The organism is Edaphobacter dinghuensis (assembly GCF_014640335.1).
Lineage (GTDB): Bacteria > Acidobacteriota > Terriglobia > Terriglobales > Acidobacteriaceae > Edaphobacter > Edaphobacter dinghuensis.
Window position 1 is genome coordinate 1 of sequence record NZ_BMGT01000003.1, and the last position, 114,218, is coordinate 114,218.

General features: G+C 57.9%; 103 protein-coding genes and 1 tRNA gene (1 of these 104 running past the window's edge). 58 read left to right on the forward strand and 46 right to left on the reverse strand.

Features of this window, described 5'->3' with window-relative positions; translation table 11 throughout:
* The 6 genes from IEW09_RS11820 to rplK all read left to right on the forward strand — a co-directional run.
* On the forward strand, nt 1-127 hold a 127-nt coding region (locus tag IEW09_RS11820; protein WP_505661219.1), incomplete at its 5' end, for an EF-Tu C-terminal domain-related protein.
* Nucleotides 128-241: 114 nt separating this feature from the next.
* Nucleotides 242-391, forward strand: coding sequence for a 50S ribosomal protein L33 (gene rpmG / locus IEW09_RS11825; RefSeq protein WP_013579310.1), 150 nt, complete (start codon nt 242-244; stop codon nt 389-391).
* 64 nt (nt 392-455) lie between these two features.
* Nucleotides 456-531, forward strand: a tRNA-Trp gene (locus IEW09_RS11830).
* Nucleotides 532-597: 66 nt separating this feature from the next.
* Nucleotides 598-858, forward strand: coding sequence for a preprotein translocase subunit SecE (secE, locus tag IEW09_RS11835; RefSeq protein WP_188554446.1), 261 nt, complete (start codon nt 598-600; stop codon nt 856-858).
* Between the two features lie 44 nt (nt 859-902).
* On the forward strand, nt 903-1,565 hold the full coding sequence (nusG, locus tag IEW09_RS11840) for a transcription termination/antitermination protein NusG (RefSeq protein ID WP_188554447.1): 663 nt from the start codon (nt 903-905) through the stop codon (nt 1,563-1,565).
* Between the two features lie 102 nt (nt 1,566-1,667).
* Nucleotides 1,668-2,102, forward strand: a complete 435-nt coding sequence (gene rplK / locus IEW09_RS11845; RefSeq protein ID WP_188554448.1) for a 50S ribosomal protein L11 — start codon at nt 1,668-1,670, stop codon at nt 2,100-2,102.
* Nucleotides 2,103-2,208: 106 nt separating this feature from the next.
* Here the strand turns inward: rplK and IEW09_RS11850 are convergent, their stop codons facing one another.
* Both IEW09_RS11850 and IEW09_RS11855 read right to left on the reverse strand, forming a co-directional pair.
* Complete coding sequence (locus tag IEW09_RS11850; protein ID WP_188554449.1) at nt 2,209-3,252, reverse strand: SPL family radical SAM protein; 1,044 nt, start codon at nt 3,250-3,252, stop codon at nt 2,209-2,211.
* Between the two features lie 98 nt (nt 3,253-3,350).
* The gene (locus IEW09_RS11855) at nt 3,351-4,790 is read right to left on the reverse strand and encodes a glucoamylase family protein (protein WP_229739267.1); all 1,440 of its coding nucleotides are present in this window, start codon (nt 4,788-4,790) and stop codon (nt 3,351-3,353) included.
* A gap of 145 nt (nt 4,791-4,935) precedes the next feature.
* On the opposite strand from IEW09_RS11855, the gene IEW09_RS11860 reads away from it, so the two are divergent.
* Both IEW09_RS11860 and IEW09_RS11865 read left to right on the forward strand, forming a co-directional pair.
* Nucleotides 4,936-5,949, forward strand: a complete 1,014-nt coding sequence (locus tag IEW09_RS11860) for a carboxypeptidase regulatory-like domain-containing protein (protein ID WP_188554450.1) — start codon at nt 4,936-4,938, stop codon at nt 5,947-5,949.
* A gap of 154 nt (nt 5,950-6,103) precedes the next feature.
* Complete coding sequence (locus tag IEW09_RS11865; RefSeq protein ID WP_188554451.1) at nt 6,104-6,982, forward strand: 2-dehydropantoate 2-reductase; 879 nt, start codon at nt 6,104-6,106, stop codon at nt 6,980-6,982.
* A 223-nt stretch (nt 6,983-7,205) separates the two neighbouring features.
* On the opposite strand, the gene IEW09_RS11870 is transcribed toward IEW09_RS11865, so the two are convergent.
* On the reverse strand, nt 7,206-7,823 hold the full coding sequence (locus tag IEW09_RS11870; protein WP_188554452.1) for a TetR/AcrR family transcriptional regulator: 618 nt from the start codon (nt 7,821-7,823) through the stop codon (nt 7,206-7,208).
* Nucleotides 7,824-7,937: 114 nt separating this feature from the next.
* Between IEW09_RS11870 and IEW09_RS11875 the strand changes: the two genes are divergently transcribed.
* Entirely contained in the window at nt 7,938-8,558 is a 621-nt protein-coding gene (locus tag IEW09_RS11875) for an FMN-dependent NADH-azoreductase (protein WP_188554453.1), read from the forward strand.
* Nucleotides 8,559-8,582: 24 nt separating this feature from the next.
* Nucleotides 8,583-8,969 carry a hypothetical protein gene (locus IEW09_RS11880; RefSeq protein ID WP_188554454.1) on the forward strand — a complete coding sequence of 129 codons (387 nt, stop codon included), beginning with the start codon at nt 8,583-8,585 and terminating at the stop codon, nt 8,967-8,969.
* Between the two features lie 80 nt (nt 8,970-9,049).
* Here IEW09_RS11880 and IEW09_RS11885 read toward each other — a convergent pair whose 3' ends face one another.
* Nucleotides 9,050-9,607: a sugar O-acetyltransferase gene (locus tag IEW09_RS11885; RefSeq protein WP_188554455.1), complete on the reverse strand. Its 558-nt coding sequence runs from the start codon at nt 9,605-9,607 to the stop codon at nt 9,050-9,052.
* A 211-nt stretch (nt 9,608-9,818) separates the two neighbouring features.
* Here IEW09_RS11885 and rplA point away from each other — a divergent pair, with 211 nt between their 5' ends.
* The 5 genes from rplA (at nt 9,819) to rpoC (ending at nt 21,375) form a co-directional block, all read left to right on the forward strand.
* Nucleotides 9,819-10,529 (forward strand): 50S ribosomal protein L1, encoded by a 711-nt coding sequence (rplA, locus tag IEW09_RS11890; protein ID WP_188554456.1) that lies wholly within the window; start codon nt 9,819-9,821, stop codon nt 10,527-10,529.
* Nucleotides 10,530-10,609: 80 nt separating this feature from the next.
* Nucleotides 10,610-11,326, forward strand: coding sequence for a 50S ribosomal protein L10 (gene rplJ, locus IEW09_RS11895; RefSeq protein WP_188554457.1), 717 nt, complete (start codon nt 10,610-10,612; stop codon nt 11,324-11,326).
* Nucleotides 11,327-11,480: 154 nt separating this feature from the next.
* On the forward strand, nt 11,481-11,855 hold the full coding sequence (gene rplL / locus IEW09_RS11900) for a 50S ribosomal protein L7/L12 (protein WP_188554458.1): 375 nt from the start codon (nt 11,481-11,483) through the stop codon (nt 11,853-11,855).
* Nucleotides 11,856-12,504: 649 nt separating this feature from the next.
* On the forward strand, nt 12,505-16,992 hold the full coding sequence (rpoB, locus tag IEW09_RS11905) for a DNA-directed RNA polymerase subunit beta (RefSeq protein WP_188554459.1): 4,488 nt from the start codon (nt 12,505-12,507) through the stop codon (nt 16,990-16,992).
* Between the two features lie 192 nt (nt 16,993-17,184).
* Nucleotides 17,185-21,375 carry a DNA-directed RNA polymerase subunit beta' gene (gene rpoC / locus IEW09_RS11910; RefSeq protein ID WP_188554460.1) on the forward strand — a complete coding sequence of 1,397 codons (4,191 nt, stop codon included), beginning with the start codon at nt 17,185-17,187 and terminating at the stop codon, nt 21,373-21,375.
* A gap of 73 nt (nt 21,376-21,448) precedes the next feature.
* Here rpoC and IEW09_RS11915 read toward each other — a convergent pair whose 3' ends face one another.
* From IEW09_RS11915 to IEW09_RS11930, 4 genes are all read right to left on the reverse strand, one after another.
* Entirely contained in the window at nt 21,449-21,955 is a 507-nt protein-coding gene (locus IEW09_RS11915) for a TIGR02391 family protein (protein ID WP_188554461.1), read from the reverse strand.
* Between the two features lie 34 nt (nt 21,956-21,989).
* Nucleotides 21,990-22,688 carry a DUF5343 domain-containing protein gene (locus IEW09_RS11920; RefSeq protein ID WP_188554462.1) on the reverse strand — a complete coding sequence of 233 codons (699 nt, stop codon included), beginning with the start codon at nt 22,686-22,688 and terminating at the stop codon, nt 21,990-21,992.
* Nucleotides 22,689-22,913: 225 nt separating this feature from the next.
* On the reverse strand, nt 22,914-23,414 hold the full coding sequence (locus IEW09_RS11925) for a VOC family protein (RefSeq protein WP_188554463.1): 501 nt from the start codon (nt 23,412-23,414) through the stop codon (nt 22,914-22,916).
* A 72-nt stretch (nt 23,415-23,486) separates the two neighbouring features.
* Nucleotides 23,487-24,065, reverse strand: a complete 579-nt coding sequence (locus IEW09_RS11930; RefSeq protein WP_188554464.1) for a CGNR zinc finger domain-containing protein — start codon at nt 24,063-24,065, stop codon at nt 23,487-23,489.
* Nucleotides 24,066-24,301: 236 nt separating this feature from the next.
* Between IEW09_RS11930 and IEW09_RS11935 the strand changes: the two genes are divergently transcribed.
* Nucleotides 24,302-25,177, forward strand: coding sequence for an alpha/beta fold hydrolase (locus tag IEW09_RS11935; protein ID WP_188554465.1), 876 nt, complete (start codon nt 24,302-24,304; stop codon nt 25,175-25,177).
* Between the two features lie 380 nt (nt 25,178-25,557).
* The gene (locus IEW09_RS11940; protein ID WP_229739388.1) at nt 25,558-27,816 is read left to right on the forward strand and encodes a glycoside hydrolase family 31 protein; all 2,259 of its coding nucleotides are present in this window, start codon (nt 25,558-25,560) and stop codon (nt 27,814-27,816) included.
* Between the two features lie 18 nt (nt 27,817-27,834).
* On the opposite strand, the gene IEW09_RS11945 is transcribed toward IEW09_RS11940, so the two are convergent.
* The 8 genes from IEW09_RS11945 to IEW09_RS11980 form a co-directional block, all read right to left on the reverse strand.
* Nucleotides 27,835-29,004 (reverse strand): pyridoxal phosphate-dependent aminotransferase, encoded by a 1,170-nt coding sequence (locus IEW09_RS11945; protein ID WP_188554467.1) that lies wholly within the window; start codon nt 29,002-29,004, stop codon nt 27,835-27,837.
* A 97-nt stretch (nt 29,005-29,101) separates the two neighbouring features.
* Entirely contained in the window at nt 29,102-29,632 is a 531-nt protein-coding gene (locus tag IEW09_RS11950; RefSeq protein ID WP_229739268.1) for a TlpA family protein disulfide reductase, read from the reverse strand.
* A 63-nt stretch (nt 29,633-29,695) separates the two neighbouring features.
* Nucleotides 29,696-30,823 (reverse strand): transporter family protein, encoded by a 1,128-nt coding sequence (locus IEW09_RS11955; RefSeq protein ID WP_188554468.1) that lies wholly within the window; start codon nt 30,821-30,823, stop codon nt 29,696-29,698.
* Nucleotides 30,824-31,074: 251 nt separating this feature from the next.
* A complete protein-coding gene (locus IEW09_RS11960; protein WP_188554469.1) occupies nt 31,075-32,310 on the reverse strand; it encodes a nitrate/nitrite transporter in 1,236 nt (411 codons plus the stop codon).
* Nucleotides 32,311-32,425: 115 nt separating this feature from the next.
* A complete protein-coding gene (locus IEW09_RS11965; protein WP_188554470.1) occupies nt 32,426-34,603 on the reverse strand; it encodes a molybdopterin oxidoreductase family protein in 2,178 nt (725 codons plus the stop codon).
* Nucleotides 34,603-36,249: a DmsC/YnfH family molybdoenzyme membrane anchor subunit gene (locus tag IEW09_RS11970; protein WP_188554471.1), complete on the reverse strand. Its 1,647-nt coding sequence runs from the start codon at nt 36,247-36,249 to the stop codon at nt 34,603-34,605. Before IEW09_RS11970 ends, IEW09_RS11965 begins: the two co-directional genes overlap by 1 nt.
* 51 nt (nt 36,250-36,300) lie before the next feature.
* Nucleotides 36,301-38,112, reverse strand: coding sequence for a diflavin oxidoreductase (locus IEW09_RS11975; protein ID WP_229739269.1), 1,812 nt, complete (start codon nt 38,110-38,112; stop codon nt 36,301-36,303).
* Nucleotides 38,109-39,902, reverse strand: a complete 1,794-nt coding sequence (locus tag IEW09_RS11980; protein ID WP_188554472.1) for a NirA family protein — start codon at nt 39,900-39,902, stop codon at nt 38,109-38,111. Before IEW09_RS11980 ends, IEW09_RS11975 begins: the two co-directional genes overlap by 4 nt.
* Before the next feature lie 606 nt (nt 39,903-40,508).
* Here IEW09_RS11980 and IEW09_RS11985 point away from each other — a divergent pair.
* Nucleotides 40,509-41,348: a hypothetical protein gene (locus IEW09_RS11985; protein WP_188554473.1), complete on the forward strand. Its 840-nt coding sequence runs from the start codon at nt 40,509-40,511 to the stop codon at nt 41,346-41,348.
* A 120-nt stretch (nt 41,349-41,468) separates the two neighbouring features.
* The gene (locus tag IEW09_RS11990; protein WP_188554474.1) at nt 41,469-43,133 is read left to right on the forward strand and encodes a uroporphyrinogen-III synthase; all 1,665 of its coding nucleotides are present in this window, start codon (nt 41,469-41,471) and stop codon (nt 43,131-43,133) included.
* Nucleotides 43,134-43,224: 91 nt separating this feature from the next.
* Here IEW09_RS11990 and IEW09_RS11995 read toward each other — a convergent pair whose 3' ends face one another.
* Nucleotides 43,225-44,010: a DeoR/GlpR family DNA-binding transcription regulator gene (locus IEW09_RS11995; protein WP_188554475.1), complete on the reverse strand. Its 786-nt coding sequence runs from the start codon at nt 44,008-44,010 to the stop codon at nt 43,225-43,227.
* A gap of 303 nt (nt 44,011-44,313) precedes the next feature.
* On the opposite strand from IEW09_RS11995, the gene IEW09_RS12000 reads away from it, so the two are divergent.
* Nucleotides 44,314-45,054 (forward strand): copper homeostasis protein CutC, encoded by a 741-nt coding sequence (locus IEW09_RS12000; protein ID WP_188554476.1) that lies wholly within the window; start codon nt 44,314-44,316, stop codon nt 45,052-45,054.
* A 33-nt stretch (nt 45,055-45,087) separates the two neighbouring features.
* Here the strand turns inward: IEW09_RS12000 and IEW09_RS12005 are convergent, their stop codons facing one another.
* The 4 genes from IEW09_RS12005 to IEW09_RS12020 form a co-directional block, all read right to left on the reverse strand.
* On the reverse strand, nt 45,088-46,128 hold the full coding sequence (locus IEW09_RS12005) for a glycosyl hydrolase family 18 protein (RefSeq protein WP_188554477.1): 1,041 nt from the start codon (nt 46,126-46,128) through the stop codon (nt 45,088-45,090).
* 21 nt (nt 46,129-46,149) lie between these two features.
* Entirely contained in the window at nt 46,150-48,486 is a 2,337-nt protein-coding gene (locus tag IEW09_RS12010) for a GH92 family glycosyl hydrolase (protein WP_188554478.1), read from the reverse strand.
* A gap of 200 nt (nt 48,487-48,686) precedes the next feature.
* Entirely contained in the window at nt 48,687-50,024 is a 1,338-nt protein-coding gene (locus IEW09_RS12015; RefSeq protein ID WP_229739270.1) for an alpha-L-fucosidase, read from the reverse strand.
* Nucleotides 50,025-50,135: 111 nt separating this feature from the next.
* A complete protein-coding gene (locus IEW09_RS12020; RefSeq protein WP_188554480.1) occupies nt 50,136-52,121 on the reverse strand; it encodes a beta-N-acetylhexosaminidase in 1,986 nt (661 codons plus the stop codon).
* Nucleotides 52,122-52,757: 636 nt separating this feature from the next.
* Between IEW09_RS12020 and coxB the strand changes: the two genes are divergently transcribed.
* The 8 genes from coxB (at nt 52,758) to IEW09_RS12060 (ending at nt 60,838) form a co-directional block, all read left to right on the forward strand.
* Complete coding sequence (coxB, locus tag IEW09_RS12025; RefSeq protein ID WP_229739271.1) at nt 52,758-53,738, forward strand: cytochrome c oxidase subunit II; 981 nt, start codon at nt 52,758-52,760, stop codon at nt 53,736-53,738.
* Nucleotides 53,739-53,802: 64 nt separating this feature from the next.
* Nucleotides 53,803-55,500, forward strand: coding sequence for a cytochrome c oxidase subunit I (ctaD, locus tag IEW09_RS12030; protein WP_188554482.1), 1,698 nt, complete (start codon nt 53,803-53,805; stop codon nt 55,498-55,500).
* 10 nt (nt 55,501-55,510) lie between these two features.
* On the forward strand, nt 55,511-56,107 hold the full coding sequence (locus tag IEW09_RS12035) for a cytochrome c oxidase subunit 3 (protein ID WP_188554483.1): 597 nt from the start codon (nt 55,511-55,513) through the stop codon (nt 56,105-56,107).
* 39 nt (nt 56,108-56,146) lie between these two features.
* Nucleotides 56,147-56,998, forward strand: coding sequence for a hypothetical protein (locus IEW09_RS12040; RefSeq protein WP_188554484.1), 852 nt, complete (start codon nt 56,147-56,149; stop codon nt 56,996-56,998).
* Nucleotides 56,995-57,759: a c-type cytochrome gene (locus tag IEW09_RS12045; protein WP_188554485.1), complete on the forward strand. Its 765-nt coding sequence runs from the start codon at nt 56,995-56,997 to the stop codon at nt 57,757-57,759. Before IEW09_RS12040 ends, IEW09_RS12045 begins: the two co-directional genes overlap by 4 nt.
* A gap of 20 nt (nt 57,760-57,779) precedes the next feature.
* Complete coding sequence (locus IEW09_RS12050; protein ID WP_188554486.1) at nt 57,780-58,421, forward strand: QcrA and Rieske domain-containing protein; 642 nt, start codon at nt 57,780-57,782, stop codon at nt 58,419-58,421.
* Complete coding sequence (locus IEW09_RS12055) at nt 58,409-59,974, forward strand: cytochrome b N-terminal domain-containing protein (protein ID WP_188554487.1); 1,566 nt, start codon at nt 58,409-58,411, stop codon at nt 59,972-59,974. The genes IEW09_RS12050 and IEW09_RS12055 overlap by 13 nt, the downstream gene beginning before the upstream one ends.
* Nucleotides 59,975-59,989: 15 nt before the next feature.
* The gene (locus IEW09_RS12060; protein WP_188554488.1) at nt 59,990-60,838 is read left to right on the forward strand and encodes a cytochrome c oxidase assembly protein; all 849 of its coding nucleotides are present in this window, start codon (nt 59,990-59,992) and stop codon (nt 60,836-60,838) included.
* Nucleotides 60,839-60,842: 4 nt separating this feature from the next.
* Here the strand turns inward: IEW09_RS12060 and uvrC are convergent, their stop codons facing one another.
* A complete protein-coding gene (uvrC, locus tag IEW09_RS12065) occupies nt 60,843-62,837 on the reverse strand; it encodes an excinuclease ABC subunit UvrC (RefSeq protein ID WP_188554489.1) in 1,995 nt (664 codons plus the stop codon).
* Between the two features lie 281 nt (nt 62,838-63,118).
* Here uvrC and IEW09_RS12070 point away from each other — a divergent pair, with 281 nt between their 5' ends.
* The 4 genes from IEW09_RS12070 (at nt 63,119) to menC (ending at nt 66,825) form a co-directional block, all read left to right on the forward strand.
* Nucleotides 63,119-63,862 carry an OmpA family protein gene (locus IEW09_RS12070; protein ID WP_188554490.1) on the forward strand — a complete coding sequence of 248 codons (744 nt, stop codon included), beginning with the start codon at nt 63,119-63,121 and terminating at the stop codon, nt 63,860-63,862.
* 143 nt (nt 63,863-64,005) lie between these two features.
* On the forward strand, nt 64,006-64,848 hold the full coding sequence (gene mazG, locus IEW09_RS12075) for a nucleoside triphosphate pyrophosphohydrolase (protein ID WP_188554491.1): 843 nt from the start codon (nt 64,006-64,008) through the stop codon (nt 64,846-64,848).
* Nucleotides 64,845-65,612, forward strand: a complete 768-nt coding sequence (locus IEW09_RS12080; RefSeq protein ID WP_188554492.1) for a GNAT family N-acetyltransferase — start codon at nt 64,845-64,847, stop codon at nt 65,610-65,612. The genes mazG and IEW09_RS12080 overlap by 4 nt, the downstream gene beginning before the upstream one ends.
* A gap of 82 nt (nt 65,613-65,694) precedes the next feature.
* Entirely contained in the window at nt 65,695-66,825 is a 1,131-nt protein-coding gene (gene menC / locus IEW09_RS12085; protein WP_188554493.1) for an o-succinylbenzoate synthase, read from the forward strand.
* Nucleotides 66,826-66,853: 28 nt separating this feature from the next.
* Here menC and IEW09_RS12090 read toward each other — a convergent pair whose 3' ends face one another.
* Nucleotides 66,854-67,747 carry a hypothetical protein gene (locus IEW09_RS12090; protein WP_188554494.1) on the reverse strand — a complete coding sequence of 298 codons (894 nt, stop codon included), beginning with the start codon at nt 67,745-67,747 and terminating at the stop codon, nt 66,854-66,856.
* A gap of 243 nt (nt 67,748-67,990) precedes the next feature.
* Here IEW09_RS12090 and IEW09_RS12095 point away from each other — a divergent pair, with 243 nt between their 5' ends.
* On the forward strand, nt 67,991-68,401 hold the full coding sequence (locus tag IEW09_RS12095; RefSeq protein WP_188554495.1) for a bactofilin family protein: 411 nt from the start codon (nt 67,991-67,993) through the stop codon (nt 68,399-68,401).
* A gap of 21 nt (nt 68,402-68,422) precedes the next feature.
* On the forward strand, nt 68,423-69,058 hold the full coding sequence (locus IEW09_RS12100; RefSeq protein WP_188554496.1) for a class I SAM-dependent methyltransferase: 636 nt from the start codon (nt 68,423-68,425) through the stop codon (nt 69,056-69,058).
* Between the two features lie 68 nt (nt 69,059-69,126).
* On the opposite strand, the gene IEW09_RS12105 is transcribed toward IEW09_RS12100, so the two are convergent.
* Entirely contained in the window at nt 69,127-69,390 is a 264-nt protein-coding gene (locus tag IEW09_RS12105) for a hypothetical protein (RefSeq protein WP_188554497.1), read from the reverse strand.
* A gap of 269 nt (nt 69,391-69,659) precedes the next feature.
* On the opposite strand from IEW09_RS12105, the gene lnt reads away from it, so the two are divergent.
* From lnt to IEW09_RS12130, 5 genes are all read left to right on the forward strand, one after another.
* Nucleotides 69,660-71,318: an apolipoprotein N-acyltransferase gene (gene lnt, locus IEW09_RS12110; RefSeq protein WP_229739272.1), complete on the forward strand. Its 1,659-nt coding sequence runs from the start codon at nt 69,660-69,662 to the stop codon at nt 71,316-71,318.
* A gap of 11 nt (nt 71,319-71,329) precedes the next feature.
* Nucleotides 71,330-72,458 (forward strand): peptide chain release factor 2 gene (gene prfB / locus IEW09_RS12115; RefSeq protein WP_229739273.1). Its coding sequence is split into 2 segments (ribosomal slippage): nt 71,330-71,398 and nt 71,400-72,458, totalling 1,128 coding nucleotides; the frame shifts between segments, so codons are not numbered across the junction.
* 156 nt (nt 72,459-72,614) lie between these two features.
* Entirely contained in the window at nt 72,615-73,133 is a 519-nt protein-coding gene (locus IEW09_RS12120; RefSeq protein ID WP_229739274.1) for a DinB family protein, read from the forward strand.
* A 10-nt stretch (nt 73,134-73,143) separates the two neighbouring features.
* A complete protein-coding gene (locus IEW09_RS12125; RefSeq protein ID WP_188554498.1) occupies nt 73,144-73,548 on the forward strand; it encodes a CoA-binding protein in 405 nt (134 codons plus the stop codon).
* 134 nt (nt 73,549-73,682) lie between these two features.
* The gene (locus tag IEW09_RS12130) at nt 73,683-75,764 is read left to right on the forward strand and encodes a protein-disulfide reductase DsbD family protein (RefSeq protein WP_188554499.1); all 2,082 of its coding nucleotides are present in this window, start codon (nt 73,683-73,685) and stop codon (nt 75,762-75,764) included.
* Here the strand turns inward: IEW09_RS12130 and pyrE are convergent.
* The gene (gene pyrE, locus IEW09_RS12135) at nt 75,761-76,408 is read right to left on the reverse strand and encodes an orotate phosphoribosyltransferase (protein ID WP_188554500.1); all 648 of its coding nucleotides are present in this window, start codon (nt 76,406-76,408) and stop codon (nt 75,761-75,763) included. The genes IEW09_RS12130 and pyrE overlap by 4 nt on opposite strands.
* 113 nt (nt 76,409-76,521) lie before the next feature.
* On the opposite strand from pyrE, the gene IEW09_RS12140 reads away from it, so the two are divergent.
* Entirely contained in the window at nt 76,522-77,283 is a 762-nt protein-coding gene (locus tag IEW09_RS12140; RefSeq protein WP_188554501.1) for a 3-keto-disaccharide hydrolase, read from the forward strand.
* A gap of 17 nt (nt 77,284-77,300) precedes the next feature.
* Here IEW09_RS12140 and IEW09_RS12145 read toward each other — a convergent pair whose 3' ends face one another.
* Nucleotides 77,301-78,257 (reverse strand): CPBP family intramembrane glutamic endopeptidase, encoded by a 957-nt coding sequence (locus IEW09_RS12145; protein WP_188554502.1) that lies wholly within the window; start codon nt 78,255-78,257, stop codon nt 77,301-77,303.
* Nucleotides 78,254-81,277, reverse strand: coding sequence for an excinuclease ABC subunit UvrA (uvrA, locus tag IEW09_RS12150; protein ID WP_188554503.1), 3,024 nt, complete (start codon nt 81,275-81,277; stop codon nt 78,254-78,256). The genes IEW09_RS12145 and uvrA overlap by 4 nt, the downstream gene beginning before the upstream one ends.
* Nucleotides 81,278-81,500: 223 nt before the next feature.
* Here uvrA and IEW09_RS12155 point away from each other — a divergent pair, with 223 nt between their 5' ends.
* Complete coding sequence (locus tag IEW09_RS12155) at nt 81,501-81,671, forward strand: hypothetical protein (protein ID WP_188555320.1); 171 nt, start codon at nt 81,501-81,503, stop codon at nt 81,669-81,671.
* A 117-nt stretch (nt 81,672-81,788) separates the two neighbouring features.
* On the opposite strand, the gene IEW09_RS12160 is transcribed toward IEW09_RS12155, so the two are convergent.
* Nucleotides 81,789-82,379, reverse strand: coding sequence for a hypothetical protein (locus IEW09_RS12160; protein ID WP_188554504.1), 591 nt, complete (start codon nt 82,377-82,379; stop codon nt 81,789-81,791).
* 187 nt (nt 82,380-82,566) lie between these two features.
* Here IEW09_RS12160 and IEW09_RS12165 point away from each other — a divergent pair, with 187 nt between their 5' ends.
* From IEW09_RS12165 to IEW09_RS12175, 3 genes are all read left to right on the forward strand, one after another.
* Nucleotides 82,567-83,577: a hypothetical protein gene (locus IEW09_RS12165; RefSeq protein WP_229739275.1), complete on the forward strand. Its 1,011-nt coding sequence runs from the start codon at nt 82,567-82,569 to the stop codon at nt 83,575-83,577.
* A gap of 169 nt (nt 83,578-83,746) precedes the next feature.
* Complete coding sequence (locus tag IEW09_RS12170) at nt 83,747-84,394, forward strand: nitroreductase family protein (protein ID WP_188554505.1); 648 nt, start codon at nt 83,747-83,749, stop codon at nt 84,392-84,394.
* Nucleotides 84,395-84,416: 22 nt separating this feature from the next.
* A complete protein-coding gene (locus IEW09_RS12175) occupies nt 84,417-85,373 on the forward strand; it encodes an alpha/beta fold hydrolase (protein WP_188554506.1) in 957 nt (318 codons plus the stop codon).
* A gap of 7 nt (nt 85,374-85,380) precedes the next feature.
* On the opposite strand, the gene IEW09_RS12180 is transcribed toward IEW09_RS12175, so the two are convergent.
* A complete protein-coding gene (locus IEW09_RS12180) occupies nt 85,381-85,995 on the reverse strand; it encodes a UbiX family flavin prenyltransferase (RefSeq protein ID WP_263369176.1) in 615 nt (204 codons plus the stop codon).
* A 111-nt stretch (nt 85,996-86,106) separates the two neighbouring features.
* Here IEW09_RS12180 and IEW09_RS12185 point away from each other — a divergent pair, with 111 nt between their 5' ends.
* Entirely contained in the window at nt 86,107-87,132 is a 1,026-nt protein-coding gene (locus IEW09_RS12185; protein WP_188554507.1) for a hypothetical protein, read from the forward strand.
* Here the strand turns inward: IEW09_RS12185 and IEW09_RS12190 are convergent.
* The 12 genes from IEW09_RS12190 to IEW09_RS12245 form a co-directional block, all read right to left on the reverse strand.
* Nucleotides 87,129-87,749: a YkgJ family cysteine cluster protein gene (locus tag IEW09_RS12190; RefSeq protein WP_188554508.1), complete on the reverse strand. Its 621-nt coding sequence runs from the start codon at nt 87,747-87,749 to the stop codon at nt 87,129-87,131. The two genes, IEW09_RS12185 and IEW09_RS12190, sit on opposite strands and share 4 nt — an antisense overlap.
* A 9-nt stretch (nt 87,750-87,758) precedes the next feature.
* Nucleotides 87,759-89,060 carry an adenylosuccinate lyase gene (gene purB / locus IEW09_RS12195; protein WP_188554509.1) on the reverse strand — a complete coding sequence of 434 codons (1,302 nt, stop codon included), beginning with the start codon at nt 89,058-89,060 and terminating at the stop codon, nt 87,759-87,761.
* 39 nt (nt 89,061-89,099) lie between these two features.
* Entirely contained in the window at nt 89,100-89,357 is a 258-nt protein-coding gene (locus IEW09_RS12200) for a glutaredoxin family protein (RefSeq protein ID WP_188554510.1), read from the reverse strand.
* 56 nt (nt 89,358-89,413) lie between these two features.
* Nucleotides 89,414-90,184, reverse strand: coding sequence for an SDR family NAD(P)-dependent oxidoreductase (locus IEW09_RS12205; RefSeq protein ID WP_188554511.1), 771 nt, complete (start codon nt 90,182-90,184; stop codon nt 89,414-89,416).
* A gap of 29 nt (nt 90,185-90,213) precedes the next feature.
* Entirely contained in the window at nt 90,214-91,071 is an 858-nt protein-coding gene (gene tadA, locus IEW09_RS12210) for a tRNA adenosine(34) deaminase TadA (RefSeq protein ID WP_188554512.1), read from the reverse strand.
* A 4-nt stretch (nt 91,072-91,075) separates the two neighbouring features.
* Nucleotides 91,076-92,155 (reverse strand): agmatine deiminase family protein, encoded by a 1,080-nt coding sequence (locus IEW09_RS12215; protein WP_188554513.1) that lies wholly within the window; start codon nt 92,153-92,155, stop codon nt 91,076-91,078.
* 303 nt (nt 92,156-92,458) lie between these two features.
* Nucleotides 92,459-92,692, reverse strand: coding sequence for a hypothetical protein (locus IEW09_RS12220; RefSeq protein WP_188554514.1), 234 nt, complete (start codon nt 92,690-92,692; stop codon nt 92,459-92,461).
* A 176-nt stretch (nt 92,693-92,868) separates the two neighbouring features.
* The gene (locus IEW09_RS12225; protein ID WP_188554515.1) at nt 92,869-94,164 is read right to left on the reverse strand and encodes a flavin monoamine oxidase family protein; all 1,296 of its coding nucleotides are present in this window, start codon (nt 94,162-94,164) and stop codon (nt 92,869-92,871) included.
* 112 nt (nt 94,165-94,276) lie between these two features.
* Nucleotides 94,277-94,723: an REP-associated tyrosine transposase gene (locus IEW09_RS12230; protein ID WP_188554516.1), complete on the reverse strand. Its 447-nt coding sequence runs from the start codon at nt 94,721-94,723 to the stop codon at nt 94,277-94,279.
* A 158-nt stretch (nt 94,724-94,881) separates the two neighbouring features.
* Nucleotides 94,882-95,841: a carbon-nitrogen hydrolase gene (locus IEW09_RS12235; RefSeq protein WP_188554517.1), complete on the reverse strand. Its 960-nt coding sequence runs from the start codon at nt 95,839-95,841 to the stop codon at nt 94,882-94,884.
* 10 nt (nt 95,842-95,851) lie between these two features.
* Nucleotides 95,852-96,274 (reverse strand): type II toxin-antitoxin system VapC family toxin, encoded by a 423-nt coding sequence (locus IEW09_RS12240; protein WP_188554518.1) that lies wholly within the window; start codon nt 96,272-96,274, stop codon nt 95,852-95,854.
* Nucleotides 96,271-96,522: a type II toxin-antitoxin system Phd/YefM family antitoxin gene (locus IEW09_RS12245; RefSeq protein WP_188554519.1), complete on the reverse strand. Its 252-nt coding sequence runs from the start codon at nt 96,520-96,522 to the stop codon at nt 96,271-96,273. Before IEW09_RS12245 ends, IEW09_RS12240 begins: the two co-directional genes overlap by 4 nt.
* A 226-nt stretch (nt 96,523-96,748) precedes the next feature.
* Here IEW09_RS12245 and IEW09_RS12250 point away from each other — a divergent pair, with 226 nt between their 5' ends.
* The 5 genes from IEW09_RS12250 to mdh all read left to right on the forward strand — a co-directional run bounded on the left by IEW09_RS12250 (nt 96,749) and on the right by mdh (nt 102,560).
* Nucleotides 96,749-98,176, forward strand: a complete 1,428-nt coding sequence (locus IEW09_RS12250; RefSeq protein ID WP_188554520.1) for a glutamine synthetase family protein — start codon at nt 96,749-96,751, stop codon at nt 98,174-98,176.
* 94 nt (nt 98,177-98,270) lie between these two features.
* A complete protein-coding gene (locus IEW09_RS12255) occupies nt 98,271-99,206 on the forward strand; it encodes a hypothetical protein (RefSeq protein WP_188554521.1) in 936 nt (311 codons plus the stop codon).
* Nucleotides 99,207-99,314: 108 nt separating this feature from the next.
* The gene (locus IEW09_RS12260; RefSeq protein WP_229739276.1) at nt 99,315-100,082 is read left to right on the forward strand and encodes an SIMPL domain-containing protein; all 768 of its coding nucleotides are present in this window, start codon (nt 99,315-99,317) and stop codon (nt 100,080-100,082) included.
* 72 nt (nt 100,083-100,154) lie between these two features.
* A complete protein-coding gene (locus tag IEW09_RS12265) occupies nt 100,155-101,558 on the forward strand; it encodes an NADP-dependent isocitrate dehydrogenase (RefSeq protein ID WP_188554522.1) in 1,404 nt (467 codons plus the stop codon).
* Nucleotides 101,559-101,630: 72 nt separating this feature from the next.
* Nucleotides 101,631-102,560 carry a malate dehydrogenase gene (mdh, locus tag IEW09_RS12270; RefSeq protein WP_188554523.1) on the forward strand — a complete coding sequence of 310 codons (930 nt, stop codon included), beginning with the start codon at nt 101,631-101,633 and terminating at the stop codon, nt 102,558-102,560.
* Between the two features lie 62 nt (nt 102,561-102,622).
* On the opposite strand, the gene IEW09_RS12275 is transcribed toward mdh, so the two are convergent.
* From IEW09_RS12275 to IEW09_RS12285, 3 genes are all read right to left on the reverse strand, one after another.
* The gene (locus IEW09_RS12275; protein ID WP_188554524.1) at nt 102,623-103,141 is read right to left on the reverse strand and encodes a peptidylprolyl isomerase; all 519 of its coding nucleotides are present in this window, start codon (nt 103,139-103,141) and stop codon (nt 102,623-102,625) included.
* A 77-nt stretch (nt 103,142-103,218) separates the two neighbouring features.
* The gene (locus IEW09_RS12280) at nt 103,219-103,953 is read right to left on the reverse strand and encodes a peptidylprolyl isomerase (RefSeq protein WP_188554525.1); all 735 of its coding nucleotides are present in this window, start codon (nt 103,951-103,953) and stop codon (nt 103,219-103,221) included.
* 81 nt (nt 103,954-104,034) lie between these two features.
* The gene (locus tag IEW09_RS12285; protein WP_188554526.1) at nt 104,035-104,592 is read right to left on the reverse strand and encodes a CbtA family protein; all 558 of its coding nucleotides are present in this window, start codon (nt 104,590-104,592) and stop codon (nt 104,035-104,037) included.
* A gap of 92 nt (nt 104,593-104,684) precedes the next feature.
* On the opposite strand from IEW09_RS12285, the gene IEW09_RS12290 reads away from it, so the two are divergent.
* Complete coding sequence (locus IEW09_RS12290) at nt 104,685-104,978, forward strand: putative quinol monooxygenase (RefSeq protein WP_188554527.1); 294 nt, start codon at nt 104,685-104,687, stop codon at nt 104,976-104,978.
* 131 nt (nt 104,979-105,109) lie between these two features.
* Nucleotides 105,110-107,020, forward strand: a complete 1,911-nt coding sequence (locus IEW09_RS12295; RefSeq protein WP_188554528.1) for a glycoside hydrolase family 88/105 protein — start codon at nt 105,110-105,112, stop codon at nt 107,018-107,020.
* Nucleotides 107,021-107,368: 348 nt separating this feature from the next.
* On the opposite strand, the gene IEW09_RS12300 is transcribed toward IEW09_RS12295, so the two are convergent.
* Both IEW09_RS12300 and rph read right to left on the reverse strand, forming a co-directional pair.
* Nucleotides 107,369-108,601 (reverse strand): beta-propeller fold lactonase family protein, encoded by a 1,233-nt coding sequence (locus IEW09_RS12300; RefSeq protein ID WP_308420552.1) that lies wholly within the window; start codon nt 108,599-108,601, stop codon nt 107,369-107,371.
* A gap of 111 nt (nt 108,602-108,712) precedes the next feature.
* A complete protein-coding gene (rph, locus tag IEW09_RS12305) occupies nt 108,713-109,459 on the reverse strand; it encodes a ribonuclease PH (protein WP_188554530.1) in 747 nt (248 codons plus the stop codon).
* Between the two features lie 334 nt (nt 109,460-109,793).
* On the opposite strand from rph, the gene IEW09_RS12310 reads away from it, so the two are divergent.
* The 6 genes from IEW09_RS12310 to IEW09_RS12335 all read left to right on the forward strand — a co-directional run.
* On the forward strand, nt 109,794-110,531 hold the full coding sequence (locus IEW09_RS12310) for a sensor histidine kinase (RefSeq protein ID WP_188554531.1): 738 nt from the start codon (nt 109,794-109,796) through the stop codon (nt 110,529-110,531).
* A 68-nt stretch (nt 110,532-110,599) separates the two neighbouring features.
* Nucleotides 110,600-112,123, forward strand: coding sequence for a sigma-54-dependent transcriptional regulator (locus tag IEW09_RS12315; protein ID WP_188554532.1), 1,524 nt, complete (start codon nt 110,600-110,602; stop codon nt 112,121-112,123).
* 83 nt (nt 112,124-112,206) lie between these two features.
* Complete coding sequence (locus tag IEW09_RS12320; protein ID WP_188554533.1) at nt 112,207-112,776, forward strand: methyltransferase family protein; 570 nt, start codon at nt 112,207-112,209, stop codon at nt 112,774-112,776.
* A 58-nt stretch (nt 112,777-112,834) separates the two neighbouring features.
* Entirely contained in the window at nt 112,835-113,095 is a 261-nt protein-coding gene (locus IEW09_RS12325) for a ubiquitin carboxyl-terminal hydrolase 14 (protein ID WP_188554534.1), read from the forward strand.
* Nucleotides 113,096-113,170: 75 nt separating this feature from the next.
* The gene (locus IEW09_RS12330; RefSeq protein ID WP_188554535.1) at nt 113,171-113,392 is read left to right on the forward strand and encodes a CDGSH iron-sulfur domain-containing protein; all 222 of its coding nucleotides are present in this window, start codon (nt 113,171-113,173) and stop codon (nt 113,390-113,392) included.
* Between the two features lie 99 nt (nt 113,393-113,491).
* On the forward strand, nt 113,492-114,218 hold the beginning of the coding sequence (locus tag IEW09_RS12335; RefSeq protein ID WP_229739278.1) for a CocE/NonD family hydrolase. Its footprint extends 1,424 nt past the window's final position; only the first 727 of its 2,151 coding nucleotides appear in the window; it begins with the start codon at nt 113,492-113,494; its stop codon lies off the right edge, out of view.

Here is a 114,218-nt window from a genome sequence, read left to right on the forward strand (position 1 = left end):
GGGCGACAACATCTCGCTCGAGATCACGCTGCACACCCCGGTGGCCATGGAGAAGGGCCTCCGCTTCGCCATCCGCGAAGGCGGACGCACCGTCGGCGCAGGCACCATCTCCGAAATCATCAAGTAATTGGCAACATGGCCGGAGGCAGCAAGTCTGTCTCCGGCCATGCCTTGCTATTCAAAAATAAAGGGATTTTGCAGCGGAAGCATGTTTTTCAGCAAAATCGGTTAGGATAGAAAGATGCGCGAAATTATCACATTGCAATGCCCCGAGTGCAAGAACAGGAATTACTCGACGACGAAGAACAAGAAGACGACCACTGGCCGTCTGGAGTTCTCGAAGTTCTGCAATACCTGCCGCAAGCACACGGACCACAAAGAGACGAAGTAAGCAGTTTGGCCGGCGGCTCATGGCTTTTTAGCCAGGGGCTCGCAGCCCGGCTGAAGGTTTGACCGGGGGAGTAAGCTCAACGGTTAAACTGTCGGTCTCCAAAACCGAACTTCTCGGTTCGAATCCGAGCTCCCCCGCCAGTATCTCCGGCCGCAGAGTCCGGATGCAGCACAAGAATTTAGCAGCACGAAGATTGAGGCAGCACTATGGCCAAGACGGTAGCAGTAGCAGAACAGACAACGCCCGGAGTGCAACAGCTTAAGAACCAGCCGGAACGCCTGCGAGAGTTCCTCAAGGAAGTGCGCAGCGAGATGCGCAAGGTCTGGTGGCCGGGATGGCCCGAAGTTCAGTCCACGACGGTCGTGGTCATCATTACCGTCTTTATCTTCGCGGGCTACTTCTGGCTGGTCGATAACATCATCGGCCGCGCGATTGAGGCGCTCCTGCATGCGCTGACCGCAAGCTAGGCAGATTTTGGAAGTCCGGTAGCATAAGTAGAGAGAAGTAAACGATGCGCGAAGAAGGCACAACGATGGCGGCAGAAGAACAGAATCCGGAAGAGCAGACCCTCGCGGCGAACGCCGGCGAGCAGGCATCCACTGAGAATTCGGAGGAACAGCTCGCTCCGCCGGTGAATGAAAACTTCAAGTGGTACATCATCCACGCCTACTCCGGCTTTGAGCGTAAGGTGCGCGAATCGCTGGAGAGCCGCATCGCGGCCTTCGGTCTGCAGAACAAGATCGGCCGCATCATGATTCCGACCGAGCCGGTCACCGAACTTCGCAACGGCAAGAAGTACACCATCGAGCGTGTCTTTCTTCCCGGCTATGTGCTGGTCGAGATGGATCTCGACAACGACCTCTGGCACGTCATCAAGAACACGCCTCGGGTCACGGGCTTCCTTGGCACCGGCGATAACCCGGTGGCGCTCTCCGAGCAGGAGGTCAGCTCCATCCTCTTCCGCTCCGACGTGTCTAAGGACAAGCCTGCGCTGAAGATCAAGTTCGACAAGGGCGAGCAGGTCCGCATCAACGAAGGACCATTCGCCAACTTCACCGGAGCCGTCGACGAGGTCAACGAAGACAAGCAGACGCTCAAGGTCATGGTCAGCATCTTTGGCCGTTCCACCCCGGTCGAGATCGAGTTCTCGAAGGTGGACAAGGTTACGGAATAAGCAGTGCTTCCGCCGAACAGCGGAAGAAGAGTTTGGAATTACCTATCTTATTTCAGCCCAGGCTATGGCCCCGGCTGGGAAGCATAAAGAGGATTTACCGCAATGGCACCGAAGAAGATTACTGGATACGTCAAGCTTCAGATCATGGCCGGCAAGGCCACCCCGGCACCCCCGGTCGGTCCCGCGCTCGGTCAGGCGCAGGTCAACATCATGGAGTTCTGCAAGCAGTTCAACGACCGCACCAAGGCTCCCGATCTGGCTGGCCTCACGATCCCCGTGGTCATCAGCGTCTACGCCGATCGCACTTTCAGCTTCATCACCAAGACGCCTCCGGCGCCGGTGCTGCTGTTGAAGGCTGCTGGAATCGAGAAGGGCTCGGGCACTCCGAACAAGGAGAAGAAGGGCAAGGTCACCGAGAAGCAGATCATCGCAATCGCCACCCAGAAGATGCCGGACATGAACGCCGCCACGGTTGAGGCAGCCGCCAAGACCATCCGCGGAACCGCTCGCTCGATGGGCATTGAAGTCATCGGCTAATCGCAGCAAGCTATCGTTCCAATCAAGAGAGACACCGGAAGACCGTTGATGGCAGTTGCCAGCGGCTCTCCGGTGTTTTCTTTTAATTCGTACAACCGATACCGCCTCAGGCAAAAAGTCTCTGCTGAACGGCAACACCCACGCTCTCCGGAGGTTTGCGGGTAGCATCCACTGGTTGCGGCATCACATCCAGCGGACGTTGCCCAAGGCCATGCAGCTGACGCGCCTGCTCGACCATCAGAGCCAGCTTTCGACGATAGTCCGGCGCGGCGAAGTCGGCGTGGTCGAAGCGCTTGGCGTAGTCAGCCTGTAGCGAAGGGAAGTGCTCACGAACGAAGCTCAGGTAAGTAGGACGTGAGCACGGCTTGAGGAAGAGGGGATTGGCAGCCAGAAAGTTGGCGCCAACCTCCGCCGCTCGACGAGCCATCTCATTGAGGGCTTCCTGTGTATCGGTAATTCCTGGCAACAGCGGACAGCAGAGGATGCCGGTGCGTAGCCCCGCCTCGCGCAGCCGTTTGACCGCCCGGAAGCGCAGATCAGGGCGCGGCGCACGTGGCTCCAGCAACCGCGCCAGCTCCGTGTCCGGTGTAGTGATGGTGATGTGGAGCACAAGCTTGTTGTGCTTTGCGATCTCCGTGAGCAGATCGATGTCGCGTTCAATCAGACGCGACTTGGTGACGATACCGAGACGATGGCCCTGGCGACGAGCAAAAACCTCGAGCAGGCTACGTGTGATCCGCGCACGTCGCTCGATAGGCTGGTAGGGATCGGTCGCTGTGCCGAGGGCGATCTCGTCGGCAGGGTCGATCCTGCGCAGCTCCTGCTCCAGCAGCCATGCTGCATTTTGCTTGAGGAAGATAATGCGCTCAAAGTCGAGCGGATCGCGCAGCTCCATGAACTCGTGCGTGTAGCGGGCGTAACAATATTTGCAGCCAAACTCGCAGCCGCGATAAGGGTTGATGCTCCAGGCAAGCCAGCGCAGACGCTTCGAGGTGGATTTGTTGAGAATGCTGCGGACTTCGAGAGACTTGAACTCGACCAGATGGCCATCGTCAGCATGTTCGGCGTGACAGGCGAGTCGCGCAATGCCGGTCAGCTGCGGCAGGATGGGGAAGAGCGCTTCATTGTTCGACCCGATTATTTTCGCCATATGTTCGCCTTATTGTGACGACATTAGCTCCGTCCGACGACCGTGTCAAGAGACGATTTCCACGCTGATTTCAATGCAGTTTCGGCCAAAATCAAAGCTCAGCCGACCGTAGGTTGATACTCCTTGAATCCGGCCTTGGTCATTCCGTGCTGTGCCTCCGGGTTCTTCATGAAGGTCTCCCATATAAACGCGCTGCGGGCGTTCTCGGCCATCAGTAGCGTGATTCCGGTGTCGATGCCGACAACGTCGGTGTCGTACCACTTCTTCAGGGGATTGAAGGCATCGACGAAGCCGTAGCGGCACCACGCCTGCGGATAGTTCTTTCTGATGTTTCGGATGACGCGCATGGTCGCGTCGGGCAGAAACGGCAGCGAGCCACCCGCCGCGGCGGGCACGACAGTGCCGTCGATCGGTCCCATCGCCGGTGGTCCGCCCCAGATGACATAGCCTTTTTCGGAGTCCGAGGCAGTGATGCCCCACAGATCGTTGCTGTAATCGGGAAATATCTTGTTCAGTTCGATGCAGAAACGGCGGTGCACATCGGTGGCGATGGCCGAGTTCTGGAAGTAGTCGGCGTAGTTGTCCTTCTTGCGGCGAAAATCGAACCAGGCCTGCGAATACTGATGCACAAACAGCGGAGCGAACGAGCCGATGTAGCGCAGACCGTCGTACTCAAAGGTGGTGCGCTTCCACGCCGTCCACGCCTGCGGATTCAGCGGATGCGCCGACGACCCCATCCCCAGCAGATAGATCATCATCAGCTCGCTGTAGTAGTCCCACTTGTAGGGCAGAAAGCCGATCTCTGGCGTCCAACCCATCGGCAGCAGCGTCGTGTCTTCCGAGAGCCACGTCCAGTCGACACGATTGAATATGGCGTCCGACAGGCCGTTCACCCCACGGTCGTTGAAGTGTTGACGACAAGTGAGAATGCCGCAGAGCAGGATGGCCGTATCGACCGACGAGACCTCCGAGTCCCAGATCCTCTCGCCCGTATTGATGTTGGCGAAGTGATAGAAGAAGCCCCGATGCGTCGGCAGCTTCTTCCAGATGAAGAGCAGCGTATTGACCACGCGCAGGCGGGCCTCGTTATGCGGAATGAAGCCGCGCTGGTCCGCGATGCAGATGGCGGTAAGGCCAAAGCCGGTGGCTGCCATGCTGGCCACGATGCTTGTGTCTTTGGTGCGCGTGTTGGCGCGGTCTTTGATCAGGCCGGTCTGCGGGTTGGCCTGCTCCCAGAAGTAGAGAAAGCTGGCGCGCTCGATCTCGTCGAGAAGCTGGTCGTCCTCAGGAGAAAGCGCGCTCGGCGCGGGTGGAGGCGCCGGAGTCTTATGCGGTCCGGAGACCTTTTGTGGGGCGGCCTGTTGGGCTTGCTGCTGGGCCGCCTGCTGTCCCAGCAGAGGGAGTGCGTGCGCGAGCGGCAATCCAAGCGAAACCCCCGCCATCTGGCGGAGCAGGCTGCGCCGCGAGCTCTTATTCCCGTATTGCCCGATCATCCGGCGAATCTGCCGGTCTCTTTCTTCGTTATCATCCACACGCATTCATCTCTTCCGTATTCGCTCAGAGGTTTGATGCTGCCGGAGGTTCGACTCTGAACAATACCATCAGCAGATTAGATGCGCTGCGGAGGCAATCATGAGCATGGGGCAGCGTATCGCGCCGATCAAACGTCCAATAACAGAGCAAATGAAGGGTAAAACTCTTGCCTGGACGATGATCGCAGTGGTGGTGGCCCTTGCGGCTATGTTTTTGGTGCGCCTGCATGTGCATCGCCCGCCCTCGATCCGCAGATCGATTCCGATCGAAGGCGCGGTGATACGCCGTGACGCCGACACCAGAAAAGAGCTGCCGATCGAGAACGTCACCGTCACCGCATCCGATGGCGTGGTCAGCGCAACGACGCAGTCCGATGCGGCAGGCTACTTCAAGCTCGACCTGCAGCGGCAGGTGTGGTCCGGACAGCCCATCGTCGTCCACTTCCGCCACCCGGACTACGAGCCATACGATCTGAACCTGCAGGCAGGCAGGCTGGTGATCGACGAGAGCCTGCATGTCGTCGCCATGGTTCCACTGCCCGAGTCGCCCAAAGGTGCCCCCGGTGCCAAGGAGTCCGTAGTCTCGAATATCCGCGTGCGATACACCATCAACTCGCGCACGCAGTCCAACGTCGGCAGCGCGGTCAAAACCTTCCAGGTCGTCAACCAGGGAAACGTCCCTTGCGTGAAGCACCAGCTCTGCTCGCCCGACAAGAAGTGGAAGGCGTCACGCGGCTCAGCAACCCTCGATGCCGGACAGGACAATACCTTCGGCAACGTTCGTGCCTCGTGCATCGCCGGGCCATGCCCCTTTACCAAAATTGACGACAGCGGCTTCAAGAACGGCGGTCGCTACATCACCGTCTCCGCAATCGACTGGTCGAACACGGCGACGTTTCTTCTTGAGGCCGAGGTCTTTCACACCGCCATCAGCTCCAACGTGCGCGAGTCCTACCCCGTCATCTTCGGTCGCGCGCTCAACTTTACACTGCCGCCTACGCAAGAGGGCGTAAGCCTCGAGGGCGAGATCGACGGCGCTCCCATGGTCTTCCCCCTCGGGCCTGACCTCTATCTGAGCTGGGCCACCTGCACGGCGCGCACCAGCCAGGGAAGCGACCAGACCACGGTCTACCGCTGCGAACTCAAACCCGGCTACCGCTTCTAAAAATATCGTGAGAGGCGTTGTCTGTTCCTCTCAATGAAACCACTCACGTCATCTCGACCGAAGGCGTGCAGCTTCATCGCACGCCGCAGTGGAGAGACCCCTGTATTTCGCCGTCCCTCCAAAGAGGTTCTAAGATCACAACGGAGGATGTAGAGTGGCTCGAATAGCGATCATCGGAGTAGGGGCAATCGGTGCGATCATTGCCTCGTTGCTGCAGCAGGCAGGACACGAGCTGGTGCTGTGCGTGCGCCGTCCGCTGGCAGAGTTGACGGTAGAGACACCTGACGGCCCGGTAGCTGTGCGCGCAACGATAGTCACCGATCCCGCAAAAATAGCCGCTGTCGACTGGGTCATCGTTGCCACCAAAGCCTACGACGCAGCTAGCGCAGCAAAGTGGCTGAAGCAGCTTCGTGCAGACGGCGCTCCGGTAGCAGTTCTGCAGAACGGCGTGGAGCATCGCGAGCGGTTCGCCCCCTACGTGCCGATGGACTCAATTCTGCCCGTCATTGTGGATTGCCCAGCCGAGCGTCAGTCTCCGGAGCGCGTTCGTCAGCGCGGCATAATGCACCTCAAGGCTCCCGAGGGCGAGTTAGGTCGAGCCTTCATCCATCTGTTTGCCGGAACCGCGGCAGACGCCGTCGAGGTATCGGACTTCATCACGGTCGCATGGCGCAAGCTGTGCCACAACGCCGCCGGTGTGCTGCCCGCGCTGCTGTTGCAGCCATCGGGAGTCCTGCACGACGAGGCCATCGGCGAAACCGCACTACAGATCGTCCGTGAGTGCATCGCCGTAGGCCGCGCCGAAGGAGCAACATTGGACAATGATGTCGCCGAAGCAGTGCTGCAAGCCTATCGCGCTGCTCCCGCCGACGGCATCAACTCCCTGCACGCCGACCGCCTCGCACACAGGCCGATGGAGATCGACGCCCGCAACGGCGTGATCGTGCGCTTAGGCAAAAAACACGGAATCGCCACTCCCTGCAACCAGATGGCAGTTGCGCTATTGGAGCGGATGGCCAAAGCAAAGGACTAGAGATTTCCTCTTACGTGTAGTTTCCTTTGTTTGTCATTCCCGAAGGGAATCTGCGTTTTGTTCGAATCGCCAAAACTACACCTGGAAAAGAATCGCGCTAAATCGAAGAATCTCAAACGCACGTCATCTCGACCAGAAGTGCGGGGCTCCCGACGAGCTTGCTCGTTGGGGTGCAAGCGCAGCGTAGTGGAGAGACCCCTGTATTTAGCTTTTGCCTGTGAAATCAGGCATGGGCCGTAATCGCTGCATCAGGTGGCTCCACCATACGGTCAGCCTCCAGAATCGGCATCACAAGCTGCAAAATACGGCCGACGATCTCTTCGGCAGCCACATGGTCGGGGGTATAAAACCATTGCTTGACCGCGCCATAGATCGCCCAGCTCGCAGTCGTCGCAATCATCTCTGCTGAGGCGCCGGACCTGCCATTCTTATTCATCCCGTTGATGACAACCCGGCGAATGGCCGCAGTCATAGCCGACTCCATCAGCGGCTCAAAGGCATTTTGTTTCGTACACGCCCGGTCGCCGTGCGATTGGGTCAGATAGTCGCACGTGGCCAGAATGATTGAAGCCGCGGCGCTGGGGCATGTGCCGTCGAAGCTGATGTTGCGCTCATGCAGCAGCTTGTGGAACCCACCCCCCACCATCGCGTCGAGCAGAGCGAACTTGTCGGTGTAGTGGTCGTAGAAGGTGGCGCGGTTTACCGTCGCCGTATCGGTAATGTCCTGGACCGAAATTTCGTCGAAGCTGTGTGTCAGCATCAGCTCGCGCAGCGCTCCCTGAAGGAGCTGCCGGGTGCGGCGGATGCGGGGATCGCGAACTTCACAGTCTGAAATCGGCATAAGGATCTGTTGATTAGAGCGTATCAAACAGAAAAAGAATCTTAGCAACGACACGTGTCGTCTATAACGACATATGTTGTTTATGCGGCTAGTGTCGCCAAGGAGAACTTCGATATGCCCACTCTTCTGCATCTGGATTCAAGTCCGCTGGAAAGCTCTATCAGCCGCGAATTGACGCGCGAGTTCGTCAAGACCTGGAAGGCCGCCCACCCCGATGGTGCTGTGATCGAGCGCGATCTGGCAGCAAACCCGGCAGCGCCGATCAATGCCGCGTGGGTTGGCAGCGCCTTTACCCCCGAAGCTGCCCGAACCCCGGAGCAGGCTGCAGCCCTCGCGACCTCCGAGCAGTTGATCGCCGAACTCGAAGTTGCCGACGAGTACGTCATTGGCGTGGCCATGCATAACTTCAGCGTTCCCTCCGTGTTGAAGCTCTGGATCGACCAGGTAGCCCGTCTCGGACGCACCTTTTCTTACGGCGAAACCGGCCCACAGGGACTGCTTAAGGGCAAGAAGGCAACCATCATCGTTGCAAGCGGAGGGTTCTACGAGGTAGGAACGCCAGCCGGAGCCATGAACTTCGTCGAGCCTTATCTGAAGGCCGTTCTGGGCTTTCTCGGAATTACCGATGTGAAGTTCGTGACCGCCAGCGGTGCATCCCAGCTCATGCGCGGAACCGTGGATCGTGCAACCTTCCTGCAACCAGTCCTCGAACAAGTAAGAACGGTAGCGGCATAAGCCGAAAGGAGAAAACAGAAAATCATGAAGATTGCTGCCTTAATCTCTCGCAATTTATTAGGACTGTTGTTCCTGGTCTTCGGCCTCAACGGATTTCTCCACTTCATCCCCTTGCCTCCACCAACCGGCCTGGCCGGGCAGTACATGGGAGCCCTGTTCATCTCGCACTATCTCACCGTGGTCTTCCTTATCCAGATCATCGGTGGCGCGCTCCTGCTGTCTAACCGCTTCGTGCCGCTGGCGCTCACTCTGCTGGGACCGGTGCTGGTAAACATCCTGCTCTTCCACTCGTTTCTGGCCCCGGCGGGCCTTCCCCTCGCTCTGATGACGACTCTCCTCTGGCTGATCGTCTTCAGCAGCGTTCGCCGGGCATTTGCAGGCATATTCGCGCAGCGGGTCACAGCGCAGTAAGCAGGCCAAAGGCCAAGGGATGCCCATCTGGCTTTGCCGCACAGTCGAAGCGGCTGGGCATCCCCGAGTTCCAGTTCGTATCAGTCACCAATCGAACGAATGACCCGTGCCGGATTTCCTCCGACCAGGGTATTCGGAGGAACGTCCCTGGTGACGACCGAACCTGCCGCCACAACCGAGTTTTCTCCTACCGTCACTCCGCCGATAATCGTTGCACCGGCTGCGATCCAGACGTTTCTCTCAATCACAATCGGCCTTCCAATGGTGACAGCGCGCCGCTCCGAAGGTTCCAGCGGATGGCTCGCCGTGATGAGGCTCACGTTCGGCCCGATCATCACATCGTCCCCGATGTCGAGCCCGCCAAGGTCATAGAAGGTGCAGTTCTGATTGACAAAGACATTCCGCCCAACGCGGATCTCGTCCCCTCCGGCGGTGTAAAACGGCGGAATCAGCAAAAAGCTCTCATCCACTTTTTTGCCAATAAGTTCGCTGAACAACGCCCGAACCTCGTCCGCATCGTTGAAGGTCAGGCGGTTCAGCGCGGCAGTGATGGACATCGCTCGCTTGACATTCGCCAGCATAGCCGCTGACTCCGGCGTCCTTCTGTGAATAGTCCTGACGCCGCCCTCATTCGACATTCGCTATTTCCTTGGCCTTGGTATTGAGCGTGGGTTCCGGCACACAAACATGGCACCGGGTTCGCCAAGTATAACTACTCCCCGATCGTCAAATAGATTGACCTTTTTCCACCCATCCTGCATACTTATAAGAGTGTCTCAACACCTAGTTGAGACCAGTCGATAACCACGCCCGGAAGAACATCTCCAGAGGGGTGGGAGACGAGGGAAAATGGCAAGGAAGATCTCTAAGAATTTGGCGAAGGCGCGCGCGCTCGTTGAGCCCCGTCCTTACGTTCTGGCGGACGCAGTTCCGCTCCTGCAAAAGGCAAAGTATGCGAAGTTCGACGAGACCGTCGATCTGACGATGCGTCTCGGCGTCGATCCCCGGCACGCCGACCAGATGGTTCGCGGCACAGTGGTTCTGCCGCACGGCCTCGGAACGACCAAGGTTGTCGCCGTTATCGCCTCGGGCGATAAGGTTCGCGATGCGGAGGCTGCCGGTGCCGAGTTCTTCGGCGGCGAAGAGCTGGTCGAGAAGATTCAGAAAGAAGGCTGGACGGCCTTCGATGCCCTGATCGCCACGCCGGACATGATGAAGTCCGTTGGCCGTCTCGGTAAGGTGCTCGGTCCCAAGGGCCTGATGCCGAACCCGAAGACCGGAACGGTCACCACCGACGTTGCGGCTGCGGTCAAAGAGATCAAGGCCGGTAAGGTCGAGTTCCGCACCGACAAGACTGCTCTGGTTCACGTTCCCGTGGGCAAGCTTTCGTTCGATTCGCAGAAGCTGGTCGACAACGCAATGACGGTCATCTCGAGCGTGGTCAAGGCCAAGCCTTCGGCTGCCAAGGGCAAGTACATCAAGGGTGTCACGCTCAGCTCGACGATGGGCCCTGGCATTCAGCTCGACTTCGCCGCTGCTGAGGCAGCCGGCAAGGCCTAGTTCACATTTTTTAGACAGCATGAGGCCCTCTCTGGCCGCGTAAGCGAGGAGCCGGGCAGTGAAACGAAGAGGATTCAGTCATGGCATTGACCAGAGCAGTAAAGACGGACAAGGTTAAGAAGCTGGCGAGCGAGCTCGAAAGCTCTACCTCCGCAATTATCGGCACATTTACAGGCCTCACCGCGTCGAAGGACTTCGAGCTGCGCAAGGCAGTTCGAGGCGCAGGCGGAAGCTATCACGTCGTCAAGAACAAGCTGGCCGCACGCGCAGCTGAAGGAACCAAGATTGAGGCCGCGTTGAAGGGCCTTAAGGGCGTCTCCTCGGTGGCTTACACCTCGGGCGATCCTGTGGCGCTGGCGAAGGCCCTCTCCACATGGGTCAAAGACAACGCCGAGTTCACCTTCAAGCTGGGCATCATCGACGGCAAGGTGATCGACGTTCGCGAGATTGGCGAACTGGCGACCATGCCGGGCAAGGAGGAGCTCTTCTCGAAGCTACTCTTCCTCATTCAGTCCCCCGCGCAGCGTTTGGCCACGGTCATCAACGCCACCGGCCGCGATCTGGCTGTCGTCATCAACCAGGGCGTCGAGAAGGGCAAGTTTGCCGGATCGGCAGCTCCCGCGGCAGAAGCGCCGAAGGCTGAAGCTCCCGCAACAGAGCCCGAGGCCGAGAAGGTCGCCGAGGCGCACGTAGTTGAGTCGGCGGCGGGCGAGCAGCCCTCCGGCGCAGAGCAGCCCGAGAACTCCACCGCATCGCAGGGTGGGGAAGCGGCGAGCACGGACCCCGTCGAAGGATAAGCGGGACAACAATTTTCGCCTGGTTCTTTTGGGTGCGCTGGTCTGGGCGCAACGGAAACCCAAGAGGGCATAGGCAACCGAGGCGCAGTAGGGTTTCGGAGAAGTAATCGGCAACAGGCATCACAAAAGTTCAGACTTATATTGGAGAAATAAAATGGCAGACATCCAGCAGTTGGAAGATTCAATCGTTAGCCTCAGCCTTCTCGAGGCTTCGGCCCTGGTCAAGAAGCTCGAAGAGCGCCTTGGCGTCTCGGCAGCAGCAGCAGTTGCAGCCCCGGCAGCAGGCGGCGGCGCAGCAGCAGCGGCACCGGCCGAAGAGAAGACCGAGTTCACCGTTATCCTGAAGGATGCCGGCGCGAACAAGATCAACACCATCAAGGCTGTACGCGAAGTCACCGCTCTTGGCCTCAAGGAAGCCAAGGATCTGGTCGACGGCGCTCCCAAGCCCTTGAAGGAGAACGTTTCGAAGGAAGATGCAGCCGCCATCGCGAAGAAGTTTGAAGGCGTTGCAACCGTCGAAATCAAGTAATTGGCCATAAACTTGCACGCTGAGGCAGAATGAGATATTCTTTTCTTTAGAAAAGATTCGTTCCGCCTCAGCGTGCTGTTTGGCGGACAGCAAAAACCGGCAGACTTTAGGCAGCAAATCCGGCTCATCCTGTAGAAAAACAGGCTAGGGAGTCGGCCATTATGTATTTCGAGCGGCAGAAATGCATAGTGTCATGGGACAAGCGAGCGCAGCAACTTTGGGGCACGGCGAGCCTCAAACGGCGGCAGGCATCTACACCACAACGAAAGAAACAGTGCACAAGTCGATCTTTGCGCTCATGGGACAAGCTGTCCCTTCGAGCGCTTTGCCGTGTTTATCGGCATTTCCGCGTTAAGCGGGCGCTCGGAACATTCGTACGCGTTCTTTATAGCAGTTCTCAGTATCGGCGAACAGTAAAAGTTTCATGAGTTACGAGTTTGATTGATTGCCGGGGGTTGTATACGGCAAGACATTTTGCGCACGGGGCCTGCGGCATCGAGGGCAGCAGGACCCGAAAACATCTGTAACTGCGCAAGCAGAACCAAACCCGGAGGGCCATACCCAACCCTCCCCTTGTTCGTGTTGACGGGCCTTTCGGTGGGCAGTCAAAACAAACGAGGACCTCGAAGGTAAGTATTCAGGAGAGAGCATGTCTGGTCAGTCCAACAACAGCGAAATGCGCGCGATCCGCAGCCGTCTCGATTTTTCCAAAATCCCAACCGCAATCCAGATTCCCAACCTCATCGAGGTTCAGCGCCGCAGCTACGAGCGCTTCCTGCAGATGGACAAGCTTCCCCAGGAGCGCGAGGACAATGGCCTGCAGTCGGTCTTTACCTCGGTCTTCCCGATCACGGACTTCCGCAACGTCTCCGAGCTCGAGTTCGTCGACTTCTCCATCGGCAACTGGGAGTGCAAGTGCGGCTACCTCAAGGGTCTCAACCACCTGCGTACCGCCTGCTCGCACTGCGGTCACATGGTCATCACCGATCCCTTCCATCCCGGCGATGTACTCTGCAACTTCTGCGGAACCTACAACAAGAACACCCCTGACTTCTGCACCAAGTGCGGCGACCCCGTCGGCCTGCAGCTGAAGTACGACCAGGCAGAGTGCGAAGAGCGCGGCATGACCTACTCTGCACCGCTCAAGGTCACCATCCGTCTCAAGATCTACGACAAGGACCCCGAGACCGGCGTCAAGAGCCTGCGCGACATGAAGGAGCAGGAAGTCTTCTTCGGCGACATACCGCTGATGAGCCAGAACGGCACCTTCATCGTCAACGGCACCGAGCGCGTCATCGTCTCGCAGCTCCACCGTTCGCCCGGCGTCTTCTTCGAGACGGCGAACAACCGTACCTACTTCCTCGGCAAGATCATCCCCTACCGCGGCAGCTGGGTCGAGTTCGAGTACGACCAGAAGAACACTCTCTATGTCCGCATCGACCGCAAGCGCAAGTTCCTCGGCACCATCTTCCTGCGCGCCCTCGGCCTGCGTACCGACGAAGAAATTCTCAAGACCTTCTACACCGTTGACACCATCAACGTGAAGGAAGGCAAGCTGAGCTGGAAGGTCGCCCCCGAGGGCACACCGACCAACCTGCAGGGCACGCGTCCTGCCGCCGCCATCACGGTCAAGGGCGAAGAGATTGCACCGGCAACCCGCAAGATCTCGGCGCACTCGCTCAAGGGTCTGCGCAGCCACAAGATCGAGCAGGTCGAGGTTGAGACCAGCGAGTTCGACGGCGCGATGACCGCCTCCGATGTCGTCGATCTCTCCACCGGCGAGCTGCTCTACGAGGCCAATCAGGAGTTGACCGCCGACAAGCTGCACAAGATCCTCCAGTCCGGCGTCACCAGCTTCGAGGTCTTCTTCCCCGAGCGCGACGACGTGGGCAACATCATCACCAACACCCTGCGCCGCGACTCCGTGCGCAAGCCTGAGGAAGCTCTCATCGAGATCTACCGCAAGCTGCGTCCCGGCGACCCACCGACGCTCGACACCGCGACCGCGCTCTTCGAAGGCATGTTCTTCGATCCGCGCAAGTACGATTTCTCGCGCGTAGGCCGTCTCAAGTTCAACATCAAGCTCTACGAGAACCAGGACGCCACCGGCCTCGACAATCGCACCCTGACCCCCGAGGACTTCTACGGCACCATTCGCTATCTCCTCAAGCTGCGCAAGAACATCGGCGTGGTGGATGACATCGATCACCTTGGCAACCGCCGCGTCCGCGCTGTCGGCGAGCTGATGGAGAACCAGTTCCGCATCGGCCTCGTCCGCATGGAACGCGCCATCAAGGAAAAGATGTCGGTCTATCAGGAGATGTCGACGGCGATGCCGCACGACCTCATCAACGCGAAGCCAGTCATGGCCGCGATTCGTGAGTTCTTCGGCTCCTCGCAGCTCTCGCAGTTCATGGACCAGACCAACCCGCTCTCCGAGATCACCCACAAGCGCCGCCTGTCGGCCCTTGGACCCGGTGGTCTGTCGCGTGAGCGCGCTGGCTTTGAAGTCCGCGACGTGCACCCCACTCACTACGGCCGCATCTGCCCGATCGAGACGCCGGAAGGCCCGAACATCGGTCTGATCTCGTCGCTCTCCTGCTTTGCCCGCATCAACGAGTACGGCTTCATCGAGTCTCCCTACCGCCGCGTCAAGGACGGCAAGGCGCTCGACTTCGTCTCCGTCGTCAATGCTGGCGAGTCCGGTCTGCGGCAGGGCGACTACCTCGAGATCGGCGAAGCCCGCAAGCTGAACGAGCAGTTGAAGAAGGACAAGAAGCGCACCATGGATCTTGCTCCCTTCAGCTTCTATCTCTCGGCGTGGGAAGAGGACCGTCACACCATCGCGCAGGCCAACATCGAGCTCGATGAGCACCTGAACATCGTTCAGGACATTGTCGATGCCCGCCGTCAGGGTAACTTCGTGCTCGTCAACAAGGCCGAAGTCGACTACGTTGACGTCTCCCCGAAACAGCTTGTATCCGTTGCGGCGAGTCTTGTTCCGTTCCTCGAGCACGACGACGCGAACCGCGCCTTGATGGGCGCCAACATGCAACGCCAGTCGGTGCCGTTGTTGGTCGCTGAGGCTCCGTTCGTGGGAACCGGTATGGAGGGCGTCACCGCTCGCGACTCCGGCGCCGTCATTCTGGCCAAGCGTAACGGCATCATCGATTCGGTCGACTCCGAGCGCATCATCGTTCGTGTCGAAGGCGAGCACCACCCCACGCAGCTCTCGCGTGAGGTCGGCTCCGACATCTATCAGCTCACGAAGTTCAAGCGCTCCAACCAGAACACCTGCATCAACCAGAAGCCGATCGTTCGCAAGGGCGACCGCGTGGTCAAGGGCCAGGTTATCGCCGACGGTCCTTGCACCGAGCAGGGCGAGCTCGGCCTCGGACGCAACGTGCTGGTAGCCTTCATGCCGTGGCGCGGTTACAACTTCGAGGACGCGATCCTCATCTCGGAGAAGCTGGTCCGCGAGGACTACTACACCTCGATCCACATCGAGGAGTTCGAGATCGAAGCTCGCGACACCAAGCTCGGGCCGGAAGAGATCACCCGCGATATTCCCAACGTCAGCGAGCACGCTCTGCGTGACCTCGACGAGTCGGGCATCATCCGCATCGGTGCGAAGATCAGCCACAACGACATCCTCGTCGGCAAGGTAACGCCCAAGGGCGAGACCCAGTTGACGCCGGAAGAGAAGCTGCTGCGCGCCATCTTCGGCGAAAAGGCCGGAGACGTTCGCGACGCCTCGCTCACATGCCCTCCGGGCATCGAGGGCACTGTCGTTGACGTTCGCATCTTCAGCCGCAAGGGCCAGGAGAAGGACGAGCGTGCCAAGCAGATCGAGCAGGAGCAGATCGAGAAGCTCGAGCGCAACCTCGCCGATGAGATTCGTATTCTCACCGACGAGCGCCTCAAGCGTCTCGAGGCAATTCTCGGCGCGAAGGAAGTTCTCGCCGACCTGCACGACGAGCGCACCAACAAAAAGCTGCTCAACAAGGGCGACATTCTCGACCGCGACACCATCGAGCTGATCAGCACTCGTAACCTCAAGCGCATCCGCTACGCCGACAAGGACCCCCGCGTCAACGAGCAGATCGACGAGATCGAAGAGATGACCTCGCGTCAGATCGACGTTCTCCGTAAGATCACCAACGAGAAGATCGGCAAGATGTCCAAGGGCGACGAGCTTTCGCCCGGCGTCATCAAGATGGTCAAGGTCTACATCGCCATGAAGCGCAAGCTGTCGGTCGGCGACAAGATGGCCGGACGCCACGGTAACAAGGGTGTTATCGCCCGCATTCTGCCGGAAGAGGACATGCCGTACCTCCCCGACGGAACCCCGGTCGAGATCGTCCTCAATCCTCTCGGCGTGCCTTCTCGTATGAACGTCGGTCAGATCCTCGAGACGCACCTCGGATGGGCAGCGCACGAGCTCGGCAAGCAGGTCGCCGAGATCGCCGCGACGCACACCGAAGCCAGCGAAGTCCGCGAGCTCTTCAAGGCACGCTTTGCCAACACCGCCGCTCTCAACCAGCTTCTTGACCTCGACGACGAGCAGACCCTGCGTGTCGCCGCCGGCATGAAGCGCGGCATCTGGTTCGGCACGGCAGTCTTCGACGGCGCACGCGAAGGCGAGATCAAGGCGCTCCTCAAGGCCGCTGGTCTGCCCAGCTCCGGCAAGTCGCTCTTGCACGACGGTATGACGGGCGACGAGTTCGAACAGCCCGCCACCGTTGGCTACATCTACATGCTGAAGCTGTCTCACCTTGTCGACGACAAGATCCACGCTCGCTCGATCGGACCGTACTCGCTCATCACCCAGCAGCCGCTCGGTGGTAAGGCACAGTTCGGTGGACAGCGCTTCGGAGAGATGGAAGTCTGGGCGCTCGAAGCCTACGGCGCAGCGTACATCCTGCAGGAACTGCTCACCGCGAAGTCCGACGACGTCTTCGGTCGTACCAAGATCTACGAAGCCATCGTCAAGGGCGAAGCAGCCATCGAGCCGGGTGTACCCGAGTCGTTCAACGTGCTCATCCGCGAGCTTCAGTCGCTCTGCCTCGATGTGGAACTCATCAAGCAGTCCGACCAGAAGAAGCTTCCGGTGCCTGAGATCGCAGCAGCCGACTAACGCAACAAAGACCCGGGGAGGTTCATGCGTAAACTCTCCGGGCCGCCACCTCAAGGTGGCACCACAATTGAAAGAAGAGCAACAGCTTTAGAACCACGGCAACGCGATGCGCCCTGAGTCATCGCAAACAGATTTCGTAACCGCAGCACATGCTGCAACCTGCAAGCGCAGGAAATAAGGGAGACGCCCAATATGTTCCGCTCCAGCCCCTTTGAACTGACCGGCCCCATCGCCGACTTCGACGCCATCAAGATCCAGCTCGCCAGCCCCGAGAAGATCCGCAGCTGGTCGCATGGCGAAGTCACGAAGCCCGAGACCATCAACTACCGTACCTTCAAGCCCGAGCGCGACGGCCTCTTCTGCGCCCGCATCTTCGGGCCCATCACCGACTGGGAGTGCCTCTGCGGCAAGTACAAGCGCATGAAGCACCGCGGCGTCATCTGCGACAAGTGCGGCGTCGAAGTTACGCTCTCGAAGGTCCGTCGCGAACGCCTCGGCCACATCGAGCTCGCCAGCCCCTGCTCGCACGTCTGGTTCTTCAAGGGCCTGCCGTCGCGTATCGGCCACCTGCTCGACATCTCGCTGCGTGAGCTCGAAGCCGTCCTCTACTTCGAGTCCTACGTCGTCGTCGATCCAGGCGACGCGCCCGTCAAGGAGCGCGAGGTCATCAAGGACGAGAACAAGTTCCGCGAGCTCGATCAGCAGTATCGCCCCTCCGGCTTCAAGGCCATGATGGGTGCCGAAGCCATCAAGGAACTTCTCAAGCGCGTCGAAGTCACCGAGCTTGCCATCGAGCTGCGCGAGCGCATGAAGCAGGAGACCTCGCTCCAGAAGAAGCTCAAGTACTCCAAGCGCCTCAAGATCGTCGAGGCCTTCCGCAAGTCCGACAACCTGCCGCAGTGGATGATTCTCGACGTGATCCCCGTTATCCCGCCCGAGCTTCGCCCGCTCGTGCCGCTCGACGGCGGACGCTTCGCCACGTCCGACCTCAACGATCTCTATCGCCGCGTCATCAACCGCAACAACCGCCTCAAGAAGCTGATGGATCTCCATGCACCCGAGGTCATCGTCCGCAACGAAAAGCGCATGTTGCAGGAGGCCGTCGACGCTCTGTTCGACAACGGTCGCCGTGGCCGCGTCCTGCGTGGCGCGAACAACCGTCCGCTGAAGTCGCTCTCCGACACCCTCAAGGGCAAGCAGGGCCGCTTCCGTCAGAACCTTCTCGGTAAGCGCGTCGACTACTCCGGCCGTTCGGTCATCGTCGTCGGCCCCGAGCTGAAGCTGCACCAGTGCGGTCTTCCCAAGAAGATGGCGCTCGAGCTCTTCAAGCCCTTCATCTATCACCGCCTCGAGCAGACCGGCCACTGCACCACCATCAAGCAGGCTAAAGAGATGGTTGAGCTGCAGGACCCCATCGTCTGGGACATCCTCGAAGAGGTCATCAAGGACCACCCCGTCCTGCTGAACCGCGCTCCGACCCTCCACCGCCTCGGTATCCAGGCGTTTGAGCCGGTGCTCGTCGAAGGCAAGGCGATCAAGATCCATCCGCTCGTCTGCACCGCCTTCAACGCGGACTTCGACGGCGACCAGATGGCTGTCCACATCCCGCTCTCGCCCGAGGCACAGATCGAAGCCAGCGTTCTCATGCTCGCTTCGCACAACATCCTCTCGCCCGCCAGCGGCCAGCCGATCACCGTGCCGACGCAGGACCTCGTGCTCGGTATCTACTACCTCACCAAGGCAAAGTTGAACGCCAAGGGTGAAGGCCGCGTCTTCGCCAACATCGAAGAGGTCTTCATGGCCCTCGAAGCGAAGCAGGTCGAGACGCTTACCCCCATCCGTCTTCGCTACACCGGCCCTGTCCTCGACATGACCACGGCGTACGACGATCAGGACATCACCCACACCGAGCCGGTCGAGTTCAACAAGCAGTACATCAACACGACCGTCGGCCGCGCCATCCTCAACGATGCGCTCCCCGAGGGCATGCCCTACGTCAACGGCCTGCTCAAGAAGAAGGGCATCGGCCAGCTCGTCAACTACTGCTACCTCAACCTCGGCCTCGAGACCACCGTCAAGACGCTCGACAAGATCAAGGACCTCGGCTTCCGTTACGCCACCCGGTCCGGCCTCTCCGTTGGCCTCGACGACATGGTCATCCCCGCGTCCAAGTACACGGTCGTCGGCGATGCCGAAAAGCAGGTCATCAACGTTCAGCAGCAGTACCTCGACGGTGCCATCACCAACGGTGAGCGTAACAACAAGGTCATCCAGATGTGGTCGACTGTCACCGAGCGCGTCGCCGACGACATGTTCAACAACATGAAGCAGGCCGACAAGGACGGCGCCATGAACCCGATCTACATCATGGCCGACTCCGGTGCTCGTGGTTCCAAACAGCAGATTCGTCAACTCTCCGGTATGCGTGGTTTGATGGCCAAGCCCTCGGGCGAAATCATCGAAACCCCCATCACGGCGAACTTCCGCGAAGGCCTCACCGTTCTCCAGTACTTCATCTCGACCCACGGAGCACGTAAGGGCCTTGCCGATACCGCGCTCAAGACCGCGGACTCGGGTTACCTCACCCGCCGTCTCGTCGACGTTGCGCAGGATGTCATCATCTCGCAGCACGACTGCGGCACGGTCGAAGGCATCTACGTCACACCGATCATCGAAGCCGGTGAGACCATCGAGCCTCTGCGCGACCGCATCATCGGTCGCGTCTCGCTCGAGAAGCTCAAGGACTACGAAGGCAAGACCATCGTTGAAATCAACCAGGAGATCGACGAAGAGCTGGCCAGCGCAATCCAGGCAGCCGGCATCGAGCGCGTCAAGATCCGCTCCGTGCTCACCTGCGAGTCCAAGCGCGGCGTCTGCATCCTCTGCTACGGCCGTAACCTCGGCTCCGGCAAGATGGTGGAGATGGGCGAAGCCGTCGGCGTCATCGCGGCGCAGTCCATCGGCGAGCCCGGCACGCAGCTCACCATGCGTACCTTCCACATCGGCGGAACCGCATCGCGCGTCTCCGACGCCTCGCACATCGAGGCCAAGAACGCCGGTACCGTGCGCTTCATCAACCTGGTCACGGTCCGCGCCAAGTCGGGCGACCTGGTCGCGATGAACCGTAACGGCTCCATCGCCATCATCGACGACAAGGGCCGCGAGAAAGAGCGTTACGCCATCGTCTACGGCGCCAAGCTCAAGGTCGAAGACGGTGCGCAGGTCAAGCTCGGCGACAAGCTCGGCGAGTGGGATCCGTACACCTTCTCGCTCCTCACCGAGATCGCCGGAACCGTGCAGTTCAAGGACCTCCAGGAAGGCGTCACCCTCAACGAAGAGATCGACGAAGTCACCGGCCTCAGCCGTCTCGTCGTCGCCGACTCTCCCGACGAGAAGCGCCAGCCGACCATCATCATCAAGAGCCCCGCTGGCAACAAGCGTTACCTCATGCCCTCGCGCGCTCACCTTATGGTGGCCGACGGCGACGAGCTCTTCCCCGGCGACATCCTTGCCAAGATCCCGCGCGAAACCACGCGTACCAAGGACATTACCGGCGGTCTGCCCCGCGTCGTCGAGCTCTTCGAGGCCCGCAAGCCCCGCGACCCGGCAATCATCAGCAAGATCGATGGTGTCGTTCGCTTCGGCGAAGTCTCCAAGGGACAGCGCAAGGTCTACGTCACTGCCGACAACGGTCAGGAAGAGGAGTACAGCGTTCCTCGCGGTGTCTACGTCAACGTGCAGGAAGGCGAACGCCTCCGTGCCGGTGACGCGCTCATCGACGGTCCCCGCAACCCGCACGACATTCTGGAAGTCCTCGGCGAGCGTGCACTGCAGCAGTACCTCGTCAACGAAATCCAGGAAGTCTATCGCCTGCAGGGTGTGGCCATCTCCGACAAGCACATCGAAACCATCGTTCGTCAGATGCTTCGCTGGGTCAAGATCGAAGATGTGGGTGACACCAGCTTCCTCGTCGATCAGCAGACGGACCGCTTCCGCTTCAACGCCGAAAACCAGCGCGTCCTCATGGAAGGTGGCCGTCCCGCCATCGGCCGCTCGCTTCTGCTCGGCATCACCAAGGCGTCGCTCTCGACCGACAGCTTCATCTCGGCGGCCAGCTTCCAGGAGACCACCCGCGTACTCACCGAGGCTTCGATCAACGGCTCGGTAGACACGCTGCGCGGCCTCAAGGAAAACGTCATCGTCGGTCGCCTCATCCCCGCCGGAACCGGCATGGAGTACTACCGCAACGTCCAGCTCTCACCCGAGCTCGAAGAAGCGGCAGCCCAGGTTCAGGCCGAGGTGCAGGAAGCCCACGACGCCGAAGAGCGCGAACTCGAACAGATGCGCATGGAAGGCGAACAAGAAGAGATGGCCGCCGAGTAAGCATCACACACAGCAACGCGCTCACGCGCAAAACACCAAGGGCGGACTCGAAAGAGTCCGCCCTTTTGTTTTGCTAAGGCTTAGAAGCTGCCAGATAATCCGCCTCAATACGAGAAGCTTTCGCCTTTCTAAGCAAATGTTGAGCGAAGACTAAAAGTTCTAATGCTACTTCTTGGTCGTCGATCCAATTGAATTCATGAGTGACTGGATTACGAATGCCGAGCATCGCGCCAGAATACAGTCGTTGATAACCCATTTGCTCATCCTGCTCCGACTTGCTCACCCGGTCTGTCCATGCAAGAAGTGGAGAATTTGGACTGAACGCACGATCCATTAGTGATGTGCCAGTCAAGGATTGTTTGCACTTTTCACCAATAAACTTATCTACAGCTTTGTACGCTTCCTGTACTGATAAAGAATAGTGACCTGAAGCAAATAGGTCGCGAGATACAGCTTCTATTTCAGGCTCGGTGACCGTAATTGCAAACACATTATTCGATCCAGAATCGTCACTTGTTGAAGACGGAAGTACCAACATTCTCGGCGCAGGTAACGCCAGAACTGATCTGGCCAGTCCCACCTCAATGATGTACTCCTGAAATCTCTTTAACGAATCAACTATTCGGCTTGTCATACAGGTAACGCCTCATCGCAGAAAAAATCGACTCAATCTGTTCTGTACTTGCATCAGCGCTAATGTGTATTTGCACATTCACGTTTAACGGAATCGTGTCTGGCATGCCCTTTCCGCGACTCGATGTTCTCGACAATTCGGTTGTGGATGGCAACTGATTGGCCTTCGTTTTTGGGACGAGTTTGGTGATGCGTTTCCTAGAGTCGGTTGCGGAAGATTCCTCGCTTGAATTACGCGTTGCTGATCCGCGAGAGGGCGGCGCTTCATTCGGATTACTTGTTCCTAACAGAAAATATGTAGCCGCTCTGTTTCTTGCTGAACCTTCTCCGAGCCCTTCCTGTTGAAACCAATTTACGGCTTTCTGACGATCACCTTCGCCATAAGGTGCCACATGACGAAGCCCCTCAGGGTACACAGCATCCATCAATTCACCTATAGCCGCGTTATAAGAGCTGTCGAGTCTCCATTTATTTGCAAGGGGAGTGGCTTTATTGTCCTCGTTTAGAATACCGGCGGATTGGAGTTCAGATATATATTGCTTCGCAGCAACCTCCTGGACTCCAAGCTGAACACTCAAAAATCGCTCATTTACGGTTGCATTCGGCGTCTTATTAAGAATGGCACGAACCCCCCACCAAACAGTGCCAGGTATTTGAGGAAATCGAACTTTCTCAGCCATTAGTAGCCTTTCGAAAAACTCTAATTTGAAGGAACAAAAGGATGTTAGCAGACAGCTGATCCCTTAGGTGGCAGGAGGATGGCATTCTCGTTTCGTGGCTGGTGGGTCACCCTCAATTGGGTGCCCAACCCTTCGCGCATTTGGGAAGGGTGAGACTGTAATTATTTGTCCGCGAGCGCGCGATCCTACGTTGTCTTATCCCGATACTTCGCTCAGAGTGACAAGTCAGTGTCCCATTTCATCAGCAGACGCCAACAACGCCTTCAAATCCAGCGGTCGTGTAAACATCGCCAGTTCGCCATCTGCACTTCTCGGCCACTCTTCACGCGGACGATCCCAATACAACTCCACCCCATTCCCATCCGGATCGCGCAGATACAGCGCCTCGCTCACACCATGGTCCGCTGCGCCATCGAGAGGGACGCCAGCCTTCATCAGCCGCTGCAAAGCATCCGCCAGCGCAGCCTGCGTCGGATACACAATTGCCAGATGATAAAGCCCCGTTGTACCCGGTGCCGGAGCAGCCCCGCCTGCGCTCTCCCATGTATTCAGTCCGATGTGATGGTGATATCCGCCTGCAGAGATAAACGCGGCAGAGTTGCCGAATCGCTGCGTCAGCTCAAACCCAAGCACACCGCAATAAAACTTCAGCGACCGTTCCAGATCGGCCACTTTCAGATGGACATGCCCAATCCGCGTTCCTGCATGAATACTGGCTTCGCTCATGTTCTTTAGATGATTGCTCCGTCGCAAGGAACCGAAGAATAGCTCGCAACTCCGCGCCGAAATCTACAGGGCCTATTCGCGCTGACGAAACGCAGCTACCTTATTGCGCGTGCCGCACGTAGCCATGCTGCACCATCGGCGACTGTGAGCGCGAGTGCCGTCGTAGAACCAGAGAACGCAGTCGGTACCCTCGCAGTGTTTAACCTTCTCCATATCTCCGTTTACCAGCAGCTCGGCGGCAGACTCCGACAGCGGTCCTAATACCTCCATAAGGCTCGCTGGATTCCATTGCCGTTCGAGACGAAGACTCCCATCGCTCTCGGAGAGCAGCTTCAGATGACTGTGAGCACTGGAGAGAAAGATATTCATGACGTCGCAGTTAGAGTTTCCTTCTTTGCGACTCGCTACTGAGTTGCGAATGGACAAGCGCAGAGCACGTGCAAGCTCTAATAGCTCATTCCGCTCATACTTCACGGTAATCTTTCTCGCAGGCCAGCCTGCGCGGGCGAGCCAGCGCAGAACAGCATCGTCGCTCTCAAGAAAATCAACGAGCTCGCCATTGATACGAGCCTCCGTATTGAGAAAATCCAGCGCCGGGTGATCGGCCAGCATGAGAAATTCTTTCCCCTTGGGTTCAATATTCTTTGGCATGCTCGTCAAAACTCCTCAAATTTTTATGTAACCAGTGTAACTTTGTTTTACCGGTTACATCATATTGAATGTAACCGGTAAAATGTCGTTTTAGTGGTTACATGGGCCGATTATCCACCTCAAGGAGCGCCTTAATGAACCGCCGCACCTTCCTCGCGCAAGCCGCTGCTTTTGCCACTGCAGCCCCCGCATCTTTTGCGCAATCTTACCCTCGTAAAACCATGAAAGGAAAAGACATGAGCTCCAATATTCCCCTCACAACAATTCACCGTGTCCAAGCCGATGGCGTCAACGTCTTCTATCGCGAAGCAGGCCCCGCCGACGCCCCTATCGTATTGTTATTACACGGCTTCCCCACATCTTCCTTCCAATATCGCGAGCTGATCCCGCGCCTCGCCGACAAGTACCGAGTCATCGCCCCCGACCTCCCCGGCTTCGGCTTCACCGAAATTCCCGCTAACCGCAACTATAAGTATAACTTCGACTCGCTCGCCAAGACAGTTGAAGCATTTACCGAAGCGCTCGGCCTGAAACGCTATGCGCTCTATATCTTTGATTATGGGGCACCTACCGGCCTTCGCCTTGCCATGGCGCACCCTGAACGAGTCACAGCGATCATCTCGCAGAACGGCAACGCCTACGAAGATGGCCTGGGCGATGCGTGGGCTCCTATCCGGAGATACTGGAGCAGTCCTACCCCGGAAAATCGTGAGGCATTGCGCGAGGTTCTTAGCCTTGAAGGCATTCGCTTTCAGTACACGCACGGCACGCCCGATCCTGCGGCGATTGCGCCTGAGGGTTATACGCTCGATACGGCTTTGATAAGTCGTCCTGGCAACGCGGACATTCAACTGGACCTCTTTCTCGACTATGCAAATAATGTGAAGCTCTATCCGGCTTTTCAGGAGTACTTCCGCAAGTCGCAGCCGCCGCTGCTGGCGGTCTGGGGTAAGAACGATCCTTTCTTTATTCCGCCGGGGGCAGAGGCTTTCAAGCGTGATATTCCGAATGCGACGGTACAGTTTCTGGACACGGGCCACTTTGCTTTGGAGAGTCATGTTGAGGAGATCTCTGTAGCTATGCGGCAGTTTCTTGCTAAGGTTGCGGTTTAAGTCGCAGCTTCCTTTAAGCGTGGTGCATTAGTGACGATCAGATTTTGGAGTCTGATCGCATGAAGGGTGCGGCAATTGAAACCCATGTCCCAGAAACGGGACATGGGACACCCGCTTATTGTTTGATTGGGTTGATATGGATGGGTTTTTGTTGGGGTTCGAAGCTTGAGTTTGACATTGATTGCTCCATTCCACTAAAACGATTTATTCCCCGAATCGCAATGGAAGGCTAAATTAAAACCATGCAATTGCTGCCGAGCGCTTTGCGCACAAGAAAGACTCTTCCCATTTGGTGCACTGTTCTTTGTCTGCTGACGCTGGTTGGAGCCAGAACCGAAGCGCAGGAGAAGGTGGTGCTGAGTCGTGGCGACGCGACGGTGATGCTGGAGCCTTATGCGCCAAATATTGTGCGCGTCACTTTGAGCTTGAATAAAGCTGACGCTGTCAGCGCTCCGGGCTATGGCATTACGGCCAGCCCTTCTGCTGCGGGTTGGTCGCAGGAGAGCGGCACGAGCGGCGATGTCTTTAAGTCTGATCGCATGGTGGTGACGGTTGGTAAGAGCGGTCATTGGACTCCTACCGGGACGGCTGCCGATATTGCGAAGTTTTTTAATGGCTCGACGCCTGGGGTGGGGATTTCGTTCAAGACGCCGGATGGTAAGCCGATTTTGAGCATGCAGGGATGGCAGATGTCGGTGCCGAACCATAAGGATGGTAATGCGGATATTCTTTACGATCGGCGACCGACGGACCATGAATTTTTTCAGGTAGGGGCTTCGTTCCATTCGCCCAAGGACGAGCATTACTACGGGCTGGGTCAGAACCAGGAAGGATATATGGACCGGCGCGGGCACGTTGTTCGCTGTGCGCACGATTACAACGCGCCTGCGGGGCAGAGCGTTTGTGTTCCTTTTGTGGTTACAAATTATGGCTATGGGTTGATGTGGGACAATCCTTCGCGGACGACGGTGGCGTTCGGCTTCAACGACCAGACGCGCTGGACCTCGGATGTGGGGCAGCGGGTTTCGTTTTTTGTGATCGCGGGCAAGACGTATGACGAGATCTATGAGGGGTACAGGCTGCTGACGGGTTCGACGCCGATGCTGCCTAAGTCGGCCTATGGCTATATCCAGTGCAAGCAGCGGTACACGTCGCAGCAAGAGGTGCTGGATGTGGCGAAGGGATATCGCGAGCGGCATCTGCCTGCGGATGTGATGGTGATCGACTGGTTCTATTACACAAAGATGGGCCAGATGGATATGGACCCGGCGAAGTGGCCTGATCCGACGGCGATGAATCGTGAGCTACACCAGATGGGATTTCACAGCATGATCAGCATATGGCCGCGTTTCGTTCCAGGGTCGCGATTCTACGACATGATTTTGAAGAACGGATGGTTCGAGCATCTGGCGGATGGAACGCCTACGAATGGATTGCCCTATGATCGTGCGGGGTCGGACATTGATACGACGAATCCGGATGCGGCGAAGTGGTATTGGGACACGGTTCGCGACAACTTTGTGAGCAAGGGCTTCGATGCGTTCTGGGCGGATGAGACGGAGCCGGACCTGCCGCCGAATGGAAGCTACTTCCATGTTGGGCCGGGAACGGAGTACTTCAACGTCTATCCGCTGTTTCATACGGCTGCGTTTTATAACGGGTTTCGTCAAGACCTGAAATCGCGGGCGTTGATTCTTTCGCGTGATGCTTATCTGGGAGCGCAGCATAATGGTGCGATCTTCTGGTCTTCGGATATCTCGCCGAACTGGGACACGTTGAAGCGGCAGGTACCTACGGGAATTAATTTTGTGGCTTCGGGTATGCCTTACTGGAGCACGGACATTGGTGGTTGGCAGTACCTGCCGGGTTCGCATACGCCGGAGCATCCTCCGCTGCTCGATCCTTCGGATGCGCGGGACAATGTGGGCCACTATGACGACTATCCTGAGCTTTATACGCGGTGGTTTGAGTATGGAGCGTTTCAGCCGAACTTCCGTAGCCATGGCAGCCGTAACCACAACGAGGTCTGGTCATATGGCAAGCAGGCGGAGCCGATACTGGAGAAGTATCTGCGGCTCCGCTATGAGCTGATGCCTTATATCTACTCGCTGGGTTATATGACGCATGAGACGGGCGCGCCGTTTATGCGCGGGTTGTTCATGGACTTTTCGAACGACGAGAAGGTCGCGAACATTGGCGATGAGTACATGTTTGGACCGGCGTTTCTGGTGGCTCCAGTGACGGAGCAGGGAGCGACGACGCGCTCGGTCTATCTGCCTGCGGGAACGGACTGGTATAACTTCTGGACCAATGAGCGGCTGCATGGCGGACAGCGCGTGACGGTGGCTGCGCCGATCGATACGCTGCCGCTGTTTGTGCGGGCGGGCTCGATTGTGCCGCTGGGTGAAGCCGTGGAGAGCACGAACGAAGTGCAGAAGATCGCGAAGGTTCGTGTGTATCCGGGTGCGGATGGCGACTTCAACCTATACAGCGACGATGGAACGACCTATGACTATGAGAAGGGCAAGGATGAGATTGCTCATCTGCATTGGTCGGATGCTAGCAGCAAGCTGAGTTCGACGGGTGCGAAGGCGTGGACGAAACCGGATGCGGAGATTGTTGAGGTGGTAGGGAAGTAGTTGGTTGCTGCTATTTCGTTACAGGCTTCTTAGTGCTTCGCAGGCGCGGTCGAGGGCTTCGGGTTTTTTGCCGAAGCAGAAGCGGAGAGTGTTTTCGCCTCGGCCTTCGGCGAAGAAAGCGGTTCCGGCTACGGCGGCTACACCGGTGGCGGCGAGCAGGTTGCGTGCTTTCTTCTGCGCGGTGTCGCCGGGAAGGCGGCTGACGTCGGCGAGGATGTAGTAGGCTCCGGCGGGGATGGATGGCGGGAGTCCGGCGTCGGTGAGTGCCTGGCAGAGCTGGTCGCGTTTTTGTTGGTACTCGGTGGAGAGGCTTTCGTAGAAGGATTCGGAGAGCTGGGTGAGTCCGGCGACGCTACCGTATTGCAGGGGCGCGGGGCTGCAGACGTAGGTGAGGTCGTGAAAGTAACCGATGGAGGGTATCCACTTTGCGCTGGCGGTGAGGTAGCCGACGCGCCAGCCGGTGATGCTGAAGGTTTTGGAGAGACCGGAGATGGTGATGGTGCGCTCGGCCATGCCCGGCAGGGTTGCGATGCTGATGTGACGAGCGCCGTCGAAGAGGAAGTACTCGTAGATCTCGTCGGTGATGACGAAGAGATCGTGTTCGATGGCGAGATCGGCAACGGCTTGTAGTTCGGCTGCGCTGAAGACTTTGCCGGACGGGTTGGATGGCGTGTTGAGGATGATGGCGCGAGTGCGCGGCGTGATGCTTTGGCGGAGGGTGTCGAGATTGAGCTGCCAGTCTGGCGGTGCGAGCGGGACGATGACGGGTTTCACGCGCATGGAGAGCAGGCCGCTGACGTGATAGCCGTAGAAGGGCTCGAAGAGGATGACCTCGTCGCCGGGATTGAGGAGAGCGAGGCTGGCGGCGTAGAGGGCTCCGGTTGCGCCGGAGGTGACGAGGATCTCGGAGTCGGGGTCGGCTGCGATTTTGTTATGGCGCAGGAGTTTTGCGGCGATGGCCTGGCGCAGAGGGGCGATGCCGTCGAGGCGCGTGTAGATGTTCTGGCCGGTACGAATGGCTTCGATGGCCTGATCGGCTACGGAGTCGGGAAGGTCGGTATCGCAGATGCCTTGCGCGAGGTTGATGCCACCGACGCGGTCGCACTCGACGGACATGGAGCGGATTTCGGACTGGAAGATGAGAGGGGAGATCTGGCTGACGCGGAGATTGGATGTGGTCGATGGCATGGACGTTTGCAGGATACTGCAAATGGCCGCTGGTGGGTATCTTCAAAATATTGTTGGTGAAAAGAGCAAGCCCAGCTTTTGGCTGGGCCTGTTTTATTTAGTAACGCTTCAGCAGTGGATCGGGTGCGGGCCCTTGGCGTCCGTGCAGAAGCCAGTCGAGACGGCTCTTGATGTCTTCATCTTTGGCTTCGCCCATGATGCGGCCGATGATCTCGCCTTGCTGATCGATGATGAGTGTGGCAGGGAGCACGTTGCCTAGTCCGGCGCGCTCGAGCATGTCGAGGTCTCCGCCGACCCAGACATCCAGATCAATATTCTGGGCTTTGAGGAAGGGTTCGATCTTGGCTCTGTTCTTGGGCTCGTCGACTGAGATTGCTATAAAGCGAACGCTGTTGGCAGAGTATTCGTCTTTCAGCTTCGCGAGCCGCGGCATCTCTTCTCTGCAAGGGCCGCACCATGTAGCCCAGAAGTTGATGACGGCTATCGAGCCGCGTAGAGAGGCAATTTTTTCGGTTGTGCCTGAAAGATTTTTAGCTTCGAGGTTGGGAGCGCGTTTAGCGTATGCCGTAGCCACCAGGCAGCAGAGCATTATTGAGGCGATGGTTATGAGTTTATGTTTATGCATCATGTGGCTTCTCTTCGTGGTTGTCCCTGCCGCGTTGCGGCAGGGATTGATTGTGATTGAGAGCGTTTAGAAGCGATGGGTTACGCTGGCGAGCCAGACATACTGCGCAAAGGCCGCATCGCCGTGCGATCCATATACAGAATCGGGATAGCTGACGGTGCGATCGCGCCGTACGGCCTTATAGATACTTGCGGTGAGGATGTTTGAACCACGCACATACTGCGCGCCGGGGCCAAACGTCACGGCGTATCCCGGGCGGCGAAAGCCTGCGTTGCTATTGGGAAAGAGATTTTTTGCCGGGACGCCTTCATCGCGCGGCCCAAGCATAATGCCAAGTCCCTTTACGCGGCTCACGGGAAACAGGAGTCCCGCTTCCATCAGATATTGATCCGATATCGCAACGTAGTTGTTCAATGGGGTTGTTGTGCTGCTCGAACGCTGTACGCCGTTGGTTCCACCCTGCGTTGCGATGTAGTCGCCGTCGGTGTAGAAGGTGAGCGAAGAGCCGATCTTTCTGTATCCCATCCATTGCATCACCATCCCCCAGCCGCCGCTGCCTGGCTGAATGGAGTAATCGACGGGCGCTGTAGTTTCGACGACTGGACCGACGCCGGTGGTATTACTGTTCACCGTATTTTGCACGTCGTCGTTGCCGGTTGGCATCATGACTCCGATGCCGCCGGAGAGATTGCCGCGATGCGGCGTGGTCGGCTTCCATATCCAGCCGTTGACACCGAGGATGGTGTCACCCAGTCCGGTTGCGGAGTACTTGATGGGCGAGCTTTGGCTCTTGCGCGTTGCGAACAGCCAGGGGGCATCGATCTCGACGCTGATGCGTGGGCTGATCTGGTAGGTCAGATTGGCTGTGACCAGATTGATCCTGTTCTCGACCTGTGTCTTTGCCTGTGCGCGATACTCCTGATACACATCGCCGACGTAGTGCTGGTAGGAGAACTGATGACGCTCGCCGATGGTGATCTCGAAGTGGCCGGGTTGAAGAACGCCGCCTTCACCGGTCGGCAACCCCGACTGTTCCGGCGAGCGTGCGAGAATGCAACCCTGTGACCATGCATGGGTTGTCAACAGCGGAGTGATGAGAATCGCAATTCCTAATGCTAAAGAGACTCTTAATGTCTTCTGTTTGGTTTTTCTGTCCTTGCGATCGCAGGTATGCTTTTGCTTAGCTTGTTTCAAGGTGTTTCGCCTCCATCATCTTTCAAATCAGTTGCAACAACAGAGGGCGCCGATGACAGGTGCGATGGCACACCACAGCTCATGTTTTGGGACACGCTTGTTTTCTGTTGGAACTGTTCGGACGAGTATAGGAACTCTGTCGAGCAAACACATCGAGACAAAGTCGTACCTTTAACTCATCCTATGGATGGAGAGAGCAGGCTGCGCGGGCCTGTCTCCGCAGATGCGAAGGCGGGCCCGCGCGAGGGTGATTAATCGGCAGCCATCACGATGGCTTTGTTGTCTGGGAGTGCGCGACCGCCTGCGCCGACCCATGTCTTCATCCATTGGCGAGAGACGACACGCAACAGGATGAGGATAAGGAACGCCATTGTGGCATAGGCGATGAAGCCAGTGGAGTAGGAGCCGGTGTGTTGTTTGGACTGACCGAGGAGGTTGGGCAGGATGCCGCCACCGAGCGCGCCGACCTCTCCGATCATGCCTCCGGCAACTGCCGTGGTGAGTGGCCAGCGAAGAGGAACGAGTTGGAAGGTAGCTCCGTTGCCCGCGCCGAGAGCGGCGAAGCAGAGCATGAAGAGCAGCGTGGTGATGAGCAGCGAGGGCGACGCGATGAGGCCGAAGAGTCCGGCGATAACGATGAGGAAGACGACAGAGAGTGTGGTGATTCCGCCGATGCGGTCGGCGAACCAGCCGCCCAGGACGCGGGTTGCACTGCCTGTGAGCGTGGCGAGGACGGTGAGGCTTCCGGCCTGAATTTTAGTTACGTGAAATTGCTTGACGAAGAATGATGGCAGGAATGTGGCGAGGCCGATGAAGCCGCCGAAGGTGATGATGTAGACGAGATTGAAGGCCCAGCCGTCTTTTTCCCAGAGGCACTTGAGATGGTCGCTGAGACTCTGGTGCTCGATGTCTGGTGGCTCTTTGGCGAAGACGATCATGACGATGAGGGGGAGCAGCATCATCGCCGCGGCGAAGCCGTAGACGTGCTGCCAGCCGTAGTGGGTGGCGAGGCGCGGAGCGAAGAGTGCGGCCACGGCGGTGCCGCTGTTGCCTGCTCCGGCGATGCCCATAGCGAGACCTTTGTATTGCTTGGGGAACCAGCCTGAGCCCAGCGATAGCGCAACGCCGAAGCTGGCTCCGGCGATGCCGAGCAGGACGCCCATGGCGAGGACGTCGTGGAAGGTCTTGACGAAGAAGAAGCCGTAGAGAAGGGCGATGACGATGGCCGACATCTCGATGATGGCTGCGTTTTTTCTGCCGATGTATTGCGAGACGACGCCGAGCGGAAAGCGCATGAAGGCTCCGGCGAGCGTGGGGACGGAGACCATGAGGCCGACCTGGCCCTGGGAGAGATGGAACTGCTCGGAGATGAAGGGGCCCATGGCTCCGTTGAGAACCCAGACGGCGAAGCTGAAGTCGAAGTAGAGGAAGGCCGCGAGGAGAGTTGGTGGATGTCCGGACTTCATGAATGTTTTTAGATTTGCCATGGATAGCTCCCCTGAAGAGATGAGTGTGAGTGATTCAATTGGTCATCTGGTGCGAGGTGAACGTCGGGGTTCAACCGTGGTGTTGGTTTTGCATTCGGCGGCTTGGCCGAGATTTTTACTTCAGTGTTTTGAAAAACTTTTCTACCCGGACAGCGCACTGCTTAAAGTTGGGTTCGCGCGAGATGGGATCGAAGGCGCCGAGGGTAACGAGGTTGGAGTTGGACTCCGCGAAGTGGAAGGGCATGAAGACCTGGCCGGGTGCGACGATGCCGGTGATGCGCAGTTCAACGTTGCGGACAGTGCTGCGGCGCGAGACGACGTTGACGCGATCGTGTGGGCGGAGTTCAAGCTTGGCCGCGTCGACGGGGTTCATCTCAAGCCATGCGTTGGGAACCATGGTGTTGAGCATCTCTACTTCGGCGGTCTTGGTGCGGGTGTGCCAGTGTTCGACGGTGCGGCCGGTGTTGAAGATGAGGTTGTACTCTTCGTTGGGCTGCTCGACGAAGGGTAAGCAAGGAACGCTATAGAGTTGGGCTTTGCCGGTGGCGGTGGGGAAGATGCCGTCGGCGTAGAGGCGCTCGCCGCCCCACTGTGCGCCGCCTTCGTCTTCTAACTGCTGCCATGTGAATTTGCTGTAGTCGCACATGCGGCCTTCGGAGACTCGCTGCCATTCTTTGAAGGCGTCGTGAGTTGATGTCCAGCCGGGGAAGAGCTCTTCTTTCACGCCGAGCTTTTCGGCGAGGGCTATGAAGATGTCGAAGTCGGTGCGGGCGAGGCCGGGAGGTGTGACGACGGGATTGACTTTGCTGACGCGGCGTTCGGAGTTGGTGTAAGTGCCTTCTTTTTCTCCCCAGATGGCGGCAGGTAGAACGAGGTGTGCGAACTCGCTGGTGGGTGTGGGGTGGAAGCCGTCTTGCACGACGAGGAAGTCGACGCTCTCGAGGGCTTGCTTGAGGAGAGGATAGTTGGGAAAAGAGACGGCGGGGTTGGTGGCGATGAACCAGAGGGCTTTGACTTTTCCAGCGACGGCGGCTTCGATGATGTCAGGATAGGCAAGGCCGCGTGATGTGGGGATGCGGGTGGCGTCGATGTTCCAGATGCCGGCGAGCTCTTCGCGGTCGTGTGCCTTCTCGAATTTGCGGTAGCCCGGAAGGGCCGAGGTGAAGCTGCTCTCGCGGCTGCCCATGGCGTTGCATTGGCCGGTGATGGAGAAGGGTGCGGCTCCGGCGCGACCGATGTTGCCTGTGATGAGCGCGAGGTTGTTGATGGCGGTGACGGTGGCTGCGCCTTGCGTGGAGTGGTTGACGCCCATGGTCCAGCCGATGAAGGCGGCTTTTGCTTTGCCGTAGAGGTGAGCGGTGCTGAGGATGCTTTCTTCGCTGAGGCCGGTGACTTCGGCGACGTGTTGCGGCGTGAAGTCGGCGACGAAGGCGGTGAGTTCTTCGAAGCCTGTGGTGTGCTGGTCGATGTAGTCGCGGTTGATGAGGCCGTCGCGGATGAGAATGTGTGCGATGCCGTTGAGGAGAGCGATGTCGCCGCGTGGCTTGATGGGGAGATGAATGTCGGCCATCATGGCGGTTTTTGTGACGCGTGGGTCGACGACGATGACGGTGGAGTTGGCGTTGCGTTGGCGATTGCGTTCGAGGCGCTGGCAGAGGATGGGGTGGTTGTCGGCGATGTTGGCGCCGATGAGCAGGATGAGGTCGGCGGTCTCCATGTCGGCGTAGGAACCGGGTGGGCCGTCGCTGCCGAAGGTGAGCTTGTAACCGGAGACGGCGGAGGCCATGCAGAGTGTGGTGTTGCCATCGTAGTTGCGGCTGCCGAAGCCTAGCTGCACGAGCTTGCCGAGAGTGTAGAACTCTTCGGTGACGAGCTGGCCGGTGCTGATGACGCCGAGGGAGTCGTTGCCGTATTTCTGCTGGACGGCGGAGATCTTTTCGATCATGACGGTGAGAGCTTCTTCCCAGGAGACGGGAACGAGCTTGCCGTCTTTGCGCAGGAGCGGCTGTTTGGCGCGGCCGGGGGCGTCGAGGATGTGGTGCTCGCTAAGGCCCTTGGGGCAGAGCTTGCCGCAGTTGACGGGGTGATCGGGATTGCCGCGGACGGTGACGGCTTTATTGTCGCGAACACCGACGACGATGCCGCAGCCGACAGAGCAGTAGCCGCAGGTGGTTTTGATCCACTTGTCGGCGACGCGACTGGAGGAGATGTGGCCGACGCGTGGGTCGCGCTGGAAGGTGTACTTGGATTGGAGGGTGTCGATGCCGAGGGCTCGGCGGATTCGCTTCAACATTAGTGTGAGCCTCCGCGAGTGAAGGTGAGCGCCATGTTGAGCGGAACGACGGAGACGAAGAAGAGGTAGCGGGCGATGAGGACCGCGGCGAAGGTAGCGACGGTAGCGAAGACGAAGGCTCCGCAGAAGGAGAGAACGCTTGCGGCTGCGGCGAGAGCGAAGGTGACGATGACCGCAGAGCGAAAATTTTGCGTGCCGAGGAGTTCGGCGGTGGCTCGCTCCTCAAAGAGTCTGGAGCGGTTGAGGCGGATGAGGCGGATGGCGTGGTTGGTCATCCACGGAATCGCTGCGATAGCTGTGAGCCACGCGGGAAAGGTATTGATGGTTTGCAGGTGGAGTGGATGCAGTAGCGAAATGCGGTTGAGAGTTTTAATGATCCAGTTAAGTGTGACTGGAAGCGTTGTACCAATGAGCAGGCTGCTGAGGATAAAGTCGATGGGCGTATGAATCATGTTCCACGCGGGACGTGCGGGAACGAGATAGATGAAGGCACTGGCGATGGTGCCTGCGACGCCGAAGAGGACGGCTGTCCAGCCGATGGCTGTGAGTAATTGTGTGGCAAACAGGAACGTTTGTATGTGCTGCAACAATGAGCTGTGCAGGATCGCTGCGATGGATGGCGTGAACAGCCATGTGGTGAAGGTGAAGGTTGCAATCGCGCCGAAGAAGAGGCCGAAGAGGAGGACCTCGCGGCTGAGCCAGGAGCGGTGCCACATCTTTAGCGCTCGCCATGCGTAGGCGGGACGGCCGAGGTGGAAGACGGAGATGTTGAGCGCGATGCTGGTGATGGCGAGCAGGATGGTGAGCAGCATCGGTTGCGCTGCCCGGAAGAGCAGAGCAAAGATGAGCGAACCGGTGACGGACTGAATGAGCGTCGTCATAAAGACGAGCGAGAGATGAGCGTGTTCAGGCTGGATGCGGCCAATGTCGACGCGCTCGAGCTTTGCTGTGGTGTCAGGTGGGAGCGTGATGCGCGTGGTGGAGATGGTGTGTCCGGCAGCGGGCATGCCGGGAGATTCGGCGGCAGCATAATCGATGCGCCATGCTGTGGTGTCGACGATCTCGATCTCGATGGCGGCTTCGGGGCAGGAGTTGACGCAAGCTGGTTCGCGTCCGTCGGTGAGACGACCGTGGCACATGTCGCATTTGCCTACGACGCCACGCTCCGGATTGAACTGCGGCACGGAGTAAGGGCAGTTCCACACGCAGTATTGGCAGCCGATGCAGGCCGTCGCGGAGTGAAGGACGATGCCGGTGACGGGATCCTTCGTATAGGCCTCGACCGGGCAGCCTTTGATGCACTCGGCGTTGAGGCAGTGGTTGCAGCCCATCGAGAGATAGTGGCGATGCGTGTCGGGGTAGGTGCCGCCCTCGATCTCGCCGATGCGGCGCCAGCGAATGTCGGCGGGGTTGCCGTTCTGCTCGTTGCAGGCGATCTCGCAGGAGCGGCAGCCGATGCACTTGGTCATGTCGAAGTGGAAGCGGTATTGTTCTCCGGCTTCGAGCGCGCGTGTGGGGATGAGCGATGTGACAACGGTTGCCGAGGAAGCCGCTGGTATGGAGGGCTGGCCGAGGTCGGCGAAGGTCATGCGCACGATGGATTCGGCGGTGGCGGACTCTGCGAGTTCTTGTAGTGGTAGAGACACGGATGCCCTCCTTTCATAAGGTGGTGATGGGGCGATTGCTGCCGCGAACGTTTAGTAGACGTCGCGGTGGTAGCGGTGATCGTCTTTCAATGTCTGCACATATTCGGCTGCGGCCTCTGCGTCGAGGTTGCCCTGTTTGGCGACGATGCTGTGAAGTGTGGCATCGACGTCTTTGGCCATGCGGGCTGCGTCACCGCAGACGTAGATGCTGGCTCCATCCTGCAGCCATGACCAGAAGCGAGGAGCTTGCTCGAGCATCTTGTCCTGTACGTAGACCTTGTGGTCTTGGTCGCGGGAGAAGGCGAGATCGAGGTGAGTGAGGTGTTTGTCGCTGAGCATGGACTCAAGCTCATCGCGGTAGAGAAAGTCGGTAGCGGCGCTGCGCTCGCCGAAGAAGAGCCAGTTTTTTCCGGTGGCGGAGAGCGCGCGGCGCTGGTGCAGAAAAGCGCGGAACGGTGCGATTCCAGTGCCGGGGCCAATCATAATGATGGGCGCGTCGGACTGTTGAGGCAGGCGAAATTTTTTGTTTGGCTGTATGTAGATGGCGCGCCGTTCGCCTGTGTTGGTGCGGTCGGCGAGCAGGGTGGAGCAGACGCCGCCGCGCTCGCGATTGTGAGAGCGATAGCGAACGACGGCCACCGTGGTGTGGATTTCACCAGCATGCGCATAGGGACTCGACGAGATGGAGTAGAGGCGTGGCGCGAGCTTGGGAAGCATAGCGACGAGGTCCGCGGGGTTGTGCAGGACGCCGGGGTAGTCGTGAAGAAGATCGATCAGGCCGCGGTCATAGGTATATTTTTCGAGGTGTGCCTGCTGCTCGGGAACGAGCAGGCCGAAGAGCGGCTTGCAGTTGCCGATGGTGGCGTAGGCCTCGATCATCTTGCGCGTGAGGCGAGTGATCTGGAGGTGATTGGTGAGTGCATCAATCAGTGTCGTGGTGCCGGACTTAGGAAGCTGTACCGGGGCCTGGGGGCTGAAGTTCAGCATGGTGATAATGTCATCGACGAGTTGATCATCATTTTGCGGAACGACGCCGCATGCATCTCCGGCCTCGTACTTGAGGTTTGAGTCGGCGATGGAGAAGGCCATGTGCATGGTGAGTTTGCTTGAGACTTCGCGAGTGAGCGGATGTTTGTCTACCAGAGGCGCGAGGAATGGGTTCTCGCGCGTGTAGGCGGAGGTGCTGGTTTCGCTCGAGATGGTCTTTGGTGTTGGTGCGATGATTTTTGCTGAAGGCGATGGCGTGTTTTTGGCCGGGCGTGTGGAGACGATGGATTCGAGGCGGGAGTAGAGTCCCTGCTTCCAGCTTGTGAAGGCATCATCGAGATCGACATCGCAATCGACACGGTCGTGAAGGCGGACGGCTCCGAGCGAGTCGAGTTTGTTGTCGAGGTCGATGCCGAATTTGCAGAAGTGCTCGTAGTGCGAATCGCCGAGGGCGAGCACAGCGTAGGAGAGATCCTGATAGCGAGGGAAGTGCTCGATGCAGAGGCTTTCGTAGAAAGGCTTGACTGCATCGGGCGCGTCGCCGTCGCCATAGGTGCTGGCGATGAGGATGGCGTAGCGCTCTTCGGCGAGCGCGGCGGGCGTGTAGCCTTCGAGCGAGATGAGCGAGGCAATGTGACCTTTAGATTTGAGGTCTTTCGCGACTTTGCGTGCGAGGCCTTCGGCTGTGCCGGACTGCGAGGCATAGAGGACTGCGATCTTCAAGGACAGCGGCGCCTCTGTGGCGATGGCGGGCTGCGCTGAAGAGAAGATTCCAGCGAGGAAGCCGTTGAGCCATGCGCGCTGATCGTCATTGAAAGGCGCGTTGTCAGGGATATAGGGTACGAGGGTCAAGGGGCTGGCGGATTGCGTTGTCATACGAGCTCCTGGGTTGCGCAGAACGATTGCAGTTCGGTGATGGAATGACGGCGCGTGAAGTCGAGGAAGGATTCTTCCGGGTTGCGTTGCGTGGTGTAGGAGTGGAAGAGCTGCTCCATGACTGGCGGCAGGTCGCTGAACTTGATAGCAGAGATGAGCTCGCGGCCGATGCCTTGGTCTTGATCGGAGCCGCCGCCGATGACGACCTGGTAGCCTTCTTCGCCGCCAACTTTGACACCCATGAGACCGATGTCGCCGATGTAGTGTTGGGCGCAGGAGTGAGGGCAGCCGGTGACGTGCAGATTGACGGGCTGCATGATGTTGAAGCGGCTGTCGAGCATCGTGGCGAGTGCGACGGCGTGCGACTTGGTATCGCTGGCGGCGAAGCGGCATCCTTTGTTGCCGGTGCAGGCTACAGTTCCGCTGAGGACGGTGCCTGCTTCGAAGGCGAGGCCTGCTGCGAGGATTGCTGTCTTTGCGGCTTCGAGCTTTGCCGTGGGGATGTTGGGGATGATGAGGTTCTGCCAGACGGTGAGGCGAAGATCGCCGGTGCCATAGGTCTCTGCGATGTTTGCCAAGGCGAGCATTTGATCGACGGGTAGGCGACCGACGGGAACAGCGACGCCAATGTAGTTGAGGTCGGGCTGCGATTGCGCGTGCACGCCGATGTGTCCGGCGCGGTCGATGGGTTTGCGCGGTTCGGAGGCAGACGCGGGAACGCGGATAAGAGGGAAGGCGAGAAGCTTCTCGGTCTTGCCGATGAATTTTTCGACGCCCCATTTGTCGATGAGGTACTTGAGGCGCGCTTTCTTGCGGTCGGTGCGGTCGCCGTGCTCGGCGAAGACGCGGATCATGGCTGCGGCAACGGCGACGGTTTGGTCGGGGCGAAGGAGCAGGCCGCAGTCGGTGGCGAATTGCTTGTGGCCGGTGATGCCGCAGAGCAGCACGCGGAAGTAGATGCCGGCGGGGATACCGTGGCCTTCTTTGATCTCGACGGCGACGAAGCCGATGTCGTTGGTGTCGGCGACGACGCTGATGGCGCCACCGTTGTCGAAGGCAACGTTGAACTTGCGTGGCAGGCCGTACATATCGCGCGAGTTGAGGATGTAGCGGTTGAGCGCGTCGGCGAGCGGCGCTACGTCATAGAGCTCGTGCGGGTCGATGCCGGTGATGGGGGATGCGGTGATGTTGCGAATATTGTCTGCGCCCGATCCGCGCGAGGTCATGCCGAGGTCCTGAATCTTCGAGAGGACGCGGACGATGTTTTTGGGCTGCAACTCGCGTATCTGGAGGTTGCTGCGCGTGGTGAGATCGGCGCGTCCTGAGCCCCAGTCGGCGGCCATCTGCGCGAGGCCGCGAAGCTGGTGCGAGCTGAGGATGCCGCCAGGAACGCGCATGCGGAGCATGAAGGAGTCCTGCGCGGGAGCGACGTAGAAGAGGCCGTGGAATTTGAAGCGGAAGAGATCATCCGGCGCAGGGGCCTTGTCTTCGTTGGCGTGTGCGACGAGCTTGTCCCAGATATCGAGCGCGTTCTCTTCCTGCTTCCAATGTTCTTCTTTGCAGAGGTCGGAGAGAGGCGTGCCGAACCATGTGGGCTCGGCCTCTTCGGCAGCCTGGTTGACGAGGCCGGAGGCGGGATTGTTGGTGATCTGTCCGCCGATGGTGTGCCCGACGAAGGGCATGACGACACCGCGTTGCGCTACGCCGGCGAAGAAGCCTTGTAGATACTGCTGCTGCGCGAGGGAGAAGCCCGGCGTGTCGATCAAAGTGGTGGTGACTTGCGATTCCATGCTGAATCTCCTTTACGGTCTTGCGACTGGTGCATGCCGGAAGATCCTGAAGCGCAATCTGGATTGGGTGCAGCCAGATGCGGGCCAGATAAACATCGCGGTGAGATAACTCACAGTGCGATGGATTCAAGGCTCGTCAAGGAGCATGAAACGATGAATAAGAGGGGAGCCGGGACACAGCATGGTGCCGGGCTGAACTTCTTCGGCCATCCAGGTCGGGCTGAATGGCATTCGATGAAATTGATACTACTGCGAGCTTTGCGTGAGTGCAAGAGAAGTAACAGTGAATTACAAGCTGCAAACAAAGTTTGATGTGCAGTAGAAGTTTTTGTTATACGGCCGCTCGTTTATTGTTCCGCCAGAGCTGCGATGTTACAAAACTGGTAACAGCTCCCACAGCTCTAATCGCTCCGTGACACCTTGATGTGTCGATTATCCCGATTCGGTGGGACACTTCTGCTCTACGCCTGAGCAAACAACACTAAATTCCCGCGTCAAGCCACGACTATCGAGCCGGACGCATTTCTGTCTCTATGGCCGCGAGCCTCGACGAGGGCCACTCTTCATTCGAAGTACCCAACTGTGGCACTTACAAGGGGGAGCTCCATGAAACGTGTTCTTTTAGCCGTTCTATTTTCCGTACAAGCGTTGTCTGGAGCACTGGCTGTTGCGCAGGATAGCTTCTTCACGAAGTGGCAGGATCGCGTGCGGAAGACGTCATCGCAGCAGCCGGGCTGGGCCGTGCCTGTTGTAACTCCGACGTCGGGCATTGTGCAACTGGCGCGTATCGATGTGCTGCATCAATGGACCTCGACCCACACTTCGACGTGGAACTATGGCAATAGCAAGGGTTTTAACTTCATTCCGTATTACAAGACAGAGGTGGATGTGAACCTGCCGCCATATATTGAGCACAACACTCCAAAGGCAATTGATGGGGCCGGGGACTTCTCGATGGTGGTGAAGTATCGTCCGTTTGCGGGAGGAGCGGAGCGAGGAAACTACTCGACTGCATTTCAGGTGGCAGCTACGGGCGCGACTGGAAGCTATAAAAACGGGACTGCGAGAACGACGATCAATCCGACATTGATTCTAGGTAAAGGGTTTGGACGGTTCGACGTGCAATCGAGCCTGGGAGGGACTTTGCCGGTAGGCTCGATTCACACGATTGGAAGGACGATTGTGTGGAACACGGTCGCGCAGTACCAGGTGGCGAAGATCTTCTGGCCTGAAGTGGAGGTGAATTCGAGCTTCTTCCATCTCGGGCCGAATAATGGGAAGAACCAGACATTTGTAACTCCTGGACTGATGGTGAGCAAGATCAAGTTGGGTAAAGATCCCAGAAGCAGGCTGGGTTTGGTGCTTGGAGGAGGTATGCAGATTGCGACTTCTACTTACCATTCCTATGACCACGGGCTTGTGCTTACCGGGCGAGTAACTTTCTAGAACGGTCAGGGCGATTTTGTTGGCGGCTCTGTGATTGTTGATGCGGAGCCGCTAGAATTGTGTATAACAGGTGGCCAGCTCGAAGTAATTTTGTAATTGGAGACTGGCTGGGGGAGATGGATGACTCACGCGAGCTTTGATGGATTGCGGGTTCTGTCGCTGGAATCGCGACGCGCAAAAGAGGTCGCGAAGCTGATACGCACCTATGGCGGCGAACCTTTTGTTGTGCCCGCGATGCGTGAAGCGCCGCTGGAATCGAACAAGCAGGCGCTGGAGTTTGCGGATGGGTTGCTGCAGGGGAAGTTCGATCTTGTTGTCTTTCTAACTGGCCTGGGGCTGCGCGCTCTGCTTGACATTGCGCAGACGAAGTACAACCGTGAAGAGTTGGTTGAAGCGCTGCGATCGGTAAAGATCGGCGCGCGCGGACCGAAGCCTGCGGCTGCGTTGCGTGAGTTAAAAATTCCTGTGACGGTGACCGCGCCTGAGCCTAATACATGGCGCGAGATGATGCACGGGATGGAAGCGGAGTTTGGCGACAAGCTGGGCGAGATGCGGGTCGCGGTGCAGGAGTATGGTGCATCGAATCCTGAGTTTCTCTCTGAGCTTACGGTCAAGTGCGGTGAGGTGACCAAGGTTCCGGTGTATCAGTGGACTCTGCCTGAAGATGTAGGGCCGCTGCGAGAGTCGGTTCTTGGCATTGCGAACGGCAGCGTGGACGTTGTGTTGTTTATGACGGCTGTACAGGTGATTCATCTCTTTCAGGTAGCCGAAGAGATGGGCATGCGCGAAGAGCTGCGTGCAGGGCTGATATCGATGGTGGTGGTTTCGATTGGGCCAACGACATCGGAGGAGCTGACGCATTATGGAATCACTCCCGACTTTGAGCCGTCGCACCCGAAGATGGGATTTCTGGTGAACGAGGCGGCGCAGTACTCCGGCAAGATTCTGGAGCGGAAGCGCAGCGCGGGCAGTGCGATTGTGACGCCACATAAGAGCGACGACAAGCCGGCGGAGAAATCGAAGTCCGGCGTGCGTCGCGTTGCCGTTTCGACGCCCACTATGGCGGGGTTTCGCGACGGACTTACCTCGATTGATTTTCTGCACGAGGTCAGCAGCAGGCTGGCATCGGCGGACTCGTTTCATGTGGTGCTGGGCAGCATCGTCGATTTTGTGACGACGGTGATTCCGTGCGACTCATGCTTCATCTATGTGATGGAGCACGAGAAGCTGGTGCTACGCGCATCGAAGAATCCTCATGCCGACCTTGTCGATCATCTGGGTATGTCGTTGGGGCAGGGAATCACGGGCTGGGTGGCGGAGCATCGCGAGCCGGTCGCGATTGCTTCGGGAGCATCGAACGATCCGCGGTTCATCATGTTCCGCAATCTACCGGAAGACCACTTCGAAGCGATCTTGTGTACACCGATTCTTTGCGCGAGCAAGGTTGTCGGCGTCATCACGCTGCAGCACCAGATGAGCTATCAACATACGGCGAATGAGATCAGGCTGCTCTCGATGCTTGGTTTTCTAGTGGGCGCCGAGATTGAGCGCACGCGCCTGGAGACGGAGAATCTGCAACTGGCCGGGCGGCTTGAGACGCGCAAGGCCGTCGATCGCGCGAAGGGCATTTTGCAGCGCGATCTGGGGATGAGCGAGGACGAGGCTTATCGGACGATGCAGAGGGAGAGCCGCCAGCGGCGCATCTCGATGCGTGAGATTGCAGATGCCATTGTGCTGGGCGATGATCTCAAAAAGGCACAGGCGGCTGACGGGGCTCGTGCTTAGTGTCTGCCTGAAGTGTGCGCAAGCAAGGCAACGCGGCTCCGGTTGCGATGATGTGCTGTTTTCGTCGCCGCGATAGGCTCGGAACAGATTTTTAGACGATGATCATGTGAATGTGCTGGCTGCGAAACTGCTCGGCCAGTTCTGGGTCGATGTTGTTGTCGGTGATGATGGTGTGGATCTGAGACGGTTCGCAGACCTTGTTGGTGCTGATCATGCCGAGCTTGCTGGCATCGACGACAGCGACGACCTGGCGTGAGTGTCGCGCCATCTCGGCGAGGATGAGTGCCTCGTCGGACTCAATCACAGTCAGACCGTATTGCGGGTGGATGCCGGTGGCGCCCATGAAGACCTTATCGAAGTAGAGCTTTTGGATGGAATGGAATGCTGTAGCTCCGACCATGGAGAAGGAGCCGGGCCAGCGGATCGACCCACCGGTAAGGGTGACCTTGGCGTTGGGTTGGCTGGAGAGTTCCATGCCGATGTTCACCGCACTGGTTACGAGATGAATGCCTTCGCGATGGCGCAGGCTGCGGGCGACCTGGGTCGTGGTGGTGCCGGGTGAGAGAGCAATGGTGTCGCCCTCGGCGACCATCGCGGCGGCGGCGATGGCGATGCGACGCTTCTCGTCGGCGAAGCGCTCTTCGCGGAGGGGGAAGGCGGCATCGAAGCGGAAGGGCTCGTAGGTCAGCTTGCCGGCGAGCTCGACGCCGCCATGCGTGCGATGGACGAGGCCCCGCTGTTCGAGCTTGATGAGATCGCGACGGACACTAGCTGAGGAGGCGTTAACGGTAACGGCGAGGTCTTCGACGCTGCTGGTGCCCTTCTGTAGAAGCAGATGAAGGATCTGATTTGCACGATCGTGTGTCTTTGCAGCCACTTGAATGCTTCCTTTCAAAGAAAAAAGCTAGCCGTAATGAGGGTACTGGAAATCCTTGTCTGACGGAATGAATCATTTAATTGATTATTTAAATGTTTTACTTTCAAAGTATTGAAATTATTTATTAATATTTCACCATTCGGCTTTCTATGCTCAATGTCATTGATGCTGGTAGCAGGTTTCAAAAAAAGACAGCAAACGATTGGAAATGAATGAGATTGCCTGATTCCCTTTCTTTTTTGTACTTTACGGGTTCCATCAGGAAGCGTTGGATATCTCTATGTCTGGATTGGTGTATTTGTGATGCGTGAGATCGTCTTTGAATTATGTGCCGAGAATATCGATGCGTGCCTCGTTGCGCGAGATGGTGGAGCAGATCGGATTGAGCTTTGTAGCGCTCTGAGCGAAGGTGGACTGACGCCGAGCCATGGCTTGGTTCGTGAAGCCGTAAATCGCAGCGGCCTGCCAGTGCATGTGCTGCTGCGTCCTCGTGGCGGCGACTTTGTCTATAGCGATGCGGAGCTCGATGTGATGCGGGAGGACCTGAAGCATCTGCGTCTGCTGGGCGCGAGCGGTGTGGTGCTGGGCGTGTTGCGCGAAGATTGTTCGGTGGATGTGAAGCGCACGCGCGAGTTGGTGGAGATGGCCGACACGCTTGAAGTGACCTTCAATCGTGCCTTTGACCATACTGCTTCGCTTGAAGATGCTTTGGAGGACGTTATTGCGACAGGTTGTCAACGAGTGCTGACCTCGGGCGGCGAACGCGACGTAGTGAGCGGAGGTAAAGCACTCGCGCGATTGATCGAGCAGGCCGCTGGGAGGATAGAGATTGCAGCCGGTGGAGGGCTGCGGCTGAAGAACGCGGCGGCAGTGGCGCGAATAACGGGCGCGAGGCACTTCCATGGCTCGATCCGCAAGATCGTTACCGGACCTTGTCGTTCTAGTCGGGATGTGCACGATGAGAGCGACCCTTCCGCTCATTCGCGGTTTGTCGTTGAGAGCGACGATGTACGCGCGATGATCGAGAACCTGACGAACGCTTAGGCCGCGCTATTTATAAAAGCAGTTGAATGCGTATCAGTTGGAGGCGCGGTCTGGAAGCACACTCCAGATTGCAGGATCTTCTTCGCCGAGAACCCAGGCGCAGATTCCCTGAAGGTGCTGTTCTTTGGCGAGGTTGTAGCGATCGGCGAAGCCGCGCTTTTCGGTGTAGAAGATCCACTCACGCATCTGGTCGCGGTAGAAGTAGAACCATGCGGTGTGGTCCACGGGGTCCCACTGCTCTTGTCCGTTGTAGGTGTCGCGAAGGAATTGGGCATTGGTAGCGCTGATGTATTCAGCGGTGATGTTAGGCTTCTGAACTTTTTCGTTGATGCCGGGATCGCCGGTGAACCAGTGGTATCCGTAGAGCGCGATGCCGAGGGAGAGTTTGTCCTTCGGTACGGACTTCAGAGCGTAGTCGAGATTTTCGTTGGTCCAGATCCAGCCGCCGACGGGGCCGGGAGTCGTCCAGCGGGTGTGCTGGTCGTAGGTCATGAGGCAGAGAAGATCGACGGATTGGGAGAGAGCTTTGAGGTCGAAGGCTCCGCGCCAGTCGGAGAAGATCCATTTGCTGAAGGGTGTGTGACCGGGATAGCCGGGGGCGTTGGGGACGACTGCAATCTGTAGCTGAAGATGCTGCTGGTGGAAGGCGTCGGCGATTCGTTTGACGGTGGCGGAGAGCAGGTCGCGATCGTTCCAACTGATGTTCTCGAAGTCGAGCTGGAAGCCGTCGTAGCCATTTTTCTTGCAGGCGGCGATGAGGGAGTCGATCATCGCTGTTTGAGCCTTGTCATCGGTCATTAGAGTGTGAATCTTCACCTTGTCGAAGAGCGCGACGATGGGGAAGAGAGCGATGTGGCGTTGTTTGGCGACGCGCAGGACGGAGGGATCGGGTTCGCCGTAGACGAGGCCGGTCTCATCGACGCTGTACCAAGTGGGGACGATGATGTCGATCTTGGATTGATGCTCCATGAAGTCGCGGACCGACTGTGGCTGATCTGTCATGTAGAAGAGAGTCTTGGTCTGGGCAAAGACTGCGCTTGCTGCAAACAGAAGGCAGAAGATCACGGACTTCATGGAGCCTCATCTTTCTTTCGCTTATGCGGTTTCGAGTTTGAAGGACGGTGGAATGTCCTCAGTCTTGGTGCCGAATTCGAGGTTAGGCTGGCTGCCCAGCGTGAACTCGATCTTCGCTCCGTCGACGATCTCGCGATGGTTGAACCACGAGCGCGTGTATGGCTTGCCGTTGAAGGTGACGGACTGGATGTATTGGTCCGAGGGTGCGCTGCGGTGAGCAACGATCTCAAGCTGCTTGCCCTTGCCGAGTTCCAACTTGACGCGATCGAACAGCGGTGTGCCGAAGATGTAATTTCCACTGACAGGATCGACGGGGTAGAAGCCCATAGAGCTCATGATGTACCAGGAGGACATCTGGCCTACGTCTTCATTGCCTTGCAGACCGTCGGGAAGCGCGGCGTACATCGTTTCCATCAACATGCGAATACGCTGCTGGGTCTTGTGCGGCTGGCCAGCGTACACGTAGAGATAGGCGATGTGGTGCGACGGCTCGTTGCCCTGAGCGTACTGACCGACGAGGCCCGCGATGTCGGGTGGTGCATCGGGTGGCAGTGTGGAGGGTTGGTCGAACAGCTCGTCGAGCTTGGCGAGAAAGGCCTTGTGTCCGCCGAGCGTTTCGATGAGGCCCGCGGCGTCGTGCTGAATGCCGAAGGTGGTCTGCCAGGAGTTGGACTCGGTGAAGTCACGCCACTTCTTTGAAGTCCCCATCTCAAGCGGATTGAAGTTGGGAGCCCATTCGCCGTTTGCAAGCTTAGGCCGCGCGAAGTTGGTCTGCTTGTCGTAGTAGTTGCGATAGTTGAGCGAGCGGTCGGCAAGCATCTTGGCATCGTCTTCGTGGCCGAGCTTCCTGGCGACGTGCGCGATGGACCAATCGTCGTAACAGTATTCAAAGGTTTTGCTGACAGACTCTTCTTCGAGGTCGCAGGGGATGTAGTGCATCTTACGGTAGTAGCCGAGGCCGCGATAGTCGTCGACCATGGCGCGCTTCATCATGCACTTGTAGGCGCGCTCGTAGTCGATGCCAGTGAAGCCCTTGTTGCAGGCTTCGGCCATGACAGCGGCGGAGTGGTAGCCGGTCATGGTGCCGGTCTCCGTGCCTTGAAGCGGCCAGACGGGCATTCCAGCGGGGCTTTGCTCGGCCATCAGGATGAGGGCGTTGACGAAGTCGGGCACATGCTCCGCGTTGATGAGCGTGTACAGCGGATGGGTGGCGCGGTAGGTGTCCCACAGCGAGAACGTGGTGTAGTTGCGTTGTCCGGGATTGAGCTTGTGCACCTGCTTGTCCATGCCGCGATAGCTGCCGTCGGCGTCATCGAAGAGCGCAGGGCCGATGGAGGCGTGGTAGAGCGCGGCGTAGAAGATACGGCGATGCTTCTCGTTGTCCGTGGTGATGCTGATGCGCGAGAGCTGATTGTTCCACTTCTCGCGAGCACTGCGGCGAACGCGCTCGAAGTCCCAGCCGGGCAGCTCGGCCTTCAGGTTGTTGGCGGCGGATTCTGCGCTGACGCCGGAGATGCCGGTCTTTACGAAGATGACTGGATTGTGGGTCAGGTCGAAGAAGGCCACGCACTTGAGGTTCTTACCGGTCAGAGGCTCGGTGCCGGCGGGGACCTCTGCGTCGTCGCTGTAGTAGACGATGCGCGTGGGCTTCTGCGAGAACTGCATGGTGAAGTAGGCTTCGCGGCCATCGCCCCAGGACTTGGTGACACGGCCTCCGGCGAGCGCGTCGGGTGCGGGGCTGTGCAGCGACGCGGAGATGACGTTCGACTGACCATAGCTGTGCTGAAGATCGACGATGATGTGTGCGGTCTTTGCCTTGGCATCGCGGGGAAAGGTGTAGCGATGCAGGCCGGTGCGCTCGGTGGCGGTCAGCTCGGCGTGGATGCCGTAGTCCTTGAGAAGAACAGAGTAGTAGCCGGGCTCGGCGTGCTCCTCGCTATGGTCGAAGCGTGAGCGGTAGCCTTCGTCGGGGTTTTCGCGTGAGCCGGGAACGATCTTTGATTCGCCGGTGCCGGGCATGACGAGAAAGTCGAGCAGGTCGCCGCAGCCGGTTCCGCTGAGATGGGTGTGGCTGAAGCCCATGATAGAAGTGTCGGAGATGTGGTAACCGGAGCACCAGTCCCAGCCGTCGGTGAAGGTGTCGGGGCTGAGCTGGATAGCGCCGAAGGGAACGACTGCGCCGGGGAAGCAATGGCCATGACCGCCTGTTCCGATGGTGATGTCGACGAGGGAGGCGGGATCGTTGGCGCCATGGGACGATTTGGGATGTGGGATGACCCTTGCGAAGGCAGTGGTTCTGATAGCGCTAACAGTACAGGCGGCAGAAGCTCCGCCTAGAAAAGATCTTCTTGATATCACGCGAACTCCAACGATTGAGATTTAACACTTTACGAAACCGTAGATAGGACGAATCTACGAAGGAATAGGTAGGGAAGCACTCACGATGGAGTTGAACTCCGATACCTCTGGCAGACTCGTACGTTATCGGTTACGAGTCTACCCGGAGGCACCTTGCTCTGTCATTCCTTTGAAAGAGCAAGGTGCGGCATTTTATTACGTTATTGCTGGGAAGTTGTTCTGCCGTCAAAGAGTTGGAACTCGCGGATCGCGGCGGTTCCAGAGGTAGAGATGAGATTGAGACGGACCCGCTGCGTGGTGCAGGCGGGAAAGATGTCGATCTTTTTGTGGCCGATGGCCTGTGCGCGAGCGAGAGTTTTCCACGAGCCGTTCTGCCAGGCTTCGATGGAATACTCCTCGACGTGCTGGCCGTCGTTGAGCCTCTCCATGGTGACGGCGCGGTCGAAGGTGACCGGCTTGTCGAAGCGGACTTCAAGGGTGCCATGTAGCGGCGGCGCTACCCAGAAGGTGTCTGGATTATTGTCGAGTGCGTCATGCTCGGCAGTGGCTTCTGTGCCGGTGGCGTGGCCTTGCTCGGAGACGAGGTTGTGGCCGTAGATGCGGTGGAGGGCTTCGCCGAACTCGTGCAGGCGCGCGACGTCAGCAGCAGGAAGCTGGCCGGTGTTGTCGGGTGCGAGGCCGAGCATGAGTTGAGCGCCGCGGCCTACGGTGTTGGTGTAGATATCGAGCAGATCGTCCACTGAGCGAAGCGTTGCTTCATCATTGGGGTGCCAAAACCAATGTCCGCGATGCAGTGGCGTGTCCGACTCGACCGGGCGCCAGCGCAGATAGCCGGCGCGGTCAATGACGTTCCAATTTTCGAAGAGGACCTTGCCATCTTCGTTGCCGACCCAGCGGAGGTCAGCGTTCTTGAAGAGGCCTACGTCGGCGAAGACCATGGTGTTGGGCTGATAGGTGCGCAGCTCGGTAATGATGCTTTGGAAGTCGTAGGTACGTCCGGTGCTGCCTGCGCCATCGAGCCAGAACTCGGTGAGTGGGCCGTAGTGCGTGGCGAGTTCATCGAGCTGCGCGAGGTAGTACTTGTCGTAGGCTTTGGGGTCGGGATAGCGCTTGTCGTGGCGGTCCCACGGAGAGAGATAGACGCCGAAGCCGAGGCCAGCTTTGTGGGCGGAGTCGGAGGCCATGCGGACGAGGTCTCCCTTGCCATTGAGCCAGGGGCTGTTCTTAACGCTGTAGTCGGTCTGCTCGGTGGGCCAGAGAGCAAAGCCGTCGTGGTGCTTCGATACCAGGACAGCGTACTTGGCACTGCCTGCTTTGGCGGCCTCCATCCACTGATCGGTATCGACGTGCGTGGGGTTGAAGACCGAAGGCGAGGCGGTGCCGTCACCCCACTCGCGATTGAGGAAGGTATTAGTGCCGAAGTGAATGATGACGCCGATCTCGAGATCCTGCCAATGAACCTGCGCCGGGCTTGGCTTGATATCGACGAAGTTCTGCGCGATGGCTGATAGCGGCGCGAGGCAGGCTAAGACTGCCATCGCGTGGCAGAGGATGGATTGTCTGCCACGCGATTTGCTGTGTTGCATGAAAGAGGCTTTGCCTCGCGTTGATTGAAAGACCTCGGACATTGATACCTCTATTTCTTACTGCTATTCCTGTACGGCATTGACCAATGATGTAAGAGAGTCGATGAAGACGAAGCGCACTACAGCCGATGGCTTTTTCGCTGCCTCGATCTGCGCTGTCGTGCTTGCCTTCCATCCTGCCGGTGCCTTTGTTCCGGAGGAAAGGAAGTGAATCGCATCCGTCGCTGCCTTTGCAAGTCCGGGGAGCTGCTGTGCGCGCTCCTGAGCTTCGGCCAGCCGGGGCGAGTGCTGCATCTGATTCTCTACGGTTGGGACAGAGTTGGAGACGGCCTCAAACCATTGAGTCAGAGCAGCCGCATCGGCAGTGTCGGACTGTGGTGATTTGAGGAAGTTCTCGGTGAGATGGGCGACTTCGTAACGCGATGGCGGATCGGGACGAACTGCATCGACGAAGCGGTCGAGGACGGTGAGCTGCGAGGTCTTCTGCTGGTGATAGCGCTCGCCAAAGCTGACGGGCTCAAACGCGGAGGCGAAGATGCGAAGCTGATCGATGTCCTGGGTTCCGGCGAGATCACGCAGGTAGGCGTCTTCCTGGGTGATGTGCTGGAGGCCGAGGCCTTCGAGCTGGATGGAGACGACGTTCAAACGACGGTACATGTCGTCGACATTGGTGACATCTTCGGGAGACCAGAAACGTTCGGCGATGGCTGCTGTTCGCGGCCAGTTGCGGGAATCGATGGTGCCTGCGTCGATTTGCTCGCCCCACATGCAGATCTCTCCGCCGAGCACGAGCTTGCGTTGCTCCGGTGTGAGCGAAGAGCTCGATGGCAATGGATCGGCGAGGTAGTGGGTGCCTGCGGACTTCATTCCATCAAGATAGTAGGGTGCCGAGAGAATGCCTTGATAACCTTGCTGCGCTCCCTGGGTCAGCGAGGCTTCGCCGCGCCACGACTGAATCACGATATCTTTTGGAAGCGCGGGGTTGAGGATCTCGTCCCAGCCGACCATGTGTTTGTGGAGACCGGTGAGGATCTTCAACACGCGTGTATTGAAGTACGCCTGAAGTGCTCCGTTGTCTTTGAGGTTGTGCGCCTTCATGAAGGCGATGATGCGTGGGTTGGTCTTCCAGTCGGGGGCGGGGGTCTCGTCGCCGCCGATGTGCATGTAGGGATCGGGGAAGATGGTCGCCATCTCGCCGAGGAAGCGCGCGATGAACTGGTAGGTCTCTTCGCGCGTGGGGTCGAGGGCATAGTCAGAGACGCCGAAGTCGCGGCGGACAGCGGGCGGAGGGGTGCCGCTGGAGAGTTTGGGATAGGCGTACTGCCAGGCGGTGCTGTGGCCGGGCATCTCAAACTCGGGTACAACACGGATGCCGCGGGCACGAGCGTAGGCGACGAGGTCGCGGGCATCCTGCTGGGTGTAAAAGAGGCCATCGGAGCCGACGCCAGTGAGGCGGGGATAGAGCTTGCTCTCGATGCGGAAGCCCTGGTCTTCGGTGAGGTGCCAGTGGAAGACATTGAGCTTGACGGCCGCCATTCCGTCGATGGTGCGCTTGAGGACGTCCATCGGCTCGAAGTGGCGTCCGCAATCGATCATCAGGCCGCGCCAGGGAAAGCGCGGTGAGTCATGGATGGAGACGATGGGCAGGATATAGTCGCTGCCTGAGGGCTGGACGAGTTGAACCAGGGTCTCGAGGCCGTGCATGGCTCCGACTACTGTTGCCGCTTCGATGTGCGCGCCTGCAGGAGTGACGGAGAGCGTGTAGGCTTCGTTTTCGTCCACAGATTGGACTGCTTCACCCGCGCCCTGGACATCGATGGTCAGAGGAGCTTCGGTTCCAGCAGCGACCGGCTCTACAGATAGAGGAAGAGCCGTCTTCTGCCTCAATTGGAGGATGGCGCGATGGATGGCGTCGTCGAGGCGAGGATCGTTGAAGTGGGTGGTGACGGCATGGAACTGCGCGTTGAGCACAAAGCCGCCGGAGGATGCCTGCAGGCTGGCCGGCTGCGGCATCAGGTTATTGACGAAAGTCTCGCTGGAGGGTGCCATTTGGCTGAATGAGATGGAAGAAGTCAGGATGAGAGTGGCGATAGGCAGGAGAGACTTTGCCCAGGAGCAGATCTTCATGATTACCTCGTGCAGTCAAGCTTAATCTATCTTTTTAGAACTTAACCTATCTTTTTAGAAAATAATGTTGTGTATAGGGTTATCTTTTCATCCTCGAGGGCGGGCTCTCGGGTCCCTGATGCGGTATGCCGGTGGGCGATAATAAAGTGGATTTTATCCGTCGAAGAAGTGCAGAGTAGGGAGAGAATCTTGGTAGAGAAACATCGATCAAAATGGAGGATCTGTCTTTAGAGATGCTGTGTTTTGACACTTGATCGTCATCTGGCCGTATTGGAAGTCGTATTCGACCGATATTCGACAGATGTTTGCTTCATCAGTTTCTTCTAGAGTATCTTGGGTTTGAGTAAGCTTTAAAAGCGATTTTTTCCCGTCAACTTAGGACGCACGCAGTTGAGTTAGTTGCGTCGTGCCGCAGCGTAGATGAGAGGTCAGGACCGCGTGGGTCGCAGAGCACTACAAATCGGCTTTCTAGTAAGTAATGGTCTTTTTATGCTGGTTCCTTCTGCGTTCGGGTCATCTCCTGCAGGCGTCGATTCTCACCGGGTTGCCGGGGTTGGAATGTTTATACATTCTCCGTCCTATTTTGCGCAAAGCTCGACCAGCATTTTTTCTCCCGCGGGAACACCGTCGCACTGGATCTTTACGCTCTCGATGTTCGTGTTGAGCATCACGGCCGTGATCTTCGTGATCGTGGCCGGCTTGCTGACTTATGCGCTGATCCGCTATCGGCATCGCAATCTGCTGACTTATAACGAGCCGACACAGATCTACGGCAGCAATCAGATTGAGCTTGCCTGGACCGTCATTCCGGCACTGATCGTCGTCATGCTCTTTCTTACCGCCTCGCGTGTAATTCTGGCCACGCAGGATGCCAAGAAGCCGACCGACGCGGTCGATGTAGTGGTTGTGGGCCATCAGTTCTGGTGGGAGTACCGCTACCCCAAGCTGGGCATCGTTACGGCCAATGAGCTGCATGTACCGGTAAGCGATCCTGCGCACCCGACGCCGACCTATCTTGAGATGTCGTCCGCTGACCTTGACCACAGCTTCTGGGTGCCGCGTCTTGCGGGCAAGATGGACCTGATTCCAAACCGCGTCAATACGATGTGGATTGACCCTGAGGCTCCGGGCCTGTATCTGGGGCAGTGCGCGCAGTATTGCGGCGTGCAGCACGCCAAGATGCTGCTGCGGGTTTACGCGGATTCGCCGAAGGAGTTTGCGGCCTGGGTAGCACAGCAGCAGAAGCCCGCTGTGGAAGATCCGGCTGTGGCTGAGGGGCGTGCGGCTTTTCTGCGCAACGCCTGCGTCAACTGCCATACCATCTCCGGCACGCCGGCCAATGGACGTTTCGGCCCTGACCTGACGCATCTGGCCAGCCGTGACACGATTGCTTCGGGTGCGGTTGAGAATAATCCTACTAATTTGAAGCAGTGGATCGATAATCCGGACTCGCTGAAGCCCGGCTCGTTGATGCCTGCTATGCATTTGAATGATCACGATCTGAATGCGATCACGGCGTACCTGACGACGCTTCATTAATCGGCAGATCACCCAGGCAGCCGGATGGAAGCTTGCTGGCCTGATGGACTGAAGAAAGGAAACGATGGCTGATTCCGTGTCTGGCCTCTCATCGGTGGAAGCAATTGACCTGACGCCGGTTGAAAAACCGCGGCAATTATTCCTTGAGGTGCTTTACGACTGGGTGACTACGGTCGATCACAAAAAGATCGGCCTGATGTACATTGCCTACTCGCTGATATTCCTGGTGATCGGTGGAATCGAAGCGATCGTCATGCGAATTCAGCTTGCTGTGCCGCATAACACCTTCGTCTCGCCACAGGTCTTCAACCGGATGTTCACGCTGCATGGAACCACGATGGTCTTCTTCGTGGGCATGCCCATTTTGTTTGGATTTGGAAACTACCTTGTCCCGCTGATGATTGGCGCGCGCGACATGGCGTTTCCGCGATTGAACGCCTTTAGCTTCTGGATTTCAGCATTTGGCGGCTTTCTGCTGTACTACAGCTTCATCGGCGGATCGGGGCTTTATGGAGCCGGTAGCGCCCCCGACGTTGGGTGGTTCGCGTACGCTCCGCTGACGGCGAGGGTCTTCTCCCCCGGACACAGCACGGACTACTGGACGTTGAGTATTTTGCTGAGCGGCATCGGCAGCATCGGTACGGCGCTCAACATTGTTGCGACGGTCATCTGCATGCGCTGCCCTGGCATGAAGCTAAACCGGATGCCCTTGTTGGCATGGCTCTATCTTGTGACGTCGAGCATGGTTTTTATCGCGGTCAGCCCATTGACGGCGGCGCAGATCATGCTGATGCTCGACCGGTATGTCGGCTCGCATTTCTTCGATGCCCAGGCTGGCGGCTCGGCCATTCTCTGGATGCACTTCTTCTGGATCTTCGGACATCCCGAGGTCTATATTCTGGTGCTTCCCGCCTTTGCTTTTGCCAATGAGATCATTCCGGTGTTCTCGCGAAAGGCGATCTTCGGCTATCCGGCCATGGTGGCTGCTTCCGTAGGTATCGGCTTTATCAGCTTGAGCGTATGGGCGCACCACATGTTTGCTGTCGGTATGGGAGCTGGTGCCAACGTCTTCTTTGTCTTCTCGACGATGATTATCTCGGTGCCGACCGGCATCAAGATCTTCAACTGGCTGGCCACGATCTGGGGCGGCAAGATACGCTTTGCCTCTCCGATGCTGTTCAGCGTTGGCTTTCTCTTCCAGTTCCTCGTCGCGGGATTGACTGGCATTATGCTCTCGGTCGCTCCGTTCGACTGGCAGCTTACCGGCTCCTATTTTGTGGTGGCCCACTTCCATTACGTTCTGGTCGGCGCAATTCTGTTTATGATCTTCGCCGCCTTCTACTATTGGTTCCCGAAGGCGACGGGCCGCATGATGAGCGAGCGCCTGGGCAAGTGGCACTTCTGGTTGATGGTCATCGGATTCCACCTGACGTTCGACTTCATGCACATCCCCGGACTGCTGGGCATGCCGCGCCGCATTTACACCTACGAGCCGGGCCGTGGATGGGAGATCTGGAACCTGCTCGTCAGCATTGGCGCTGTCATTCAGGCCATCGCGACTCTGATCTTCGTCTACAACCTGGTTCACTCCTATTACAAGGGAGAGAAGGCCGGCAACGATCCCTGGGATGCATGGACGCTCGAGTGGTCCACTGCTTCGCCGCCGCCGTCCTATAACTTTGCTACGACACCGATCGTCCATAGCCGCCGTCCATTGTGGGACATCAAGCATCCGGAAGATCCCGACTGGAACTACGAATGAGAGATTATCGATGAGCACGATTCCTATCACTCCCGACCCAGCCGACGAGCCTTGGGTATTACCTGACCGCGGAACGATCGGCATGGCCTGCCTGATCATTGCGGAGTCGGCGATCTTCGTCATCTTCGTGGTCGCGTACATCTTCTACATGGGGCAGGGCCTCGGTGGTCCCACGCCGAAGCAGGTGCTTGAGCTTCCTATCTTCACTACGATCTGCCTGCTTTCGAGCAGCTTGACGTTGCACTGGGCGGTGGTGGGGCTACGAAAGAGCAAGATTGGCGCATTCAATGCGTGGCTTGCGGCCACGGTAGTTCTTGGCGCTATCTTCCTTATCGGAACCGGCATGGAGTGGTATCACCTGATCTATGTCGATGGTCTGACGATCCAGACCAATCTCTTCGGCACGACGTTCTATTCGCTGGTTGGGCTGCATGCCACCCACGTCATCGTCGGCCTGCTGATGCTGATTGCCGCTTTGATCTTCGGACTGACCGGTCATGTCGATGAGAAGCATGCGCACCGTATGGACGTGCTTTCGCTCTATTGGCACTTCGTCGACGCGGTATGGGTCATTGTGTTCACAGTTGTGTATGTTCTCGGACGGTAAAGGTTTTGCATATCTTCAATAACGCTGGAAAGGCACTCGATGTCAGTCGCTGAATCGGAACACGGACAAGACCATAAGGGAGTGGTGAATCTACCTACGCCTACCTCGTGGCCCATCGTTCTCTCGCTCGGCATTACGCTGCTGCTGTCTGGACTTGTGACCAACTGGGTCATCAGCCTGCTCGGCGTTGTGTTGATGCTGATGTCGACGGTTGGCTGGTTCCGCCAGGTATTGCCGCACGAGCAGCACGTAGGCGTGCCTGTCACCACACGGGTCGAAACCATCACCTCACGCCGCACCAATGTCATCCGTATCCCTATCAGTGAAGACCATCGCCAGGTTCTGCCATATGAGACGTACACCATGATGGCCGGGGTAAAGGGCGGCATCGCTGGTGGTCTCGCCATGATTGTGCCGGCAACGCTTTACGGTCTCGTTCGCTATCACAGCATCTGGTACTCGATGAACCTGCTGGCGGCTGGCGGCTTTGTGAGTTGGGCCAATGCGAGCAACGCATTTCTAGCCGCCTTTCACCCAGAAGGACTCCTCGCAGCTCTGGCCATTCATATTGTGACCTCGCTGCTGGTAGGTCTGCTCTACGGCGCGATGCTTCCTATGTTTCCCTGGAAGCCGATCTTCACAGCAGGCTTCGCGGCTCCGTTTCTGTGGACGGGAATTCTCTACAGCGCCCTCGGGGTCATCAGCCCGATTCTCGATCAGCGTATCGATTGGCTCTGGTTCGTGGTCTCTCAGATTACGTTCGGTCTGGTGTGCGGCTTTGTCGTCAACCTTCAGGTACAGGTAAGAACCGAGCAGTTCCGCTCGCTACCGTTTACTCTCCGCGCGGGGCTCGAAGGTGCTCACAAGAGAGAAGGAGAGGACGAAGAATGAAAGTACAGACTCTCCTTTCCTGCGTAGTTGTTTCACTATTGACCTTTGCCAGCTTTGGCTGCAATAGCGCTCCGGGGCGTCCTAAGGCCGAGCCGGAGGTGCCGCGGCCCGAAGAGATTCACGACTTCGCTACGCTCTACAAGCAGAATTGCGCGGCCTGCCATGGCGAGAACGGTAAGCAGGGTATTGCTACCTCTCTGGCCAATCCCGAGTATTTGGCGCTTGCAGGTGAAGACACATTAATTCGCATTACGGCAAAGGGTATTCCCGGTACGCTGATGCCGCCGTTCGCTCAGAGCGCCGGAGGCATGTTGACCGACCAGCAGGTTCACGATCTGGTGGATGGCATGATACGTCAGTGGGGTAATTCTCAGGCGCTTGCGGGACAGTCTGCTCCGTCATATGCCGCAACCGGAACTGGCGATGTCCAACAGGGACAGCAGTCCTTTACTACCTATTGTGCAAGCTGCCATGGCCCTGATGGAACTGGATTGAAGGGAAAAAACGTCGGCGCGAACGCCAGCCGAGGTTCTATTGTCGATCCTTCTTATCTTGCGCTTGTGAGCGATCAAAATTTGCGCACGACCGCGATTGTGGGGCTACCGGGGCAGGGAATGCCTGATTGGCGCGGTGATGTTCTTTCCCATGCGATGACCGACAAGGATGTGACCGACATTGTGGCGTGGCTGGCTTCGCACCGGACGCAGTTTCCCGGTCAACAATATCCGGCGACAGCGCCTACAGCACAGCAACCGCAGTAACTGGCAATACGGAGACACAGATGAGCGAACAACATAGCGACCACGTTAGCGGTGGTTTGAGCCCGCAAGAGAATAAATTGCAGAGCGAGCCGAAGAACGGACTGAAAGACCACTCCCGTCGGGTCTTCCTCTTCAAGTTGTCTCTGCTGGTAAACGGCGCCGTCGGTGTCGTGCTTGCTGTGCCCATCGTGCGTTATCTGCTGGGGCCGGTGATTCAGAAGAAGAGCTCGTACCATTCCTGGATCACGTTGGGGAACGTTGACGATTTTCCTGAAGGTGAGACCAGGCTGGCTGACTACCGTAATCCATCGACCACGGAGTGGGATGGCGATACGGGTAAGGTAGCCTGCTGGGTGCGCAGGAAGTCGGGCAATGATTTTCAGGTCTTTGCGATTAATTGTGCTCATCTCGGATGCCCGGTGCGCTGGTTTTCAGAGTCGAAGCTCTTCCTCTGTCCCTGCCACGGTGGCGCTTACTACGAGGATGGATCGCGCGCTGCAGGACCGCCGGAGCGTGGCCTGTTCGAATACAAATACAGAATAGCCGGAGCCAAACTCATGATTAATGCGGGCGAATTGCCGACGCTTTCCACACCGGCCAGCGCGCAGAATGCCAACTTTGTTCCACTGGATAAAATCGGGCGTGCGACATGGCAGAGCTAAATAAAAAAGGTCTGCAAAAGGCCGGCATCGAAGTCTACGAGTGGTTCGAGCATCGTCTCGGCATTGTTAAGCCAGCCGTCGAAGCGGCAGTGCATCCGGTTCCAGCAAGTGCCGCGAGCTGGTGGTATGTCTTTGGCAGCGCCGCTACGGTGCTGTTCGTATTGCAGATCATGACCGGCATCATGCTGGCGCTGGTTTATACGCCGTCGGCAAATCACGCTTGGAGCAGCCTCCAGTTCCTTAACAACAATGTTGAGCTGGGCTGGTTTTTGCGCGCGCTGCATGGATGGGGCTCCGACTTCATGATCGCCATTGTGCTCATTCACATGGTGCAGGTCTTCATGTTCGGAGCATACAAATTTCCGCGTGAGCTAACGTGGATCATCGGCGTGTTTCTTCTGCTGCTGACCCTGGGCATGGCCTTCACCGGACAGGTGCTGCGCTTCGATCAGGACGCCTACTGGGGTCTCGGTATCGGCGCTTCGATCATGAGCCGGGTGCCTGTGATCGGCCCCTCTCTCGTGCACTTTCTGCTCGGCGCTCCTATTATCGGCAGCGCTACGCTCTCCCGCTTCTTTACCTTGCACGTCTTCGTTATCCCCGGCCTTCTACTGGCCGGTGTTGCCCTTCACCTGCTGATGGTGCTGCGACTTGGAATTAACGAGTGGCCGATGCCTGGCCGCATCGTTCGCAAAGCCACCTATGAGGCGGAGTACCACGAGCTCAACAAACGAGAGGGCATCGCTTTTGTACCCGATGGCGCATGGAAAGATGCTATCTTTGCCGCTGCGATCATTCTTTCAGTGATGGCATGCGCCTTCTTCTTCGGCCCGTTCGGTCCTACCGGTCAGCCCGATCCCACCATCATCCAGACAGCGCCTAAGCCGGATGGTCCGTTCCTCTGGCTCTTTGCTGTGCTCTCCTTGTTGCCGCCTGAGATGGAGACGCCGATCATCTTGGTCGCACCTGTGATCATTATCGGAGCGATGCTGTTACTGCCTCTCGTAGCAGGCGAAGGCGAAAAGCACTGGAGCCGTCGTCCGGTCGCCGTGCTAATGGTCTCGGTGATTGCTGTATCGCTCGGCGTCTTTACCCGTCTGGGCGTTACGACTCCATGGAGTCCCGTTATGAACGCCTGGAGCAGCGACATCGTTCCGCAAAAGTATATTCATGATCGAACTCCGCTGGAGCGCCAAGGTGCGTTGGTGTTTCAGGACAAGCAGTGCCGCAACTGCCATGAGGTTGGTGGTCAGGGCGGACAGCGTGGCCCGGAACTCGACTCAGTTGCCACTCGCCTGACGGAAGATCAACTGGTACGTCAGGTATTGCAGGGCGGTGGCAACATGCCTGCTTACGGCAACGCGCTTAGCCCAGCTGAGACTGCTGCTCTGGTTTCTTTTCTGGAGACGCTGAGAGGAAATAACCTGCAGCCCGCGCAAGATGCCTCTCGCGCTTTGACCGGGGAGAATCCTCCCAAGGCAACTGTTCCCGGCGAAGAGAGACCGTCCGGACAATCGCACCTGTCTAAAGAAGCGCCTACACAGGAGAAGTAATAGAGATGCCGTTGCATGGCCGCTGATATACAGTCGACCTTCGATTCATGGGAGCCGTCCTGGTTCCTCTCCACGATGGTAGTGCTTACTGCCATCGTGTACTTTCGAGGATGGCTGGCAATTCGCCGGACAAGGCCAACGCAATTTCCAACGTGGAGACTGTGGAGCTTTCTGTTTTCCATGGCGACGCTGTGGTTCGCTATCGGGTCGCCGATGGATGCGTTCGCCGATGCGATGCTTAGCGCGCATATGATCGAACATCTGTTGCTGATGTCGGTTGTGCCTCCGCTTGCGCTGCTAGGTAATCCGGTTGTGCCTCTGCTGCGAGGTCTGCCGCGACCGGTACTGCGCTATGTCGTTGGCCCCTTGCTGCGAAATCGTCCATTGCGAAGATTCACTCATTGGCTCACTCGACTCCGCGTTGCATGGCTTGTGATGAATCTGATCTTTCTGGCATGGCACGTGCCAGGCGCTTACGACTATGCGCTCGAACATGAGAACTGGCACATCTTCGAGCACATGTGCTTCCTATCCGCTTCGCTAATCTTTTGGTGGCCGATTGTTCGGCCGTGGCCTACCAGCAGCCGTTCCTATAGCTGGAAGATAATTCTCTATTTGTTGTCGGCGGATGTGGTTAACACCGGGCTCTCGGCATTCCTCGCTTTCTGCACGCGGCCTGTGTATCCGTACTATCTGGCGGAACCTAACCCATTCCATCTCACTGCGCTTGCCGATCAGGTGCTCGGTGCCGTGATTATGTGGGTCATGGGGTCGCTCTTTTTTCTGGTGCCTGCTATGTACATCACGCACAAGCTGATCAAGCCGGAACGTTCGCGCCCATCGTACAGCCAATACACCGCATAGCCTTCTAGCTCAAGACCGGCAGCACAGTTTTGTTCGAGTCTTCCGGTTGCGATTCTTCAAAATGTTTGCGAATTCGCTCAGCGGTGGCGGCGTTCACCACGGCAGCTAAGGCATCCGAACTTGCCTGCCTGATGCCGCGCACGCTACCAAAGTGTTCGAGCAATCGTTGTCGCGTTCTCGGCCCGACTCCCGGAATTGCCAGGAGCTCGCTGTCGCGGTCGCGCATCTCTCGCCGCTTGCGATGGTAGGTGACGGCGAATCGGTGGCTCTCATCGCGGATCTTCTGCATCAGGTGCAACACAGGCGAGCGGCGATCCAGTACGACCGGATCATTCTCCTGTCCGTAGACATAGATGACCTCTTCACGCTTTGCAATCGATGCGAGTGGTTGCAGCGTAACGCCAATCTCCTCCAGCGCGGCATAGGCTGCATGAAGCTGTCCAAGTCCGCCGTCAATCAGGATGAGCGATGGGAACGGCTTCTTATCTTCCTGCAGCCGCTTGTAGCGCCGCTGTATCACCTCGCGCATACTGGCAAAATCGTCGACGCCGCTCACCGTCTTCACTTGAAATTTGCGATAGTCGGACTTCTTCATGGCACCGTCTTCCCACACCACCATGGAAGCTACCGTCTCCGCGCCTTGAATGTGCGAGATATCGAAGCACTCGATCCGGTGCGGCAGTTCTTCAAGCGTCAGCGCGTCTTGCAATGCTTCCTGAATCGCCTTCATTCCCGGTTGCAATACGCGGAACCGCTGATCGTAGGATTGCTTCGCGTTTTGGCAGACCAGATCGACGAGCGACCGTTTTTCACCGCGTTGCGGTACCAGAATTTCGACGCGCTTTTTTGTGCGCTCCGACAACATCTCGCCAAGCACTATGCGATCGGCAAACTCGACCGGCACAAGAACCGATCGCGGCACATAATTCTGATCGAGGTAGAGCTGTTTTAGCAGAGCAGAGAAGAACACCGACGGATTGAATGCAGCGCCCAGCTCGGACACTGCTGTATGTTGCACGATCTCCGCGCCCTCGCCAATCTCCGGTGCAGTGACTGCTGGATCGGGTTCAATCCGCGGCAGCGTCTCGAGCTCATCCTTGTCCGTGTTGGGCTCATTTAAAGTCTCCGACAGAAACTCCGGCAGGTCTTCCCAGAAGAAATCACGTCGGTCGACGATCTTGCCGCCGCGCATATGAAAGAGATTCACCGCGAGCATCTCGTTCTCGTAGTGATAACCGAAGACGTCCGCATCCTCATTGTCGGTCGTCGCTATCCGCTGCTTGTCGTTCATCTGATGAACGGTCACGATCTGATCGCGCAGCCTACCGGCCAGCTCAAACTGTTCCGCCTCGGCTGCTTCCTGCATGCGCCGCGTCAGTGACCGTTCCAGCTCATCAGTTCGCCCTTCGAGAAAGAGCTGCACATCGCGGATGGTCTCTTTGTAGATCTCCGGTGTGGTCAAGCCTTCGACGCACGGCCCAAGACAGCGCTTGATGTAGTACTGCAGGCAGGCTCGCGGATGATAACGTGACAGATCCACCTTGCAACTGGGGATAAGAAAGCTGCGATGAATCAAATCCACCAAACGATAGGCCAGGTTGCCGGGAAAGTAAGGTCCGAAGTAAGCTGAGCCGTCCTTCTTCAATCTCCGGGTCACAAAGACCTTGGGATATCGCTCGTGGAGCGTCAGCTTGATGTAGGGATAGGTTTTGTCATCGCGCAGAAGAATATTGAATCGAGGCTTCTTCTGTTTGATGAGATTGTTTTCGAGCGCAAGTGCCTCGTGCTCGTTTGCGACAGTGATGTACTCCACGTCGACGGCTTCGCGCATCAGCGAGCCGGTCTTCGCATTTGCCTGGGTGGCCTCCAGAAAGTACGACCGTACCCGAGACCGCAGGTTCTTCGCCTTACCGACGTAGATCACATCGCCCTCGGCGTTCTTATAGAGGTAGCAGCCGGGCTGGGTGGGGATGGTCCGAATTTTCTGGTAGAGATCCATGGAATTTCAGCTTCGCGTCTCAGTGTAGACGCTCAAAGCCACGACGGCTTCCACACAGATCAACTCAGTAGATTTGACGCATCTTTGAATCAAAAGTTCCCGATTATGAATCTGCAACTTCATGCAGACACGCGAGTGGTTCTTGTAAGTAGTTGATCTATAGATATTTATAACTGCCCCGATTTGGCAGGTGAATTGCTTTGGTAACAGTGTTGAAGATTGTCATCAACATACAGGAGATGAAACCAATGAGCTCCAATATCAGATTAGATAGCACCGAAATGAAAATCAGATCTGCCTGCACCGTTTTTCTCGCCAGCGCATTCGTTGTTGCCTGCACCGTCGGGTGCTCCAGCAAGAACTATGTTCGCTCTCAAGCAGCCCCGATCATTCAACAGACCAACGAGCTCGACGCCAAGACCGCTGCGGATCATCGCAACATCGTCGATACCGATGAGCGCGCCCAAAAGGGTATTGCCGGAGCCCAGAGCGCTGCTGACACAGCCAACCAGCATGCGCTTGCTGCAGGTCAGGCTGCTGACACAGCAAATCAATCCGCACAGGAAGCCTATAACCACGTCGACAGTCTCACCGGTGTAGTTGCCAACCTCGATAACTACAAGTCGCTGTCGGACCTGGATGTCACCTTCCGCTTCGACAAGGCTACGCTGACCTCGTCGGACAAGAAGAAGCTCGACGACTTTGCTGCGAACCTCACCAGTGCACGCAGCTATATCCTTGCCGTCACCGGAGGCACCGACTCGACCGGGGATGCAAACTATAACTATCAGCTCAGTCAGCGTCGTGCAGACGCGGTTGTCAGCTACCTTGCTGCGAAGTACAACATTCCTCCGCACAAGTTCTACCTGATCGGTATCGGTAAAGATCAGGCAGTTGCCAGCAACCGGACTGCTGCAGGTCGTGCACAAAACCGTCGTGTCAACATCAAGCTGATGTCTAACATGAGCAATCAGCAGCCCGCCACAAGCGCGGCAGCAACTACGAATCCTAACGGTCAGTTGTAATAACAAGCGATTCGAAGCTAAAACTACCAACGGCGATGCGCTTGCACTCAAGCAGGCGCGTCGCCGTTTCTCCTTCATCGCCAAGGCATAAAGCATATGCCTGCGGCCGAGAAATTACCGGGAAATCGGGTAAAGTGAAGGCTATGGCAGAGCCCACTTCAGAAAGATCTGTTCCCGCTGCAGAGAATGGCGCAGAGACCATCGCCGAATCGATTGCCATCATGGCGCGTCTTCGCGGCCCCGGAGGTTGCCCATGGGACCGTGAGCAAACCTTCGACACCATCAAGCGCCACACGCTCGAAGAGACGTATGAGGTCTTCGATGCTATTGAGCGGCGAGCATGGCCGGACCTCAAAGACGAGCTCGGCGACCTGCTTTTGCAGGTACTCTTCTATGCCCAGATGGCTGCTGAAGCAGGCTACTTCACTATTGAAGATGTAGCTTCCAACCTGAACGCCAAACTCATCCGCCGTCACCCGCATATCTTCGGCGATGTCGAGGCCGCAGATTCCAACGCCGTGCTTCGTAATTGGGAACAGATCAAGCGCGAAGAAAAGGCAGAGAAAGCAGAGGTGCAGTCTTCACTGCTGGATGATATTCCACGCACGATGCCTGCGATGCTGGAAGCGTCGAAGCTGGGCTCGCGTGCCGCCAAGGTGGGCTTCGACTGGCCCAATGCAGACGGCCTCTTCGACAAGCTGCAAGAGGAGACGGCGGAGCTTCAGGCCGAGCTCTCCAATGGGCAGAGCTTTGCCTCTCCCGCAGCGGAAGAAGAGCTTGGCGATATGCTCTTCACTGTCGTCAATCTGGCGCGCCATCTTAAGATCGATCCCGAATCCGCTCTTCGCTCCTGCAACGCGAAGTTTCGACACCGCTTTGCCGCTATGGAATCGGCAGCGGGTGATGCGGACGTGCTGGCAGCGCTTACGCCGACGCAGCTAGAAGAGCTTTGGAGCCAGGCAAAGAACAAAGCACGACAGACATGAGTACAAGGCCCGGTCGTGATATTCGCGTTGCGCCGCTCACCACACTCGAAGAGTTCGAGCGCTGCGTTGTGTTGCAACTGGAGACGTGGGGCTACAGCGATGGCGACGTTGTTCCTCGCCGCATCTTCATGGTCGCGCAACATATTGGCGGCCAGGTGATCGGCGCCTTCGACGGAGACACAATCGTGGGCTTTGCCATGTCGCTGCCCGGTTTCCGCGATGACCATCCCTATCTCCACTCGCATATGCTTGCCGTCCTTCCCGCATATCGCAATGCAGGCCTGGGACGCCGCCTCAAACTCGCCCAGCGCGACGACGCGCTTGTCCGCGGCTTCGACCTGATGGAGTGGACCTTCGATCCGCTGGAGATTAAAAACGCTTATCTCAACATCGCTCGTCTTGGTGCCATTGTGCGCCGCTATCAGCCAGATTTCTATGGACCGTCGTCGTCGCCGTTGCAGGGAGGCCTGCCGACCGATAGGCTATACGCAGAGTGGTGGTTGCGCTCCCCGCGAGTAGATGGTCTGCTACGCGGAGAAATGCCGCCGCTCAACATTCTCGAACGCATTATTGTCCCGCATACCATCTACCAATGGAAGCAGGACGCTCAGCAACGGGACTTGGCACGGACGGTACAGAGCCAGAACAGGGCAGCGTTCCAGGCAGCGTTTCATAACGGGCTCGCCGTCATTGGCTACGAACGGGACAGGGACGATAATGGCGTATTTCTTCTCGGTCGGTGGGACGAACCTGCACGAATATGAAAGTTGCATAAGAGATTTATTCCGGCGGACTCTACCCCAGACGCTCTAAAGAACAGCCAAACCTCGAAAGACGGAAGAGACCATGCTCAAGATCGATGCCATTCATCTGCGCGAGATTAATATGCCATTGGCCCACCCGTTCGAGACCAGCTTCGGCCTCACAACGGGACGCCGCATCCTTCTGGTAGAGATCGAAGCCGAAGGCCTTACCGCCTGGGGAGAGTGCGTCGCTGGCGAGCACCCTTACTTCAGCGACGAGATGATCGACACCGCGTGGATCATCACCGAGACAGAGCTCGCGCCGCGACTGCTTGGTGTCGAGCTGCAAGGTGGCGGCAGTTGTCCCAGCCTATTCCGGCAGGTTCGTGGGCATCGCATGGCCAAGGCAGCGCTCGAGAATGCGGTATGGGATTTAGAGGCGCAGATTGAACAGGTTCCCCTGGCGCAGCTTCTCGGCGGCACGCGCTCTGTCATCGCTTGCGGAGTCTCCATCGGCATTCAACCATCCATCGAGCAGCTGATGGAAAAGATCGCCACTGAGATCGCGGCTGGGTATCAACGCATCAAACTCAAATGCAAGCATGATTGGGATACGCGAGTGTTTGAGGCCGTCCGTACCCGCTGGCCCGATATCACTTTAAGCTGTGACGCAAACTCTGCGTATCGCATGAAAGACTTTGATCACCTCAGCAGTTGGGATCAGTTCAATCTGCTTATGATTGAGCAGCCGCTCTGGTATGACGATTTCTACTTCCATTCCATGCTGCAAAAGCGTATTAAAACCGCCATTTGCCTTGACGAATCCATTCGTAACCGTCGCGATGCTCTCGCGGCAATCGAGATGCAATCGTGTCGCATCATCAATATTAAGGTTGGCCGGGTCGGAGGTTTCAGCGAGGCGATTGCCGTTCACAACGCTGCAGACGAGCGCGGTATCCCGGTCTGGTGCGGCGGCATGTTGGAGACCGGAATCGGCCGAGCGCACAATATTGCGCTCTCTTCGCTGCCTAACTTTTCTCTTCCCGGAGACGTCTCTGCCTCGAGCCGTTACTGGTCGGAGGATATCATTGAACCTGCAGTTACAGTTAGCAAAAAAGGCGAGATCGTTGTCCCAACCAATCCTGGCATAGGCTACGCTGTAAAGCGCGATTACATTGAATCTTTAACGGTCCGCCGTCAGACACTGCGAGCCAAGGCCCGGGTGCTTGCCTGAGAAGTAGTCAATAAGAAGGTTCGAACATTTACTTCTTTGGCAGCGGAGTATCGAGCAGCATTCGTATTGCATCCTGGTAGGGGATAGGCCCAGGCAGCGTCTGGAACGATCCTGCTTCAACATTGGTGTGAACGTGAATTGTCTTAACCATCAGGGCCCGTACGCTCACATCCTCTTGGAACTTCGTGAAGATCCACCGGTTGTTTCCAGCATTCTCCTGCTCCAGCACAAGATGCCCTCCAGGATAGATATGCGCCACCATTCCCCATCCGAAGTTGACGGCGCGAAAGATCGTCCCTTCCATGCGAACAACCTCATGGCTCTTGGCGTCGATCCACATGCGGCCCTCCAGCCCTGTCAGTGCCTGTGCGGGCGCGCTAGGAGGCGAGAACTTTGGATTGGGCTTATAGTCCAGCACGACTTCCGTCCCATTGTTTTTGCCCGTCTGCGGTTGTCCTGGCGTATAGGTGTAGATCATGGCATCCGGCATCAGGCGTATGAGCTGGTCGGCCAGCTTCCTGCCTTCGCCATCGTTCTTCACGTGCTTGAAATAATCTGATGGTGACGCGATCATGTTATTCAAACGCTGTCGCTCCGCCTTGTCCTCCTCCTCGGTCAAGGGGCGCCCGTCCCTCAGGATCAATCTTGCGATGGAGCCATCTTTGCTCTCGATGACATCCCGAACCTGATCGCCCTTCAGGTCGATGGTATGCATCCGGTAGCGTAGGTAGGAGTTCGGATGATGCAGGGCCCTCAACTCGTTTGCCGCTGCGTCTACGATCCACGAACGCGGAGCCTCAGCCGACAGACTTGCCGAGCTGTCCGGCTTGTTTGCAGGTACGCTCTGCGCAGTAGCGCACAATCCTGCCAGGCAGGTCGATAGCCCCAGGAATCCTGCCCTTATCCAGCGACCTTTCAGCAAGCGACCTCCTGGAATCTGCGGCTCCAGCGTATGAGATGAAATATTGTTACCACCGATCCGCGCATCGCTTGTTAAACCCTACCCTGACTCTATCTCTAGTTCGTTGCAGCCATTCAGACTGTCCTAGGTCAGACGTATAAAGCTACCGCAAAGTTTACTCGGTTTGCCTCATCACAGGCGCTTGGGTATAGTTCGGGCAAGACCTACTTGCAGCAAACAGCGCTACCAGGAGAGCAAAAACGAATGAAGCCAGCAGAAGGTTCCACCGTTATCGGTAAGTCAGTTGTGGTTCGCGGAGATATCTCCGGCCAGGAAGATCTCTATCTGGACTGTGACATCGAAGGCACTATTACCCTGTCTGAAAACCGATTGACCATCGGCCCCGATGCGCGCATCGTGGCTGATGTTACTGTGCGTGATCTCGTAGTCTTCGGCAAGCTTACCGGGAATGTCCATGCCTCTGGCCGCGTCGATCTGCGGCAATCGGCGACGTTGACAGGAGACATCGTTGCAGGCAGGCTCTCGATCGAAGAGAGTGCCATGCTTAAAGGGCGCGTAGAGCTGAAGTCTGGCCTGGGTCAGTCTGCATCGCAAACGGCGTCATCTCCTGCGGCGGAAACACCGGAAACTCTCGTTCTGCAGCCGAAGGCCTAAGAGAAAGGGAAGCGGACATACATGCGCAATCTCTTCAGCAGCGATAGCTCAGGCAGTGCCAAAGGCGCTGGCGGCAACCGCGTTCCCCGCCATTCCAGCGGATGGAAGGAGTTACTCAAGCACCTAAGCGCACAGGAATCGCTGCGCGTTCTCGATATCGGCCCCACGTCTTCCACCAATATCAACTACATTACCAGCCTTGGCCATAGTATCTATATGGCCAACCTGGTGGAAGAAGCTGCGAAACCGGAGTGGGTCGTCCCCGCGGAAGGGGACAAGCCCGCAGGCTTCAACGTAGAGAGCTTTCTTCAATCCAATCTCAATTTTTCAGGACGCATGTTCGACGTAGTAATCCTGTGGGACACAGCAGACTATCTGCCTGAGCCTCTGCTTGGCCCAGTATTTGCGCGGATACATGAGGTGCTGCAGCCTGGCGGCCTTATGCTTGCGTTCTTTCATGCGTCACAGGATGCAGAGACGTCTTTTAACCGCTATCACCTCACGGATACGGACGTTATCGAGATGCAGCGCGCTGGAAACTATCCGTTGCTCAACGTCTATAGCAATCGAAAGATTGAGAATATGTTGAGCGAATTTAGTAACTTCCGCTTCTTCCTCGCAAAAGACAGTCTGCGAGAAGTCATCATTACTCGCTAGAGATTCACTCATAAAAAGCGCAGGCACTGATAGATCAGTGCCTGCGCTTTTTATGTAAGCTTGATGAACTAGGCTTTGGCGTTCTGCTTGCGCCGCTCTGCCCAACGCTTTTTCATGGCATCTGCGATACGCTTACGACCCTCGGGGCTCAACTTGCGCTTGCGTGCTGTTGCCGTCTTTGCTGCTGTTGCTGCCTGGGCAACGGTCTTGCGCCCTTTGGGGCGTCCCGGTCCCTTGTTAGCCTGCTGTGTCGTTCCAGCGAGCAGTGCACGGGCCTGCTGTAGCTTCAATATCTGCGCGTCAATCTCAGCAATAATGCGACTTACTTCCACTTGTTACCTCCTGTGGGCATCGCTTGAATACAATCACTCATCCAGTGGCAACTATCAATCGAGTGGTTACAATGCCATCTCTGACGATACAGAAGTAGTTATTGGCTTGCAAATGGTTGTAAGTATTATTTTCATCGCTTCCTGAGATATCTAACTAGAAATATCTCTTATTGAGTAACAGTTGTCATGGCGCGCAGTGTGATTGCAATCGTATCTTCATCTTCTACCTCGGAACTATCGTGATGCCGAGATGCTAGACTTCATCTGCGATGCGACAAATCCCTCTGCGGCTCTGTTTGATGGCGGTACTCTCCGGGATCCTTCAGGTGCTGCCCTTTCCTATCGCAGGCCCCACGCCGCTCTGGCGAACTGCTTTCTGTTGGGTTGCGCTTCTTCCGCTTCTATGTGCACTCCTTGCGAATAACAAAGAAGGCAATCCACTCAGGCTTTATGAGGGAGCGATACTAGGCTATCTCTGCGGCTTTGTCTGGTATCTCGGTAACTGCTATTGGATCTACCAGACCATGTATCTCTATGGCGGTTTAGCCAAACCTATCGCTGCAGGTATTCTTGTCCTCTTCTGTCTGTATCTCGGTCTCTATCACGCACTCTTCGGGATGCTTGTTACGGCGTGCCGTCGTCTTGGACGCCAGCTAACGCTCGTTTTAATCCCATTCATCTGGGTTGCGGTAGAGCTCGCTCGAGCACGTATTACCGGTTTTCCATGGGACCAGTTGGGCGTTGCGCAGGTGGATAACTCACTCCTAGCTCACCTCGCACCTATCGCAGGCGTCTATGGACTGTCCTTTATTATCGTGGCAGTTAATGTTCTCTGGCTTATTTGTATTCGTGTTCGAGAGCGGCGATTTACGCGTCTGGCATTTACGGTCGGCGGAGTAGCAATCATCTTGTTGTACCTTGTGGCATTGCGTCATCTTCAGCCACCTGCTCATCTTGCGACGAGCGCCCGTGCCACATTGCTGCAGGAGAATCTTGCTGTCGGTTCAGAAAGAGTTGGTCCGGAACCATCTCTCGATGAACTTATCGACTCCTTTTCGCAACTTAGCCTCCATCCTCCTCGCAGTCGCTGCAATGGGATCCCCGAGCTTTCCTCGACTACCTGTATTGTCTTCGCATCTCCTCCGCAATCCGTTCAAGAGACCGCGCCGCCTACGCCGGCGAATCTTATCGTATGGCCTGAAGCGCCTGCGCCGTTTGCAGAGGAAGACCCGCGCTTTCGTCTCGGCATGTCTTCGCTTGCACGCGCCGCCAATGCGCCCGTCATCGTCGATGACTTAGGAACTACTCGCAGCTCCAATCCCACTGCCTCCAAGGTCTACGATCGATTCAACTCCGCCTCATTCCTTACACCGGACGGAGCCTTTGCTGGTCGCTACGACAAGATGCATCTCGTTCCCTTCGGCGAATATGTTCCCTTCAAATCTCTCTTCTTCTTCGCCGGAGACTTACTTGCCGAAGCAGGCGACTTATCGGCGGGCGCTCATCGTACCGTCTTCACCTACGATGGCCACAGTTACGGCACCTTCATCTGCTACGAGTCCACCTTTGCCGATGAGGTTCGTCTCTTTGTGCTTAAAGGGGCAGACGTACTTGTTAACATCTCCGACGATGGCTGGTATGGAGATACCAGCGCTCCCTGGCAACATCTAAACATGGTGCGCATGCGCGCAATCGAAAACCATCGCTGGGTCCTTCGCTCGACGAACACCGGCGTTACAGCTGTGATCGACCCCTACGGCCGCGTGACAGCCGCAGCACCTCGCCATATTCGCACCGCTCTCTACGCCGGCTTCGGCTATGAACACGACATCACTTTCTATACGAAGCACGGCGATCTCTTCGCTTATCTCTGCGCTCTCATCACAACGCTGGCATTCGTTTATAGCTTCAGGCGAAAAATAAACTAAACTTAAACCATATGTTGAGCGACTTAGAATTTACCTACAACCCAGTTCGCGACAAGGTTCGCGATCTGCGGGAGTATCTTTGACTCGGCCCGTTTGCGCCGTGAACTAACTGCCATCGAAGAAAAAACCGCTGACCCGGCTATCTGGGCCGATCCGGCGCGTTCGCAGCCACTGATGCGCGAACGGAAGCGCCTCGAAACCCTGCTCGCTGACGACGCTGAGTTAGCGCGTCGCTCCGACGATATCGAGGCTTACTTTGAGCTCGCCAAAGAAGGTGAAAATACAGAGCCTGATCTCGTTCGAGAGATTCCTCTGCTGATCGAATTTGCCGATCAGCTCGAATCGAAGACAATGCTCTCAGGCGAGTCCGACTCTCTCAACGCAATCGTCGTTGTCCATCCTGGCGCAGGTGGCACCGAGTCGCAGGATTGGGCCGAGATGCTCATGCGTATGTACATTCGCTGGGGAGAGCGCCAGAACTTCAAGGTCGAGATCAACGAAGTTCAGGACGGTGATGAAGCCGGCATCAAGTCCGCCACCTTCACCATCTCCGGCGACTTCGCCTTCGGTCTGCTTAGCGGAGAGACAGGCGTTCATCGGCTGGTCCGTATCTCGCCGTTCGACTCAGCCAAGCGCCGCCACACCAGCTTTGCCAGTGTCTTTGTCTCTCCTGAGATCGACGACACGATTGTCATCGACATCAAGCCCGACGATCTTCGTATCGACACGTATCGTTCCGGTGGCAAAGGTGGGCAACACGTTAATACGACCGACTCCGCCGTCCGCATCACGCACATTCCGACCGGCCTCGTCGCCGGATGTCAGAACGAGCGCTCTCAGCACAAGAACAAGGAGAAGGCCATGAAGCTTCTCCGTTCCCGCCTCTACGAGTACGAACTGGAAAAGAAAAAAGCGGTCAGCAAAAAACTGGAAGACTCTAAGCTCGACATCAAGTTCGGTTCGCAGATTCGCAGCTACGTCCTTCAGCCTTACCGCATGGCCAAAGACCTGCGCACCCGCGTAGAAGTAGGCGATGTCGACAAGGTTCTCGATGGCGACCTCGAGCCATTCATCCGTGGTTATCTGCGGATGAGGCGCGAGGGCAACTTCCCTGCAGAGATTGCAGACGACGATCTCTAGGGATCATTTAGTCAATCTAGTTGTTTCTTCCATTTTTTGATTTGCTCGTGCTGGGGAGAGAGTATCTCTCCAGCCAAATCTTTCCCTCTGACAAATAATCTCCTGATCCGACTCACGGCCCGGCAGCATCCAAAGAAAGCAGAGGAGTAGAGGCCCATGATGAAGTCCAGCGCTAAATCGCACTCCACCGCCGATCAGCACGAGCCACTGCGCAAAGAGCTTGCTGCGCTCCTTCAAGGCGGGCAGGCCCACGTTACGTTCGACGACGCGGTGAAAGACTTTCCCGCAGAACTGCGCGGTAAGGTGCCGGAAAACCTTCCTTACTCCGCCTGGCAGTTGCTCGAGCACCTGCGCATCGCCCAGCGCGACATCCTCGACTTCAGCTCGCCGCCTACCGGCGGCTACCAGCCGCTCGAATGGCCCGAGGCCTATTGGCCGAAGTCCCCCGAGCCGCCGTCCGCACAGGCATGGAATCACGCCATCGCTGCCATTCGTAAAGATCGCGAGCACTTCGAGTCGCTCATCATGAAGCCCGAAGCCTATCTCTTCAAGCCCTTCCGCTGGGGCAACGGCCAGAACCTTCTGCGCGAAGCCCTTCTCATCGCCGACCATGCTGCCTACCATCTCGGCGAACTCATCGTCCTTCGTCGCCTATTGGGAATCTGGCACAAATAAGAGAGGCGAAATGAACGAACCTTCCCTCATTCACGCTCTGCTCTCCCAGCCTTGCACCATAGCCGTCGTAGGACTATCTGCTGATCCTGGCAAGCCCAGTCACTACGTCCCTGCCTATATGCAGCAGCATGGCTATCGGATTCTGCCTGTGAATCCGGTTGTGGACACGGTTCTTGGTGAGACCTCTTATCCCACTCTCACCGCGCTGCCGGTCAAACCCGATATCGTGAACGTCTTCCGCCTGCCGAAGTTCATTCCGGCCATCGTCGAGGAGATGATCCAACTCGGTCTTCCCAATCTCTGGGTTCAGTCAGGCATTATTAACCACGAAGCAGCCGCCAAAGCCGAGACCGCCGGTATTCGCGTCGTCATGGACCGCTGCATCATGGTGGAGCACCGCAGAACCACCCTGTAATCTATCCATCTTTTTGAGAAAAATCTGCCCCAGCAGACGTCTAATGAGCATCAACGACAGGCTCCAATCGGCGTCTGTGCTGCAAAAAGTCTTGTAACCCCCGCATTCCAGCTAGCGTCCTACAATCAATTCAAATGAAAACTCGCTCCTTGTTCGCCGCGGTCTGCTTTCTCTTTCTTCTTACGACCGCCCATGCGCAATTCCAGACAGTAGGCGACGGTGGCCCTGGCCCTGTAAAGGCTCAACATCTGACGGTTCAGCTTGTCTCAGCGTCGCCCGCCATCACTCCGGGTGGCACCCTGCAAGCTGGCCTCGCCTTCACGCTCGATCCCCATTGGCATGTCTACTGGGTTAATGCTGGAGATGCCGGCGAGCCGCCAAAGATCACCTGGACCCTCCCCACAGGCATTACCGCTGGAGATTTGCAATTTCCTATTCCGAGCCGTCTCCCTAACGAACCCCTGATGGACTTCGGCTATGAGAATTCTGTAACGTTTCCCATCCTGTTTACCGCCGAGAAGTCACTAAAAACGGGAAAGATTCACCTCGATGCCAAAGTGAGCTGGCTCGTCTGCGCCAGGGTCTGCATCCCCGGCAGAGCTCATCTTGGCCTCGACCTCAACGTCACTCCCGGAGCTACCCCGACCCAGCCCACCGGAGCGCTGGCCGATGCCATCCATCTGCTTCCCCAGCCCCCGCCAGCAGACGCCAAACTCACCGTCATGGGCGGCAAATCCTACTTTGTCCTGACCCTCATCACCGGTCACAAAGAGACTACCGCCGAGTTTTATCCCTTCGATCAGAACCAGATCGTCAACGCCGCTCCGCAAACCGTGGAACCTCTTTCCAATGGAGTTAGGCTCCGCATCCAGCGCGCCCCGGACCTCACGACACTACCCGCTCAACTCCACGGACTGATAAAGCTCAGCTCCACAAAGGCTTACGACTTTACCGCACCAATTACACCGGGCGAAGTCGCACCCGCTGCCGGAACCAAACCTGCGGGTAACGCCAGCGGCCTCACCACCATCACCGCAATCGGCCTCGCATTCCTCGGCGGCATCATACTCAACCTGATGCCTTGTGTCTTTCCGGTCCTCTTCCTCAAAGGTCTCGCACTGGTGCAGTCCTCCAGCGAAGAACGCAGCCGCCTGCGCAGCCACGGCCTCATCTACACGCTTGGCATCCTTGTCTCGTTCTGGATCATCGTCGCCGTCTTGCTAGGACTTCGAGCGGGTGGAGCCCAAGCCGGATGGGGCTTCCAGCTTCAATCTCCGGTCTTTATCGCCGTACTTTCACTCGGCCTCTTCTTCTTTGCTCTTTCACTGGCCGGTCAGTTCGAGCTTGGACTGTCGCTCACGAGCGTCGGTGGAGAGCTGGCTCAGAAGCAGGGATTTGCGGGTAGCTTCTTTACCGGAGTGCTGGCCACCATTGTGGCTACACCCTGCACCGCCCCCCTGATGGGAGCGGCCATAGGCTTTGCGCTCGCCCAGCCCGCAGGAATCACCTTCGCCGTCTTCACGGCGCTCGGTCTCGGTCTCGCAACGCCTTACCTGCTGCTCAGCTTCCAGCCTGCGTGGACGCGCATTCTGCCCCGGCCCGGCCAATGGATGGAGACGCTCAAGCAGCTTACGGCAGTTCCGCTCTTTCTTACAGCTATCTGGCTGGCATGGCTCTTCGGACGTCTCTATAGCCCGGCCAGCTCGCTGGATCATATGGCTTATCTGCTTATCGGCTTCCTGCTGGTGGCGATTGCCGGATGGACGCTGGCACGCTGGCCTGCGCGCTGGGGTTCAGCCATCGCCGCAGTGGTTCTTGGAGCGCTCGCCGTCGCTATGTCGCTTTATTCTCCAAAGGACACCACGCTGGTCTGGCAGCCGTACTCGCAACAGGCTCTCGATCAGGCCCGTGCAGCAGGACATCCTGTCTTCATCGACTTTACGGCTGCCTGGTGCCTGAGCTGCCAGGTCAACGAGCGGCTGGTGCTGCGTTCGGCTGATGTGCAGCATGAATTAGCGGAACACAAGCTCACGCTCTTAAGGGCAGACTGGACACAGTACGACCCGGAGATCACGAAGGAGTTGGCATCGCTGAATCGCAGCGGTGTGCCTACCTACGTCATCTATCCGGCCAACCAAAACGCTCCGGCTGATGTTCTGCCGGAGCTTCTAACCAAGGACCTTGTGCTCGCAGCGATCGACCGTGATGCCCATTAGGATTTTTTGAGGGCAACGTGTGCGGCGCGCACATCTGAGGCAGTGAACACAGAGAGGAACGGCGCTCCTGCCGCCGCAGCCTCGATGTGGGCGCGGCCACCCTGTTCGCGGTCTACCAGGCAGAGTACCCCGGCGACAGTCATGCCCGCCTCCCGGGCGGCTTCGATAGCGGTGATGGTGCTGCCCCCGGTGGTGCAAACGTCATCGACGATGACGACCTGCGCTCCTGGTTTGAGAAAGCCTTCGATGCGGCGTCCCGTGCCGTGAGCCTTCTCAGCCTTGCGAACGAGAAACCCGTGGATAACGGTCGGTGGGTCCGATCCAGTCTCGAGCTCAAGTTCGCTCGAGAGCTCGAGTATCTCTGCATGATCGGCCACTGCCCAGGCGCTGGCGCTGGCCGTGTTCGAGACCAGGGGATCGGCGCCCATGGTCAACCCGCCTACGGCCTCTGCCTGCGGAATGTGCTCGCGAATGAGGTCGTAGAAGACGAGGCCAGAGAGGCGTCCGCCCTCGGCGTGCAGGGTGGTGGTGCGGCAGTCGATGTAGTAATCCGACTTCTGGCCGCTGGCGAGGGTAAAGTCGCCCAGCTTGAAGGAGAGGGTGGCGATCAGATTGAGCAGGTCGGTGCGGGGATCGTTTGGCATGGTCTCTTTGATTGTAGCCGCCGACCCCAAAGCAGGCGCGAGGATAACCTCGCCACGCTATGATGTTTTCGAACTTTCCATCGAATTTTAAATTGCGTGAAACAGGAGACACCATGCACTACGGGAAAAGAGCGGGCTCTGCGCTGTTAAAGGTCCTTGTGTTGACGCTCTGTGTCGCGGCGCTCCCTCTGGCGATGGCGCAGAAAATACCACCACATAAGCATGCAGTCGTCCTATTTAACGGCTCCAACCTTAAAAATTTTGACACGTTTATCGAAGGCAAAGGGCTGAACTCCGATCCCGACCATGTATTTCAGGTAGAGAATGGCGTGATCCACGTCTCCGGAAAAACGATGGGCTACATCATCACGAAGAAGGAGTATCAAAACTTCTATCTGCGTGCCGAATTTAAGTGGGGAGAGGGCACCTTCGGAAGCCGCGCCGGTCAGGCTCGCGATAGCGGCATCCTCTACAACGTGCAGGGCGAGCAAAAGGTCTGGCCGCGGTCGATCGAGTTCCAGATCACCGAGGGCGGTACGGGAGATTTCTGGATGACCGACGGTGCGGCCTTGACGGGCAAAGACGGCATGCGAGTCACCGGACCGCCGGGGAAGGCGATGAAGATCGATCGCTTCGGCAAAGGCCCTTGGCAGAATGTCACTGGATATCGCGACCCGGTAGGCGAGGTGGAAAAACCTCATGGCGAATGGAATGTGCTGGAGCTGGTGACACAGGGGAATGATGTGAAGCAATACGTCAACGGGAAGCTTGTGAATGAAGGGACCGACCCCTCACCCACAAGCGGTAAGATCCTGTTTCAGTCCGAAGGCGCAGAGGTCTATTTCCGCAACATGAAGCTCTACCCATTGAAATAGAGCAATCTCTCAATCGGCTACTTTGCGATGCGATCGAGATGGCGGTAGCCGCCGGTGACGATGAATAGTGCGATAAACACCGACAGGTTATAGCAGGCATGAACCAGCGCTGAACAGGCTACCGACTGGGTCCGGATGCGGACGAGGGTAAGGACAAGCGAGACGCAGAAGAGGACAACAAGTGCTCCCCAGGCGTGTGCCAGTTGCTCTGCGTGAAGCAAAGCAAAAAGAACACTGCTCACAATAGCGGAGAAGAGCAGGCCCGCAGCGCTCAGGTTGGTTGTGGTCTGCCAGCGCTGCAACGCCACAGGAGTGCGCGGTAAGCTAAGCCAGTCGTAGGCTATGGCGAAGGCAGGCAGAAGGAAGCCACGGAAGCAGATCTCCTCGAACAAAGGTGCAAGCAGAGTTCCGAATAACGTGACGATCCACACGTCAGAGGGAGTGTGGAAGAAGTTGTCCATGGGGATGGACTTGGGCATCGGAATGAGGCTGGAGATGGCCTGTACGGTCCAGCCCAGAACCAGGCCAAGGCCGATGAGCTTAAGCACATTGCGGCGTGCGGGGGCGAAGTTCCACTGCAATCCCTCAGGAAAAGAACGATGCCAGAGAAGAGGGAAGAAGAACCACGACACCAGCAGTGTGGTCACGTAAGTGATGGCCATGGCGGCGATGAGCAGTTTGGGTTGCTGGGTAGCCGCAGCAATCTTCTGTGCGTTGTGGAGCGTAAAGAAACCCAGCAGCGTTGCCTGCGACATCAGTAGAACGAGGCCGGCAAAAGCGATGAAGAGAACAGCATGGCCCAGATGAGGAATGCGTCGCGGCGTGTAGTCCGACGAGGTGTTCGGTGTGTCCGGGAGAAACATCGTTGTCTCGTCCTCGGCACCAGTAGGACGAAACGATGGGATGGCGGGCGCGGGAGCCTCGGGTGAGGGGTTGTCGCCGAAGGACGAAGTGTTGAGTGGAAGTTCGCTCATGCTTTTTTAGCGCGGGTCGCTGCCTTGGATTTAGTTGCCTTCTTCGGTTTGGCTTTTGAGGTGCCTTTTGGCTCCGGCTTTGCTGCACCTGGTGAGGGTACTCCGGTTTTCTTCGGCGGAACGATGAATTTCCCGCGCGCATCTTTTTTACGATCCGGTGCAGCCACGATATTGAGCGGCTGCGGCCCAGCATGGCTGGTTCCATTGCGGCTGGCAAGGGCCTGTGGCGACAGGTTGTAATGTCGGGCGAGGAAGTTGCCGGTATGCGATTCGGCGACGGTAGCCACCTGCTCCGGTGTGCCATGGGCGATGATGCGTCCGCCGCCTTCGCCACCCTCGGGGCCGAGGTCGAGAATGTAGTCCGCGTTGCGGATGATGTCGAGATTGTGCTCGATGATGATGACGGTGTTGCCAAGATCGGTCAGGCGATGGAGCACTTCGAGCAGCTTGCGAACGTCGTCGAAGTGCAGGCCGGTGGTGGGCTCGTCGAGCAGGTAGAGAGTGCGTCCGGTCTGACGTTTGCTGAGTTCTCTTGCCAGCTTCATCCGCTGGGCTTCGCCGCCTGAGAGCGTCGTGGCCGACTGACCGAGATGGATATAGCCGAGGCCGACATCGACCAGTGTCTGCAGCTTTACGTTAACCGCCGGAATGTCCTTGAGGATGGGAAGGGCGTCCTCAATCGACAGGTCCAGCAGGTCCGCGATGCTGTAGCCGTTGAACTTGACTGTGAGCGTCTCCTGATTGTAACGCCGACCGTTACATACCTCGCAAAGGACATAGACGTCGGGCAGGAAGTTCATCTCGATGCGACGCTGGCCTTCGCCCTGGCATGCTTCGCAGCGGCCGCCCTGCACGTTGAAGCTGAAGCGGCCGGGCTTGTAGCCGCGTTCGCGCGATTCGGGGAGCATGGCGAAGAGATCGCGCATGGCGGAGAACACGCCGGTATAGGTCGCCGGATTCGAACGCGGGGTACGGCCTATCGGAGACTGATCAATCTGGATGACCTTGTCGAGCTGGTCGATGCCGACGACGCGGCCATGCTGTCCGGGTTCTTCGCGGCTGCCGTAGAGATTCTTTGCCAATGCGCGATACAAAATGTCATTGACGAGCGTGGATTTTCCTGAGCCGCTAACACCGGTGATGACCGTCATGACACCGAGAGGGAAGTGGGCAGTAACGTTTTTCAGATTGTGTGAGTGGGCGTTTTCGACTGTGATCCAGTTGCCGGTCAGCGCACGTGGCTCCTCACGCGCAACAATCTCAATCTTCCCGGCCAGATATTGCCCGGTGATCGACGCCGGGTTGTCCATGATCTGTTGCGGAGTGCCGTCGGCGATCAGATGGCCGCCGTTCTTGCCCGCTCCGGGTCCGAGGTCGAGCACGTAGTCGGCCTTGCGGATGGTGTCTTCGTCGTGCTCGACGACAAGGACGGTGTTGCCGAGGTTGCGTAGATTCTCGAGTGCGTTGATCAGGCGTTGGTTGTCGCGCTGGTGCAGGCCGATGCTGGGCTCGTCGAGGACGTAAAGCACGCCGCGCAGACGGGAACCGATCTGCGTAGCCAGACGGATGCGCTGGCCTTCGCCGCCGGAAAGCGTAGCGGCGCTGCGGTCGAGCGCAAGATAGCTGAGACCAACGGCATTGAGGAACTCGAGGCGCTCGATGATCTCGCGCTGCAGCCGGTCGGCGATGATGCGGTCGCGCCCGGTGAAGTGCATCTTGCGCGCATGTTCAAGCGCCCGCTCTAGCGACAATCCGGTAAAGTCGGCGATGGACGCGCCATTGATAGTAACCGCGAGCGATTCCGGGCGCAGACGCTTGCCGTGGCAGCGCGGACAAAGGGTCGCGGACATGTACTGCATCATGTACTCGCGATAGCCCTCGGATTTGGTGTCTTCGAGGTTGCGGCGCAGGTAGTCGAAGATGCCGTGGAAGCCGGTGCGGCTGGCCTCGGCCTTTGGCGGCCCATAGAGGAAGAGGTTCTGCTGCTCGGTGGTGAGGTCTTCGAAGGGCTGCTTGAGGTTGATCTTGTACTTGTCGGCGGCGAGTTTGATCAGGCGCAGAAGATATGCGGAGCCGCTTCCCGGTCCCATTGCGCCGTCGAGCAGAGGCTTCGACCAGTCGGTGATGGTCTTGGCCGGGTCGAAGTCGTAGATGCTGCCCAGGCCGTGGCACTCGGGGCAGGCGCCATAGTTTGAGTTGAAAGAAAAGCTGCGTGGCTCCAGCCGGGGCACGTTGATGCCGCAGTCCGGGCAGGCCATCGACGAGGAGTAGAGCGTCTCCTCCATCCCTTGAATGCCGATAAGAACGAGGCCCTTGGCCATCTGCAAAGCCTTGAGAACGCTGGTCTCGAGCCGGCGAGTGTCGAATTTCGTCTCGCCGGGGAGATGCTTCAGAATGATGCGGTCAACGACAGCTTCGATGGTGTGGTTCTTGCGCTTTTCCAGGCGCATTCCCTCGGTCAGTTCGACCATCTCGCCGTCGATGCGGACGCGAAACCCTTGGCGATCAAGGTCTTCCAGCTCTTCGCGGAACTCGCCCTTGCGCCCGCGAACAATGGGGGCATAGACGGTGATGCGCTCGCCGGGAGAGAGCGCCGCAATCCGCTCGACGATCTGCTCTGCCGATTGGCGGGTGATGGGGCGGTGGCAGTTAGGGCAGTGCGGCTGGCCAACCGAGGCGTAGAGCAGGCGAAGATAGTCGTAGATCTCGGTGATGGTGCCGACGGTGGAGCGAGGGCTGCGGCTGGTGGTCTTCTGCTCGATAGAGATTGCGGGGGAGAGGCCGTCGATGGCGTCGACATCGGGCCGCTCCATCTGGTCTAAGAATTGGCGGGCATAGGCCGATAAAGTCTCTACGTAGCGGCGCTGACCTTCTGCGTAGATGGTGTCGAAGGCAAGGGAGGATTTGCCGGAGCCGGAGAGGCCGGTGACAACGGTAAGCGTGTTGCGCGGAATGCTGACGTTGACGTTGCGCAGGTTATGCTGGCGCGCTCCGCGGACTGTAATGTGCGTGATACCCATGGATGATTGTGGCCGTGGCAGGCCAAGTCTCTAGGATACGGCATTTGTGGTCGAGGCGGGAGTGGGCGGGTGGCAACCCGAAATGGGAAAGATGTATCCGAAACAGCAACAGGGGTTGTTTCCCGCTTATTGTAATTGCTGCCAGATTTGTAACAATAGCAACGTTGAACGATTGCTGTGGCGTGTCTTGGCTCGCGGTCAGGGTTTGAATCAGGAGTAATTTGTGTATTCGTCGATTATGTTGATCTGTGCAGTGCTGGCCTCCCTGGCATCTGGCGTTCTGGCAGCTTATGGTATTTGCATCGCGATGTTCAATATCTTCCGCATCCATGCGCGGCAGGTAGCGGTCAAATCGGCTCGCGGAGTAGCGTCGGCAAGGGTAGTTCAGGGCTGACTTTTCAAGTCCCCCGAAGGATAGAAGGAATCCCCCGAGTCGTTAGTCCAGGGAATCCCAGCCAATCTCTATTGGTACTTTGATGATTTCTTTCCTATAAATTCTGCTTATTTCTATCTACTGCGGATTCGATTGCTGCTGCTGTTGTTGCTGGCGCATGTGTTCCAGTTGCTCGAAGATCTGCTGCGGTGTCTTTACCGCGTTCGGAGACCGGGTCGGCTCTGCGGCTGTGGGAACACCGTGCGGATTGGTCTCGGGCTGCGGCGTGATGGGGTATTGCTGCCGCGGAGGCAACGGGTCTTCGCTGTAGGCATTGGGGTTGGGTGGAGTGGGGCCGCCCTGGCGAGGGGTCAGGATAAGTTCAGCGGGAGTGGCTGCAGTGGCGTGTAAGAGCAGAATATTGGTGCCTGTCCCGTCGAGCAGGTCGCTGAGAACCTTGGATGGAGCTGCCGGGCCGTACTGACCGAAGACACGCTCGTCGGTTACCCCTCCGGTGATCTTCATTCCTGTCTCGCGGGCGACATCGCGGAGAATCTGATTGAGGCTGGAGTTGCTGGCGGCGACAGTGAGCTGCCCGTTGGAATAGGTCACCTGGGCGGGCTGCTGCGGCGGAGGTGCGGGCGCGGCAGTTTGGGTCTGCGCCTGCATCGTTATGGCGAAGGCGAAGACGCCGGTGAAGATCCATCGAATTTTTGCGAAAGCTTGCATCGATTTATAGGACGAACCTGGGCGGATGAGGTCACTGTTGCCTTATGGCCGTCGGCAATCAGTCTATCGCGTGAGACTGAGCTTGTGAGGGGCCTCTATCGAATGGGTTGGTTGTACTAGACTGTCAGAGGAATTGGCGGCCCTCTGGTCTGCTGTTGAACCGTTACGAGACGGCATGGTGAACATCATGATGAGATTCAAGATTGCGTTGCTGGCAGCTGGATTGCTGCTCTCTGGAGTGGTAGCGGCTGAGGTGTGCACCACGCAGTCGCAGATGACGTCGGCCGACCGTGATGCGCTGGCAGCGACGGGCCGTAGTCTTGCGACGAAGGTGCAGGCCGACGACGTGAATGGCCTGCAGGCGGCCACCGTGGCCGAGTATGCGAAGGACTTCAGCGGCATCGGCGACGTGGTGGGCACGACCGCGGCGAAGCTCAAGGGCGGCACAATCGCAGTGCAGCAGGTCTATCTGCTCGATGGCACCCAACTGAAGAAGAACGCGGACGGATCGGCTCCCGATGCGCAGTTCTTCTGTTCGCTCAACAAATCGGTTGCCGAGGTCGATTTCCTCATTCCCGGCTTGTTACCCGGGCGCTATGGATTTGTGATCGTAGATGTTCAGGGCACGTCACCGTGGCAGCTCTCTTTCCTGCTGCGGCAGGATCAGGGACGATGGGCGATGGCGGGCTTTTATCCCAAAGCGCTTACGGCTGCCGGTCACGATGGGCTCTGGTACTGGGCACAGGCGCGAGCGATGGCCGCGCGCAAGGAGCATTGGAATGCCTGGCTTTATTACCGGCAGGCGCAGTCCCTGCTGCAGCCGACAGGCTTTGTGCAGAGCAGCCATCTGGAGAAGTTAAAGTCCGAGCAGGCAGCAGCCGCTCCTCCGGCCCTGTCGGATGGGATCAGCACATCCGCACCTCTGGTCGTAAAGGGTGCGAACGGGGCAGAGTACCGCTTTGTCGGATTGAGCGTGGACGATTCGCTGGGCGCACCGAAGATTGACGTTGTCGCACATTTGCAGGTGGAGGCGGCTGCTGATTCCGCCGTGGCCAAAAAGCGCAATGCCGATGCAGCGAGTGCGCTGCTGGCCGCCTATCCCGAGTTGCGCAAGGCATTTCACGGCGTCTGGATATTTGCTGAAGCTACGGGGCAAAATCCCTATGCAACCGAGGAGGCAATGGACGAGATTCATTGAACTTCCACCGGATTGTTTCATTCAAAGCCACGACGGAGTGCTATCTTGGAAGTCGTTTTTGCAGAACAATTTGATTGTCCCGGGCCTGACTTGGCAGGCTGAAATCGGCATCTCATTATGAGAGACCGTTCGTTAAATTAATTAGTAGATAGAACAAGAAAGAGCAGAGATGGCAGAGATTAAAAAGACATTGAGCGAAGCGATTGAGGGCAGGCGGGCTACGCCCAGCTTCGATGGTGAGCCCATTCCGGCAGAGGAGTTGCAACAGATTCTGGATGCCGGGCTTCATGCTCCGAGCGGATACAACATGCAGCCCTGGCGCTTTGTCGTCGTGCAATCGCCGGAGCAGAAAAAACGCTTGCGGGCTGCCAGCTACAACCAGGGCAAGGTCGAAGAGGCCTCTGCCGTCATCGTGGCCTGCGGCGATGCCGACGGATGGAGAAAAGACATCGACCTGATGTTGCAACAGGGCCGCGAAGGCGGAATGCCGGAGAGTTATGCCGCGCAGGCCCGCAGCAGTGTTACCAATTATCTCTCCGGCTTCAGCAGCGAGCAGATGCATGGCTGGCTCAACAAGATGGTAATGATCGCCTTCACCCATATGATGCTGATGGCCGAGGTTATGGGCTACGACACTGCGCCGATGGAAGGTTTCGAGCAGGACAAGGTGCATGAGGTACTGCGTCTTCCCTTGAGTTATTGGGTGGTGGCTCTGCTTGGCGTTGGCCATCTCAAGGGTGAGGACAAGTTTTACGGGGGCCGCTTCGACATGGCGCATACTGTCTTTGGAGAAGAGTTTGGCAAGCCGTTGAAATAGAGTGCAGGAGAGCGACGGTACGATGAGGCGTGGACTTCGAGTTGTCGTTCTTTTGTTATTGGTGTGCGTGGCCGCTGCGGCGGTTGTCTATTGCTTTCCGCTTGAGTTGGCAGACCAGGCGCTTCGTTTTGATCTGTGGCGTGCAGGCGTGCATAGCAAATACATCCAGGCCGGCAGCTACAGGATGCATTACCTGGAGGCATCTCCCTCCGGCAATCAGGGAACTCCCCTGCTGTTGATCCATGGATTGGGCGCACGTGGCGACGATTGGGCGCCCATGATTCCAGCGCTTGCGGCCAGAGGCTTTCATGTCTATGCTCCCGATCTTCCCGGTTATGGTCGTTCGGGCCGACCCGACGCAAGCTACTCCATCTCGATGGAAGAGGCTGCGGTCCTGCAGTTTATGCAGGCCGTTCACCTTACACGCGCCGATGTGGGCGGCTGGTCGATGGGCGGCTGGGTCGCGATGAAACTGGCGCTCGATCACCCGCAGGTAGTCAATCGCCTTGTGGTCTACGACAGCGCAGGCATTTATTTTCCCGCGACCTTCGGCCCGGAGCTGTTTACGCCCGACGACGTTGCAGGTGTGCGGAAGTTGATGGCGATGCTGACACCGCATCCCCAGCCAATGCCGGACTTCGTTGCAAGGGCTGCTCTGCGCAAGCTGCAACGCAATGCGTGGGTCGTTCGTCGTGGCATGGTGTCGATGACCAACGGACGCGATCTTCTCGACTTCCGTCTGAACAATATGCAGCCTCCCACTCTGGTCGTCTGGGGAGCACAGGACGAGCTGATTCCTCTATCGATCGGTCAGACGATCCATCAGGATATTCCTCACTCCGTCTTGAACATCATGGAGGGTTGCGGGCACCTCGCTCCAGCGACCTGCGCGCGGCCAGTGGTCGAGAGCACTGTAGCTTTTCTCAAAGCCGACCCGCCGATGCAGGGCGGCGAGAAGACCTTTCCCGCAGAACACTAGGACATCATCAGTCGGGCTGCCACTGGTAAGCGCCCGGCTGCGGCAGATCGATATGCGCGAGCACCCGGTCGACAAATTGGCGTGCCATCTCGGTGGTGTTCTGCGGATGGTTGTAGAGAGTAGGAATGACTGGAAAGATCACTGCTCCAGCATCGGATGCAAGCTGCATATTGCGTAGATGAATGCGGTTGAGCGGAGTCTCGCGCACGCATAGCAGCAAGGGGCGGCGCTCCTTAAGACAGACATCGGCAGCACGCTGAATGAGGTTCGAGGCCAGGCCATTCGCAATTGCCGCAAGCGTTCCCATGGAGCAGGGAAGGATCACCATCGCGTCAGTGGGGTAGCTTCCGCTGGCAATATTGGCGCCGATATCGCCTTCGGGATGCTGTTGAATCTTGGGGCTGGGCGCGCCCAGCAACTTTTCGACGAGACCGTTGCGCCCGCTGATCTGTAGTTCTTCTGCAAAGACACGAAGGGAGTTGTCTGAGACGACGAAGTTTATTTTTGCTACGCGGTCGTCGCTGGCAAGGGCGCGAAGCATCTCAGCAGCATAGATGGACCCGCTGGCTCCCGTTACAGCCAGGGTGATATTGCGAGAGTGCGAGATTGTAAATTCAGTCACTTAGATGATTATCACCGAAATCGGCAGTGTTGGACGAGCGCGACTTTTTCCCTGCGCGTGCTTTTAATGTCATGAATGCATATGAAGGAAGCCAATGGAGATATGGACTAAATGAAAGCTGGAAAAGATGCTTGCAGGAGCCCATATCGATGGGGAACGATGCTGTTGCTAATCGTGATAGTGCTGCTGGGCACTACGCGCGGATATGCATCCGTGTCGTTGCTGATGGAGGAGCCCTATGGAGATTTTGGAGCATTTAATCCCACAGGCCATGCGGCAGTTTATCTGAACCATATCTGTGCTCAGTCGCCCATCGAACTGCGGCCCTGCCACGACGGCGAATATGGTGTCGTGATCAGTCGTTATCACAAGATCGACGGCTACGACTGGATTGCGATGCCGCTGATCCCGTATCTGTACGCGGTCGATTCGTTGAACGATGTGCCGATGTCGGTGAACAAGAAGCAGGTGGCGGAACTGCGCGACGAGTATCGCCGCAAGCATCTGCAGGGACTTGCGCCGAGTGGAGAGTACGGTGAAGTCCCCAAGGGAGAGTGGACGCAACTGGTGGGTGCTTCGTATGACCGCAAGATCCATGGCTTCGAAGTAGACAGCACACCGGAGCAGGACCAGCGCTTCATCGCACTATTCAACGACCGCAGCAACGTAGGCCACTTCAACCTGCTCTTTCATAACTGCGCAGACTTTTCGCAGGAGGTGCTGGATACTTATTTCCCCCACGCGATTCATCGAAATTTTGTTGCCGATGTCGGTCTGATGACGCCGAAGCAGGTAGCGCGATCGCTGGTGGCATACGGAAAGAAGCATCCTGAAGTGAACATGACAGCCTTTGTGATTCCTCAGGTGCCGGGAAGTGTGAAGCGGAGCCATGGAGTCGATGGAGTGACCGAATCGCTGGTGAAGAGCAAGAAGTATCTGCTGCCGTTGGTAGTGCTCAGTCCGGAGTTTACCGGTGGAGTCGTCGTTGCCTATCTGGCGGAGGGAAGGATGAAGCTGCCGAAGAACGCAACTCTCTTCAACGCTGGCGATGAAGAGATTACCGACGCGCAGGCGGCTCCAACGGATGTATCGACGAGGACGGTTTTGCCTCCGCCTTCTTCTGCGGCACAACCCTAATCTCGACTGCGGAGCGCATAAGCAATAAGAGTCTGGCCGTGCAAGCCATGCGCTGCATTGAAGGCCTCGTTGCTGGCCTCTTCCTGCGCAGGAAGAGTGGGATCAAGCTCGCAGGCTGCGATCTCTTCAGTGCTCGCGGTAATGAAGCAGAGCTCGCATGTGGCTAGATTGTCCTCGGCCGTGCGCATCGGCGGCCCAAACGTTCGGCACAGGATAGGCCGGTGCCCATAGAGATCACAAGTGCCATGTTCGAGATCGAGCACAGGACAAGGCTCATCGTTTGCAAACTCCTCGAAGAGGATGGCGGCTTCGTAGTCCTCGTTCAGAATGCCGCTATGTACGTCGCCAGGAAACCATGGATCGAGACGGGTGAGCGAGTTGGCAACCCGTGCGCGAACCCTTGCGGCACGTTCAGGATCAGCCTGCGTAAGAGTCTCGAGTCCTTCGCGGAGACGAGCCGCATCTTCATGAGCGATAGGGAAGACTCCAATGCAGCATTGCGAGCAGCCGGGCTTGCAGACAAGGTGTGCGCCACTACGGCGTACAGAATCGGCGAGTGCGGCGTCAACAATCTGCACTAGCTGTTGACGCTGCACGAATTCGCCGGGGCTAAACATGGATGTAACTTAAGCGCCTAGAACGCGAGCAAAGATAGCGTCCACATTTGCAAGCTGACGGTTGTAGTCGAAGGCACGAGCCAGCTTTTCAGGCGAGAGTCGCGCCGTAATCTCCGGAACCTTGGCCACTTCGTCACGAAACACGAGATCGTTCTTCCACGAATTCATAGCGTGACCCTGTACCAGGCGATAGGCATCTTCGCGGCTCATGCCGGACTCGGCAAGATCGAGCAGAAGCTGCCCCGAGAAGATAAGGCCGCCGGTGGACTCAAGGTTCTTCAACATGCGCGCCGGGTAGACGAGCAGCTTGTCGATCAGGTTCGTCGTCTTGGCCAACAGATAGTCGATCAGGATCGTAGAGTCGGGCAGAATAACGCGCTCGGCAGAGGAGTGTGAGATATCGCGCTCGTGCCACAGTGCCACGTTCTCAAACGCAGTCTGCGCGTTGGCGCGAACGACACGTGCCAGGCCCGAAATCTGCTCGGAGACGATGGGGTTGCGCTTGTGCGGCATCGCGCTCGATCCCTTCTGCTTCTCGGAGAAGAACTCCTCGGCCTCGCGCACCTCGGTGCGTTGCAGGTGGCGAACTTCGGTGGCGATCTTATCAAGCGTGCTGGCGAGCACGGCGAGCGTGGCAACGTAAGCGGCGTGAAGATCGCGCTGAACGACTTGCGTTGCGATGGCTACCGGCTTGAGGCCCAGCCCAGCACAGATGGCCTCTTCGTGCTCGGGCTTGAGATGGCCAAAGGTGCCGACGGCTCCCGAGAGCTTGCCGACGCGGAGATCTTCGGCAGCGGTGTCGAAGCGGACGAGATTGCGCTGAACTTCGGCGTACCAGAGCAGAAGCTTCAGCCCAAAGGTCGAAGGTTCGGCATGAACGCCATGCGTGCGGCCAATGATCGGCGTGTGCTTGAACTCCACGGCGCGGCGCTTCAACACGTCGAGAAGGCCGACGATGCCGGTGTGGATGATCGCCGAGGCTTCCTTGAGCTGTAGCGCCTGCGCGGTATCAACGACATCGGTGGAGGTGAGGCCGTAGTGCAGCCAGCGTGAGTGCTCGGGATTGTTGATGTGCTCGGCGACGGTGGTGGTAAAGGCGATGACGTCGTGGCGGACCTCAGCCTCGATCTCGTCGATGCGGGCGACAGTGAAGTTGCCCTTGTCGCGAATCGTATCGGCGGCGTCTTGCGGCACAAGGCCGAACTTGGCGAGGGCCTGAGAGGCGGCAGCTTCAACGGTGAGCCACGAGCGGTACTTGTTTTCGTCAGACCAGATTTTGCCCATCGCGGGGCGTGTATAGCGGGCGATCATAAAAATCCTTGGGTATTATTTGAACTTTTTTGGGAAGCGTTACGAGTTGCTGACGCCGAAGAGTGCTGCCATTTCGTCGTGCAGGAAGCCGCGGCCTGGCCGATAGGGCTGTATCCATTTGCCGTCGAGGACGAACTGCGGAATGGCACGCTTGCCGACATTTTCGAGGACCTCCTCGGCGGCGCCAGGGGTCTCCTCGATATCGATCTCGGTGAAGGGGATGTTGTGTTTGGCGAGAAAGCGTTTGGCCTCGCGGCAGTCGCGGCACCATGAAGCCGAATAAACGGTCAGTTCCATGGCTCTATTTTACCTTTTCCGCGCTGCGCGAGGCCTTTTGTCGCTTATTGTGCTGCTTACTGCTCGTGGTAGTTGCGGATCAGGCCGCCGTCGGTGAAGTACGTGGAGCCGGTGACGTAGGCACCGTCTTCAGAGGCGAGGAAGAGAGCTACACCGGATACATCATCGACCGTGCCCAGACGTCCCAACGGAATGTTGGCGAGCAGAGCGTTGAGCTGTTCTTTGTTGTTGAGCAGGCTGGCGTTCATAGGCGTAATGACTGCGCCGGGGGCGATGTTGTTGACCGTGATGCCCAGCGGGCCAAGCTCGACGGCGAGGTTGCGCATCAACATGCGCATGCCGCCCTTGGCCGCGCAATAGCTGGCAAAGTGCGGAAAGACCATGTCCTCGTGAACAGAGCTGAGGTTGATGACGCGACCGGGCTGCTTGGCGTCGCGCAGACGACGAACGAAGGCCTGGGTCAAGAAGAACGCGCCGCGCAGATTGACGTTCAGAACAGCGTCGTAGTCCTTCTCGGTGACGTCCCAGAAGTCCGCGCCGATCTCGATACCGGCATTGTTGACGAGAATGTCGCAGCGGCCAAGCTGCTTATAGGCTTCTTCGATCAGGTTGTGCGTGTCGGCGGTCTTAGTGATATCGCCCAGAACGACGATGGCCTTTCCGCCCGCAGCCTCGGCTTTGGCTTTGGTCTCATTCGCACCCTCGGGCTTGATGTCATTGATGACGACGCTTGCTCCTTCGCTGGCGAAACGAATGGCGATGGCCTGCCCAATACCTGAACCAGCTCCGCTGATGACAGCGACTTTTCCTGCGAGACGACCTGACATGATTTTCTTTCCTCGATCCTTCTGAATGTCTACTTCGATTTTGTGCCGGATTTCCTGACCGCAGATTTCTTTGCTGCTTTTTTTGTAGCAGATTTAGCCGATGTATGCGGTTTCTCGGCCTTTTGTTTTTTGATCTCAGCTTTTTGCTTCGCAATGATCGCGGAGAGCTTTTCCTTGGCCTTTTCCAGTTCGGCGTGTCTCTCTTGAGAGAGATTTTTACCGGCGCGATTAATGTAAAAATTCAGCATCCTGATGCCAGAGGCCGGACCTTTCGGCGAGACCTTCTTCGATGCCAGGGCCTTGGCGATGGTGGATGCGCTCTTATTGAAAAGACCCTCGTCAGGATGGGTGGAATCAGTGTCCACTTTGGCTGACCACTTTTTCTTCGTCGTCATCGCTGCCTCCTTATTTTGTAGGATGCGGGCGGCGGCTTTGGCCTTACGGCGCTGGCGGAAAAAGCCGGTGAGCAGCGTACCGCACTCTTCGGCGAGCAAGCCGGGCTGCACTTCGACGCGGTGGTTCAGTTGCGGGTGGTTCATGACGGCAAGAACGCTGCCGCAGGCTCCGGCTTTAGGATCGAGCGCGGCGTAGACGAGACGGGCGATGCGGGCGTGGAGAATCGCTCCAGCGCACATGGCACAGGGTTCGAGCGTGACGTAGAGCGTGCAGTCTTCAATGCGATAGTTGCCGAGATGACGGCCAGCTTCGCGCAGTGCAACGATCTCAGCGTGTGCTGTAGGATCGCTGTCGCGGAGGACGCGGTTCTGGCCTCGGCCGATGATCTTTGCTGCATGAACGACGACTGCACCTACGGGAACTTCGCCTGCGGCTTCGGCTGCCTGAGCTTCGGCGATGGCTTCGCGTAGGTGGTCGAGATCGGCTTGCATTGGGCTATGCAGGCTCCTGTTGCGAGAGGCAGTGCAGTGTGCCGAGGCCCCAGACTAGATCGACGGCGTGGATGCCTACGATGTTGCGGTCGGGGAAGCAGGTGGCGATGATGTTGAGAGCGTGGCGGTCGTTGGCGTCGTTGAAGGTGGGAACAAGCACCAGATTGTTGGCGATGTAGAAGTTGGCGTAGCTGGCGGGCAGTCGCTGGCCTTCGAAGACTACGGGCGAAGGCATGGGAAGCTCGACGATCTCGAAGGGCTGGCCGCTGAGGTTACGGGCGCTGCGCAGGCGGTCGAGGTTTTCGGCGAGCGGAAGGTGGTTTTCGTCGCGGGTGTTGGGCTCGACGGCGGTGAGGATCTTGTTTTCGCCGACGAAGCGAGTGATGTCGTCGACGTGGCCGTGCGTGTCGTCGCCGGCGCAGCCGCGATGGAGCCAGAGCGTCTTTTCGATGCCGAGGTAATCGTGGAAGGCTTGTTCCAGATGCTTGCGGGTTGATTCTTCGTCGCCGAGTCCGGGATTGCGCTGCTGAATCTCGGAGAGGAGGCATTCTTCAGTGGTGAGCAGGATTCCTGCGCCGTTGGTGTCGATGCTTCCGCCTTCGAGGACGAGGCGATGCGGTTTGCCGTTTGGCGCGGTGATCTCGGGTTTGAACTGCGGCATGTCGTAGTGTTTGGCTACGTGCTGCGGAACCTGATCGTCGCGGTGCCAGTTGTCGTATTTTGCCCAGGCATTGAACTTCCAGTTGGTGATGGCGAGTTCGCCTTTGGGATTTTTGACGAAAATCGGGCCGGAGTCGCGGAGCCATACGCGGTCGGTGGGCCAGTGATGGAAGTGCAGGCGGGCCATGTTGGCTCCGGCGCGCTGGCACAGGCCGGTGGCGCGGCGCTCGGCGGGGAGGTCGTTGACGAGGATGTGGACGTCTTCGCAGCAGGAGAGATGGCGGGCGATCTCGGCGTAGACCCAGGGAATGGGTTGAAACTTTCCCGGCCAGTCTTCGGCGTTGTGCGGCCAGGCGATCCAGGTGGCGGCGTGGGGAGCCCACTCGGCGGGCATGCGGTAGTTCTGGTCGCGTGGTGTCGTCATTTCGGTGTACCTGTTCTGTTCTTGGCTACGGTGTTCGTCGTACTTCCACAGGGTACCCCACCCCCTGTACTTATTGTGTAAAGTCTTCCATCGAAAGGACTTATTTTATAAAGTCTTCTATTCAAAGGAGTTGTTTCTAAGCTTCTGATTCTAAAAGGGGATCAGGGCCGGGGAGTTATGGTTTCTGGTGCTATTTCAAGTATAGCGGTTGGTCTGGAACTAATTTGCAAGACCTATCTTCTTTGTTTGGAAGACTTTGAGGGACTTGAGCGCTTGACAGGTTTTTTGCGGACTTACGAAATTTCAAAAGCGGGAGCGCAGGGACCAGACCAGGAACATGCCAAAGAGGATGTAGGCCGCACCCATGAGCTTCCAGTTGGTGCGGGTGATCTGTTCGAAGCGGCTGGCGTTTTTTGCGAAGAGACGGCGGCCGAGGAGGAGTCGGTAGACGGGGAGGACTTTGCTAGGTGCGGCGAGATGGAAGGTTCCGAGAAGGATGTAGGCGGCGGCGATGAGCAGGAGGATGAGGGCGGTCATTTTTTAGCGTGTGTGCAAGGAGAACATATCTGAGGCTGGAAGTGCATGGCCATTCTTTGCGGTGAGGCTGCAAAGGATGGAGTACCTGTGCGGTTTGGGCTGGGTTAGGGAAGGCGGTTCGCGCGTGCGCGAATGCCCACATCTCAAAATCGAGATATGGGGCACCCGCACCCGGCTTAGGTGGCTTGGTCGAGGATTTGTTGGGCGGCGCGTTGGCCGGAGCGGATGGCGGCGTGGACGGTTCCCCAGTGGCCGGTGGTGTCGGTGTGCTCTCCGGCGAAGTAGAGGGTGTTGTCGGCGGGGATGGCCATTTTGGAGGGGGCGTCGAGGGCTCCGGCGGCGATGTAGCTGTAGGCTCCGTGGCTGAGGGCGTCGTGCTGCCAGTCGTGGGTGTGGCAGGAGATGAGTTGGCTGCGGATGTCGGTGGCGTCGAGGGAGAAGATCTGAGCGAGGGTTTTGCAGGCGGCTTCGGCTAACTGGTTGGGGGTGAAGTTGGCGAAGGCGGCGGAGCGTGGGCCTCCGACCCAGCCGGTGAGGGTGTTGCTGGGGGTGGGATGGGGCGTCCACCAGACCGGGGGCATGGAGGCGAAGGAGAGCAGGAAGCTTAGGGCTTCTAGCTTTTGGCTTAGGGTAGATGGTTTCAAGTTGGCCCAGAACTTTTCGCGGAAGACGAGGGTGAAGCGGCGAGCGTTGCCCATGCGGAGGCGGTTAGCTTCGTGGAGGACGTCGGGGGTGGGAGTGAAGGTGACGGAGTTTTGCTGGAGGACGCCGAGGGGCAGGGTGATGACGGCTTTGGCGGTCTCGAAGGTGATGGGCTGGGCGTTTTGGTGGGCTTCGATGCGGACGTGGTTGGGGGTCCAGTCGATGCGCTCGACGAGGGTGTTGAGGTGGAGGGTGCCGCCTGCCTCGGTGAACTTTTGCGCGAGGAACTGGGGGAGGCGGTCGTAGCCGTCGCGGATGCGGAAGAGGCGGTCGCCTTCGATGGCCTCTTCGGCGGCTTGCTGGAGGCCGAGGGATTGAGTGCCGATGATGCGGTGGTCGGCGGCGTTGAAGCCTTCGACGTAGCCGATAGTGGCTCGGCGCTGGTCTTCTGGGAGAGGATGCTGGGCTAGGTAGTCGGCGAAGGTTTGGTCGGGTTCGGGCAGGGATTCGAGCTTGTCGAGGATGGGCGTGGCCTCTTGTTCTTCGTCGCGGGATTGGAGGCGGCCGTCTTCGAATGTGAGCATGGTGCCGTCGAGCTCGTAGGTTTCGAGGTTGGCCTCTTCGATGAGGGACCAGAGCTCGGGCGGCTTGCCGTGGACGAACTCGGCTCCCAGCTCGATGATCTCGTTGGCTTCGCGAATGGTGTGGATGCGTCCACCTACCCGGTTGCTGGCTTCGAGGAGGATGACGCGGCGGCCAGCTTCGGCGAGGGTGCGGGCTGCGGTGAGGCCGGAGATGCCGGCTCCGATGATGAGGATGTCGGATTGCATTTGGATTGGATGCTGCTTGGGGAGCTTCTGGGTACGCCAAGCCTTCAGGCTTGGCCCTCTCAAGAGCTAAAAAAATTGGGGCTTTAGCCCCTGGGGTTATTTTTTTGCTTCGTTATAGGAGCAGGTGGCTTGGGATTGGATCGATGCGGTCGATGTATTTGGTGTGGACGTGTGGATAGTCTTCGTATTTTTTACGGATTGGATTGTTGGCGATGTAGAGAAGCTGATTGTTGTAGTCGTCTGCGTCTCTGATGCGATGGTCGTGGTATCCGCTGTGCCAGATCTCTCCCGGGGATTGATTGCGGGCGGCAAAGGAGTATCCGCCCTTGATGTACTGCACGCACTTTGCTGTGGATTGATCTTCGGCTGGAGTGATGAGCGTGTGCGTGTGGTCGGGCATGACGACGAAACCGTGGAGTTGGAAGCGGTTTTTGTCGCGATGCTGGAAGAGGGTTTCTATAAAGAGTTCGGCGTTGGCTATGCGTTGGAAGTGGCGATGTTGCTGGAAGGTCGAGATAGTGATGGCGTAGGTGCTCTGCTTTTGGCGGATTGTGGCCATGGAAGGAAAGCATACCCCAAGGGCTAAAGCCCCTTTCTCTTTGGGTTGAATTTAGAGGGCCAAGCCTAAAGGCTTGGCGTACCTAGAAGCGGGTTGCGCTTTCGCGAATGCCTACGTCTCAAAATCGAGATATGGGGCACTCGCACCCGGCACCCTATTTAGTCGATGAAGCGTTTGGCTATGCCTTCGTAGGCGTCGATGCGGCGGTCGCGTAGGAAGGGCCAGTGCTGGCGGGTGACTTCGACCAGCTTGGAGTCGAGGTCGGCGTAGAGGATCTCTTCTTTGTCGTGGCTGGCCTTGGCGATGATGCGGCCGAAGGGGTCGGCGATGAAGCTTCCGCCCCAGAACTCGATGCCGGAGTGGGGGGTGTGGTCGCCGGGGCCGTGCAGCTCGACCGTGGCGGGGTTGCCGTCGGCGGCGAGGGCTTTGAATTTGACGTCGCCGTGCTCGTGGCCTACGCGGTTGACGGCGCAGACGAAAACTCCGTTGGCGATGGCGTGGGCGCGCTGGGCGGTCTGCCAGGCTTCGTACTGGGCGGTGCCGAACTCCTCTTTCTCGGAGGGGTGCCAGCCGATGGCGGTGGGGAAGAAGAGGGTTTGGGCTCCGCGGAGGGCGGTGAGGCGGGCGCCTTCGGGGTACCACTGGTCCCAGCAGACGAGGGTGCCGATGGGGCCGGCGGTGGTTTGCGTTGCTTTGAAGCCGAGGTCGCCGGGAGTGAAGTAGAACTTCTCGTAGTAGAGAGGGTCGTCGGGGATGTGCATCTTGCGGTAGACGTCGGCAATGCGGCCGTCGCGCTCGATGGTGACGGCGGTGTTGTGATAGAGACCGGGGGCGCGGCGTTCGAAGAGGCTGGCGACGAGGACGACGTTGGCTTCGCGGCAGACCTGGGTGAGCAGGTCGGTGGAGGGGCCGGGGATGGACTCGGCGAGGCCGAAGAGGGCGTGGTCTTCGCGCTGGCAGAAGTATTGGGCGCGGAAGAGCTCGGGCAGGCAGACGAGGGTGGCTCCCTGGCGGGCGGCCTCGTAGACGCGCTCGGCGGCGCGGTCGAGGTTGATCTGGGTGTCGGGGGAGCAGGACATCTGGATGAGCGCGACGCGGGTGTTCTGGGTGTTTGCCATGGGTGCCTTTTTAGATTGCTGCGGTGTGAAGGAGTCCTTGCTTGCCAAAGCGAAGAATAGCTTTGTCGTGTGTATAGAGCGTTAGATTCTCGACGCGAGCGGTTGATGCAATGAGCCGGTCTGCCGGGTCGCCGTGAAACGACTCGGGGAGGAGCGTGGTTTCGAGGGCGATGGCGGGGGTCAGCGGAATGATTTGGATTCCCTGATGATCGAGCGTCTCCTTGAACCACTGTTCCAGAGGGATCGAGAGCTGAATTCTGCCGCGGCGGTGCTGGTTGGCTATCTCAAGCAGGGAGATGGCAGCGATGTATAAGCTGCCGCCCCATGCGGCAGCCTCGATCTGACGGCGCGCCTTGACGGGGAGGCGTTCTTCTCCCTGTTCGAACCATATCCAGGCGTGCGTGTCGAGTAAAATGCGCGGCGAATCGCTCATTGCTCGGAGTTCCAGGCTTCAGGATCGGGGCTGACGATGTCGCCTGAGATTTGCATTGTTCCCTTCATGCGTCCGAAGAGAGGGATTTTGGGGTCGTCGTCCATGGGGACGAGCCGGGCTATCGGCTTGCCACGCTTGGAGATGACGATGGTCGTCCGCTTGGTGCTGACGGTATCGAGAAGCTTAAGGAGTTGCGCCTTGGCCTGGGTTGCCGGAATGTTCGACGAAGATTTGGGAAGGGTCGCCATGTGGTCATCTCCAGATGACCAGTATAGCTCATCGAGCGGTCGACACGGCAAAAGACGGAAATGCAGGGGAAATCGTTAGATCGGTCTTTTTTCGGGTAGAGATATCTGATAGGTTGGAAGTGCCAAAGAATCCACGACGCTTCTGCGGCTCATCCATCACACAGCGTTTGTATTTATCCCCGCCGCGTGCGGCAGCCGTGTATTTCATTGCAGAAGGAGTGGTACGTTGAGCGAATTACGTGATTTTCTGGAACTTCCGTACGGTGAACTTGAGGACTTGAACCTGCAGGCGAAGGAGCAGCGCAAGAAGCGCGTCTCCGCCGATGTGATTCAGGAAGAGCGGTTGAAGTATCTGACCGACGAGAAGCGGATCAAGGCTGTCACCGTGCTGTTCAGCGACCTCGAAGGCCGCCTGCACATGCTGGACTATGACAAGAAGTTCCTCATCAAGAGCTATGACAACCTGACGTTCGACGGCTCGTCGATCCGCGGCTTTACCGCGCAGCGCGAGAGCGATCTGCGCCTCGGCATCGACTGGAGCGCGTTCTACTGGGCGCCCGCCGATGTGTTCGGCGGCGGCAAGGTCCTCGTCTTCGGCGAAGTGATCGACAAGAACGGCGGCATCTACAGCGGCGACATTCGCAGCGTGCTGAAGAACTTCTCGCAGGAGCAGTTCGACAAGCAGGGTTACACGCTGAACGCCGCCAACGAGATTGAAGGCTTCTTGTTCGAGGGCATCGACGCTGAGCGCAACTATCACGAGACGGGCCGGTTCGAGTACGTCAACAAGGGCGGCTACTATCACTCGCTGCCGGGCGATCCTCTGCGTGAGTTCATCGACACCACCGCAGAAGTGCAGCGCGCCATGGGCTTTGAGAACGAGAAGGACCACCCCGAGGTTGCGCCTTCGCAGTTCGAGATCAACTACACCTATGGTGAGGTTGTTGCCGCTGCCGACCAGATTCAGCTGTACAAGCTGATCTGCCGCCAGGTGGCGACGCAGATGGGCATGACGGCGAGCTTCCTGCCGAAGCCGGTTGTCGGTGTCAATGGCAGCGGTATGCACACCAACGTCTCCATCACCAAGGGCGGCAAGAACCTGTTCTGGGACCCCAAGGGCGAGGAGAAGATCTCCAAGCTGGCGTGGCAGTTCACCGACCGCATTCTGACGCATGGCAACGATCTTTGCCTGCTGTTGAATGCCAGCGTGAATGCTTATCGCCGTCTCGATCCTCACTTTGAGGCACCGAACCAGATCAAGGCTTCGGCTGTGGATCGCGGCTCGATGATTCGTATTCCTATCGGCAACGAGAAGTCGTCGCGTGTCGAGGTCCGTTCGGTTGGACCGGATGCGAACCCCTACCTTGTGCTGTACTCGATCTTCAAGACCGGCCTGCATGGCCAGACCTCGAAGATCAAGAACCTGCGCCAGGCGGAGCGGTATCTGCCGGACAACATCTACAGCGCGCTTGAGAACTTCCGCGGTGCAGAGTGGACCGGAGAACTTCTGGGCGAGGATGTGAAGTCCCGCTATGCCGATCTGAAGCAGGCTTCGGCGGACCGCTGCGCGCGGCTGCTGGGAACGATCGTCAAGGCTCCTGAAGTTCAGTTCCACCACGATGTGTACAACCAGCTGCTTTGGAACATCTTCTAGTTCTAACTGCATCCACGAGAAGGCCGATGAGAATCTCATCGGCCTTCTCGTTTTAATAGACACCTCGAATGGGCCATGCTAGATTTCAAACCAAATGAAAATCTTGGCCTGGTTGAGTTTCACGGCTTGTGGAATGGGATTATTTCTGTCTGGTTGTGGTGGCGGGAGTGGCACGGGGGCACCTGTCGTTCCGGCGGTAAGTCCGTTGGCGGGAAACTGGTTGATTGTGGGACCTATGCCCACGAACGTCTCCACGCCTCAGGGAGTAAGCGGATTCAGCCTCGCGATGAGCTTTGACGTTACCGGTAATAACATCGTTGCGGGCAGCTTCGGGAGCGGACCTTGCGCACCACCGTCTACCCCTCCGATTGTTAACGGCTCATTTGACTTCGTTACCGCTTCCAACGGGACGATTGCCCCGGATGGGAGCTTTACGGTTCAGAGTCCAGACAACGTTCCTGGTGATTCGCTATTGATACAGGGGAAGGTTCCACAGGTCCATGGAGATCAGTTCTCGGGCAACTATACGGCGTCATTCACCTCTCCAGCCCCATCTCATTTTGCAGGAGAACCGTGCACGGTGAGCTATTCCGGGATGTTTACCGCAACCTCGTTTCCGCTGGTCAGTGGAGTGTACGCGGGAACGGGAAGCACGCAGACTATTACGAATGGAGTTTCGACGGTGACGCCGATCGAGGTGCAGGCCACCCTGCAGCAGGGTGGAACTGTGACGAATCAGGTTACCGGAATCTCCGCACCGAGCAGCATTGCACTCACGGGAAGCATTCATGTGCAGGGGTTCCCTTGTTTTACGACTGGTGTCACGAATCCTGCACGTTCGAGCGGGGTGAAAGGGAATATGGTGGTCGCGACCTTCACGATGGACGATGGGTCGACGCTGAGCCTGTCTGGTCCACTGACCGATTCGACAGAAGCTCATATCTCACCCGTGTCTTTGGTCGTCGATGGGGGGAAATGCGGGACGCCTCCCTCCTTTGTCTCCCTGAGGCAGCTCGACCGGCAAAGTTAGATGATCGGAGAGGATGTGGTTCAGATCTGGCGGCCACCCAATCTCCTTGTTCGTTGACAGGGCGAGTTGGCTGCTGCATTCTGCTCGTGTTGTCGCGTCGGAGGTTCCTTGGATACTCAGCGATCTGCTAATTCACTTGCTCCTGCTGCTGTTCTTGGTATTTGTCTACTGCTTGGCCTGTTGCTGGGCGGCTGGGTACTTGGATCACAGATCAAGGCGATCAGACTGGCGGACCGGTATGTCACCGTCAAGGGTCTTGTCGAGCGAACGGTGAAATCGGACAGCGCGATTTGGCCGGTGACCTTCAAGGAAGCTGGCAATGAGCTGCCAGCGGTGTTTGCAAAGAGCGAGTCTGACAAGGCGGCGGTGCTGAAGTTTTTTGCGGAGCAGGGAGTTTTGCCGCAGGAGATCACTGTTGGTCAGATTCAGGTAACGGACAAGCTGGCCAATGACTATGGCGGCAATCAGGCTGCGTCGCGTTACGTGGTGCAGCAGACGGTGACCGTGCACTCTTCGGATGTGGACAAGATCGCAAAGGCGGGACAGAAGACGGCAGAGCTGGTTCAGGCTGGGATTGTTGTTGGTGGCGGGTATGGACAAGGTATCAGCTACAAGTTTGGCGGGCTGAATGCGCTGAAGCCGGACATGATTACAGAGGCGACGAGGAATGCCCGGGCTTCGGCGGATCGGTTTGCTGCGAATTCGGGAAGCCACGTGGGGTCGATTCGTTCAGCGAATCAAGGGGTGTTTTCCATCTCGGCCGCCGATGGAGGGCCGAGCGGAGAGGATGGCGGTGGAGGCGGGGCGTCGCCGGATTCGAGCATGATGAAGCAGGTTCGCGTTGTAGCGACGGTGGATTACTACCTCGTTCGATAAGCGAACTCGCGTTGCAACCCATATCTTCGCGGTGATAGCCTTCGGGTACATCTCTAGCGGAGCCAATTACTCATGCAGACCAGCTACAACGATATTGCCGTCCCCACAGACGGTCAGGCAATTCAGTACGTCAACGGTGCTTACAAGGTCCCTGATAACCCGATTATTCCCTTCATCGAAGGCGATGGCACGGGGCGCGATATCTGGAAGGCGTCGCAGCGAGTTTTCGATGCTGCAGTTGAGAAGGCATATGGCGGCAAGCGTGCGGTGAAGTGGTTTGAGGTGCTGGCTGGTGAGAAGGCTTATCGGCAGACGCAGAACTGGCTGCCGGACGATACCGTCAAGGCGACGATGGACTTTCGCGTGTCGATTAAGGGACCGTTGACGACTCCGGTGGGCGGTGGTATTCGCTCGCTGAACGTAGCGTTGCGGCAGTTGATGGACCTGTACCAGTGTGTGCGCCCGGTGAAATATTATGCCGGCGTGCCCAGCCCGGTGAAGCACCCGGAGAAGCTGGATGTTGTGATCTTCCGCGAGAACACAGAGGACATCTACGCCGGTATCGAGTTCCGCGAGGGAACGCCTGAGGCGAAGAAGTTTATCGACTTTGTGAACGACGAGATGCTGAAGGGCGGCAAGAAGAAGGTTCGTCAGGACTCGGGCGTGGGCGTGAAGCCGATCTCGATTACGGGATCGAAGCGGCTGGTGCGGGCGGCGATTCAATATGCGCTCGATAACAACCGCAAGACGGTGACGCTTGTGCACAAGGGAAATATTCAGAAATTTACCGAGGGCGCGTTCCGTGAGTGGGGCTACGAGGTTGCGTCGGAGGAGTTCCGCGAACAGACGGTGACGGAGCGAGAGAGCTGGATCCTTGGCAATCTTGAGCAGAACCCGAACCTGACGGCGGAGCAGAATGCTGCGCTGATTGAGCCGGGAATTGAGTTTGCCGCGAAGGAGTTTGGCGAAGGCGTGGTGGCAGAGGTGAAGCAGGTGATCGCTTCGATCGGCGCTTCGCATGGTGGCGGCAAGTGGAAGAGCAAGATCCTGATCAACGACCGCATCGCCGACTCGATCTTTCAGCAGATCATTCTGCGTCCTGAGGACTACAGCGTACTGGCGACGACGAACTTGAATGGCGACTACATCTCGGATGCAGCGGCGGCACAGGTCGGCGGATTGGGAATTGCGCCGGGCGGAAACATCGGCGATGGCTATGCCGTGTTCGAGGCGACGCATGGAACGGCTCCGAAGTATGCGGACAAGGACGTGATCAATCCGGGATCGGTGATGCTGTCGGGCGTGATGCTGTTCGACTTCCTCGGCTGGGGCGAGGCGGCACGGCTGATCGAGAGCTCGATGGAGAAGACGATTGGGCAGAAGTTTGTGACTTACGACTTCGAGCGCGGCATGCAGGGCGCGACCAAGGCGAAGACGAGCGAGTTTGCCACTCGTATGATCGAAAATATGGGTTAGGCATAGCGGAAAAAGCAGCTCCTTCCATTCGCGGAAGGATGACAAGGATTTCGATTTTGATGAGGAGAAGAGATGCGTAAGAAGGTAACAATCGTTGGGGCGGGAAATGTTGGAGCGACTGCGGCGCATTGGATCGCCGCGAAGGAATTGGCAGACGTCGTTCTGCTGGATGTTGCGGAGGGAACGCCGCAGGGCAAGGGCCTCGATCTGCTGGAGGCGATGCCGATTGAGAAGCGCGACTGCAACATTATCGGCACCAATGATTATGCAGATACCGCGAACTCTGACATCGTCGTGATTACGGCGGGCATTCCGCGTAAGCCGGGGATGAGCCGCGACGATCTACTGAATACGAACTACAAGATCATGTCCGATGTGGTGAGCAAGGTCACGGCGCAGTCGCCGAACTCGATCATCATCGTTGTCTCGAACCCGCTGGATGCGATGGCGCAGGCTGCGTTCCATCAGGCGAAGTTTCCGCGCGAGCGCGTGATCGGTATGGCAGGCGTGCTTGATTCGGCGCGCTTCCGCACCTTTATCGCGCAGGAGCTGAATGTCTCCGTCGAGAATGTCACTGCGTTTGTTCTCGGCGGCCACGGCGACACGATGGTTCCGTTGTCGCGCTATTCGACGGTTGCGGGCATTCCGATTACGGAGCTGATTGCGCCGGAGCGGCTCGCGGAGCTGGTACAGCGGACACGTGATGGTGGCGCCGAGATTGTGAAGTATCTGAAGACGGGAAGCGCGTTTTATGCTCCTTCTGCTGCCGCGGTGGAGATGGTCGAGGCCATTCTGAAGGACAAGAAGAAGATTCTGCCTTGCGCTGCGTATTTGCAGGGTGAGTACGGCATCTCCGGCTTGTTTGTCGGTGTGCCGTGCAAGCTCGGCGCGAAGGGGTTGGAGCAGATCATCGAGATCAAGCTCAGTGCCGACGAGCAAGCCGCGTTGCAGAGGAGTGCGGATGCGGTGAAGGAGCTTTGCACCGTGATTGGCGTTGCGTAAGCAGATCGATTGCAATAAGAAAGCCCGCTCGTTTGAGCGGGCTTTCTTATTTTGTAAAAAGGCTACACGCGTTCGATGGTGACGGATTCGAGGACGACTGGGGTCTTGGGGCGGTCCATGCCGTCGCGGCTTACCTTGGAGATCTTTTCGACGACGTCATAGCCCTCGACGACTTCGCCGAAGATGGTGTGCTTGCCGGTGAGCCAGCTTGTGTCAGCTACGGTGATGAAGAACTGCGAGCCGTTGGTGTTGGGGCCGGCGTTGGCCATGGCGAGCTTGCCCTTCTCCTGAAAGCCGTGCTTCGAGCCCTGGGTTTCGTCGGCGAACTTGTAGCCTGGGCCGCCCATGCCGGTGCCTTCGGGGTCGCCGCCTTGAATCATGAACTGAGGGATGACGCGATGGAAGATGGTTCCGTCATAGAGCTTCGCGCCTTTCTTGCTGCGGCTGTTCCAGTCTTTGGTTCCTTCGGCGAGACCGATGAAGTTGGCTACGGTCTGAGGTGCGTCCTTCTCGAAGAGCTCACAGACGATGGTGCCTTCGCTGGTTTTGAAGGTTGCATAGGTTCCGGGCTTGGTTGGCATTTCGATATTCTCCTGAACTTCGGTTATTGGTTAGTGAAAGGCGCAAAGGTCTCCGGTCGTATCTCGGAGGCAGAAGATTATTGTGCGGCTGCGGGTGGTGCAGCGGGCGTAGCTGGCGGAGCAGCAGGTGCAGGCGGCATGGGCTGTCCGTCGCGCACGATCGTGATGCGGTTGATGGTGACCGGAGACAGAGGCTTATCGTTCTCGTCGCGAGGGACACGCGCGATGGAGGCTACAAGCAAGACGCTGTGCTCGTCGCATTGGCCGAAGATGGTGTGCTTGCCGTTGAGCTCAGTCTGCGGAGTTTCGGTGATGAAGAATTGCGAGCCGTTGGTTCCACCGCCTGAGGGGCCGGGGCCGGAGTTGGCCATGGCAAGTCTTCCGGGCTGGTCGAAGGTGAGCGATGGGTCAATTTCGTCTTGAAAGAGATAGCCGGGATCGCCGGTGCCGTCGCCTGCACGGTCGCCACCCTGGATCATGAAATCAGGGATGACGCGGTGAAAGGTGGTGCCGTTGTAAAAGGGTTGGCCGTGAACCTTCTTGAGTGTCTTGGGGTCGGTCCAGTCCTTGGTGCCTTCGGCGAGACCGATGAAGTTGGCTACGGTGATGGGAGCCTGTTTGTCGTAGAGCTTGCAGGTTAGTCGTCCCATGGTTGTGTCGATCACAACGGTGGGGCCGGTGGGCGTAACTGGAGGCTTCACCGTGGTCGTTGTGCCCGGATCGTCCGGAAGAGCGTCTGTCGAGGACTGCGAGCTTTGCGCGAGCGCGGGCAGGCTGAAGGCCAGGGCAAGTGCGAGATAGCGAAGCTTCATGCGGTGTAAGACTCCATGCATCAGGCTATCGCAGACTGGGGCCCGGAGCAATTCGCGCAATCTGGCCCAATGCGCACGTGGTTACATCAGTCTCGTGATCAGATTGCGCACCATCTCCAGCGAACCGCCATAGACGACGTGGGAGGCCCAATGTTGAAGATGATCGAAGGGATGCGTATCGGCTGGGGTGGGAGAGAGCTCAAATGCGGGAACGGCAACTTCGTCTGCGGATAAAAAGAGGAGCGTGCCGAAGGCTGTGCCTGCGCCCGTGGTGATCTCGGGGACGACCTCGGCGGAGACGGCATAGACTACGCCCATCAGGGTGCCGAAGGCATAGTGGACAGCCCGGCCTGCCATCTTTTTATCTTCGCGAGGAAGATGAGTGCCTGCGGCTTCGGCGATTCTTCGTGCCACGATCTCGGTGGAGTCTTCCTGCTCAGCTTCGGCCTGTTCTTTTTGAGCCTGCTCATGAGCGATCTGCCAGGGCGACTCGTGGACGGCTAATTTCTGTTGTCTCTCGATTGCTCTTTGGCCGGCGGTGCTTAGCTTCTGAAACTGATCCATGACTAACGTCGCAACGATGCCTGCCGTGATTCCGGTGACGACGCCGCGAAAGATGGACGGTTTGTTTTTCCGCATAGGTCTCTCCATTTACTTTGATGCGAATTTTTACCGTGTTGGGAGATAGATTTGTCGGATTCGGCGTCCAATAAAGCTGGAGGATTCTCGTTATGGCGAAATATGCGCTTTACGTATCGTTGAAGGCAAAGCCGGGCAAGGAGTCTGAAGTCGAAGCATTTCTGAAACAAGGCGCGGAGATGTCCAAAAAAGAGAAGGGAACCGTTGCCTGGTTCGGTCTCAAAGAAGAGGAGGGTCACTACTCCGTCTTCGATACCTTTGATGATGAGGCGGGACGGGATGCTCACTTGAATGGAGAGATTGCCAAGGCATTGATGGCGAAGGCCGAAGAGTTATTTGCAGAGTCGCCCAAGATTCATAAGATCGCGATTGTCGCCAACAAATAATGGCCAATATTGGCGTGTGACCAGGTCATCTCTGCACACTTTATTCACGAGGCGAAGCTGGCCAGCCAGAGTCGTATGGATCAGGTTATGCTGGTTGGCGGATGAATTAGTTGTATGAGAGGACTTAAGGCATGAAGTTTTTTGCAGGGCTGATGTTGTTGGGATGTCTGGGCGCTCAGGGAGCAGTGGCACAGGGGGGCATTGCACAGGACTCGCCTTCGCGGTTGATGGCGGCTTCGGTGATAGAGCAGTGGCCTGCGGGAACTTCGACGACGGGAGGTTCGGAGGCGTGGGGCTATGAAGAGGGCGTGCTGCTGGACGGGATGGCTGCGGAGTGGCACACGACTGCGGATGGCCAGGACTTCCACTACATCAAGGCTGCGGTCGATAGGTATGTGACGGCGGACGGAGCTATTACGGGATATAAAGCGGATGCGCATAGTCTCGACAACATCGAGCTGGGACGCGCAGTGTTGCTGGTCTATCGCGTGACGCAGGAGCCGAAGTATTACAAGGCGGCGAAGTTTCTACACGAACAGCTTGAGGCGCAGCCTCGGACGGCGAGCGGAGGATATTGGCACAAGCAGATCTATCCGAACCAGATGTGGCTCGACGGCGCTTATATGGCAGAGCCGTTTCGTGCGGCTTATGCGGCTACATTTCATGAGTCCGGCGACTTTGCTGACATTGCCAAACAGTTGCTGCTGATGGATGCTCACATGCGCGAGCCTAAGACGGGCTTGATGCGACATGGGTGGGACGAGTCGAAGAAGATGCCGTGGGCCGATGCGAAGACGGGCTTGTCGCCTGAGGTCTGGGGACGGGCGATGGGCTGGTATGCGATGGCGCTGGTCGATGTTCTGGACTGGATGCCTGCGGACCAGCCGCAGCGGCCCGAGCTTGTTGCCGCGTTGAACCGGACGATGGCTGCGGTGGTGAAGTATCAGGATGCAAAGACCGGGCTTTGGTGGCAGGTGATGGACAAGGGCGGCAGAGCGGGCAACTACACGGAGGCTTCTGCTAGCTGCATGTTTGTGTATGCGTTGGCCAAAGGCGTTCGCATGGGTTATCTGCCGCAGAGCGATGAGGCGAGTGCGCGGCGTGGTTGGGAGGCGATTCAGAAGGCGTTTGTGACGACAGCCGATGGAAAGATGGCGTTGGATGGAACTGTGAAGGTTGGAGGATTGGGAGGAAAGCCTTATCGCTCGGGAAGCTACGACTACTACATCGGCGAGAAGACGCGGGTGAACGATGCCAAGGGCATTGGCGCGTTTCTGCTGGCGGGAAGCGAGATGGAGCAGGCATCGACCGAGGCTTTGGGACAGGGCAAAACGGTGCTTGTGGATGCGTGGTTCAACTCGCAGACGCGGCAGAATGCGGCGGGACAGACGGAGCTGTTTCATTACAAGTGGGACGATGACACGAACAACGGGTTCGCGTTTTTCGGACGCGCCTTTCAGCGTTATGGCGCGAAGCTGGCGACCGAGAAGACGGCTCCGACGGCGGCGGATTTGAAGAAGGCGCAGATCTATATTCTGGCTTCGCCGGATATTCCGTCGAAGAACCCGAACCCGCATTACATGGACGAGAAGAGCGGCAAGGTGATTGCCGACTGGGTGAAGCGTGGCGGTGTGCTGTTGCTGATGGAGAACGATGGGCCGAATGCGGAGTTTACCCACTTCGATACGTTGAGCGACCGGTTTGGCCTTCACTTCAACCAGGTGCTGGTGAACCATGTTATCGGTGCCGACTACCCGGCGGGAGAGATCGAGATTCCGGCGGGTACGGGTGTGTTTGAGCACTCTCATCTGGCCTATATGAAGGACACCTGCACGATCTCGCCAGCGAAGCCCGCGAAGGCTGTGGTGACGAAGGGCAACGACGTGATGATCGCCGTGGCGAAGTATGGCAAGGGGACGGTGTTTGCCGTGGTCGATCCGTGGGTCTACAACGAGTATGTTGATCGACGGAATCATCTGCCGTTGAAGTATGACAACTTCGCGGGTGCGATCGATCTGGCTGGATGGGCGGTGCGGCAGTAGCCTCCTTTCACGGGTACCCCCTCTGGACTTAAAGTCCTAAAGTCTTCGAAAGAGAGACTTTAGGTCTGGACTTTGGTTTGGACTTTTTGATCGAAACAGAGAAGCGCCGGTCTTTGGACCGGGGCTTNAATTGTAGCGAATTGACTGGAACTCTTTTGCAATGGCTATTCGGTTTATTTTGTTATAGCTATGGTGTTCTGGGGCTTGACAGTGAACAAGCACCGGCAACCGCAGGTCCTTCGACTCGGCTGCAACATCGCTCAGAATGACAAGCTTGCCCTTCAGCCGAGATGACAAGCTTTTCTCTCGCGCAGAGATGACAAATCTTTCTCTGTTTTGTGCGGAAGCTCAGGACTTTAGTTTGAAGGCTTTGGTGACGATGGCGTTGGGAGAGCTTCCGGCGGGCAGGATGGTAAAGAGGGTGGGGCCTGCCTTGTCCTGCGTGCGGATGACGGAGACGTCGCCGGAGTGGGCGTCGGCGGCGAGCAGAAGGTGCTCGTCGGCGGAGAAGGCGAGGGCGTCGGGCTCGGAGCCGGTGTGGACGCTGTTGGAGACGCGGCCGTCGTCGATGCTGTAGAGGCTGAGGGAGTCGGCGCCGAAGTTGGAGACCCAGAGGGAGCTGTTGTCGCGGCTGACGATTCCGTGGGTGGGCTTGTTGCCGATGGCCTGCGTCCAGCCGACCTGGTTGTTCCAGGTGTCGATCTCGGAGATGCTGTCGGAGTCGAAGTTAGAGACGAAGATCTCGCCCCCGTCGGGCTTCATGGCGAGGTTGACGGGTGTCTTGCCGACGTCGAGCAGTGTGAGCAGATGGTCGGTGAGGGCTGACGCATCCTGCCGTGCGGCCCAGGAGCCGGGAGCGGCGGCCAGACTGACAACCATGACCTGATGGCCGTCGGAGCAGGCGACAAAGACCTTGGAGGAGTCGGGAAGGATGACGGCGTCGGTGGCTCCGGGGCAACCGTCGAAGGTGGCACGGAAGTGCAGAATGCGCGAGGGGTCCGATGGCGATGCTTCGTAGGGGGCTACGTCGTAGATGGAGATACTGCCGCTGCCTCGGTTGGTGACGACTAGAGTGCGGTTGTCGGGTGAGATGCGAGCGAGGCCGGGTTGCTCGCCGGTGCCGGCGACGGCGATCTCGCGGCGATGGTCGAGGTCGAGCACGCTAACAGAGTTGGAGCCGGAGTTGGCGACGTAGGCGCGGTGGCCGGTGTCGTCGACGCTGATGGCGTATGGGCGGTGATGGACGGGGATGGTGGCAACGACGCTGTTGGTCTCGGCGTCGATGACGGAGACGCTGTCGGACTTGGTGTTGACGACGTAGACCTCATTGCGGGCAGGGTTCACGGCGAGGCCGGTGGGATCGTCGCCGACGCGGAGGGTGCGGTCCTGGCGAAGATAGACGAGGTCGAGCACAGAGACGGTGTTAGAGCCGCCGTTGCTGACGTAGGCGAACTCGTGGTATCCGGCGGGGACATCGGGGAAACCGTTGCGGCGGCAGCCGGAACAGGCGGCAAGCAGCGTGAGAGCGGCGGCAGCGGCGAAAAAGCGGGATGGGAGCAGAAGATGACGGGGGGTTGGCACTGTTGCGAGTCTATCGAGGAGGTTGAGGTGGAGCAAGTTGTTTGACCGGGACATCCCCATCCCTGACGGAGCGCGAGAGATGGGAGTGCCAGGTGCATTTATTCAAAAGAACTATGATGCGGCTTCGAGGACCGCGCTTTGGGCGGCGAGGAGATCGCCGATACCCTTTTCGGCGTAGTCGAGCATCTGGTTGAGCTGCTGGCGGGTGTAGGAGTTCTTTTCGGCAGTGGCCTGGGTTTCGATGAGGCCGCCGTCAGCGAGCATGACGACGTTCATGTCGACTTCGGCGCGAGAGTCCTCTTCGTAGCAGAGGTCGAGCAGGACGTGGCCGTCGACGATGCCGACCGAGGTGGCGGCGAGCATCTGGCGCAGGGGCGAGGCTTTGAGGGTTCCAGCGGCGACCAGCTTGTTAAGGGCGATGGCGAGGGCGACGCAGGCTCCGGTGATGGCCGCGGTGCGGGTTCCCCCGTCGGCCTGGAGGACGTCGCAGTCGAGGATGATGGTGCGCTCGCCGAGGGCCTTCATGTCGACGACGGAGCGCAGGCTGCGGCCGATGAGGCGCTGAATCTCGTGGGTGCGGCCGCCGATCTTGCCGCGTTCGGACTCGCGTGCGGTGCGGGTGAGGGTGGCGCGGGGAAGCATTCCATACTCTGCCGTGACCCAGCCGCGGCCGGAGTTGCGCAGCCAGCCGGGGACGCCCTGCTCGATAGAGGCGTTGCAGAGGACGCGGGTATTGCCGGTTTCGATGAGGACTGAGCCCTCGGGCATAACGATGAAGCCGGGAGTGATGCGGGTGGGGCGAAGGGCGTCGGCGGCACGATGGTCGGGCCGGAAGAGCTGCGATGGGGCTTGGGGCATGAAAGGATTATAGTTGTGAAGAGATTTAGTTACTAAAGTTTAGGCGCTTCCTTCCCGGAATGGGAAGGTGTTTTATTTTGGGAAAAGTGTAGAAATGGGAATTTTGCTTAGAATTTTGGGAATATCTTGGGATGCAGGTGCAAGATTGATTCCGATTTGGGAAATCCGAGGCAGATTACCGAAGAAATAGGGTATAGTTCTGCTTTCTAAGCAAGCACTTAGAGAGAGAGTTCCAGTTTGGCACTTGAATTGATTACGAAAGTGCATCCGCTCCGACTAGTGAGCGAATTGGAGCTAGCGCATGCAGGCAATACAGAGCAGGAGAGCCTCAGAGTTGGTTGATCGATCCAGATTGAGAACGCCTGGAGGTGTCGCCGAAGGCGCAGGACTGGCGCATGATGCTGGAAACCTGCTGGGCGCGTTGACGCTCTACTCCGAGCTGCTGGCTATGCCGGGGGTGCTGCATGAAGAGTACCGCGAGTTTGCCGGAGAGTTGCGCCTGCTGAGCGAGCGGAGCTGGGCGATGATCAACCGTTTGGTGAACCATGCAAGGGCAGAGCAAATCGAGACGGAAAGCGAAGCAATCGTGCTGCCGGAGGTTGTGGAGCGATCGAGAGGGCTCTTAAGCCGGGTTGCCGGCCGGCCGGTCGAGGTGGTTTATGGTGCCGGAGCCTATGAGCGAGTGGACACAAGCGTAGAGGTCGCGGAGCGGATTTTGACCAACCTGGTGAAAAATGCGTCGGAGGCGACGACCGGAGCGGAGAGCATCGCGGTGGTGGTGGAGGGTGCGCTTGAGGGGGCTCGCAGACGAGTGAAGATGACGGTTCGCGACCAGGGATGCGGGATGAGTGCGGCTGCTGTGGAACGACTGATGAGGGCAGGCGGCATCTCTTCGGCGAGCGGAAGAGGGATTGGCTTTTGCGTGGTGCGGGAGTTGGTGGCGATGTCGGGCGGATGCCTGAAGGTATCGAGTGAGATGGGGCAGGGGACGAGCATCTCGGTGGAGTGGTATGTCGCTGAGGTTAAAGTCGAGCCAGTGCAGCAGGCCGCGCTGGCGGGTGGACAGATTTAAACAGAAAGAAATTGGCTGGAGTTTTAAACAGAAATTGGCTGTAGTCGGCGTCGACAGAGGAGGATTGGATGGCTGGAGTCATTGGATGGGATGAGGATGTTCCGACAGGCGTGCTGATCGGGTTGACTCCGCTGGGAGGAGAGGCGGTTGCCGCGGAGGTAAAGAAAGACCGCACCTCCGGACACATGGAGCTGCTGCATGTGATGGTCGTCGACGACGATGAGGCAGTGCGGAAGGCATGTTGCGAGATTGCAGGACGGCTGGGCTGCGTTGTGGTTGGTGCGGGGAACGCGACAGCGGCGCAGGCGATCCTGAAGGACCATCAGATTGATTTAATTTTGCTGGATTTGAAGTTGCCGGGTGGTGGCGGGATGGCGCTGCTGGAGCAGGTGAAGATGCTGCATCCGGAGACGGCGGTGGTGGTGATGACGGCGTTTGCTACGGTGTCGTCGGCGGTGGAGGCGATGCGGATTGGAGCGAGCGACTATCTGACCAAGCCCTTTGCGCTGGAGGACCTGACCCTGGTGCTGGAGCGCGCAGGACAGCGGCACCATATGGATGTGCAGAGCCGTCAACTGCGGGAGCGCCTGCGAACGCAGCAGGGCGTCAGCGGCCTGGTAGGGCAGTCGCCGGAGATGGAGAAGCTGTACAGAATTCTGTCGAAGGTAGCCTTTTCGACGCATCCGGTACTGATTCTGGGCGAGAGCGGAACGGGCAAGGAGCTGGTGGCGCGGTCGATCCACTTTAATGGAACGAATGCGGCGAAGCCGTTTATTGCAGTGGACTGCGGTTCGTTGGTGCCTACCCTGATTGAGAGTGAGCTGTTCGGGCATGTGAAGGGGGCGTTTACCGGGGCTGACCGGGCCAAAGAAGGATTGCTGGCTACGGCAGATGGAGGCACGGTTTTTCTGGATGAGATTGGGGAGCTTCCGCTGGATCTGCAGTCGAAGCTGTTGCGGGCGTTGCAGGAGAAGGAGGTGCGCCCGGTAGGAGCAACGCAGGCGCGGCCGATCTCGGCTCGTGTGCTGGCGGCGACCAACCGCGACCTGGCAACGATGGTGGAGCAGGGACGGTTTCGCAAGGACCTTTACTTCCGGCTGAATGTGGTGAATCTGCGGATTCCGCCGCTGCGAAACCGGCGCGAGGATATCGCTCCGCTGGCCATGCATTTTTTGGCGAAGATGCAGAAGGAGACCGGGGCCGAGCGGGTCTTCTCCGACGATACGCTGCGCATGATGATCGAATATGACTGGCCGGGCAATGTGCGCGAGCTGGAGAATGCGATCGAGCGAGCGTGCGCGTTGTCGTCGGGGCCGGTGCTACATATGGGCGACCTGCCGACGCAGTTGCAGGACTTCAGAATGCAGCGTGGAGGCTCGAGCGTGGCCAACGGGATGGAGCAGGCGGATGAGGATAACGACCTGGCGGCGCCGAAGGCTGGGATTGTCTCGATTGCAGAGCTGGAGAAGAAAGCTATTATGGATACGCTGCGGCAGCTGAATGGAGACAAGCTGATGGCGGCACGGCTCCTGGGAATCGGAAAGACAACACTTTATCGAAAGCTGAAGGAGTACGGGATCGCCGAGGCTTAGGAGCTTGGGTTGACATCGCACAAGCTATACCAGGCGGGCAGGAGAAGCGATGCAGATTTGTGGCGTCATCCCGAAGAGTCACTATGGACTTGTCGATGCTTTGGACGGTACTGAGCTGGGCATGGATTGCATCTGAGGTCGGCATCCTTTTACTGACGAGGACCAGCCGGAGTACGGGCGAGGTTCAAGATCGCGGTTCCATCCTCATCCTGTGGGGAGCGCTGTTGTCTGCTATCTCGCTGGGGCGATGGTTCGGTGAGAGCCATGCCCGGACGATGTTTCATGACGCGCATTGGCTTCGGCCAGCCAGTGTGGTCATTTTTGCCGTGGCGCTTGCATTGCGATGGACCGCAGTGATTACGCTGGGAAGATCTTTCAGCGCGAATGTAGCCATTCGTGCAACGCAGTCGCTGCACACGACGGGGCTGTATCGCATTGTCCGTCATCCTTCTTATACCGGGTTGATCTTCATTTTTTTTGCAGAAGCGTTGCGCACGCGCAACTGGGTTGGGTTCGCTATTGTTATGGTCCCGACCACGGCTGCGCTGATTTATCGTATTCGTGTTGAAGAGGCTGCTCTGCGTTCGGCTTTCGGTGAGGAGTATGCAGCGTACAGCAGGAGGACGAAGCGGCTTATTCCCGGCCTCTATTGATCCGGTGGAGTGGCGGGTGAGGTAGATTGTCAGAGAGGCATTTGGGAGGAGAACGACTATGCGGTGTACGCATTTGAACCAGATACAGAAGGTCAAGCCTTCATCGAAGGGTTGTGAAGACTGCTTGAAGATCGGCGGCAGATGGGTGCATCTGCGGATGTGCATGATCTGTGGGCATGTCGCGTGCTGCGACTCGTCTCCGAACCGCCATGCGACCGCGCATTTTCATGCGACGAAGCATCCGATTATGCGATCGGTCGAGCCTGGTGAAGATTGGGGCTGGTGCTATGTCGATGAGATTGAGGTCAATGTCGTTTGACGCAGATTTTCCAGACCATGTGCCGAGTTTGCTATGCTGGGCTCACCCTTTGAAAGAGAGTCGAGCCTTTAAGAGATGTCAGAAGAAGTAGTGAAGATTACAGTTCGTCCCAATGGCCCATTGCGTGTCGAAGGCCATATTGTGTTGACCGATGCCGATGGCAAGGAGTGGGACCTGACGGGCAAGCCGGCAGTTTCGCTTTGCCGCTGCGGGGCAAGTGAAAAGCGGCCATTCTGCGATGGATCGCATAACAAGGTGGGATTTCAATGCTCGGCCAGTCCGGCGCTGCTTACCTAGGCGCTGGAGCTTGGGAGTGGATCAAAGTACGAATCGACCGTGTGAACCGCGGTCGATTCGTGCTTTTAGATGATGATTTTATTTTGAGGTAAGGCTTTGATGCGCGTTCGCCGAGGGTTTGCCACGCTGCTTTGCGGGTTGGTGCTGGTATCGACATCTGCGGCATGGGCAGCGCAGAAGCCAGCCGATCCGGTTGCAGTGACGTTGCGTGCGGCTGCGCTCGATCAGTATGTGGGGCTTTATCACGGCTCGGAAGAGCCGGATGCGGTGGATTCGGTGTATCGCGAGGGCGACAAGTTATATATCGAGAATGAGCGGAAGCCGCGGGCAGAGCTGCGTGCCGAGGGGGTGGACCGCTTTTTTGCGGTGGGGACTTTGCTGCACATGCAGTTTGTGCGCGATGCCGGGGGAAAGGTCACTGGCGTAACGATGATGTATGGCGCGAACGCTTCGTGGAGCCTGCAGCGCTCGAGCGACGTTGGAGTTCGGCTGAATCATGCGCTGGCTTATTCGCGCACGGTGGTGATGATGCCGATGCGCGATGGGGTGAAGCTTCATGCGGTGATTCTGCGGCCGGTAGGGTCGGAGACGAGTGGGCCGCCGCTACCGTTTTTGATGGAGCGAACGCCTTACGGCACGGACGACAACAGTTCGGACACTGTAAACAGCAGCAAGCCGGAGCTGGCGGCGAGCGGATATATCTTCGTGTACTGCGATATTCGCGGACGGTATGAGTCGGAGGGGCAGTTTGTGATGAATCGGCCTATCGTTGCGCACGGGACAAAGAACGATGTGGACGAGACGACGGATACGCGGGACACGATTG

What these genes read in the sequence shown, in the direction of transcription:
- IEW09_RS11880 (WP_188554454.1), top strand. Translation starts at nt 8,583, where the DNA reads ATGAAGATTGCTGCCTTAATCTCTCGCAATTTATTAGGACTGTTGTTC.
- tadA (WP_188554512.1), bottom strand. Translation starts at nt 91,071, where the DNA reads ATGCAAGCCGATCTCGACCACCTACGCGAAGCCATCGCCGAAGCTCAG.
- IEW09_RS12095 (WP_188554495.1), top strand. Translation starts at nt 67,991, where the DNA reads ATGAAGCCAGCAGAAGGTTCCACCGTTATCGGTAAGTCAGTTGTGGTT.
- IEW09_RS11975 (WP_229739269.1), bottom strand. Translation starts at nt 38,112, where the DNA reads ATGACAACGCAATCCGCCAGCCCCTTGACCCTCGTACCCTATATCCCT.
- IEW09_RS12165 (WP_229739275.1), top strand. Translation starts at nt 82,567, where the DNA reads ATGATGAGATTCAAGATTGCGTTGCTGGCAGCTGGATTGCTGCTCTCT.
- IEW09_RS12320 (WP_188554533.1), top strand. Translation starts at nt 112,207, where the DNA reads ATGGACTTGTCGATGCTTTGGACGGTACTGAGCTGGGCATGGATTGCA.
- IEW09_RS12100 (WP_188554496.1), top strand. Translation starts at nt 68,423, where the DNA reads ATGCGCAATCTCTTCAGCAGCGATAGCTCAGGCAGTGCCAAAGGCGCT.
- IEW09_RS11940 (WP_229739388.1), top strand. Translation starts at nt 25,558, where the DNA reads ATGCTGGAGCCTTATGCGCCAAATATTGTGCGCGTCACTTTGAGCTTG.
- IEW09_RS12245 (WP_188554519.1), bottom strand. Translation starts at nt 96,522, where the DNA reads ATGGCGACCCTTCCCAAATCTTCGTCGAACATTCCGGCAACCCAGGCC.
- nusG (WP_188554447.1), top strand. Translation starts at nt 903, where the DNA reads ATGCGCGAAGAAGGCACAACGATGGCGGCAGAAGAACAGAATCCGGAA.
- secE (WP_188554446.1), top strand. Translation starts at nt 598, where the DNA reads ATGGCCAAGACGGTAGCAGTAGCAGAACAGACAACGCCCGGAGTGCAA.
- IEW09_RS11925 (WP_188554463.1), bottom strand. Translation starts at nt 23,414, where the DNA reads ATGAGCGAAGCCAGTATTCATGCAGGAACGCGGATTGGGCATGTCCAT.
- IEW09_RS12125 (WP_188554498.1), top strand. Translation starts at nt 73,144, where the DNA reads ATGAACGAACCTTCCCTCATTCACGCTCTGCTCTCCCAGCCTTGCACC.
- IEW09_RS12035 (WP_188554483.1), top strand. Translation starts at nt 55,511, where the DNA reads ATGAGCACGATTCCTATCACTCCCGACCCAGCCGACGAGCCTTGGGTA.
- IEW09_RS11990 (WP_188554474.1), top strand. Translation starts at nt 41,469, where the DNA reads ATGACTCACGCGAGCTTTGATGGATTGCGGGTTCTGTCGCTGGAATCG.
- IEW09_RS11960 (WP_188554469.1), bottom strand. Translation starts at nt 32,310, where the DNA reads ATGGCAAATCTAAAAACATTCATGAAGTCCGGACATCCACCAACTCTC.
- IEW09_RS12235 (WP_188554517.1), bottom strand. Translation starts at nt 95,841, where the DNA reads ATGGCAAACACCCAGAACACCCGCGTCGCGCTCATCCAGATGTCCTGC.
- IEW09_RS11930 (WP_188554464.1), bottom strand. Translation starts at nt 24,065, where the DNA reads ATGCCAAAGAATATTGAACCCAAGGGGAAAGAATTTCTCATGCTGGCC.
- IEW09_RS12315 (WP_188554532.1), top strand. Translation starts at nt 110,600, where the DNA reads ATGGCTGGAGTCATTGGATGGGATGAGGATGTTCCGACAGGCGTGCTG.
- IEW09_RS12005 (WP_188554477.1), bottom strand. Translation starts at nt 46,128, where the DNA reads ATGAAGTCCGTGATCTTCTGCCTTCTGTTTGCAGCAAGCGCAGTCTTT.
- IEW09_RS12295 (WP_188554528.1), top strand. Translation starts at nt 105,110, where the DNA reads ATGAAGTTTTTTGCAGGGCTGATGTTGTTGGGATGTCTGGGCGCTCAG.
- menC (WP_188554493.1), top strand. Translation starts at nt 65,695, where the DNA reads ATGCTCAAGATCGATGCCATTCATCTGCGCGAGATTAATATGCCATTG.
- mdh (WP_188554523.1), top strand. Translation starts at nt 101,631, where the DNA reads ATGCGTAAGAAGGTAACAATCGTTGGGGCGGGAAATGTTGGAGCGACT.
- IEW09_RS12225 (WP_188554515.1), bottom strand. Translation starts at nt 94,164, where the DNA reads ATGCAATCCGACATCCTCATCATCGGAGCCGGCATCTCCGGCCTCACC.
- IEW09_RS12170 (WP_188554505.1), top strand. Translation starts at nt 83,747, where the DNA reads ATGGCAGAGATTAAAAAGACATTGAGCGAAGCGATTGAGGGCAGGCGG.
- mazG (WP_188554491.1), top strand. Translation starts at nt 64,006, where the DNA reads ATGGCAGAGCCCACTTCAGAAAGATCTGTTCCCGCTGCAGAGAATGGC.
- IEW09_RS12200 (WP_188554510.1), bottom strand. Translation starts at nt 89,357, where the DNA reads ATGGAACTGACCGTTTATTCGGCTTCATGGTGCCGCGACTGCCGCGAG.
- IEW09_RS11850 (WP_188554449.1), bottom strand. Translation starts at nt 3,252, where the DNA reads ATGGCGAAAATAATCGGGTCGAACAATGAAGCGCTCTTCCCCATCCTG.
- IEW09_RS11950 (WP_229739268.1), bottom strand. Translation starts at nt 29,632, where the DNA reads ATGATGCATAAACATAAACTCATAACCATCGCCTCAATAATGCTCTGC.
- IEW09_RS12325 (WP_188554534.1), top strand. Translation starts at nt 112,835, where the DNA reads ATGCGGTGTACGCATTTGAACCAGATACAGAAGGTCAAGCCTTCATCG.
- IEW09_RS12000 (WP_188554476.1), top strand. Translation starts at nt 44,314, where the DNA reads ATGCGTGAGATCGTCTTTGAATTATGTGCCGAGAATATCGATGCGTGC.
- IEW09_RS12280 (WP_188554525.1), bottom strand. Translation starts at nt 103,953, where the DNA reads ATGAAGCTTCGCTATCTCGCACTTGCCCTGGCCTTCAGCCTGCCCGCG.
- coxB (WP_229739271.1), top strand. Translation starts at nt 52,758, where the DNA reads ATGTTTATACATTCTCCGTCCTATTTTGCGCAAAGCTCGACCAGCATT.
- IEW09_RS12220 (WP_188554514.1), bottom strand. Translation starts at nt 92,692, where the DNA reads ATGACCGCCCTCATCCTCCTGCTCATCGCCGCCGCCTACATCCTTCTC.
- IEW09_RS12240 (WP_188554518.1), bottom strand. Translation starts at nt 96,274, where the DNA reads ATGAGCGATTCGCCGCGCATTTTACTCGACACGCACGCCTGGATATGG.
- IEW09_RS11885 (WP_188554455.1), bottom strand. Translation starts at nt 9,607, where the DNA reads ATGTCGAATGAGGGCGGCGTCAGGACTATTCACAGAAGGACGCCGGAG.
- IEW09_RS12140 (WP_188554501.1), top strand. Translation starts at nt 76,522, where the DNA reads ATGCACTACGGGAAAAGAGCGGGCTCTGCGCTGTTAAAGGTCCTTGTG.
- ctaD (WP_188554482.1), top strand. Translation starts at nt 53,803, where the DNA reads ATGGCTGATTCCGTGTCTGGCCTCTCATCGGTGGAAGCAATTGACCTG.
- IEW09_RS12045 (WP_188554485.1), top strand. Translation starts at nt 56,995, where the DNA reads ATGAAAGTACAGACTCTCCTTTCCTGCGTAGTTGTTTCACTATTGACC.
- IEW09_RS11985 (WP_188554473.1), top strand. Translation starts at nt 40,509, where the DNA reads ATGAAACGTGTTCTTTTAGCCGTTCTATTTTCCGTACAAGCGTTGTCT.
- uvrC (WP_188554489.1), bottom strand. Translation starts at nt 62,837, where the DNA reads ATGGATCTCTACCAGAAAATTCGGACCATCCCCACCCAGCCCGGCTGC.
- IEW09_RS11965 (WP_188554470.1), bottom strand. Translation starts at nt 34,603, where the DNA reads ATGTTGAAGCGAATCCGCCGAGCCCTCGGCATCGACACCCTCCAATCC.
- lnt (WP_229739272.1), top strand. Translation starts at nt 69,660, where the DNA reads ATGCGACAAATCCCTCTGCGGCTCTGTTTGATGGCGGTACTCTCCGGG.
- IEW09_RS12215 (WP_188554513.1), bottom strand. Translation starts at nt 92,155, where the DNA reads ATGACGACACCACGCGACCAGAACTACCGCATGCCCGCCGAGTGGGCT.
- IEW09_RS12130 (WP_188554499.1), top strand. Translation starts at nt 73,683, where the DNA reads ATGAAAACTCGCTCCTTGTTCGCCGCGGTCTGCTTTCTCTTTCTTCTT.
- IEW09_RS11870 (WP_188554452.1), bottom strand. Translation starts at nt 7,823, where the DNA reads ATGCCGATTTCAGACTGTGAAGTTCGCGATCCCCGCATCCGCCGCACC.
- IEW09_RS12070 (WP_188554490.1), top strand. Translation starts at nt 63,119, where the DNA reads ATGAAAATCAGATCTGCCTGCACCGTTTTTCTCGCCAGCGCATTCGTT.
- IEW09_RS12275 (WP_188554524.1), bottom strand. Translation starts at nt 103,141, where the DNA reads ATGCCAACCAAGCCCGGAACCTATGCAACCTTCAAAACCAGCGAAGGC.
- IEW09_RS12040 (WP_188554484.1), top strand. Translation starts at nt 56,147, where the DNA reads ATGTCAGTCGCTGAATCGGAACACGGACAAGACCATAAGGGAGTGGTG.
- IEW09_RS11980 (WP_188554472.1), bottom strand. Translation starts at nt 39,902, where the DNA reads ATGGAATCGCAAGTCACCACCACTTTGATCGACACGCCGGGCTTCTCC.
- IEW09_RS12145 (WP_188554502.1), bottom strand. Translation starts at nt 78,257, where the DNA reads ATGAGCGAACTTCCACTCAACACTTCGTCCTTCGGCGACAACCCCTCA.
- IEW09_RS12205 (WP_188554511.1), bottom strand. Translation starts at nt 90,184, where the DNA reads ATGTCAGGTCGTCTCGCAGGAAAAGTCGCTGTCATCAGCGGAGCTGGT.
- IEW09_RS12055 (WP_188554487.1), top strand. Translation starts at nt 58,409, where the DNA reads ATGGCAGAGCTAAATAAAAAAGGTCTGCAAAAGGCCGGCATCGAAGTC.
- IEW09_RS12020 (WP_188554480.1), bottom strand. Translation starts at nt 52,121, where the DNA reads ATGGCACCCTCCAGCGAGACTTTCGTCAATAACCTGATGCCGCAGCCG.
- rpoB (WP_188554459.1), top strand. Translation starts at nt 12,505, where the DNA reads ATGTCTGGTCAGTCCAACAACAGCGAAATGCGCGCGATCCGCAGCCGT.
- IEW09_RS12330 (WP_188554535.1), top strand. Translation starts at nt 113,171, where the DNA reads ATGTCAGAAGAAGTAGTGAAGATTACAGTTCGTCCCAATGGCCCATTG.
- rpmG (WP_013579310.1), top strand. Translation starts at nt 242, where the DNA reads ATGCGCGAAATTATCACATTGCAATGCCCCGAGTGCAAGAACAGGAAT.
- IEW09_RS11860 (WP_188554450.1), top strand. Translation starts at nt 4,936, where the DNA reads ATGAAGGGTAAAACTCTTGCCTGGACGATGATCGCAGTGGTGGTGGCC.
- IEW09_RS11855 (WP_229739267.1), bottom strand. Translation starts at nt 4,790, where the DNA reads ATGCGTGTGGATGATAACGAAGAAAGAGACCGGCAGATTCGCCGGATG.
- IEW09_RS11945 (WP_188554467.1), bottom strand. Translation starts at nt 29,004, where the DNA reads ATGCCATCGACCACATCCAATCTCCGCGTCAGCCAGATCTCCCCTCTC.
- IEW09_RS12120 (WP_229739274.1), top strand. Translation starts at nt 72,615, where the DNA reads ATGATGAAGTCCAGCGCTAAATCGCACTCCACCGCCGATCAGCACGAG.
- IEW09_RS12255 (WP_188554521.1), top strand. Translation starts at nt 98,271, where the DNA reads ATGAAAATCTTGGCCTGGTTGAGTTTCACGGCTTGTGGAATGGGATTA.
- IEW09_RS12190 (WP_188554508.1), bottom strand. Translation starts at nt 87,749, where the DNA reads ATGTTTAGCCCCGGCGAATTCGTGCAGCGTCAACAGCTAGTGCAGATT.
- IEW09_RS12175 (WP_188554506.1), top strand. Translation starts at nt 84,417, where the DNA reads ATGAGGCGTGGACTTCGAGTTGTCGTTCTTTTGTTATTGGTGTGCGTG.
- IEW09_RS12060 (WP_188554488.1), top strand. Translation starts at nt 59,990, where the DNA reads ATGGCCGCTGATATACAGTCGACCTTCGATTCATGGGAGCCGTCCTGG.
- IEW09_RS12285 (WP_188554526.1), bottom strand. Translation starts at nt 104,592, where the DNA reads ATGCGGAAAAACAAACCGTCCATCTTTCGCGGCGTCGTCACCGGAATC.
- IEW09_RS12185 (WP_188554507.1), top strand. Translation starts at nt 86,107, where the DNA reads ATGAAAGCTGGAAAAGATGCTTGCAGGAGCCCATATCGATGGGGAACG.
- IEW09_RS11935 (WP_188554465.1), top strand. Translation starts at nt 24,302, where the DNA reads ATGAGCTCCAATATTCCCCTCACAACAATTCACCGTGTCCAAGCCGAT.
- rph (WP_188554530.1), bottom strand. Translation starts at nt 109,459, where the DNA reads ATGCCCCAAGCCCCATCGCAGCTCTTCCGGCCCGACCATCGTGCCGCC.
- rplL (WP_188554458.1), top strand. Translation starts at nt 11,481, where the DNA reads ATGGCAGACATCCAGCAGTTGGAAGATTCAATCGTTAGCCTCAGCCTT.
- pyrE (WP_188554500.1), bottom strand. Translation starts at nt 76,408, where the DNA reads ATGCCAAACGATCCCCGCACCGACCTGCTCAATCTGATCGCCACCCTC.
- rpoC (WP_188554460.1), top strand. Translation starts at nt 17,185, where the DNA reads ATGTTCCGCTCCAGCCCCTTTGAACTGACCGGCCCCATCGCCGACTTC.
- IEW09_RS11920 (WP_188554462.1), bottom strand. Translation starts at nt 22,688, where the DNA reads ATGGCTGAGAAAGTTCGATTTCCTCAAATACCTGGCACTGTTTGGTGG.
- IEW09_RS12050 (WP_188554486.1), top strand. Translation starts at nt 57,780, where the DNA reads ATGAGCGAACAACATAGCGACCACGTTAGCGGTGGTTTGAGCCCGCAA.
- rplA (WP_188554456.1), top strand. Translation starts at nt 9,819, where the DNA reads ATGGCAAGGAAGATCTCTAAGAATTTGGCGAAGGCGCGCGCGCTCGTT.
- IEW09_RS11875 (WP_188554453.1), top strand. Translation starts at nt 7,938, where the DNA reads ATGCCCACTCTTCTGCATCTGGATTCAAGTCCGCTGGAAAGCTCTATC.
- IEW09_RS12265 (WP_188554522.1), top strand. Translation starts at nt 100,155, where the DNA reads ATGCAGACCAGCTACAACGATATTGCCGTCCCCACAGACGGTCAGGCA.
- purB (WP_188554509.1), bottom strand. Translation starts at nt 89,060, where the DNA reads ATGATCGCCCGCTATACACGCCCCGCGATGGGCAAAATCTGGTCTGAC.
- IEW09_RS12080 (WP_188554492.1), top strand. Translation starts at nt 64,845, where the DNA reads ATGAGTACAAGGCCCGGTCGTGATATTCGCGTTGCGCCGCTCACCACA.
- IEW09_RS12015 (WP_229739270.1), bottom strand. Translation starts at nt 50,024, where the DNA reads ATGGCAGTCTTAGCCTGCCTCGCGCCGCTATCAGCCATCGCGCAGAAC.
- uvrA (WP_188554503.1), bottom strand. Translation starts at nt 81,277, where the DNA reads ATGGGTATCACGCACATTACAGTCCGCGGAGCGCGCCAGCATAACCTG.
- rplK (WP_188554448.1), top strand. Translation starts at nt 1,668, where the DNA reads ATGGCACCGAAGAAGATTACTGGATACGTCAAGCTTCAGATCATGGCC.
- IEW09_RS12160 (WP_188554504.1), bottom strand. Translation starts at nt 82,379, where the DNA reads ATGCAAGCTTTCGCAAAAATTCGATGGATCTTCACCGGCGTCTTCGCC.
- rplJ (WP_188554457.1), top strand. Translation starts at nt 10,610, where the DNA reads ATGGCATTGACCAGAGCAGTAAAGACGGACAAGGTTAAGAAGCTGGCG.
- IEW09_RS12230 (WP_188554516.1), bottom strand. Translation starts at nt 94,723, where the DNA reads ATGGCCACAATCCGCCAAAAGCAGAGCACCTACGCCATCACTATCTCG.
- IEW09_RS12290 (WP_188554527.1), top strand. Translation starts at nt 104,685, where the DNA reads ATGGCGAAATATGCGCTTTACGTATCGTTGAAGGCAAAGCCGGGCAAG.